Genomic DNA, 83,347 nt, shown 5'->3' with positions numbered 1-83,347 from the left:
CACCGAACCGCACCGCAGTCGCACCCGTGAAACCCGAACCGGTCAACGTCACCGTCGTACCACCGGCCGCCGGACCCGAAGCCGGATTCACCGACGACAGAACCGGCGCGGCCGTGGTGACGTAGGTGTAGGTGACGAACTGGTTGCTGGTGCCACTGGGGGTGGTGACGGTGACCTGCACCGTCCCGGTGCCGAGCGGGGCGGTGGTGGTGATCTGTGTGTCGGAGACGAGGGTGAACGAGGGCGACGGGGTGGCGCCGAAGCGCACGGCGGTGGCCCCGGTGAAGCCGGTGCCGGTCACCGTCACCGGGGTGCCACCGGCGGTGGAGCCCGAGGTGGGTGAGACGGAAGTGACTGCGGGCGCGGCGGCGGCCAGCGGCTGCGCGGCGGAAGCGGTGGGTGTAGGTGCGGAGCGATTCACGGCCATGATCCTTCTCGGGCGTGAGCCCCGGCCGGCCGCAGAGGAGAAGCGCCGGTCCGGAGCTCGTCAGGATAGTGAGGTATCCGGGCAGGGCGAGGGCGTGCCCTGCCCGGACGGGCTGTCCGTGCCTGGTAAGAGGGACCAGGCCGTCAGCGATGCGGATTGCCGGTCAGATGCCCGGCCCGGCCAGGTAGGTGAAGCCACCGGCGGCGAGGACGCTGCCACCGCTGGTGGTCACGGTGACGTCGGCGGGGCCGGGAGCACCGTCCGGCGTGGGCGGGGTGACGACGGACAGCGTGGTGTCGTCGATGACGGAGAACGGTGCGGGCGTGGCCCCGAAGACGACCGACTGGGTGGTGGCGAGGTTGGTGCCGGTGATGGTCACCACGGTTCCTCCAGATGCCGGACCGGAGTTGGGGTTCAGTGTGCCGATGGTGGGCGCGTCGACGTACGTGTAGGATAGACCGTTGTTGGTACCGCCCGCGGTGGTGACACTGACGCCCACCGGTCCGGCCGCCGCACCCGCCGGTACGGTGACGGTCAGCTGGCCGTCGTTGACCACGGTCGGGGTCGCGGTGACCGCGCCGAAGTGCACGGCGGTGGCGGTGGACAGGCCGGTGCCGTTGATGGTGACGGTGTTGCCGCCTGCGGTGACTCCGGTCACGGGGGAGATGCTGGACTTGAACGGCGCACCGACGTAGAAGAACGACAGCGGGTTGCTGGTGCCGCCGGGGGTGGTCACGGTCACGGGGACCGTACCGCTGCCGGACGGGCTGGTGACGGTCACCGAGGTGGGGGTGTTGGCCGTGATGGTGGCTGTCTTGGTGCCGAAGTGCACGGCGGTGGCGCCGCCGAGGTTGGTACCGGTGATGGTGACGGTGGTTCCGCCTCCGGTCGAACCTTGGTTGGGGGAGATGGGCATGATGGTGCTCCTTCGTTGCGGTGTGTGAATGGGAGTGACGAACCAGGACCGGGCGGCCGCGATCGCCGCCGACGGTGCGGGTGGGTTGCCTGGTGGAGCATTCGGCCGAGGCGTCGGCCGGGCCGTCAGGTGCAGCCGATGACGCTGCCTGGCGGAGCACAGTTGTCGGGGGTGTTGCCGCTCACCGTGGTGGCGAGCAGGTTCACTCCCCCGGAGTTGACGTAGATACCGCCGCCGCTGGTCACGGCGGTGTTGCCGGTGACCGTGCTGGCGGTCAGTGATACGGCACCGTTGTCGTTGTAGATGCCGCCCCCGGCGACGGCGGTGTTGCCGGTGACGGAACTGGTGAGCAGGGAGACCGTGCCGCCCAGGTTCGAGATGCCGCCCCCGGGAAAGGGGGGCACGGCGCTGCCACCACGGACGGAGACTCCGACCATGCTCAACTGGCCCTTGGTTCCCGGCACGTTCGCGGGACCTTGGACCTGCAGAACCCGGAAGGCCGGGGCGCTCGGGTCGCGGGCGATGGTGACTCCCATCCCCAGCAGGGTGATCGAGGTGGTGATGGGCGGTAGTCCCACCGGCCCGGTGGGACTGCTGCCGTGCGCGCTGGTGAGTTGGTAGGTGCAGAACGGAACCAGCGTCAAGGTGTCCCCGCCTGCCGCATTGGCCGCATTGATCGCGTTCACCAGCGAGGTCTCGCTGCACAGCACGGGCGTCTGAGCGTGCGCCGAGTTCGGGACTGCGACCAGCCCCGCGGTCAGCGTCAGGGTCAGGGCGCAGACACCAAGGATGGCGCGCAATGTACGGACAGTTCGCATGTCGTCCCCTGGAAGAGGTGACGTGAGCCGCCACACCAGCCGATGCCGACGCACGGCACTGGTTGATGCCTTCACTTCCTCTGCGTGGGAGGGCACCCGCCACGGCGCCTGTACTGCACCGCCGGCGTTCTCAAGTGGGTTCGGCCGAGGTAGGCCGACTGCCTCCCCCGAGAGGATGGGCGGCCCACCGGATTGGATGGCCATCAGTAATCCACTCGAGTGAGCATGCCTGCAATGCCCTTGACGGCTCGTCACCCGAATGGCAGAGCGCGCGTCGGCCGCGGCGCACAACACCAGCGGCTTGGCGCCGGGATTCCCAACTGGCCGACCACAGACCGCTGATGGCCCTTCGCCACTCCGGGGCGCCCGCGCGGTCGCCCCCGGCCCGCGCGGTCGCCCCCGGCTCACCGGCCGGACCAAGGCCGCCGTCCACGGCCCGGCCGTTCATGAAGGCGGGCCGCTCCCACACCGGATTCCACTCGTCCTTTCGGGTGACCTCGCGCCCGGTGCGTTGCCGTCGTCTCACCGGAATGGGTTACTGAGTCCGTCCGATTCCGGTGGGCCGCCCCTCCTTTCGCCGTCGGGCACCGTCACTTCGACTTCGGCGACGGCGCGCCGCCCACCTCGCTTCCCGTCTCCGGTGGCGTCGCGAGGACCACGCATACGTACACGAGCGCGGGCGGCCCCTACACGGTGTCCGCGACCTACGACGGGGACGCCGGCTTCCTGCCCTCGGGCGGCAGCGATACCCAGACCGTCAACCAGGCAGCCACCACCACGGCGGTCGTCTCCTCCCCCGACCCCACCGTCGCCGGCCAGTCCCTGACCGTCACCGCCACGGTCGCGTCCGTCGCGCCGGGAGCCGGGAACCCGACGGACCGTCACATTCGACTTCGGCGACGGCAGCCCGTCCGTCACCACACCCGTCAGCGGGCTGGCCCTCGCCACCCACACCTACACCGGCACCGCCGGCAGTCCGTACGCGATCACGGGCACCTACAACGGAGACACCAACTACACCGCATCCAGCGGCACCGACACCCAAACCGTCAACAAAGCAACCACCACCACGGTGACTTCGTCTCCCGACCCCTCGGTGGTCGGCCAGACGGTGACCCTCAGGGCGACCGTCTCCTCCGGGTCCGGTACTCCGACCGGGAAGGTCACCTTCCTCTTCGGCGATGGCACCAGCTCCGCACCGGCAGTCCTGTCCGGCGGCACCGCCACCGTCACCCACGCCTACACCAGCACCACGGGAAGCCCGTTCACCATCACGGCCACCTACGGCGGGGAGACCGGCTTCACGGCTTCCAGCGGGACCGACACCCAAACCGTCAACCGGTCCGCGACCACCACCGCCGTGAGCTCCGCGCCGAATCCCTCGTCTACGGGTGAGCCAGTGACCGTCACCGCGACCGTGGCCCCCGTTGCTCCCGGAGCGGGTACGCCCACCGGGACCATCACGCTCGCCTTCACCGGGCGTACCCCGCAAACCGTGACTCTCGCCGGCGGCACGGCCACCGCGACGTTCAGTCCACTGCCCAAGGGGACCTACTCCGTCACGGCCAACTACAACGGCGACGTCAGCTTCGCGGGGTCCACCGGGACCACTGTCCAGACGTGTCATGAGGATCGCGTCGTTGCGGATGTGTGACGGCCCGGGATCCGCCGGAATCCGGTGCACTGCTCGCCTGCGATGTGCGACGCGACGTCCGGGCGGCCCCTCCGCGGCTCGCTGCTCCCCACTCACCCCATGGAACGGCTGGTTGACCTCCGCAGACGGCATGGCATGAGCCGCGGGGAGCAAAAGGCGCGACGGCTTCCGCGCTCGGATGGAAGGATGCGCCCCATGACGTCGCAACTGCCGTTCGGAGACAGGTTACGGACCGGGCTGGGGATGCCCGCACGACCCCGCAGACTGAGCAGCAGCCCGCGTTCACGCGTCTGGCGCGTCGCACTGAACGGGAAACCGGCGGTCGTCAAGCAGATCGTCGAGGGCCCCGATGCCGTACAGCGTTACGAGCGGGAAGTGACCGCCCTGCGGATCGCCTCCCGGGCCGAGCCGGCCATCGTGCCGGCCCTGCTCGGCACCGACCCCGCGGCGCGCGTACTGGTCCTGGAGGACCTCGGGCCCGGCCGGCCGTCCCGTGACTGGATCGTCGGCTACGCCACCGCCCTGGCCCGGCTGCACGCCACCGGCACCCCTGACGACGCCGGTCTGCTGCCCGCATGGTCCGGTCCGACACGGGACGACATCAGTTCCTTCCTCCGCCTCGCCGAGGCACTGGGCGCCTGGGTGCCGTCCCAGGCACCCGCCCAACTGGACGAGCTCGTGGAGCGGATCGGCCGGGCACCGGGGCACGCCCTGCTCCATGGGGACCCGTGCCCCGGCAACGATCTGCACACCGCCCGGGGAGTCGGATTCATCGACTTCGAGCAGGCCGCACTGGGCAACGGACTGATGGAACTCGCGTACCTGCGCATCGGCTTTCCCACCTGCTGGTGCGCCACCACGGCAACCGAACCGCTCATGGACCGCGCCGAGACCGCCTACCGCACCGCGTGGAGGGCCGCGACCGGCACCGCGCCGCACGGCGATCTGACCGATGCCTGTGCCGGCTGGCTGCTGCGCGGCGACGCGCTGGTGCAGCGGGCCCACCGCGGCACCGTCGACCACCTGTCGCGGATCCCGGAGCAGGACTGGAAGTGGGGCACCGCGACGGCCCGGCAACGGTTGGTCCACCGGCTCGGTGTCGTCGCACGGATGACGACGGACCGTGCCGACCTCAGTGGTCTGCACCGGCTCTCTTCAGACGTGCGTCAGCGCATGCTGACCCGCTGGCCCACGCTCGGACCGCTGCCCGCACAGCGCCCGTAGCGGCCGGGCCATGTGGCCTCGGGCGCGGGCCGTTCGCCTGCCGTACCGGGCCGGTGGATCAGCCGAGGTGCGATCCGGTCTTCTCCAGGGCCTCGCGCACGGGCTGGTAGAAGGATTCGCCGCCCAGGAGGCAGTCGCCCCGGCCGCCCGACGTCAGGCCGAGCGCGGTGTGGCCGTCGAAGAGCGGGCCGCCGCTGTCGCCGGATGCCGCGCAGATGCCGGCCTGGATCAGACCATCGACGGATCCTTCTTGGTAGTTGGCCGTCGCATCGACGGCGGTGACGTCACCGCTCTGGATATGGGTGCTGCTGCCGCTGCGTCGCACCCTCTCCCCCACGATCGCATCGCCGACCGTGGCGATGGACTGCTTCTTGCCGTTGTAGAGGTCCACCCGGCCGGGGTGCGCGAGGTCGTCGTCGGTGTACCTGGCGATCCCGTAGTCGTCACCGGGGAAGGTGCCGGTCTCGGTCTCGGCGATCTCCGGGCCCCCTTGTGTGGTGGACCAGCTCCGTACCGCGTTGGTGCAGTGGCCGGCGGTCAGGAAGTACGGCTCGCCGTCCTTGATGACGTTGAAGCCGAGCGAGCAGCGCGCACCACTCCCCCAGATGGCGTTGCCACCGGCGATCAGCGGCTGGAGCGTGCCCGCCGATCGTCTGAGGGCGACGCGGTCACCGAGTGAGGAGGCGACGCTCTTGAGGCGCGCCAGGCGGTCGCCGTTGACCGTGCGGTCGGCGACGACGACCACCTGGTTGGTCCTGGGGTCCATCGCCCAGGACGTCCCGGGGATCGTGGCTCTCTGCGCGAGCGTCGCGCGGGCGGCGTTCAGCGACGTGAGGGAATGCCTGACGATCCTGGCCTCGGCACCGGCTTCACGGGCCTTGTGCGCGGCTGCTTCGGTCGTCACATTGACGATGAGCTTGTGGTTCCGGGCGTCGTAATAGAAGCCCGCCACGTTGGCGCCGAGAGCGGAGCCGATGTCCCTGGCGCGCTGAGCGGCGCCGGTGCCCGACGGGGGCTCGGGGGTCCGGGCGGGAGCGGCTTGCGCACTCTGCAGGGTGAGTGCGGCGGCGATCAGGGCCACCACACCGGCACCGCCGAGGACGATGCGGGACGTCGGTGCGCTTGTGTGCTTCAACTCAAGACCTCTGGTGGGATTCGGGCCAGCAGTGGATATCTTGTCGGCGCCACAAGCGGCCTGTGGGCGTGGCACGGCGGCACGCCATCATTCTTTCCTGTGCCTGCTTCGTGCTACACCCGCCCGGCCAGGGGTGGGCAGGAATCACCTGTACGGCCGGTGGCGTCATCGGCCGCCTCCTGGATATTCGGCCGCCCTCTGGATATACCGCCGGGCCCGTTCTTCATATACCGCCGTGCCCGTTCTTCGAGTTGCCCCCGTAAAGCGGATTTCGGACAGGCGCCGACGGCTGTCATTCCGTGCGGCATTCCATGGGTGGCCCTATGGCACAACCCCGCCATTTCTCCGGGCAATTGATGCCGACGGGGCTCACGAGGCACTGGTCCGTACGAGTGAAATCGGCCCCCCTCCCTAGGCACGGGACAGGCAGCGGTGGGTCAATCAGGCTATCCGCGCGACGGGCCGCCCATTCCTCCGCACGGGCTGGATCAGTCATGCCATCCGGTCCCCCGGGCGACCCCACCCGCGCTCCTCTTTGTATATGTGTGGTGGTCACGGACCTGGGCGTTCCCTCGCAGGAGGCCTCTCGTGCACCCTCTCCCCAGACCGTCGTCCCGGTCCACCACCACGGCAGGCCGAGTCGTTGTCGGCCGCATCGGCACGGAGGAGCCGTCGGCGACGGACGGCGCACGATCCGGCCGGCCCCAGCGGTTGCCTTCTCTGACCGGTCTGCGCTTCGCCGCTGCGGGCGGAGTCGTCTACACCCACAGCGCACTGCTGATCCATCCGCACCTCGCGCAAACCCTCGGGCCCGAGGTGTGGGTGGGTGCGAGTTCCGTTTCGCTCTTCTTCATTCTGAGCGGCTATGTGCTGACCCATTCCGCCCGCTCGGGCGACACCGCGCGGGCCTTCTGGCGGCGGCGTGCCGCGAAGATTCTCCCGAATCACTTTCTGACCTGGTGCGTGGTCATGGCCGCGCTCGCCTGTACCGGTGTGACGACGGCCCTGCGCGGCTCCGGACTGGTGGCCAACGTCTCCAGCCTCTTTCTGGTGAACACCTGGGTGCCCAGCCGGCGCTTCGTGTCTGCCGGAAACCCGGTTTCCTGGTCCCTGGCCGCCGAAATGTTCTTCTACCTTCTCTTCCCCATACTTCTGCCGTGGGTCGAGCGGCTGTCGCGCCGTGGACTTCTGATCGGTGCGGGCACGGCCATCACCCTCGTCTGGACCTGTCCGGTGCTCTATGAGTTCGTCCTCAACCCCGGCGGGCCGTCGTTCCCCGGCTACTGGTCGTTGTACATGCTGCCGATCACACGGTTGCCCGAGTTCCTCCTCGGCATGCTGGCGGCCCGTATTTCCGCGGTGGGAATCCGGCTTCCGCGGGTCGGTGTGCTGCCGGCCGCGCTGGGCGTCATCAGCGCGATCGTGGTGAACAGTACGTACCTGCCGCACAGTTTCCTGTACGCGGCCTCGACCGTGGCACCGCTCGTCATGCTGGTTCATGCCACCGCGGAGCTGGACCTGCGCGGCAGAAGATCGCTGTTGCGCGCACCCGCGCTGGTGTTTTTCGGTGAGATCTCCTACGCCATGTACCTGGTCCACTTCCTGGTGCTGGGGTTGATGTACCTGTCTTTGACGGGTCTTGGCTGGAGCAACCTCTCCGTGGTGCTGGCCGGCCTCCCCGTCGTACTGCTGGCCTCGTGGCTGCTGTACGCGGGGGTGGAGCGGCCGTGTGTGCGCCGCTTCTCCACGCCTCGTCCGCGTGGTCGCGCGCGTGCGGCCGCCGGCTCGTGACCGTTCCGGGGCGGTCCGCCGCCAGGTCTGCCGCGCCCGGCGGCAGCACCGGTGTCACCACTCCCCCGATCAGCACTACCTCCGAAAGAGGTCCCCCATGTCCCGTACGCGAAGCGAGCAAATCGCCGCCCACCGGCCCCGTTACCAGGACGAGCTGGCACATGGGCTGGAGCGGTTCTTCGAACCACGGCGCACCACCTGCCCGTGGTGCACCTCGTCCCGTCTGCGCGGGCGCCTGCGCACCACCGACCATCCGCAGCACAAACCCGGGAGCTTCCGGCTCGACCAGTGCCGCAGCTGCGGTCATGTGTTCCAGAATCCCCGGCTGAGCGCGGACGGGCTGGATTTCTACTACCGCGACTGTTACGACGGCCTGGGTGAGGCAACGATGGCCCGGCTGGCCTGCTCGCCCCTCGCCGTCAGGCTCTACCGGGCACGCGCCCGCGCCATGCTGCCGTTCAGCCGCCCCTTACGGTGGCTGGACGTGGGCACCGGTCACGGCCACTTCTGCGCCGAGGCCCGCAGAATCCACCCGGACACCCGATTCCACGGGCTCGACTGGGGCGAGGGCGTCGAGATCGCCGCACGCAACGGCCGTATCGCACGGGCCTACCGCGGCTCCTTCGTCGGGCTGGCGGGCCAGTTGGCCTGCCATTTCGACGTGGTGAGCATGTACCACTACCTGGAACACACCCTGGCGCCTCGGCAGGAACTGGCCGCCGCGCACACCGCGCTACGGCCCGGCGGTCACCTCCTGGTGGAGGTCCCCGACCCCGAGTCCGTCGCCGCGCGGCTGCTCGGCCAGTGGTGGGGACCGTGGCTGCAGCCGCAGCATCTGCACTTCATCCCGTTGGACAACCTCTGCAGTGCACTGGCGGAGCAGGGTTTCACCGTCGTGGCGACCGACCGGCGGGAGCCCCATGTCCCCACCGATCTGACGTCCGCGGCGGTGAACCTGCTCAAAACCGTCCTGCCGAAGGAAGATCTGCCCTGGCTGCCGGAGAGACCGGGTCCGCTCAGCCGCTGGGTCCGCAGGCTGTCCCTGCTGGCCGTCGCGCCCGTGTTGCTCGTCCTCGTCGGGCTCGACCTCCTGTCGGCTCCGGTCACGCGGCGCACCCGGCTGTCCAACGCCTACCGGGTGGTCGCCCGTCGCGACTGACCGCACAGCTCCGGGCCGCTCCGGGAAGGTCCCGGAGCAGCGGTCACCGGACCCTCGTCCCTCACGCAACTGCAACTGCACAGGAAGGCAAGCGAGTTCAGCCGGCCGGGAATGCGACGAAGAGCCCGCCCGGGTGAAGCCACGCGCGGCCGGAATCACCGCAGTCAAGGAAACGGAACACTGCCGACTATGCACATCCTCATCGCTACCGCAGGTTCGCACGGGGACGTGGCGCCGTACACCGGTCTGGGGGCCCGGCTGCACCGTGCCGGGCACCGGGTCGTGATCGCCACGCACGCGCGCTCGGCCGGGCTGGTCCGTCGCAGCGGGCTGGGCTTCCACGCCCTGCCGCTCGACCGGTACGCCACCTCCGGAACGGACGACAAGAAGGGTCACGGGACGGGGAAGGGTGACGGAACGGGGAAGGGTGACCGGAAGACCGGCCTCACCAAGGCCGAACAAGTAAGGCTGGCACGGGAGTTGGCCCCGGAGATGGCCGACGCGGTGACCGAGGCCTGTGCGTCGGGTGCGGAGGTCCTTCTGTTCTCCAGCAGCCTGGCCCCCTTGGGGCTCGTGGCGGCGGAGGGCCTGCAACTGCCCGGCATCGGGGTGTTCCTGCAGCCCCTCGCTCCCACCCGGGAGTTCCCCCCGGTCATCTTCGGCATGCCGTCGTGGGGACCGTTCGGCAACCGGATGCTGGGCCGCTGCGCCCAGTCGTTGCTGGCTCGGGCCTTTGCTCCCGGGGTGCGCCATCTGCAACGGCAACTGGGCGTGACGGCGGATGCCCTGGAGCGGCGGCGGGCAACGTGGCCCGTCCACCACGGTTTCAGCCCGGCGGTGGTTCCCCGGCCTGCCGACTGGCGGCCGGGAATGGAGGTGTCGGGCTACTGGTGGCCGTCGGAGGCTCCTGACTGGACCCCGGAATCCAGGCTGGCGGACTTCCTCCGATCCGGCCCGCCGCCGGTCTTTGTGGGCTTCGGCAGCATGACGCCCACCGACCCGGAGCGACTCGCGCGCCTTCTGGCACGAGCCTTCCGGCTCGCCGGGGTGCGCGGTGTCGTACAGACGAGCTGGGCCGGTCTGTCCGTCGAAGGAGACGAGGTACTGACGGTGGGTGAGGTTCCGCACGCCCAGCTGTTTCCCCGGATGGCGGCCGTTGTCCACCATGCGGGAGCCGGAACCACGGCGGCCGGGCTGCGCGCGGGGGTGCCCGCGGTCCCGGTACCGATGATGCTGGACCAGCCCTTCTGGGCGTCGCGTCTGATCTCACTCGGAGTCAGTCCGGGAAGGATTCCCTTCGGGCGGCTGTCCGCGGAGGATCTCGCGGCCGCCGTGCGGAAGGCCGTGCACGACCCCCGGTACCGTCGTCGCGCCCGGCAGGTGTCGGCGCTGATCGGCACGGAGGACGGGGCCGGCCGGGTCCTGGCGGCGGTGGAGCAGCTGGCGGGAGGGGACCCCAGGGGCGGTCGAGGCTCCGGCGGCTGAGGCTGCTTGGCGCAGGAGCGACACCACGTGCCGCTGCCGGCCGGGCCCGCAGCTGTTCGGACCGGCCCCGGCCGGTCCCGACCGCTTCGGCCGGAGCTGCGGCTGGTGCAGTACTACTTCGAGACCAAGGAGAAGCTGCTGCTCCATGACTTGCAGCGGCCGGCCGCCGGGCTCGGCGCCCGGATCGCCGACCGGGTCCGGGCCGCCGGGGACACCCCGGGACCGCGGGAGATGATCGAGGCCGTGCTCCTCGAAGCGCTCCCGGCCGACGAGGAGAGCCGGACCTTTCACCGCGTCTGCACCGCCTACGCCGTGCCGGCCGTGACGGATGAGGCGCCGGCCGCCCAGCCGTTCATCGACGGCCCCCATGCGGCCGAGGACAGGGTGGCCGGCCAGCTGGAGCGGGCGCGCGGCCGGGCTCACCGCCCCCGGCATCGACATCCGCACGGAGGCGCTCGGTCTGCTCGCCCTGTCGGCCGGCCTCGGCACCGGCGTCCTGGTGGGTCAGCGCACCCCCGAGGCCGCCGCGGCGGTCCTCCGCCACCACCTCGACCGGCTCTTCCCGGCCCAGGGGTGAACCGGCCCTGCAATCGGCCCCTCCGGGGTCGTCCACCGGCCCGCGCCACCGGATGATCGCCCTGAGAGCACAGCAGGCAGGACACGCGGGAGCGATTCCATGGGCGACGACGCACAGCACGGCGCGCACGGCCGGGGCGACGGGGAGCGCGGGCACACGGGCACACCGGGCGGCCTGGACCGCCGGCACTTTCTCGGGGCCGCCGCGGTGGGGGCCGCCGGGATCGCCGCGGGACTCACCGCCGGCTGCGACTCCCCCTCGGGCGGACGGCACGGAGCCTCCCGCAGCACCACCGGTGGCGACCCCTCCGGCATCGACGCGGAGCGGGACCGGCAGGGAAATCCCGACTGGCGGATCGGCTCGCCGGGCCCGCCCGAGGCGGTCCAGGGTTACACCGACAAGGTGAGTGTTCTCCCGGGAGAGGAGTTCGGACTGCATCTCTCCACGACCGCACCCGGACTCGTGGTCTCCGCCTACCGGGTCGGCTGGTACCGCGGGGCCCAGGCCCGGCTGGTCTGGCGTTCGGGCAGGGTGGCGGGGCGGGTCCAGCGCCGCCCGCGGGTGCTGCCCGGCACCCGCGGCGTACGGGCGGACTGGCAGCGCACCCTCGGTGTGCGCACCGGCGGCTGGCCACCGGGCGCGTATCTGCTGCGGCTCGACGCGGAGAACGGGCACCAGCGGTACGTCCCGCTGATCATCCGTTCCGCGAGCGCCGCGGGCAGGACGGTGCTGATGCACGCGGTGACCACGTGGCAGGCGTACAACAAGTGGGGCGGCTACAACCTCTACGAGGGCGAGGACGGCGCGTACGGGACGCGGTCGCTGGCGGTGACGTTCGACCGGCCCTACGACAAGAACGGCGCCGAGAAGTTCCTGGTCTATGAGCGCGCGGTGGTGGTCCTCGCGGAGCGGCTCGGCATCCCCCTGGCCTATACCACGAGCGTGGATGTCCACCTCGACCCCGCGGTGCTGCGGGGCGCCGCAGCGGCGGTCTCGCTCGGCCACGACGAGTACTGGACCCCACAGCAGCGGGAGCACATCACCCGGGCACGCGATGCGGGCACCAATCTGGCCTTCCTCGGCGCCAACGCCTGCTTCCGCCGGGTCAGGCTGGAGCAGGGATCGCCCGGCACCGCCCGCACGGTGGTCTGCTACAAGTCCGCCTACCAGGACGACCCGTATTTCGCGGACCACCACGGCCCGCCGACCCATGACTTCCGCCAACCCCCCGCCGCGGCCCCCGAGTCGTCCCTGACGGGCGTCTTCTACGAGGGCTATCCCACCGATGCGCCCTATGTCGTCCACAGTGCGGACCACTGGCTCTTTGCGGGTACGGGAGTGAAGCGGGGCGATTCCTTCCACCACCTTGTCGGGGTGGAGTACGACCGGGTCACCCCGGAGGCGCCCACCCCCGAGCCGCTGGAGATCCTCGCCCACTCCCCGCTCGTCTGCGCGGGACGCAGCAGTCACTCGGACTCCGCGTACTACACCGTGCCGGGCGGCGCCGGTGTCTTCTCCTCCGGGACGATGCGGTGGGTCGAGGCCCTCATGGCGGGCACCCGCGAGAACGGCCGGGATCACGGTATGGACGGGCGCACCAGTGCCTTCGTCACCCGCACCACCGAGAACCTGTTCCGCGCCTTTGCCTCGGGGCCGGCCGCGACCCCGCGGCCGGCCCCGAGGAACAACGTACCGAGCATCTACGGGAGTTGACCGTCATCCGCGGCCCGGGGGCTGTGGGCGGCCGGGAACCGGCGCCCCTGCACACCGTTCTCGCACGTCGGAGCCTGGCGCGTACGGAGGCCGACGGCGCCCGCGCGGGCCGGCGCGCCCTCCCCGGAATCGTTGCTCCCCGGCTGGAAGGACCGTGCAGGGCCGAGGCGTTGACCCGACGGCTCGTCACCGCCGTCTTCGCGGAGCCCGCGCGCCTGCCGGCCCAACTGCTGCCCGCCCCACAGGGGTTCCCCTCTCCCCCTCCACCACATAAGTCCGATAAATACTTTCTTTCGGCTTCCGTCTGCATTGTGTAAAGCCTTTGGTGTTGGCGGGATATGGCGGCGGCGCGGGTGCATTGTCATTCCTGCCCGGCCATCGGCGGGGCAGCTCGCACCATGGCAATGCAGAAAGGCACGATCCTCAATGACTGACGGATTCAAGCGCGCCCTCGCTCTCGGCGCCGCCACCGTTGCCCTCGCCGGAGGCGCCGTCCTCTCCTCGGTGGGCATCGCCTCGGCAGCCCCGTCGCACCACGGGGACCACACCGCCACCCGACACGTCGACGGGGGGCGGTGCCACATGATCCACGGGCACTGGACCCGCACCTGGCACCCGGCCTGGCGTGACCGGCACGGCATGCGCCACCACGGCTACTGGACCAGGACCTGGCACCGCGAGCACCTGGACTGCCACCGTCGCTGACCACACCTCCGCAGCAGTTGTGGGCCCCCGGGCCGGCACCGGCCCGGGGGCCCACCCGCGTGCGCGCACGGGACACGCCCCGGATCCCGAGGCCCCGCCACGTCACACCGGACGACGCGCCCGCAGTCAGCGCACTCCGCGGGGCCGGAACTGGACGCTGACCCGCGGTCCGGCCGCCCGAGCAGTCTTGGGGATCGCATGCTCCCAGGTCCGCTGGCAGGATCCGCCCATCACGATCAGGTCGCCGTGTCCGAGCGGCCGCCGTACGGCGGCGCCGCCGCGCCGGGGCCGCAGCAGCAGATCGCGCGGCGCGCCCACGGACAGGATGGCGACCATCGTGTTCTCGCGATTGCCGCGGCCGATCCGGTCACCGTGCCAGGCCACGCTGTCGCGGCCGTCCCGGTAGTAGCAGAGCCCGGCCGTGGTGAACGGTTCGCCGAGCTCCGCGGCGTAGTGGGCGGAGAGCGTGTCCCTGGCCTCGTCCAGCACGGGGTGCGGCAGTGCGTCGTCGGCTCGGTAGAAGGCGAGCAGCCGCGGTACGTCCACCACGTGCTCGTACATCCGCCGGCGCTCGGCCTGCCAGGGAACCTCGGCGGCAAGCTGCGCGAACAGGGCATCGGCCCCGCTCAGCCACCCGGGCAGCAGATCGATCCAGGCCCCGTCGCCGAGCTGGGTCCTGCGCACCCCGCACAGCGGACCGAGACGGACCTCGTCGGCCTGGTCGAAGAGCGAGCCCTGTAGGTGCATGGCCATGCTTTCAGGGTACGTCATAATCGAATGTGTGTTCTGGTGCGAGATCCGGCGGTGCGCCTCCCCGGCACCCGGCACTTCCAGAGGCCGGCCGCTCCCCCGCTCACCGATCGCGTCGCAGCGCCTGCCGTCCGCAAGGAAACCGCCGCCGCCCCGGGACGGCCTTGCCTGCACGGGGTGCCGGGCGCACGCTGAAGACATGGGCAACGGAGAGGGCCCTACGCTCATCACTTCCGTCCAGCGAGCCTTCCGCTTGATGGAAGCCGTGGGCGCGCACGAGGGCGGCGCACCGGCGAAGCTGCTGGCGCGCGAGACCGGATTGCCGCTGGCCACCACGTATCACCTCTTGCGCACGCTGGCTCACGACGGGTACATCCGGAAGCTGGAGGACGGCGGCTTCGTCCTGGGGGACAAGCTGGACACCCTGCAGGCGGGCGGACGGGGGCAGGCGCTGCTCAATCGAGTCCGCCCCGCGCTCGCCTCGCTGCGGGACGATCTGTCGGCCGCCGCCTATCTGACCTTCTACGAGGACGGCGAGATCCGGGTCGCCGAGATCGTCGACGGCCCCCGGGCGCCACGGGTCGACCTCTGGGTGGGCTTCGAGGACGCCGGGCACGCCACGGCGCTGGGCAAGTGCGTACTGCGCGAGCTGGATGACGAGGCCCGCGACGACTACCTCTCCCGGCATCCCCTCGCCGACCTCACGCCCCGCACCATCACCGGCCGGGCCGAACTGCTGCGCAAGCTCGACACCCTGCCCATGGCACCGGTGGTGACGGACATGGAGGAGTACGCCCTCGGCACGTTCTGCGTCGCGGTACCGGTGTACAGCGGGGAGATGCTCGGATCCCTCGGGGTATCGCTCCGGGCGGACCGGGCCTCGCGTATCGACGAGGTCCGCAACCGGCTGCTTCCGGCAGCGACCCGTGTGACCAGGGGACTGTCGCTCACTATCTGAAATTCCGGCCCTTGCGCCTTCCCCACAGACACCCGTTTCCTAGACGAAACGGACATTTAGGAATGTAAGTGCCCTGAGCAGGGAAGCGAGCTGCGGACCAGTACATGCGCGAAGCCCCGATCCATCACCACGACCACCTGCCGCGGTGGCAGCTCGCCAAGCCGTTCTCCGCTCTGCGGGCGCCGGTCCGGCAGCCCGCGCCCCGGGGCGACGCATCGTCCGGTGCGACGGACACCCGCCGGCACTTCGCCTCCGGCGTGCCGCTTCTGATCATCGCGGCCGTGGCGTTCCTGTCTCTCTGCGGCGGGACCGGCATGAGCTGGCTGCCGCTGCTCGCCGTGGGCCCCTCACTGGCTGCCGCCACCAGCGGGCCGTGGGGCGTTGTCCGCGTCGGTGTCCTGGCGGTGGCGCTGGGCGCGGCGCTCGGTCTTCATGGTGGTGCGCCGGGCAGCGAACAGGCGATCGTGCTGTCCACGCTGTCCGCCGTGACGCTGGCCAGCAGCCTGGCCAGTGCTCTGCGCAGGCGTCGCGAACAGGTACTGGCCGCCGTGCGGTCCGTTGCCGAGGCCGCCCAGCACGCCTTCCTCAAGCCCGTCCCGGCAACGGTCGGGAATTTCCAGACGGCGGTCCGCTACAGCGCCGCCGCTGCCGAGGCACGCATCGGCGGTGACCTCTACGCACTGGTGCCCACCCCGTTCGGGGTCCGGCTGATCGTGGGCGATGTGCGCGGCAAGGGGCTGCCGGCGGTGGGGATCGCCGCTCTGGTCCTGGGCGTGTTCCGGGAGGCGGCCTACGACGAGCCGGATCTCCTGGATGTGGTCCACCGGATCGAACGGAGCCTGGCGCGCAATCTCGGCCCGGACGACTTCGTCACCGCGGTGCTGGCCGGATACCCCGAGGCCGGCCGCATGGAGCTGGTCAACTGTGGTCATGCCGCCCCGCTCCTGGTCCATGACGCGGGCGTGCTGCCGGTCGAACCGGTCCGGCCGGCCCCGCCGCTGGGCTTGCGGGCCCTGGCCGACGAGGCTCCCGGCCTGCAGGAAGTACCCCTGTCCGACGGTAACCAGCTGCTCTTCTACACCGATGGTGTGACCGAGGCCCGGGACCACAAGCGTGAGTTCTACCCACTCGCGGAGCGGCTGTCCCGGCACCTTTCGGAGGATCCTTCCCGCACCCTGGCCGCGCTCCATGAGGATCTGCTCGCGCATGTGGGCGGCGAGCTGCACGACGACGCCGCGATGCTCCTCCTCCGGAAGTCGGCCGACGCCGCGCCGGTGGCGGCGGGCGAACCGGACCGGCCGGCCGACCCGTGGCCCTCCCCTCGGGTGGCCTGCGAGTAGGAGGGCTTGCGCGCAGGAGCACCTCACCTCGGGGTATGTGGTGTGGCGGCCCCCGGCCCGCGCGTCGTCCCCCTGCCCGGCCGTCCGCCCCCGGAGGCGGCCACCGCTCCACCCCGCAGCCGTCAGCACGGCCGCCACGTCACGCCTCGGCCATGAGTCCCTTGCGCAGGGTGGTGCAGGCGCGGGTCAGGAGGCGGGAGACATGCATCTGGGAGAGGCCGAGTTCCCTGCCGATCTCGGCCTGGGTCATTTCCTGCCCGAAGCGCAGCTGGAGGAGGGTGCGTTCACGGTCGTCGAGCTTGGCCAGATGCGGCTTGAGGGCCTGGATGTCCTCGGCCAGGGCGAGGGCGGGATCTTCGGTCCCGATGAGGTCGGCGACGAGACCGGTCTGCTGCTTGCCGCCGGTTTGGATGGGCCGGTCTATCGAGTCGCTGTCGTAGCCGTTGCCGGCCACGAGCCCTTCGGCGACCTCCGCCTCCCCGAGATCGAGGCGGGCGGCGAGGTCGGCGACGGACGGCTCGTGGCGGCCCTCGCTCTCCAGCTCCTCCCGGGCGCGGGCGAGGTCGATACGGAGTTCCTGCAGGCGCCGCGGCACCCGCACCGACCAGGTGGTGTCGCGGAAGAACCGCTTGATCTCGCCCTGGATGTAGGGGACGGCCAGCGTGGTGAACTCCACGTCGCGGGAGGGGTCGTAGCGGTCGATCGCCTTGATCAGACCGATCGTCCCGACCTGCAGGACGTCCTCCATCGACTCCCTGCGGCTGGAGAAGCGGCGGGCGACATAGCGCACCAGGGAGAGATTCATCTCGATGAGGGTGTTCCGCGCGTACTGGTACTCGGGGGTCCCCTCCTCCAACTCCTGCAGTCGCAGCAGGAATTGCCTGGACAACTCCCTTGCGTCGGAAGGGGCGACGCGCTGCGGAACCCGGATCTGCGGCAGCACCGTCGGAGCCGGAACGGCACACTCCGTCGACGTGGTCTCCGGCTCCGTTCCCGTGGTCAAGGTGCTGTTGCTGCTCATGCGCTGGCTCCCGCCTGTTGCTGAGCCCCCGTCGCCCGCTCCCCTACCCGCCGCCGCCACAGGCATGTCCCGCCGTTTCCCTTGACCGCCACGGGCCGCCGGCGTCCCCACGCCGTCGAGGGCATGGACGGTCGGGTGGGGCCACGGCCGGCCGACGGGTGTGCCGGGTTCGTCCTCGCCGGTGAAGACGTCCCCCGCCGCCCACAGGACATGGAGCGGCCCGCGGCCCGCGCGGGACACCTCGCACGCGTACAGGTCCGGGTGGCCTTCGGCCGTCAGGAGCCGGCATGGACGAGCAGTTCCAGCTCAGCCCGGCGTTCCTCCTCGACGGCATCGCGGCACGCCGGCCACGGGAGGAGAGGTGTTTCGCGCGTTGAGAGCCTCGCGAAGGGGCGCCATGAGGGGGCGCGCGGGAGCCCGTGCGGGGTGGCGCTTCCGGGATTGTGGCGCTTCCGGGCTGGCGCTTCCGCCGGGCACCGCGGCTCGCCGCCGTCACACCGCCGCGCGCGAAGTCCCGCCCGGAATTCCCTTGCCCGTGCGGCGGCCTTATTCCCTTGCCCGTGCGGCGGCCTTCGTGACACCATCATTTAACGCAACACTTGTAGTAGTAACGAAACCCAGGGAAGTGTCCGCCCGATGGCCCGCCGTGCCCCCTCGTTCCAGCAGATCCCGGTCTCCGACGCCGGGTCAGGCCCCTACGCCCTCACCACGGGCCCCGACGACGCGCTGTGGTGCACCCTGGTCCACGCGGGACAGATCGCCCGCTTGACGCTCGACGGCCGGCTCGACCGCTATCCGCTCGATTCCGCATCCTGTGGGCCCTCCCTCATCACCCCGGGATCCGATGGCGCGCTGTGGTTCACCCGGAGTCAGGACCACCGGATCGGACGGATCACCGTGGCCGGGGAGGCAACCTCGTTCCCCCTTCCATCCGAGGGCGGCGGCCCGTTCGGCATGGTGTCCGCCCCCGACGGCGCACTGTGGTTCACCCAGCTGCACACCGACCGCATCGGGCGTATCACCACGGACGGCCGGGTGACGGAGTTCCCGCTGCCCCTCAGCGGTGCCTTTCCCTCGGCCATCACCACCGGTCCCGATGACGCCCTGTGGTTCACCCTCAATCAAGCACACGCGATCGGCCGTCTCGGCCTGGAGGGCGACATCACCCTCCATCCGCTCCCGACCGCGAATGCCGCACCGGTCGGCATCACCTGCGGTGCGGACGGCGCGCTCTGGTTCGTCGAGATAGGCGCCGGCCGGATCGGCCGGATCACCACGGACGGTCAGATCGACGAGTTCCCCCTGCCCGACCAGGCGTCCCGGCCGCACGCGATCGTCGCCGGCCCGGCCGGTGACTGCTGGTTCACCGAGTGGGGAGCCAGTCGCATCGGGTCCATCACCCCCGACGGCCGCATCGAGGAGTACGACCTGCCGACCCCGTCCTCGGAGCCGCACGGCCTGGCCTTCGGGACGGACGGCGCCCTCTATGTGGCACTGGAAATCGGAGCGATCGCCCGCATGGAGTTCTAGCCGGCGGCGGGCCGGTACAGCCGCTCCCGCCGGACGCCGCGCCCCCGCCGGCGACTGGCGGCCGTGCGGTGCGCTCCGGTCATGTGGCGGAGCGGCCGGCGGGCCGGCGAAGCGGCAGGCGGCGCGGCCGGCGGCGCGGCGCGGCGCGTTCACATCGGCAGCCCCAGGCCACCGTCGCGACGCCGGCCGACGCATGCGGGCCGTTCGCCCCCGTATCTCACCGCGGTGTCGCTCTCGGCAAGCTCCGTCTCGGTGTCACCATCGAGAGCACACGCATCGCCGCTGGGAGCAATGCCGGCCGACGGTGCCACGACATGGACAGCCCACGGGGCGAGCGCTCGGCGAGCTGCAACCCGAGGAGAGGTGTCGAAATGAGCAGTCCAGCCGCCCGGGGGCGGATGCTGGCGGACCTGATCGCCGCCAGCCATGTGATCACGCTGGAGCAGTTGCCGGATGTGGTCCGCAAGCACGCGGCCCGGGTCGGCTGGCTGGACGTGCAGATCTACCTGGCCGATCTGCAACAGGACGTCCTCTGCCTGCTCGCCGGCCATGGGGACGGTTCCGAAGGGGAAGCGCCGCCGCCGGAGGTGGTGCGCGTGGAAGGCACGCTCGCGGGGAGGGCGTTCCAGACAGGGGGCATCGCCGCCGGCGCCTCCTCCGCGGCCGGCCAGTGGTGGGTTCCGTTGCTCGACGGCACCGAACGCCTGGGGGCGCTCCGCGCCTCTGCGGCGCCGGGCGCGGAGATGGATCCCCAGGCGGGCCAGGACCTGCGCAACCTCGCCGGGCTGGTCGCGCTGATGATCGTCAGCAAGCGTGGGGCGAGCGACACCTACGCCGGGCTGGTACGGCGCCGGAGGATGAATGTGGCCGCGGAGATGGAGTGGCGCATCATGCCGCCGCGGACCTTCGCCACCGACCGGGTGCTGATCAGTGCGGTGATGGAGCCCGCCTATGAGGTCAGTGGCGACGTCTTCGACTACGCCATCGCCGACGAGACCGTGCACCTGGCGCTCTTCGACGCCATGGGCCACGACACGGCCGCCGGACTGACCGCCAGTCTCGCGGTTGCCGCCAGCCGCAACCGGCGCCGGCAGAGCCCCGGAATCCTGGAGATCGCCGAAGCCGTGGAACAGGCCCTGGTGGAACAGTTCGAGTCGAGCCGCTACGCCACGGGCCTGCTGGCCGAGCTGAACGCCGCCACCGGAGTGCTCACCTGGACCAGCCTCGGGCACCCGCCGCCGGTCATCATCCGCAAAGGCCGCACCGCCCTGAGCCTGTCCTGTCCGCCCGCCCCTCCCATGGGTACCGACCTGGGTCTGCGGCCCACCCTGCGCCGGGATCAGCTGGAGCCCGGCGACCGCCTGCTCCTCTACACCGACGGCATCACCGAGGCCCGTAATCGTGAGGGCCGGGAGTTCGGCCTGGCGGGCTTCACCGACTTCCTCATCCAGCACCATGCCGACGGGCTGCCCGTGCCGGAGACCCTGCGGCGTCTGATCCGGCGCCATCTCGCCTACCACGACGGACTGCTCGGCGACGACGCCACGGTCCTGCTGCTGGAATGGAGCGGCCCGACCCCCTACCGTCCCGCCCGGGTCGAAGCCCTCGCAGGTCTCCCGGAACACTCCACCGTCGGCGACGCCCCGCCCGCCCCCTGGACCACGCCCGCCAGAGACGTCCTGTGAGGCGCCGGAGCGTGGGGCGCCGTACGGGAGGCGGGTGAAGGACCCGGGGCGGTGTCCCCGGCCAGGAGGCACCTGGAGTGCACCCCCGACGACGGGGCAGAAGCGCTCTGGAGGTCACCCATGCCATTGACTACTGCGGTACCCCTCTTCGGACGACGCACCGCGCACCGTGCCGCACACAGCTCGGCGGTCCGGGCCGCGGCACGCGGCGGTTTCGTGGCCCGGGGCGTGATCTACCTCCTCGTGGGCGTGCTGGCGCTGCGGATCGCATTCGGCGACTCCGGTGAGCAGGCCGACCGGGGCGGAGCACTGGCGGAAATCGCCGCCCGGCCGTTCGGCAGCGTGCTGATATGGGCACTCGGCCTGGGGCTGGCGGGAATGGCGCTGTGGCGCCTGTCCGAAGCGGGGTTCGGCGCGGCCGGCCCCGACGGGCACAAGGCCGGGACACGACTGCTGTCCCTGGCCCGCTTCCTCTTCTACGCGGTGGTGTCGTTCTCGGTGCTGTCGTTCGCGGCGGGGAAGAAGGGCAGCGGCAGCGGGGCGAGCGACCAGCAGTCCCGGGATGCCACGGCCAAGGCCCTCGAACTGCCCGACGGTCCCTGGCTGGTGGCCGCCGCGGGTGCGGGCATCACCGTGGCCGGAATCTGGATCGCGGTGCGGGCGGCCCTGCGCAGGTTCCACAAGAACCTCGACCGGAGCGGAATGTCGCGCCGCGTGCGGCGCGGTGTCGATGTCCTCGGTGTATCCGGTGGCATCGCCCGCGGTGGTGTGTTCACGGTCGCCGGTACGTTCGTCGTCAAGGCCGCGGTCACCTACGACCCCGGCAGCGCCAAAGGGATGGACGACACACTCCGCTCCCTGGCCGGCACCTCGGCCGGTCCCTGGCTGCTGGCCGCCATCGCCGCAGGTCTGGCGCTGTTCGGCCTCTTCTCCTTCGCCATGGCCCGGTGGCGGAAGGTCTGACTGAGGGACGAGACCGGCTCCCGCCGTCTCCCCGTATCGTCACCGCATGTCCGGCACTCCCCGCCCCACGACAGGAGCTCCCGTCGCATGACCGAAACCGAGCAGAATGCCCCGGCAGCGCGGGCCGTCTTCCGCGCGGAGGCCTTTGTACGCAACGGCCGCTGGCACCTCGAAGTCGCCAGCCTCGACAGCGAACCCGACACCGGCGACACCGAAGCCCTGCTCGTCACGCTGTGGCCCGTTGAGGACACGCCCGACGGCAGCGGCTTCCCCGCCGCCGCCCTCGGCGAGAAACTGCTCGACAACGGTTTCGCCCTCGCCGACCCCGGCCGGGGCACCGGCGGCTGGACGCCCGCCGGCGACCGGGGCCGTTATGCCGCCTCGTGCCATGCGACGGACCAGGCGCCCGCGTGACCTGTCGCAGGCTTCTTGGCCGGCGAAGGCCCGGAGGCGGTACCGGACGGCCCCGGCCATGACGAACCCCCGCCCTGCGCGAGGCAGGGCGGGGGCGGGTGACGGGGCTCAGGCGGGTTCGGGACCCGTCGACGGCTACAGGAAGCTGACGTTCTGGGCGAGGGAGAGCCGGCCGGAGTAGTTGATCGTGTTGGTGGCGGAGCGCATATAGGCGCGCCAGGCGTCGGAGCCGGACTCGCGGCCGCCGCCGGTCTCCTTCTCCCCGCCGAAGGCACCGCCGATCTCGGCGCCGGAGGTGCCGATGTTGACATTGGCGATGCCGCAGTCGGAGCCCTCCGCGGACAGGAAGAGTTCGGCTTCCTGCTGGTCGCGGGTGAAGATGCTGGACGAGAGGCCCTGCGGGACGTCGTTGTGCAGGGCGATGGCCTCGTCCAGGGTGTCGTAGGTCTGCACGTACAGGATCGGCGCGAAGGTCTCTTCGCGGACGACGTCGGTCTGTGCGTCGACGCGGACGAGGACCGGCTCGACGTAACCGGCCCGGGGCGCGGCGTCGGCGAGGCGGCGGTTGCCGCCTGCGAGGATCTTGCCGCCCTCGGCCTGTGCCCGGGTGAGGGCGTCCTGCATGGCGTCCAGGGCGGCGGTGGAGATGAGGGGTCCGACGAGGGTGGTCTCGTCGAAGGGGTTGCCGATGGGGAGCTTCTGATAGGCGGCGGTCAGCCGTGCGAGGAGGGTGTCGGCGATGTCCCGGTGGACGATGAGACGGCGCAGGGTGGTGCAGCGCTGCCCGGCGGTGCCGGCCGCGGCGAAGACGATGCCCTGAACGGCGAGGTCGAGATCCGCGGAGGGCGCGACGACGGCGGCGTTGTTGCCGCCGAGTTCGAGCAGGCTGCGGCCGAAGCGGGCGGCGACGCGGGGGCCGACCTCGCGTCCCATACGGGTCGAGCCGGTGGCGCTGACCAGCGCGATACGGGGGTCGTCGACGAGCTTCTCGCCGACGGTGCGGTCGCCCAGCAGCAAGCGGTGCACCTCGCGTGGCGCACCGACCTCCTCGGCGGCCCGGTCCAGCAGCCGGTCGCAGGCCAGCGAGATCAGCGAGGTGAATTCGGAGGGCTTCCAGATCACGGTGTCGCCGCAGGCCAGGGCGACGGCGGTGTTCCAGGACCACACCGCGGCGGGGAAGTTGAACGCGGAGATGACGCCGACCACGCCCAGCGGGTGCCAGGTCTCGGCGAGCCGGTGGCCGGGGCGCTCGGAGGCGATGGTGCGGCCGTAGAGCTGGCGGGAGAGGCCGACGGCGAAGTCGCAGATGTCGATCATTTCCTGGACCTCGCCGAGCGCCTCGGAGCGGATCTTGCCCGCTTCGATGGTGATGAGGTCGGCCAGGTCGCTCTTGTGGTCCCGCAGCAACTCGCCCAGGCGGCGCACCAGTTCGCCGCGTCGGGGCGCCGGGGTGGTGCGCCAGGTGAGGAATGCCTCGCGGGTGGCGGCGATGGCCTCCTCGGTGTCCTCGGCGGTGGCCGCGCGCAGACCGAAGAGGTCTTCGCCGGTGAGGGGGCTGCGGGCGGAGAAGTCGTTGCCTTCCGGCACGGTGACGCCGAGGGCGGCGAGGCTGCTGCGGGCACGGGTGCGCAGGTCCTCGGTGGTGGGGAGGATGGTGCTGGTCATGATGCTCCCTTGGGGTGTGGAGGGGTGCGGGTGGCGGGTCGGGTGGGTCAGCGGGGTGTGCCGTCGAGTCCGAGGTCCCGGGCGGCCTGCGCGAGGGAGCGGTTCTGCTGCCCCTCGTAGAGGTCGAAGGGGTCGAGGACGTCGCGGCCGAGGGCGTCGGAGAGCCATGCGCTGTCGTAGGCGGCGCCCTGTTGGTCGTTGTTCCTGGAGCCCTCGTCGCCGAGGTTGGACTGGAAGATGCCGGCCGCGGAGCGGGGCAGGAAGTCCTCGTAGACCACGGGTTCGGCACGAACCCAGCCCTGCTCCACCAGGTCACGGAGCCCGGCGGGCGGCCGGCTTCCGTCCCGGGGCCGGTCGGGCACGGCGTGGTAGGTGAAGTGCGCCAGGCCCTGTACGGCGAGTTCCTGCTCGGTGTCGGGGAGTTCTTCCGCCCACAGGGCGCGGGCGAGGCCGGCCCGGTCGGCTCCGGGGTTGTGGGCCGCCCGGTCGTCGACCCGGGCGAGCAACCGGTCGTAGCGGGCCCGGCCCTCGCGGCTGAGGGCGATGCCCCGGGCTTCGACCTCACCGAAGCGCACCCGCAGCGCTCCGCTGGTCACGCTGCCGTCCGGGGTGCGCATTGCGCGGGGCTCGGCGAGCGCACGGAAGGAGGTCTGCCGCAGCAGGACGTCGGGGCCCTTCCAGCGGGGAGGCCCCTGGATGGTGTCGATCATTTCGATGCCGCGCTCGGTCATCCGGCGGTAGAGCTCGTCGATGTCCAGGACGCGGGGGGTGAGGTGGTTGATGTGGGTACTGCGCACGCCCCCGATGTCCGCGGCGACCGCGGAGACCCGTTCCAGGGTGGCGTACCACGCCTGGTCGACGGGTTCCCGGGACAGTTCGAAGGCCGCCACGGCGAGGTGGAGGAACCGTTCGGCGTCCGCTTCGGGCAGTTCCCCGGCGGCTTCCGCGCGGTCGGCGAGTGCCAGCAGTTCCGGGGGGAAGAGCTGACGGCCGGCGAGGAAGTTCTCCAGGCGGGCGCGCAGATCGGGATCGAAGAACCGGGGGTCGGCGGGGGTGAGCATGGAGGTGAAGACGCGGAACGGGTTGCGGGCCAGTTCCCCGCCGTCGACGGGGCGGAACGCGGTCGAGACGACGGGGACCGCGCTGGCGGCGGCTTCCCGCAGATCGTAGAAGCCGACCGGGTGCATGCCCAGGGCGCCGAAGATGCGGGCGACCTGCCGCAGTTCCCCGGGGGTGCCGACGCGGATGGCGCCGTGCCGTTCCGCGGTCACCCGGCTGATGGACCCCAGGCGTTCGGCGTCGGCGCCCTGTGCCCGCAGCACGTCCTCGTTGACCTCGCGGGAGACCTCCACGAGCGTGGTGTAGGCGGGCACCTCCCGGCCGTACATGTCCGAGAGCCGCTGGGCGAACGCGGCGCGCAGTTGCCACTGGCTGATCATCGGCAGGTCATCCTTCCGTCGGGGGGATTCACACCACATGGATTTCGGGGCGGATCTCGGCACCGGTCGTGAAGCGGTCGGCACTGAAGGAGGTCACATCGACGAACGGTGTGCGCTCCAGGTGGATATCGCGCATGATCTCGCCGACGGCCGGGGCCTGGAGGAAGCCGTGGCCGGAGAACCCGGTGGCGTACAGGAAGTTGTGCGGCGCGCCGGCGCGTCCGATCAGTGCGTTGTGGTCCGGGGTGACCTCGTAGAGCCCGGCCCAGCCGCCGGCGGTCTCCATCTCGGCGAGAGCGGGGGCCCGGCGCCGGGCGGCGGCGCGGAACAGGTCGAGCCACTCCGGTGTCCAGGTGGTGTCGAAGCCCTCGGCCTGGCCGGGATCGGCGAGGCCGAACAGCAGGCCGTCGTCGCTGTTGTGGAAGTAGGCCGTCGAGGCGAAGTCGATGGTGAAGGGGATGCGCGGGGAGGGCGGGGCAAGCGGTGCGGTGAAGGCGAGCTGGCGGCGTACCGGGCGCACCGGGAGGTGGACGCCCGCCATCGCGCCGAGCCGGGCGGACCAGGCGCCCGCGGCGCAGATGACCGTGGAGCAGGAGATCCGGCCGTGATCGGTGTGGACGGCCGTGACCCGGTCCCCGGTGGTGTCGAGGCCCGTGACGGTGGTGTGCGTGGCGAACGTGACGCCGGCTCGGGCGGCGGCGCGCGCATAGCCCTGGACGGCGAGTCCGGGCCGGGCGTGGCCGTCGGTCGGGGAGTAGGCGGCGGCCACCAGCCCGTCGGTGGTGAGGTAGGGGCACAGCTGCTGTGCCTCGCGGGGGCCGATCATGCGGCTGGGGACGCCGAGGCTGTTCTGGATCCGGACACCGGCCTCGAAATCTGCGGCCTGCTGATCGCTGGTGAGCAGGAAGAGATAGCCGACGCCGTCCAGCCGGACGTCGGCGCCGGGGCGCTGTCCGAAGTCCTGCCAGGCGCGCAGACTCCTGCTGCCCAGAGCGATGTTGAGCGGGTCGGAGAACTGCGCCCGGACTCCGCCGATCGGCTTGCCCGAGCTGCCGCTGCCCAGCTCGCCGCGCTCGATGACGACGATGTTGTGCACCCCGGCCTCGGCCAGGTGGAACGCGATGCTGGTGCCTATCACACCGCCGCCGACGATCACGACGTCGGCGGTCGGCGGAACGGTGCGGGAGGTGGATGACATGGACAAGAGGCCGATCCCTTCCAGAGGCCGAAGCCGGCGCCGGGGCGTCCGTCCGGCGCGTGGCTGGGGCTGTCGGTGCATGGCGAGAAGCGCTGATCAGCTAGCTGCCCGTCATCGTGCAGCAATGGAACCGTTGACGTCTACGAACAGTTGGTGCGTCCGATCTATTAGGATCTCTATATGGACTGGACGAGTGCCCAGCTGCGGTCCCTGGTGGAGCTGACCAGGCGCGGGACGATCACCGCGGCGGCACAGGCCCTTGGATACACGCCGGGTGGCGTCTCCCAGCAGATCGCCGCGCTGGAGAAGGCCGCGGGCATGGAGCTGCTGCGGCGGGTCGGGCGGCGGGTGGAGCTCACCGATGCCGGCCGGACGCTGGCGCGTCACGCCGAGCGGATCCTGTCCACGGAGGCAGAGGCCGTCGAGGCCCTGGAGCGCACCCGTCAGGAGGTCTTCGGGGTGCTGCAGGTGGGGCTGTTCGCCACGGCAGCCGCCGAGCTGCTGCCGCCGGCGCTGCAGGAGGTACGGCGGCTCCATCCCGGGCTGACGGTGCACAGCCGCGACATGGATGTGGACGAGGTGCACGACGCGGTCGCGTCCGGCGCGGTCGATCTGGCGCTCGGCCTGGACTACCCGGATGTGCCCATTCCGCGCGAGCCCGCCCTGCAGGTGCGCCGGCTCTACCGCGAGCGGTTCTCGCTGGCGGTACCCACCGGGTCGATGGACGGACGCGAGGTGGTCGGCCTGGCGGAGACCCAGGATCTGGGGTGGATCCTGCCGTCGGCCGACAGCTACTACGGCCGCGCGGTGCGCACCGCCTGCCGACGAGCCGGCATCGAACCCCGGGTCCAGCACGAGGTGACCGACACCGCGGCCACCCTCGCGCTCGTCGAGGCCGGTATCGGGGTGAGCACCGTGACGGATCTGATGCTCGGCCTGCGCGCGTCACGGCTCGATGTCGTACGGCTGCGGGAGAAGGTCGAGCGGCACATCGTGGTGATGTGCCGCTCCTCCGCCGAACACCGGCCGACGGTGGCGGCGCTGGTCGGCGTCCTGCGGGTGGTGTCCGGGGCCCGGACACCACCCCCGGCCCGCCACGATCCGTAGCACGGGCTCCGGCGGCCACGCCGCCAACACCCCTTTCCCCACGGTGAGTTGACCTGCCCGCCGGAACAAGATGCCTGTTGCACGAGAATCCGCTCTCCTCGCGCTGCGGCGCCCCGTCACCAGTTCCGCTTGCCCTCAGCCCCGCAAGTTGTCGCGCTGCAGTCCCTTTTGCCAGGGAGGATCGTGAGTGAGGGTTTCAGGCCAGTGGTGACCCACGCCACGACGGTGGCCCGTCGTGCCGCCGTTGCCTGACAGGGAGCGAGCAATGTCCCCCCATCACACCCCGAAATCTCCTCTTCCCGCGTTGCTGGGAAGAGGCCCCCAGGGAATCTTCAGGCGCACACTTCCCCATGAACAGCCCACCGGTGAGCGCATGGTGCGCACCCTCGGCCTCACCCAGCTGACGATGATCGGTATCGGCGCCATCATCGGGGCCGGCATCTTCAGCCTGGCCGCGGCAGTCGCCCGGGACGTCGCCGGCCCCGCCGTGCTCGTCTCGTTCCTCGTGGCCGGCGCCGCCTCGCTCTGCGCGGCCTTCGCCTATGCCGAGTTCGCCGGAATGGTGCCGAAGGCCGGATCCTCCTACACCTACTGCGCCGCGGTGCTCGGGGAGATCGTGGGCTGGATCGTGGGCTGGGATCTGCTCCTGGAGTACACCGCCATCGTCGCCGTCGTGGCGATCGGGATGTCGGGCTACCTGGGATTCCTGCTCCAGGCCGTCGGCATCCACCTGCCGGCCTGGGCCCTGGGCGCCCCCGGCACCGGAGCCGGCCACCGGGTCGACCTCCTCGCGATGGCGATCTGTCTCGGCGTCGCCTGGCTGCTGAACCGCGGCACCCGTACCTCGGCCCGGGTGGAGACGGTGCTGACCCTCATCAAGATCGCCATCGTGCTGCTGGTGATCGTGGTCGGCTTCACCAAGGTCAAGACCGGCAATCTGCACCCCTTCGCGCCGTTCGGTCTCGGCGGGGCGTTCACCGGCGCGTCGACGGTCTTCTTCGCCGTGTTCGGCTACGACGCGCTGAGCACGGCCGCGGAGGAGTCGGTGGAGGCGCGGCGCAAGCTGCCCAAGGCGATGATGCTGTCGCTGGCGGTCTCCATGGTGCTGTACGTGCTGGTCTGCATCGTGCTCACCGGGATGCAGCACTACAGCGAGCTCAACCCGAAAAGCGGCATCGCCAGCGCGTTCCAGAGCGTGGGGCTGAGCGGGCTGGCCAATGTGATCGCCGTCGGCGCGGTCATCGGCATCGTCACCGTGACCTTCTCCTTCATGATGGGCGCCTCCCGCCTGTGGTACGCGCTCAGCCGCGACGGGCTGATGCCGGCGTGGTTCGGCGCCATCCACCCCCGGCGCAAGGTTCCGCACCGCGCCACCTGGCTGATCGGCATCGTCTCCGCCGTGCTGGCGGGTCTGCTGCCCATCAACGCGGTCGCCGAACTCACCAATATCGGAGTGCTGCTGGCGTTCGTGGTGGTCTCGGCCTCCGTACTGGTCCTGCGCTACCGCAAACCTCATCTCAAGCGCGGCTTCCGCTGCCCGGGGATGCCGGTGGTGCCCGTCCTCGGCATGGCGTTCTCCGTCTGGCTGATGTCGTTCCTGCAGTGGCAGACCTGGGTGCGGCTCGGCGGCTGGCTGATCGTCGGGCTGGTCATCTACGCCGGCTACGGCTACCGCCGCACCCGAAAGGTCATGCCGGGTGGCTCGGTGGACCTCGATGCCCTGGACGACCTGTCCGATTCCGACGAGCCCGAGCCCGCACCGGTCCGGTGACGGGCGGTCCGCCGCCGACGCCGGGGCTCCGCCGCTCCCCCGCCCGGGGAAGGGACGGAGCCCCGGCGTCGCCGGGACGTTCAGCCGGCGGCCGCCGGGTGCAGATACGGCTCACCGGTGGGGACCGCGCGCCGCAGACAGCTGAGGACGGTGGGCAGCAGCGGATTGCTGTTCTCGCTGCGGTGCAGCGCCATCACCGTGCGGTGTGCGGAGCGCTGGGTGACGCGGGTGGCCTCGATCCCCTCGCCGGGGAGATGGCCGAGCGCCGGGACCACGGCCACGCCGAGCCCCGCCGACACCAGCCGGCGCACCACATCGTAGTTGTTGCTCCGGAAGGCGACGGCGGCGTCGAACCCCGCGGCCGCGCAGAGGCGGAGGAACGACCGGGCCCCGGCGGTGTCCTCCCGGCTGGTGATCCAGCGGGCCCGGGACAGCTGGGGCAGCTGCGCACCGAGGTCACTGCCGCGAGGCCTGAGCAGGAGGAGGTCCTCGCGCAGCAGAGGGTGGCAGGTCAGGCCCTCGGGCCACTGGCGGGGGCTGAGCCCGTACTCGTAGACGAGCGCGACATCGAGATCGCCGTGGCTGAGCGAGGTGATGAGCTCTTCGGGTTCGCCCTCCTCCAGCTGGATCTGTGCCCGCGGATGGCTGTCGACGAGCGCGGACAGGGCGGCGGGCACCAGCCGGACATCGGCCGTCGGAAAGCTGCCCAGCCGCAGCCGGCCGGTGGCGCCGGTGGCGAGCTCCCGCACCTGGTGCTCCAGGTCGTCCATGGCCGCCAGCACATGGGTACTCAGATCGACCAGCCGGTGGGCCGCGGCGGTGGGGCGGATCCCGTGCGCCTCCCGCTCGAACAGCGCCAGCCCGGTCTCCTTCTCCAGGGCGGAGATCTGCTGCGAGATGGCGGACGCGGTGTAGCCGAGGTCGCGGGCCGCGAGGGCGAACGAGGCGCTGCGGACGACGGCCTTCAGGGTGAGCAGATGCAGTGGCTTCAGCAACGCGGGCTCCCAAGGACGCGGGAAGCGAGCATAAGCACCCGCGGCCCTCGAAGGCGAGGGTAAGCATTTGTTGCCCTCAAGCATGAATTCTTTCGTCCTGCTGGGTCTTGTCCCCCGCCCCGGGCGGCCCACATCGTGGACGGGACCAGGCCGAGCATGACCGGTGGGCAAAAGGAGCGAGCACGGTGACCATGACAGCGCAGGGCCTCGGCGGCCTCGACGCGGCAGCTGTGGCCGAAGCCCTCGGCCAGGGGGATTGCGGCAAGGTGGCCGGCGACGCCGGCCACCGGGCGCGGTACGCCGCCGATGCCTCCAACTACCGCCAGGTCCCGCTGGCCGTGGTCTTCCCCCGCGAGCGGCAGCATGTCCTCAACGCGCTGCGGGTGTGCCGTCGCCTGGGGGTGCCGGTCACCGCACGTGGAGCGGGCACCAGCACCTCCGGGCAGGCCGTCGGGCCGGGCGTGGTGCTCGACTTCTCCCGCTACTTCAACCGGCTGGTCGCGCTGGATCCGCACGCCCGGACCGCCACCGTGCAGCCCGGCATCGTGCTGGACGAGCTGCAGAAGGCAGCCGGCGAGCACGGTCTGCTGTTCGGCGCCGACCCCTCCACCCACAGCCGCTGCACCCTGGGCGGCATGATCGGCAACAATGCCTGCGGCTCGCACTCGCTCGCCTGGGGGCGCACCGCCGACAACATCGTGGAACTCGAAGTGGTCACCTACCGCGGCACGGTGGTCCGGCTCGGCGAGATGACCCGTACGGAGATCGATGAGGCCATTGCCGCGGGAGATGACCGCGGAGAGCTGATCGGCGCCCTGTTCCGCCTCGCTCAGCGCAACCTGGGGACGCTGCGCACCGAGCTGGGGCGGTTCCCACGGCAGGTGTCGGGCTATGCGCTGGAACAGTTGCTGCCCGAGCGGCGTTTCCACCTCGCCAAGGCCCTCGTCGGCAGCGAGGGCACACTCGCCGTCGTCCTCTCGGCCACCGTCCGCCTGGTCACGCCCCCGCCCGCGCGGGCCCTGGTCGTCCTCGGCTTCTCGGACGCCTGTGCCGCGGCCGACGCGGTTCCCGCACTGCTCCGGCACGAGCTGCTGGCGCTGGAGGGACTCGACCACGCGCTGACCGATATCGTCACCCGGCCCGGCACCCGGGCCACCATCGACACCCTGCCGACCGCACAGGCCTGGCTGTTCGCGGAACTCGGCGGTCCCGCGGACGCTCTGCCCCAGCAGGCCGAGGCGCTGGTCCGGACCGCCGACCGGGCCGCGGGCTGCACCGGCAGCGAGGTCATCACCGATCCCGTGCGGGCCCGTGCGCTGTGGCGCATCCGCGAGGACGGAGCGGGCCTGGCCACCCGGCTGCCCGACGGATCCGAAGCCTGGCCCGGATGGGAGGACGCGGCCGTCCCGCCCGGTCAACTGGGCGCCTATCTGCGCCAGTTCACCGATCTGCTGCACCGCTATGAGCTCCAGGGCGCCGTCTACGGCCACTTCGGCGAAGGCTGTCTGCACGTGCGGATCAATTTCGACTTCACCACCGAGCAGGGCACCGCCGTCTTCCGCGCCTTCCTCACCGAGGCCGCCCGGCTGGTCACCGCCCACGGCGGTTCGCTGTCCGGCGAGCACGGCGACGGCCAGGCCCGTTCCGCGCTGCTGCCGCTGATGTACGGACCCGGCGTCATCGCCCTGTTCGAGGAATTCAAGAACATCTGGGACCCCGACAACGGTCTCAATCCCGGCATGATCGTGCGGCCGCTGCCCGTCGACGAAAACCTGCGGGTCAGTCCGCACCGCGCCCCCCTGCCCCTGGCCACCGTCTTCCCCTTCCACGCCGACGACGGCGACTTCGCCAAGGCCGGCCGCCGTTGCGTCGGCGTCGGCAAGTGCCGCTCCACCGAACCCCGCGGCGGGGTGATGTGCCCCAGCTATCGCGTCACCCTGGACGAGAAGGACTCCACCCGCGGCCGGGCCCGTCTCCTCTACGAGATGACCCGCGGAGAGGTCATCACCGACGGCTGGCGTTCCACCGAGGTCCGCGACGCCCTCGATCTGTGCCTGTCGTGCAAGGGATGCAGTGCGGACTGCCCCGTCGGGGTGGACATGGCCACCTACAAGTCGGAGTTCCTGCACCACCACTACAAGGGACGCCTGCGGCCGGCCTCGCACTACACCATGGGCTGGCTGCCGCTGCTGTCACGGCTGGCCGCCCGGATTCCCGGCCCGGTCAACGCACTGACCTCCTCCCGCCTGGCCCCGGCCGTCAAACGCCTGGGCGGCATCGCCCCGCAGCGGGACATCCCGCGCTTCGCCGGGCAGACCTTCCTGAGCTGGTTCCGCCGCCGTACGCCCCGGGGCGACGGCGGGCGCGGCCCGGTCCTGCTGTGGGTCGACTCGTTCAACAACCACTTCAGCCCCGATGTCCTCAAGGCCGGCGTGGCCGTGCTGGAACACGCCGGATTCCGGGTGCAGGTCCCCGAGGGCACCCAGTGCTGCGGGCTCACCTGGATCACCACCGGGCAGCTCGGCGTCGCCCGCCGTATCGCCCGGCGGACCACCGCCGCGCTGGCTCCCGCGGTCCGCGCCGGCACACCCGTCGTCGGACTGGAGCCGAGCTGCACCGCGGCCCTCAAGAGCGACCTTCCCGAGCTTCTCGACGGCAACGAGGACGCCCGCGCCCTCTCCCGGGCCACCCTCACCCTCGCCGAACTCCTCGTCCACCACACCCCCGGCTGGCAGCCCCCACAGGTCGAGGCCCACTCGCTCAGCCAGACCCACTGCCACCAGCACGCCACCTCCGGCTTCGGCGCCGACAGCACGCTGCTGGCCCGCATGGGAATCGACAACACCACGCTCGACTCCGGCTGTTGCGGCCTCGCCGGCAACTTCGGCTTCGAACGCGGTCACTACGACGTCTCGGTGGCCGCGGGCGAGCAGGTCCTGCTCCCCGCGGTGCGCGCGGCCGCCGCCGGCACCCACATCCTGGCCGACGGCTTCAGCTGCCGCACCCAGATCGCCCAGCAGACGCCTCGCAGCGGCACCCATCTCGCCGAGCTGATCGCACAGGCGCTGCCCCCGGCCGACACCTCCGCCTGACCCGCGCACCCTTCCTCCCTACGGACAAGGAACACTCCTGTGACTGATGCACTCTCCCTCGTCGACGAGTGGGGCCCCGAGAAGATCGTCGTCGTCTCGCACCGGCGCACCGGTATGAAGGGCGTCCTGGTGATCGACAACACCGCCCGTGGCATCGGCAAGGGCGGCACCCGGATGAGCCCCGGCGTGACCGTCGACGAGGTGTCCCGGCTGGCCCGCGTGATGACGTGGAAGTGGGCCGCTGTCGATCTCTTCTACGGCGGCGCCAAGGCCGGCATCGTCGCCGATCCCGCCTCCCGCGACAAGGAGGCGGTGCTGCGCGCCTTCGCCCGCGCACTGTCCAACGAGGTGCCCCGCGAGTATGTGATGGGACTCGACATGGGCCTGACCGAAAGCGACGCCGCGATCATCCAGGACGAGCTGGGCGACCGCGGCGCCGCCGTCGGCACCCCCGAGCACCTCGGCGGCGTGGCCTACGACAAGCTCGGCGTCACCGGCTACGGCGTTGCCGAGGCGGCCGACGCCGCGGCACAGCACCAGGGACTGACGCTGTCCGGCTCCCGGGTCGCCCTCCAGGGCTTCGGCGCGGTCGGCAGCGCGGCCGCCCGGCGCTTCGCCGAACTCGGTGCCACGGTCGTGGCGGTGTCGACCGCCCACGGGGCGCTGCACGACCCCAGCGGACTCGACGTCGACGCCCTGCTGGCGGCGCGTGACGAGCACGGCGACCACTTCGTCACCCGTCACCCGTCCGGTACCGCGCTCGCCCCGGGTGCCGAACTCACCGTGGACTGCGACCTCTTGGTGCCCGCCGCGCTCCAGGACGTCATCACCCGTACCACCGCGCACGCCATCAAGGCGAAGCTCGTCGTGGAGGGTGCCAATCTGCCCACCTCCGCGGAAGCCCAGAGCGTCCTCGCCGAGCGCGGCATCACCGTGATCCCCGACTTCGTGGCCAATGCCGGCGGTGTCGTCGCAGCCGCCTTCGCCATGGACGCCCGCTACTCCGGGTTCCGGCCCGACACGTCCACCATCGTCGAGACGGTCTCGACGAGGCTGCGGGCCAACACGGGGACCGTCCTGGACGCAGCCCGGCACCAGGACGTCACCCCGCACACCGCCGGCCGCCGCCTGGCCGAGGACCGCGTCCGCGCCGCCATGCACAGCAAGGGGCGTATCCCACGCCACTGATACGCGGCCGGCAAGGCGGGCGCGCGCACCGCTACCGGCATGCCTCCCGGCGCTTGACCACGGTGAGCGTGACCCGCCGGTCCTGTAGCGGTGTGCCCGCCCGCGGGTTCTGTGCACAGACCTTCCAGCCCGCGGGCCACAGCACATGACGCCCCGTGCCGCGCCCGTCCTTGAGCCGGACGGAGGTGTCGTAATGGAGCGCCGCGTAGGCGGAGACCAGCCCCTGGCCTGCCACCTGCGGCATCCTCTCGGGGCCGTCGGCACGGGCGGGAACGGCCGGAATCAGGCAGCACAGGGCGATGACCGAGGCAGTAACGATTCTGTTCACCACCGGAGAACGACCACCACGGGCAACGGTCACCGCAGGACTTACGCACCCGCGTTCGGGGCCGTCGGCCCCGGCCCCGGTCCCGCCGGCATCAGGAGAGCGGCCGGCAGAGCAGGGCATCGGGGCTGCCCTGGTGTCCGGGGCGGCTGGTGTAGGCGATGCCTGCCGCGTACGCGTCGGACGGGCACTGGCCTTTGTAGCGGCCGTAGGCGAAGTCGCCGCCGGGGTCGCCGGGCGGGCGGTGGTCGCCGCGGTCGAACCAGCGGGTCTCCCCCGCCGTGCCGAGGGAGGTGCGGGCGGGCATGCACAACGCGGCGGAGACCTTTTCCCCGCGCAGGCTGTAGCCGGTGAGGAAGTGGCCGTCGGGGCACTGGAGTTTGCTGTAGCCGGGAGCCCAGTCCCCGCCCGCAGGGACGTAGCGCTCGTCGCGTACGACCTCGGGGGTGCTTGCGGGGGTGCGCAGGTCGGCGGCGGCGGGGGCATCGGTGCACAGGCCGCGGCCTTGGGTGTGGCTGATGCCGATCAGCCGTTCGCCGTCGGGGCAGGCCGCCTTGCGGGCTCCGCTGTCCCAGTCGCCCAGGGCGCGGGTGCTCAGGGACTGGACGAAGTCGCGGTGGTCGAGGGTGAGCATGTGCCATGCGGGGGTCGGTGGCACCGGTCCGGTCCGCCCCGGTGCCGTCCGCAGCCGGTTCCAGGCGGTCGCACGCCAGTCGTCGCCGTCCAGTATTCCGGTGCGGCGCCCGGCGTTGTCGTAGCGCAGCATGGCCCAGCTGTCCCCGGCCGGGCGGCCCTGGGCGTCGGTGCTCCAGCCGACGACCGGCCAGTAAGCGAAATCCGTGTCGGTGGCGGCAAGGTAGTCCGTCAGATGGGCGAACCAGGTGCGGGCCGCCGGGCCCCGCTCGTCGGAGCCGATACCGAATTCGCTGACCCACAGGGGTGCGGTGAAATGCTGCCCGGACCCGTCGGAGACGAAGAAGGCCTGATCGTGCAGGACGGCGCGCAGCTGGTCGCCGGTCAGGTCCTGATAGCGGGGGTCACTGGTCTCCCCCAGGCCGGTGGCGCCGCTGTGGTGCGGGCCGGTGTAGCCGTAGAAGTGGGCCGAGTAGACGAGCTTCCCGGAGATGACGAGGGTGTGCGAGAGCGTACGGACCGGGGTGAGCGTGGGGCGGCCGTGCGGCAGCCCGTCCACCGGCAGCCCGGTCCAGTTGATGCCCTCGATGATGAGGAGAAGACGGGGGTTGGCCTCCGTCTGGATCCGGTCGGCCGCCTCCTGGGCGGCGGCCTGCCAGTCGTGGTCGTCGCCCAGGCCCCAGTTGGGGTCGTCCCAGATGTCGCGGCGCACCTCGTTGTAGAGGTCTGCTCCCACCACACGGCTGTTGTCCTGATAGCGGCGAGCCATGAAGACCCAGTCGTCGGCCCATTGCCGAGTGGTCCGGTGGCTGTTCCACCGCTCGTTGCCGTCGAGGGCGCAGCACCAACGGGTGGTGTTCGTGTGGTTGTTGAGGATGACGGCAAAGCCGTCCGCGGTCAGGGCCGCAACCACGGCGTCGAAGATCTGCAGCGGTGTCCTGCCGCGCAGCTCCGGGTTGGCGGCGACCGCGGCATCGGGCACCGGGGCCGTGGAGTGGAGCATCTCGTTGGAGAACGGCAGCCGGATGCTGTTGAGGCCCAGGGCATGGAAGTCGTGCAGCAGGGTGGTGAGCGCCGCTCGGTCAAGGCCGAGCGGGATGCCGTGGGAGTTCTGGCCGCTGTGGTGGTTGGCGGCATCGTTGATGTCGCCCGAGCCGTTCCAGGAGCCCTGCGCACCGTCCCAGTTGCCGGACTTCAGCCGGAACCGCTTGCCGTCGGCATCGACGATATAGCGGCCCCTGGTGGACAGCGGAGCCGTCCACGCCGCGGCGGTCTTCCGTACGGCCGGCGGTCCGGCGGCGGAAGCGTCCGGAAGGACAGGGGCTGCGGCCGCACCGGGGAGACCGATGCCGGTCATGACGACGGCGAGGCACAGCGCCCAGGCACCGCACGCCGAACGTAAGAAGGGCTTCACGTCATCTGCCTGCTTCGTCGGGGGTACCCGTCGGGTCCGTCCGGCGGGCAGCCCCGCGGCAGGGACACCGCCGACGGGGCATCCACAAGTTACCGGCGAGTGACCGGCGGGGCCATACCCGTGCGGCCGGTTTTCCGGGCCCCGGCTGCGTCCGGGCCCGGTGCCGGGCACGTCCGGACCCGGTGCCCTTGCGCGCCGCCCCGGGAGGCCGGAGCGGTGGGTGACGCGACCGGCTGGGGCTTCGCCGCCCGGTGGGGAGGCCACCCTAGGAGCCGGGGTCGATACCCTGAGGTCATGACCACGGCTTCCAGCCCAGCCCCCCGGCCGCGCCCTGGGGGGCGCACGGCACGTACGCGTGCGTCCGTGCACGACGCCGTGCGGAAACTCCTCGCCACCGGCAGAACGGATCTCACCGTTCGGGAAGTCTCCGAACTCTCGGGCGTGCACGAGGTCACGATCTACCGCCGCTGGGGATCCCTCGAGACGCTCGTGCTCGATGTCGCCACGACCCGGCTGAACGAGGAGGCGCCCTTCCCGGACACCGGCGAGTTGCGCACCGACCTGCTCACCTGGGCGAAGGCCGTCTCCTCGCAGCTGCAACGCAGCGACGGATTCGCCTTCTTCAAAGCGCTGGGCTCCGCCGCGTCTCCCGCGTTCGGTGCCCGCCCCGAGGACGCCCACCTGCACGCGGGGGACTACCTCCGAAGCCGCACGGTGGAGATGCAGCACGCCCTGGACCGCGATGCCGAGAAGGGCGGCAATCCGCCGACGGTGGACATGGTGCTCGACTTGGTCCTCGCGCCGCTTTACCTCCGGGCCCTGTGGGGCTACGCGCCCCACAGCGAGGTCGAGGTGCTCATCGACCGTGCCCTCGCTGCCGCGCCACCGAACCACGCCGGCCACAAAGGCCCGCGGCGTTCCACCGGTCACTCCCGCGAGTGAGCCGCGGGCTTCGCTGCACCATGCCGCGGTCGCGCCGCGGCGCCGTACGCCGCGCCGAGCGCCCCGTCGCGGCGAACCCCGGCTCCGCCCGCTCGGGGAGGTCTCCCCTCAGCGGGCCGGCGCCGGGGTTCCGTTTCAGCGGTTGACCGGGGTGCGGTCGTCGAGCCAGTCGAGCATCCTGCCGAACGCATAGCGCTGCCCGCCGAGATGGCAGTGGGCGTCTGCACCCTCCTCTTCGGTGAACCGCAGCCAGGTCCTGTCCGGGGCGGTCAGCGCGTGGTAGACCTGTTCGGGCTGGCCCTGGAAGAACAGGTCGTCGGCCGCCTCGCACACCAGCACGGCGCATGACACGCGTTCCGCGATCCCGTCGCGCAGGTGGTAGTCCAGCATCCTGGCCGCGCACTCCCGCGGCGTGGCGCCGCCCATCACGAACTGCCCGTGCTCGAAGGCCCAGCGGGCGCTGGGGCTGCTCTGCATCGCGGCGGAGAGGGCGGCGTCGATTTTCGGGGCCGACTCGGCGGTCAGTGCCCGTTCGATCTCCGCACGGTCACCGTCGAGGAACTTCATGACGAAGGCGCCGAGGTCGTACACCCCGTCGTTGGCGATGACGGCCTTCAGCCTCGGTTCGAAGGCGGCGGCCCGGATGCACAGCTCCCCGCCGAGGCTCATTCCGTGCAGACTGATCTTGTCGGGGTCGACCTCTCGCCTGCCGAGCGCGTGGTCGATCACGGGGCCGACGACGTTCTCCCAGTCCGGCCTGAACAGCAGCCCCTGGCGGTGCCGGGTGCCGGGTTGGCCCGGTCCGTCGAAGCACAGCACGTGGTAGCCGCGCTCCTGCGCCGCAAGCCCGCCGCAGAACGTCAACTCCTCGGCCGTGCCGTCGAACCCGTTGTGCATCACGATCAGCGGCTGACGGCCGGGCAACGGGCTCGGATAGAAGTATCCCGGCAGGGTCGTGTTCTCGTACGGGATCTCCACCCGCTCGATTCCGCGGCCGGACAGGTCGACGAAGCGGTGGTACGCCTCGATGGACTTGTCGTACGCCGCCCGGATCCGGGGATCACCGGGGTCGCCGTGCAGGAAGAACTCCGCGGTGCGGTAGTAGTTCGACACACGCAGATAGGTATCCCGTGCGGTGACGGCATGGCCGCCCCGCTGCGCCTCAGCGGCCACCTGCCACAGTCGCTCCGCGGTCGCGGACCACTCCTCGTACCAGCTGTCGTAGTCACCGGACTTGATCCGGTCGGCGGTGAACAGAACCTCCCCGAGGTCCGCACCGCCGTACGCGATGTGCCCCAGCGATCGCAGGGTTTCGTACCAGAAATTCTCGTGCTCGTGGAAGAACAGCTGCTTCACGACCGCCACTCCTAATGCAAGGGATGCCTACATTAAGCAGCATGGCAGCGATCCGCCGCTAAGGCAAGATATCCTGCGTTAGCGTGGGTCATGCGACCACCGTCGGCCGTGCCGGCGGTCGGCGCCGGACGTCATACACATCGGCCTCCTGTCGCACCCCGCGAACAGGGCCAGGGTTCGCGCAGACGACCCGAGGGCCCCTGGCGGGGGCACCGCACGGCACCACACCCGGCGCCGCACAGGGCCGGGCGGCGTACAGCCGGGCCCGTCACACCACGGCCACCATCGAACCGCAGCAACAGGTACGTAGAGTGACCGAGCCATCACGGAATCGGGTGCTCCGCGGGCACTCGGTCCCACCGGAGAAAGGGACATGCATGCGCGCTCGCCATCTCGCCACGGCTGCCGTTCTGGCGCTCACCACCGCTCTTCCCGCAGCCGCCCCCGCCCCGGCACGCCCTTCCACCGCCACCGTCCCCACCACCCCGTCCGGCAGCCGGACCACCGCCACCCGCCTCGCCGGAAACACCGAGGTCCCCGTACAGGGCGGCTCGGCCCGCTTCGACGCTCCCCGCACCCTCCTCGCCGCGCTCAAGGCCCGCGGCGTGGTGATCGCGGAGATCGACACCCAGGGCCGGATCAGCCCCCGCTACCCCACCGGCGGCATGAGCCTCCGCATCAAGGGTGGTGCCGTCACCAACAGCGGCGGCAAGGTCGGCGGCGAACTCCGGTTCACCCGCGCCGGTGTCGCGCTGATCAACATCAAGACCAAGAAGGTCGTCAGGCTCACCGGCTTCGTCGGCGACCTCGGCCAAGGCACGCTCGCCGCCGTCCTGGACCGGGGCGCGAGAATTACCCTCGGTACCTTCGCCCGGCCCCGCATCACCTCATCCGTCGACACCGATGCCGCCGTACTGCGCATGAAGACCGGCATCACGGTCACCGCGGTCGCCGCCGCCAAACTCAACACGGCTCTCGGCACCAGATGCTTCACCGGCGGCGGACCCCTGCTGCACGTCCGCATCCATGCGGCTCTGGACCCGTCCGTCGACCTCCACACCGCCCTCAACCTGGGCCACCGCACACCCCGGCCCGACGAAGACGAAATGGGCCGGACGACCCACGACGCACCGGGATGAGCGACACCGCCCGGAACGAGAAGCCGGGCGTCCCGGCGTAGCGCACAATCCCCTTCCCCCCGTACGACAACTCCGCCCGTGGCACGGCCCGTTGCCTCGGGGTGGCCGCCGGCCTGGTGACGTCCGTCTGCGCATCCGATGACGAGGCATCGGGGGCCGGCCGGGAGGCGGGCACGCCGCCTCTCCCGGCCGCCGACAAAACGGCCTGGAGGCAATCCCGGGATCACCACCCTGCCCGCGCTGATCCCGCGGCATGCCGCCCCTCACTTCTTGCACAGAGCGGTGTCGAGGAGCGCATCGGCGTTCGTGAATCCCTTTGAGGTGGGCGCCCAGTCGGCGGTGACGACGATCGTGGCGGCGCGGCCGTCGTCGGTGACCCCGGGGGCCGAGTGGTAGCCGGGGGTGTCACCGCCATGCCCCCACATCACGCCGCCGCAGCTCAAGGGCCTGCTTGTCAGCCCCAGCCCGTACCGGAGGCCGACCCCCGCATCGAAATCATCGGGGACCTTGACGGTGGTGCGCATCTGGGCCAGCTGGGCGGGCTTGAGGAGTTGGCCGCCGATCAGGGCGGAGAAGAAGCGGTTCAGGTCGCTCGGGGTGGAGATCAGCTGCCCTGCGGCCCATCCCCAGGAAGGGTCCAGCGCTGTGAGGTCTTCCAGCCGCGCGCCGGGCTTCGTTGCGTGGTAGCCCCGGGGGTGGGCTTCGCGGATGTTCTCGTCGCCGACGTCGGGGAAGTAGGTGTGTCGCAGTCCGATGCGGTCGATGATCCGCTTGGTGATCTCCTCGGCGAGGGGACGGCCGGTGACTTTCTCGATGAGCAAGCCGGCCAGTATGTAGTTGGTGTTGCTGTACGACCAGCTGGTTCCGGGAGCGAATTCCGCTTTGTGGGCCAGCGCCGTGTCGAGCAGGGCGCGGGCCTGGTAATAGGTGTGGCGGCCCTTGCCGAAGACGGCTTCCAGCATGAAGTTGGTGTAGTTGGGCAGTCCGCTGGTGTGCTGGAGCAGCTGGCGTACGGTGATGTTGCGGCCGTCGATGCCCTCGCCGCGTACCAGGTTGGGCAGGTACTCCTCGATGGGGGCATCGAGGCCGACCTTGCCTTCACCGACCAGTTGCAGGACGACGGTGGCGGTGAAGGTCTTGGTGTTGCTGCCCGCCCGCACCTGTCCGTCGACCGGAACCTCCGCCTTGGTCTTCAGGTCCGCGACGCCGGCGGTGTAGTTGCGGGCGCGTCCGTCACGGTCGACGGTAGCGGCCAGAGCGGCGGGAAACTGGTCGTCGGTCACCAGCCGCTCCAGGCCCTTGTGTACGACATCACCAGAGCCGTGGGACTCCGCCGCCGCGGGCAAGGCGGTACCGGCCACGGTCAGGGCGACAGCCATGACCAGTGCCGCCCCGGCTGCCTGCCGCGGCCTGCACGGTGATGTGGTGTGAATGCGCCGGAACTTCTGAGAACGATCCGCCATGTGTGCACTCCCCTGTGAATCCTGCTGGTTGAGTCGGAGGGCCGAATGCATCCAGCCTGCGCGCACAAGATCCACCAATCCAACCGGGCAGCACGCCCATCCAACGTAGGGACATCCCCCGGGTTCTCGGGGGGCCTGTCCCCAGTTGCCTCCAGTCCCGCGCCGCTGGCGCTTCCCCCCGCTCCCGTCAACCCGGCCCCGAAGACCTGGGCGTTCGGCACTACGACGCGGAGGCTGTCCTCACGCGCGGTTTCGTGAACGGCACGGTCTGCCTCGGACTCGACTCGGCGGATCTCACAGACCGGGTCCAGGCTGCTGGACGCCGGGGAGCAGTGGGGATTGCCGGCAGCTCTCTTGCCGACGGCCTTCTCCCCCACACCAACTGCTTGACAGCAGGCACCGGGAATCAGTCACCCCTCACTCCCGTGAGTCATAGCGTTCGAAGCGCAGGATCGGGAAACTCAGCAGAAAGCCTTGAAGGCCGTTGGAGAGCCCGGTTCGCACAGCGCGGCGCGGACGCCGCTGTGCCACCGCCGGGCGCGTGGAGCCGCAGTCCGGCCGGGCAGGAACGCATCAGCGCATCACCATGGCACGACTCCCCTGTCGTCGAACAGCCGGCCGGTGGGGCCGTCGTCGGGCAGTGCCGCCAACCGGATGGCGATCACCGCGCCCTGTTCAGGGGTCTGCGTGCCGCTGAACCCATTGAGGTCGGTGGCCACGTAGCCGGGGCAGGCGTTGTTGATCAAGATGTTGGTGCCGCTCAGCTCCTTGGCGTACTGGATGGTGACGGCGTTGAGGTAGGTCTTCGTCGGCGCGTACGCCCCGCTGATCCCTCCGAGGTCGACACCGGGCGTGGTCTGCAGGGCGAGAGAGCCGACATGGCTGGACTGGTTGACGATCCGCGGGTGCGCCGAGTGGCGCAGCAGCGGCAGCATCGCGTTGGTGACCCGGATGACGCCGATGACATTGGTCTCCACCAGCCGCCGCACGGCCTCGAGGCCAAGGGTTGACGGCTCCTCCGGCCAACCGCCTGCCACGCCGGCGTTATTGACCAGCACGTCAAGGCGCCCCGCTCGCTCCTCGATCAGCTGTGCCGCGGCGGTCACGCTCTCGTCGTCGGTCACGTCCAGGGGCACGCCGAACGCATCGGCACCCGCCGCGCGCAGATTCGCCACGGCGTCCTTCCTGCGCTGCTCGTCTCGAGCGCCGACACCGATGCTCCAGCCCAATGCGCCCAGCCCGGCCGCGATCTCGTAGCCGATTCCCTTGTTCGCGCCGGTGACCAGCGCGATGGTCTTCTCACTCATGACAGCGAGCATGGATGCGCTTCGACCGGGCACCAACACCCTCTCGGTCATGCAGCAATACCTGAGCGACATCAGTCGACTATCCGCCGCAGTTACTGTGCATGCATGGAGATACGCGAGCTGCGGTACTTCGTCGCCATCGCCGAGGAACGGCACTTCGGCAAGGCCGCCCAGCGTCTGGAGATGGCCCAGCCGCCGCTGTCCCGCGCGATCGCCCGGCTCGAACGACAGCTCGGGGTCACGCTGCTGGAGCGCACCAGCCGTAAGGTCATGCTCACCGAGGCCGGGGCCGTGCTGCTCTCCGAGGGGCGCGCGATCCTCAGCGCGGTAGCCGCAGCTGAGCGACGTACCCAGCAGGCTGCGCAAACACGCCCCCGCCTCGTCCTCGCCGTCAAATCCGGCACCGCCGACGAGCTGTTGGCCAAACTGCTCGACGCCTACCGCGCGGAGTCCGGCGCAGCCACCGTCGATCTGTTGCTCTGTGAGGCACATCAGCAACACAAATTGCTGCAGGACGGGCAGGCCGACGTCGCTCTGCTGCACTTGCCCTTCGATTCGACGGCCGGACTCGACACCGAAATCCTGTGCACCGAGGGACAGGTGGCGATCCTGCCCGCCTCTCACTCACTTGCCGGCCGCTCTCAGATCCGGGTAGCCGAGGTCGCCGCACTGCCGGAACTCCCGATGGCTCGCTGGCCCGGTCCTGGCGGCAGCTACCCGGAGGGACCGGGGGCAGAGGTACGGAACCTCACACAGCTCTTCCAGCTGATCGCGCTCGGCCGTACCACCGTGATCATGCCGGAGTCCGCCGGCACCGACCTGCGCCGGGATCTCGCCGCGGTGCCCGTCCTGGATGCTCCGCCCGTGACAACGGTGATCGCTTGGCCGTCGCAGAGCCGACTTCGCGCAGCCGCCGACCTGATCCGCGTAGCAACACGTCTTTGACCGGCTGTGCGCTGTCCGCTCGCGGGGAATGCGGCCGGCTGTCCGGATCGTCGGCCGGCAAACCCGTCAGACGGCCCGGGACGCTCATGGAGCGGTCCCGGGCCGGAGGGCGACACCGGACCGCGGGCATCCACCCGTGCGACACCGGCACAGCGGCATTCATGGCACCCAGCGTGCGGTGCCGTCGCGTCGGCTAGCGGACGACGTGGATGGTCACCGGTGCAGATACGCGGTCCGTCTTCGCGTGCTGGTGGTGCTTGTCGGTCGAGTACAGCACCGAACGGAACTGCAGCTCACCCGTGTGTCGGACCTTGACGTTCGCGCGCGCATCGCCGCTGGAGTTCCGCGCCACGGTCTGCCAATGGCCCCAGTGGCCGGGCTTGCCGGACCTCTCCTGTATGACGAGCGTGGTGAACCGCTCGGCGTCGTCCCCACCCTGGCCGTGCACCTTCACGACGTGGCCGACATGCACCGTGTGGGGAGTGGCCTGGATCGAGATGTCGCTCTTCGCGAACGCCGGGGATGCTGCGAGTCCCGCCGAGGCCACACCCAGCGCGCCGATCACCGCGAACCGCTTCAGACCAAGCTTCATACTCGTGTCTCCTTGGATACCTATGTTCCCAATGCTCCAACCAAGACTCAAAAGTGCCCAGTTGGCGCGCTTTCAGCGAGATAGAGCGGTTAGCGCGCCACGAGGTTGACTCCCGATTGTCACTACCTCGTAACTGCGGTCGGCCCATTCCCTCTGACGGTCACCCCGGCCACGTACATGCCGTGCTCGTCGCGGAGAGGCCGGCCAAGCCGGAGCACCTGGACAGGTGGTCACCCGGCTGAACGACGATGAGGTGCACCCAGCCAACGACCAGGTCCGTGATGTCCATGCCCATGCCCATGCCCATGCGACGAGGCCGGGCCGGCCGTGATCGCCCAGGCGCGTGCCGCCCTTCGGCCTCCGTCCAGGCTGGTTCCGGTGGCAGACCACCGTCAGGCTGGAGCGCCAGAGGTGATACGCGTCCTCGCGTGCGACTGCTCGCTTGCGACTGCTCGCTTCCGATCGCACCTGTCAGGCATCTTGGACGCAGGTTCCCTGGTGATAGAGGACAGTCCACCCCTCCGCACCCTGCTTCCAGATGGTCACCCGTCGTGTTCGGCGTCCTCCGAGGACCAAGGTATACGTCAGCAGATAGACGCCAGCGGCAAGTTCCCGGCAATGGAAGTCGGATGTCTCCCACTCCTCAGCCGGCGCAGCCTTGTAGCGCTCCACCAGGACATCGAGGACGATCCACCGCCGAACGTAGCCGCCCCGTCACCGACCGTACTGACGGGCAATGGGTGTGCCCAGTTCCGGGCCCGTTCAGCTTCTGGCCACGCTCCGCGCCCAAGCTCTGGAACAAGACATTCCGCTTGGTGACACACCGCTGTGGTCAGGCATGCCGGCCACGGCACGGAGGGCCTTATGGCCGGCATGGAAACCCACACCCCCACCAACCGTCGTCGCTTCCTCCTCACCTCCGGTGCCGCCGTCGCCGGAGCCGGTGCCACCTGGGCACTGCCGAGCCGGCGCAGCAGCAGCGCGGCTCCGGACACTGCACACGCGCAGCCCCTCACCCGTACGTCACCGGCCCACCCCGGTGCACGACGCGGGGCACCGTTCGGAGTCACCACCCTGGACACCACGGCCCGCCTCGTCGGCAGCGGCAGCTACCGCCGGATCACCTCCGGCCCCGGGTGGCCGCTGGCCGTCCGGGGTGAACTCGCCCCCGCCGCGGCGGGACGCCAGGACCGGCGGACCGCACTGGCATGCTTCGTCCAGTTCACCGACCTCCATGTGGCCGATGTACAGAGCCCCTTGCGCACCGAGTACCTGCGCGCCGGATCGCCGGGATCATGGCGGGCGCAGGAGGCACTGTCGGTGGCCGGTGCGGTGTCGTTGGTGGAGCAGGCCAACGCGATCGGCGGCGGGCCCCACACCGGCCGGCCGCCCGCCTTCGTCATGTCCACGGGTGACAACATCGACAACCACTCCATGGTGGAGCTGGAGTGGTTCCTCACCCTCATGAGCGGCGGCCGCATCACCCCCAACACCGGTGACCCGACGTCGTACGAAGGTGTACAGAACTCTGGCCTGGCGCTGTACTGGCACCCGGACGACAGCCTGCGCGACCAGGACAAGCGACGCGGCCTGCCGGCGATACCCGGCTACCTCGAAGCCGCGATGCGCCCGGTCACCAGCCCGGGTCTGCGGCTTCCCTGGTACTCGACGCCCGGCAATCACGACGACCTGCCGGGTGGCTGTCTGGCCCCGCAGGACCCCGTACTGGCGGATTACATCACCGGGGCGCGCAAACTGTTCGCCGTCCCGGACGCCGATGTGGCCGCCTTCGCCAAGGTGCTGGACAGCGGCGGCGACCCCAAGAGCACCGTGCTCAAGGAGATCCTCAGCCGCAACGCCGCCGGAGCACGCACCGTGTCCGCCGACGAGCGCCGCCGGATGTTCTCGCCGCACGAGTACCTGCGGGCACATCTGGACCCGGCCTTCGCCGGAGCGGGACCGGTCGGGCACGGCTACACCGACAACCACCTCGACGGTGACCGGATGTACTACTCCTTCACCATCGCCGAGGGCGTCATCGGCATCAGCATCGACACCACCTACCGCAGCGGCCACTACGAAGGGTCGCTGGGGACCGAGCAACTCGACTGGCTGGAGCGGACGTTGGCCGCCCACAGTTCTCGCCATTACGACGCGGACGGCCGGCTGGTGCGCAACACCGGTGCCGACGACGCGCACATCCTGGTGTTCAGCCACCACCACAGCCCCAGCATGACCCGGCGGCCCGACGCGGCCCGCGCGGAGGAGAAGCGGCACGACGGCGAAGAGGTCATCGCCCTGCTGAACCGCTTCCCGAACGTGGTGGCATGGATCAACGGCCACAGCCACGTCAACCACATCACACCGCACGCCCACCCGACGCCCGCCCGCTCCTTCTGGGAGGTCAACACCGCCTCACACGTGGACTATCCCCAGCACGCGCGGATCATCGAACTCGTGGACAACCATGACGGGACGCTGTCCCTGTTCACCACTCTCATCGAGTCCGCCGCCCCGCACCACACCGACTTCGGCGACCTCTCGTCCGTCGGCCTCGCCTCGCTCTACCGCGAGCTGTCCTACAACGCCCCCGGCCTCGCCGCCGGTCTGACCGACGGCGTCCATGAAGAGATGGCGGGCACCGCGGCGGACCGCAATACCGAACTCCTCGTCCGTCGGGCGTGATACGGCCCCACCCCCACCGAGCCCTTACGGTCCCCACCGATCCCTGCCGATCCCGCCAACCCCTACCTGTTGCCGGCCGTCGTCCTCATCCGCTTCCCGCATCCGCCTCCCGACGGCTCGGGCAGCGGGGCGGCGGCGCAGGAGGTGTCGTGCTCCGGAGCCTTTGCGTCGAGGAGATAGGCATTCACCATGCCGTCCACGCACGCATTGCCGTTCTGGTACTGGCCGTGGTCGCCGCCGCCCGACACCGTGACCAGCCGTGACCCGCGCAGTGCACGGTGCGCCGCGCGGGCGCCCTCGTGGTACGTGGCGGGGTCGGCCGCGCGGTGCCGGGACACCTCGACGGTGAGGCCGGACCCGGTGCCCGGGTGGTGCCAGTCGCGCGGCACGGTCGTGCTCGCGCATTCCAGTGAAGGTTTCGCCGTACAGGGCTGCCAGTGCAGCCGCTGGTGGGTACAGCGCGCCGGTACGGGCGGTCCCGAACGGTCGGCGGCCCTTGCCGGCAGGACGCTGGGCAGCACCGCGGACATCAGTGCGGCGGCCACCGTTCCCGACAGGGCGGCCGCCGGCCACCGTGTTTTTCTGAATGCGGACATCGATGCGTCAGGGGCACCCCGACCGACGTGGCGCGCATCCCTTCGGCGGTGACGCACAGTACCTTCAGGGGTCAGAGCGATAGCGGCATCAGCGGTCGATATACGACAGATCAACACCATTGGTGGAGTCTGCATGTCACCCTCCGTCACACATCGGACAGCCCGAAGGCGTATCGCCGGCACCCTGGGCGTTCTGCTGGCCGTCGGCGTCGTCGTCACCGGTCTCGTCCAGGCCGCACCGTCCTCCACACGCCACACACTCGACCCGCGGATCGCCGCGATCGTGCGGAAGCCGGACTACCGGCATGCCCAGTGGGGGCTGTTCCAGCAGAATCCGGAGACCGGAAGGGTGACGCAGTCCCGCCGTGCCGACCAGTTCTTCATCCCCGGGGCAACGGCCAAACTCTTCAGCGTCAGCGGCACCTGGCACACCCTCGGCAGCGCCCATCGCTTCGTCACGCCGGTGTACGCCGTCGGCCGGCGCCGGAACGCGACGCTCAAGGGCAACCTGGATCTGGTCGCGCAGGGCGACCTGACCCTCGGCGGCAGAACGCGCAAGGACGGTACCGTCGCTTTCACCACCGTCGACCACACCTACGCCAACGACGTGCCGGGTGCCACCCTCACCCCGCAGGACCCGCTGGCCGGTATCCATCACCTGGCCCAGCAGGTACGCGCCTCGGGCATCCGCCGGATCGACGGCGACGTGGTCGTCGACCCGCGACTGTTCCAGCCCGATCCCGGGCTCGACCCGACCCCCACCCCACTGATCATCAACGACAACGTCATCGATCTGCTGACCTTCCCCGGCGCCGGAGCGGGCACCCCCGCCGGCCTGGACTGGCGCCCGAAGGTCGCGCCCTACCACATCACGTCCTCCGTCCGGACCGTCGCGGCGGGCAAACCGGCCGACATCGCCGTGAGCAGTTCCGCCGACGGCACCCGTATCCGTCTGTCCGGCACCATCGCCGCCGGCTCCGCTCCCGTCCTGCGGGTGTCCGCCGTCAAGGACCCGAACGCCTTTGGCCGGACCGCCATGATCGAGGCATTGAAAGGGGCCGGGGTCGAGGTCCGCGCGAAGGCGATCGGCCCCAACCCGGCCCGGCAGTTGCCGAAGTCCTACCAGGGCGCGCCCGTGGTGGCCCGCTACACCTCGCCCTCGTATGCCCAGTACGCCAAGCTCATCCTCAAGGTGAGCCACAACCTCGGGGCGAACCTGGGGATCTGCTTGATGGCCACCAGCAGAAGAAGCACCAACTGCGAGGACGGCTTCCCCGTGCTGGCCGCGTTCCTGGAGCAGGCACAGGTGGACCGCAAGGCCGTACAGCTCGCCGACGACCGGGGCGGCAACCCGGCCGACCGGGCCACCCCCCGCGCCCTGGCGCAGATCCTGACGTACTGGCAGCACACCCCCGAGGCACGGCTCTTCCGCATGTCGCTGCCGATCCTGGGCGTCGACGGGAGCCTGGCGGATTCCTGCCGCAGTTGCCCCTCACACGGCAAGGTCTTCGCCAAGACCGGCACCGCGGCGGGTGGTGACACCCTCAATGACCGGCTGGCGGTGGGCGCGGAGACCACGGCGGGATATCTGGAAACGCGCCGGGGCCACTTCGATGTGTTCTTCGCCGGAGTGAACGGCGCCTCGACGCCCCACGCCGATATCAACGGCGTCCTGGCCATCGCCAACGATGTGGCCGGTGTTGCCGCCTACCTCCAGCAGCAGGCCTCAGCCCGCCGCTGAACGGCGAGGCGGCGACGCCGACACGGTTGCGGCGGTCACCGGGGGTCTCGCCGACGGGCACTACGTCCTGGACGCGATCCCCGCGCGCTGGACGACACCCTGCAGGTCCGCTGCCGGGCATCGCGGGGCTCGTGTGCTGAATCTGTCGGACCTCGTCGATCCGGCTCACCGCCTCACGGCGTGAGCCCGTGGTACGGGCTCGGGACGAGGTGTACTGGCTGATGACCCCTGCCCTGATCGCCATCGGGCTGGCCATCGGGAGGTCTTCCAGGTCTTCAGCCGTGGAAACGAGACCCTTCTGACGAAGCAGAATCCGCAGGCCCTCGCGGCTGATGAAGGGCATTGCCCGCAGCCGGTACGGACAGCATGATGCGGAGGATGACCAGGAAACTGCCTTCAGCGTCGCCCACCGTCGTCCGGCTCGCGCGGTACACGAAGACGGAATTGAGCGAGATCGTCGGGGACGACGACGATCCCTTCGGAGTCTCCGGGACCGGTCTGACCTGGCTGCCCAAACAGGAGCACTTCGGCATCAGACTCGACGGCCGTCTCGTGGCGCACACGGGTCTCCTGCCGGTTCCTCTTTCGGCCGGCCCGGTCGCCACACCGGCGGTCGGCTTCGGCGGGGTGGTCGTCGCCCCCGACCTGCGGGGACACGGGCTGGCACGGCTCGTTGTCACCTCCGCACTGGAACACGCCCGCACGATGGGGCCGGAGTACGGGCTCCTCTTCTGCCGGCCGCACCTTGTCCCCCTGTACCAGCGGCTCGGCTGGCGGACGCTGGACGAGGACGTACACGTCGAGCAACCCGAAGGGCCCGTGGTCATGCCCTTGCGGACCATGTGGACACCGCTGCGCGACGGGGCGCACTGGCCCGAGGGGCCCGTACGTCTGCTGTCCTTCCCCATGTGACCGGCAGTCCGGCACCGCGCGTTGAGGGTCGTGACGCGTGACGGTGTGCGGCCGCCGGTACCTGGACGGGCGGCGGCCGCCGCACCTCACTCCCCACTCCCCACTCCCCACTCCTCAGTCCTCACTCCTCACTCAGAAGTTCACCGTCCACGAAGCGGGGGGAGGGTCCGGCTCGTGACCCTGCCTTCGCGGTGGTGGCGTGCTGACGTGACGCAGCGTCGGCCCTGCATTCCCATGGGAGTTCGGATTTGTCCTTCGTCCGCGTGGAGGCCCGGCGCGTCGTTTGGACAGCCCGCAAGCCTCCGACACCGTGAAGACGTGCGCCCACTACTCCTTCGCCTCGCCGCAGCGGCGGCCGTCCTCCTGGCCACCAGCAGCTGTGTGTCCCTTCCGGCCGGCGGATCCCTGCATGCGCCCGGTCGCGCACCGGGCGGACGCACGGTCGCTCCGGCCCGGCCCTCACCGCTGCTGCTGCCCACGCACGGAGCGTCGCACGAGCAGCTGGTGGAGATCGCATCCGCAAGGCGGAAGCCGAAACGGCCTTCGAAGCTGCTCAAGGGAAAGGAAGGCGCCTCCCCCCGGCACGCGGCGCCGGTGGCCCGACGGCAACGGCCCGGCGGACCGACGCTGCCGCGCCCCATTCACGCCACACCATCGAGGCCACATCCGGTACCCGTTGGCGTCATCGATCTCACGGCCGTCCGGATTGAAGCCCACCGAGGTCACGTGGACGCCCGGGGTCAGCCAGGAACGGCGGATCACCGGGTCGACGGCATGGGTGGTCGCGGCGGCGATCTCCGCGCCGTCGAGTGCCTCGGCGTAGGTCGCTGTCGCCTCGGTGGGGACCTGGAGTTCTGATGACAGCGCGTCGGCCAGCGCCCTGGCCTTCGCCCGGTCGCGGCCCGCCACGCGGATCTGCCGGATCGGGCGGACCCGGCACATCGCCTCGGCGTGCGACCGGGCTTGTGCTCCGGTACCCAGGACCGCCAGCACCGAGGCGTCCTCGCGGGCCAGCAGGCGCGCCGAGAGCGCCGAACAGGCGGCGGTCCGCGCGGCGGTGATGGCCGTGCCGTCCAGCAGCGCGGCGGGTTCCCCGGTGTGCGGGTCGAAGACGGCGATGAGTGCTTGGTGGGTCGGTAGGGGGGTGCCGCCGTTGCGCGGGAAGACGGAGACCAGCTTGCTCATGAGCACACCGGCCGAGGGGACGAATCCGGGCATGGCTGCCAGGAATCCGTCCCGTTCGGGTATCAGGGCGGCAACGCGGTCCGGTGAGGAAGCGCGGCCCGCGCTCAGGTCCGCCATCGCCGACGCCAGGGCGTCGATCAGCGTATCCAGGTCCAGCAGCGCCTCGACCTGCGCACGCCCGAGAACCAGCATCCGTCTCAACCTCCTTGATCACAGTGGTACGGGCGACGTTACGCCGGGCTCTCAACGAGACCCTTGAGTTCGCCGGTCTGACCGACACAGGCCTGCATCCGCTGTCCGGTACTCCGGCCCGGTCCAGGCGAGCGAAGGCGCCTCGTCGAGATCACGGATTTACCGAGGAATGCCCTCATTCGGTGAGATCGCCGCACGAGCCACCTGATCCCGGCTCCGCCGGCCTGCCGAGGCCACCAAACGCTCAGTTACTGACGCCGCCGGCCAAGGACACAGAACTCGTTACCTTCGGGGTCTGCCAAGACAACCCACGATGGATCACCCTGGCCGATATCGACACGCTGTGCGCCATGAGCCACCAGACGAGCCACCTCGGCGTCCTGGTCATCAGGCCTGAAGTCGAGATGCAGGCGGCTCTTGACCTTCTTGCTCTCATCAAGCCGGACGAAGTCCAACCCCGGCAGGCGATCCGGCTCCGGGCGGATCTCGAACTCCTCATCAGAGGAGTGGACCACAACCCAGCCAAGGGCTTCGGCCCACCACTGCCCCAAGGCCGCCGGATCCACCGAGTGAACAATTACCTGTTCCCATTCCAAGGTCATCCGCGGAGCTTAGACCAGCCAGGTCTTCAACAACAGATGCGCATGAAGGGGCAACTGGACTGCAAGTCCGCTGAGTTCGGAGAACGCGAAGAAGACTCCGAAATTCCCTTTCCCGTCGGCAACACCGGCCCGGCGCTCCTGCAGACCGAGGAGCCCAAGGCCGTCTGCCGCCTTCTTCGGGGTAGCCGTGTGGCGCGAGGCGAGTGGGGACCCTTGGTGCAGCTCAGCGCCGGTGTGAGCGGCACGTGTGGCGCGGCGCGTGTGGCGCGGCGCGTGTGGCGCGGCGCGTGTGGCGCGGCACGTGTGGCGCGGCACGTGTGGCGCGGCACGTGTGGCGCTACGGCCGCTTCGAGGGTTCGCCAATCGGCGACCTGGCCGGGGCATGCAACAGCCGCCCGCCGAGTAGCACCGCGCAGGCCCCGACGGTCAGCAGTCCACCGGCGAGGAAGGTGCCTCGCACGTCGGCGAGCGGGAGGATCAGTCCCCCGAGCGCGGCGCCGGCCGCGATACCGGCGTTGTAGGCACCAGAGTTCGCCGCGAGTGCGATATCCGTGCGGCCCGGTGCGCAATGCAGCATGGCGTTCTGGGTGGTCATGAAGACCGGCCCGAGCGCACCACCCATCAGCGTCAGGAACACCACCGCCGCGACCGGATCGGTGCCGGCCGCGTACAGGCCGAGCATGCCCACCGCCTGCACGGATACGGCCGTGGTCAGCGCGGCCTGCGCAAAGCGGTCCAGCAGCGCCCCGGTGATGCTCACCCCGGCCAGACACGCGAGGCCGAAAGCCACGAACAGGGCGCTGACCGTGCTCGGGGAGAACCCGCTTACGTCGCCCAGGAACTTCACGATGTAGGTATATCCGGCGAAGGCCCCGGTAGCGGACAAGGCCCCGGCCGCCAGCACGATCCCGAAACGGCGGGTATCGGGACTGGCTCCGTACGCGGCCTGCTCTCCTTCCGGACGTGAGACCGGCAGCAACATGGCGATCGTCACCAGAGAGATGAGCCCCAGACCCGCCGGCATGGCGACGGGCACCTGCCAGCCGCTCTGCCGGCCCAGCCAGGTCCCGGCGGGAACACCGAGCACGACGGCGAGTGAACCGGCGACGGACAGCGCCCCGACCACACGCCCACGGACCTCGGGTGCGAACAGCCCCACCGCGACAGGTCCCATCACGGCCCAGAACAGCGCCTGGGCGAGCGCGGTCAGCAGCCGCGCCAGGAGGAGCAGCCAGTAGGAGGTCGCCAGCGCCGCAACCAGACTGGACACGACGAGCGCGGCCAGTAGTCCCGTGAGCACATGACGTCGAGGCACTGCCCGCATGACGTGGGCGAGCGGCACAGACGCGGCGGCCACCGTCACGCCATAACCGGTGACCAGGAGACCGATCGCTGACACTGACACCCGCAGGCCGTTGGAGATGAGTTCCAGAAGGCCGATGGGCAGGTTCTCCGCGGTGTTGAAGGTGAAGGCGGCCAGCATCAGAGCCACGAGCACCGCCGGCCCGTGCCATCGAGCCGGTTGCGGCGTGACCCTGCGGACTCTTCCCGACCTCGCCCATTGCGCCTGCTCCGTGGCACCGTCCATGGAGCTACCTCACCGGGCTCACGGTCTTGCCGCAACCGATTTCCCATGCCGTGTGAGGGGACGCTCACATGCTCAAGCATGACCTTCGGGGTCGCCCCTGCACCCCCGGTCCGAAAGGCACTCACTCAGGCGCGCTGGTTCAGCGCTCCGGTCAGGTCCCGGTTGGCCGCCCGCTGCATCGAGGTCGGACCGGGCTTCTTCCAAGACGGCGGTCAGCTCGACGTTCTGCTGCTCCAGCCTGCTGATCTTTCGCTGGAGTTCGTCGATGTCCGTCGGGGCTCCCCGCCCGGACTCCTGCCATGCCTGAGCGCCCGGGTGGCCTGCCGGCCGTCTCGCACGGTGGGTACAGGGGTGCCGCTTCGGCCTCGTCGGCAGCCGTTCCGGCAGGTCCGGGGCCGGTCGGAACCCAGCATGGAGAGCAGCGCCGGCCGGGACATGGAGTGGTGGGTACCGGGTGTGCCGCCTGTGCGCCTGTACGCTTTCGTCACCCCAGGCGGTGGCCGCGTGAGCGCGGCGACGGGCACGCGCTGTCATGTGCCGGAAGGACGTCACCATGCCCACGGATGCACACCCCGGACCGCTGCGCGTCCTCGTTCTCGGCGCCGCCCTGCGGGCCGGATCGACCAACGCCCGTCTGGCTTCCCTGGTCGGCCGCATGATGAGCGATGCCGGCGCCGTCGTTGACCTCGCCGCGATGCGGGAGTTCGACATGCCGTTGTACGACGGTGATCTGGAGGCCGCACAGGGGGTGCCGCAGGGTGCTCTGGCGCTGCGTGACCGGCTGGAGCGATCCGATGCCTTCGTGCTGGCCTCTCCCGAGTACAACGCGTCCGTGCCGGGAGTGGTGAAGAACGCGATCGACTGGGTCTCGCGGATCCGGCCGCAGCCGTTCAAGACCAAGCATGCACTGCTGGTGTCCGCCTCCCCGTCCCTGGTGGGCGGCAACCGGGGGCTGTGGGCGCTGAGGGTTCCGCTGGAGCACCTCGGTACCCGTGTCTACCCCGACATGTTCAGCCTTGCCGCGGCCCACCAGGGCTTCACCGAGGACGGGCGGCTGACCGATTCCGCGCTGCAACAACGGCTGAAGGAGACCGTCACGGCCTTCCTCCGTCTCGTCGAGGCCGATGCGCGCTATGTCTGTCTGCAACGCCGGTGGTACGAGTTCCCCGGAGACCGCACCGAGGCTCCCGTCACCCAGCGGGCGGAGGACTGAACCGGGTCTCCTGGGCGTGCCGGTCGTGGCGGCGGGCTCACCCGCAGGGGTGGTCGGGGCGCATCGTGCGCCGGGCCCTTTGCACGTAGTGCGCTACGCCCCTTGCTCTCCGTACGTACGCCCCGCCGTGATGAGGGCGGGGCGTACACGCATCGGCTCCGCCGAGCGGCCCTGAGGCCTGTCTTCAACGTCGCGTCGATCGCCCGTAGGCCAGGCCTAGCGGTCCGCGGCCGAGTCGGAGTCCGCGGCAGCCGCCGCGCTCTCGGCACCGTCCACCAGTTTGCGCATGTCCGCGAGGTCGGTGGGCGCCGGCGAGGCGGTTGACGGTGTCGCGTGAGGGGCGTCGCCCTCGGCGCGCACGCCGTTGCCGCATCCGGCGACGAGCAGTCCACACAGGAGGGTGGTGGCCGCGAGCACCGTGGCCTGGCCGGCGCGGGTCACGAGGAGGCCGCGTTCTGGTGCGTACGGCACCAGGTGGCGACCTTGGCGAGGTCCTTCTGCCGCTTCTGGAGGGTGGGGATGAGGGACTTGCGGTGAGTGAGCTTGTCGTTGAGGAAGGTCGCGATCTCGGTGTGGCCGGCCGCCTTTGCCTTCTCCACCCGCTTGTCCAGGCGGGCGACCGAGCCGCGGACCCCGGCCTTGCCCTGCAGACGCTGAAGTGCCCGGTGGATGCGCTTCTCGATCCTCGGGACGCGCTTGCACAGGGCCTGCGCGCCGTCGCCCGTGTGGGGCTTGGCGGAGGCGGACGGTGCCGGGCTGCTGTCCGCGGCGACGGCGGTGCCCGCGACACCGAGCAGGGCGGTCGCGGCAGCCGCCGAAGTCAGGGCGATGTTCCGGGTACGCATGAAGATCCTCCTCACAAGCGGGACGGGCACGGTGCCCGTCCGCGAGGAGAAGTTAGAGACGTTCTTTGTGGAAACCTTGTGGCCGGTCCGCGGGGGCCGCCAGCCAGTCCCGGTGCGCGGGCAGTGTCGTGTGCGCAGGACGGTGGGCGGGCGCGGCGGGGAACGCGACCTCGAACCGGGCTCCCCGGCCCCCGGGGCCGTCCAGGACCCGTAGCCCGGCCCGGTGCAGGGCGGCCTGCTGGGCGACCAGGGTGAGGCCGAGCCCGGAACCCGGACTGTCCGGACGCCGCTGGAAACGCTGGAAGACCGCCTCCCGGCACTGCGGCGGCACCCCCGGCCCCCGGTCGTCGACAGCGAGGACGACGCGGGGCGACCCGCCCTCCTCGCCGGCGCGCAGCGAGAGCGCAACGTGGGCGCCCGCCCCGGCGGACCGACCGTGGACCAGGGCGTTCGTCAGGAGGTTGTCCAGCATCGAGCGCAACCCGGGCTGCCATCCGTGGATCGTCAGCCCCGGGCTGCTGTGGACCACCACTTCGGCCCCGGGATGCCGGCGCCGGAGGTCCGCGGCGGCCTCATCGGCGAGATCCGCCGCATCGATGACGGCAAACGAGTCCGCCTCGACCAGATCGCCCTGTGCCAGGGCCCTCAGCATCACCAAGAGGCCCAGCAGACGGGCATGTTCGTGCCGCAGGTCGTCCACCGTCTCCGCCCGGTCGGCGGCGTCGAGATCCTGGAACGCGTCGAGGATGTCGAGATTGGTCTGCATGCTCATCAGCGGGGTACGCAGTTCGTGGGACGCCGCGGCGGAGAACGAGCGTGCCGAGGCAAGCGCCTCGGCGGTGCGGGCGGCCTGCTCGTCGTAGCGGGTCAGGAAGGTCTGCAGCGTCCGGGCGAGGTCGTCGACCTCGGTGATCCGGGTCGGGGCGTGATCCAGCCGGGCGGCGCTGGTGTGCGGGTCGAGACCGCCGGCCGCCTGTTGCAGCCGCCGCAACGGCCGGGCGGCGCGGGCGGCGAGCAGCCAGGCCGCGGCACCGGCCAGGGGTGCGGCGAGCAGCGCCACCGTGACCACTCTCCGGCGCACCATACCGAGCTGTGCCTCGCGCGCCGTGTCCGCAGAGAACAGCCACAGCATCCCCTGCACCCCGGGGTCGCGGCCGGTGACCGGCACGGCGAGCACCCGCCAGCTCTTGCCGTGTGAGCGCACGGTGGACGGACTGTTCGTCTGCGCGGGCAGGGGTACCGGTGCGGCGGGCTGCGGGCCGTCCCTGACGGTGCCGGCGGGGCCGGAGAGCCGGACGCCGACGTCCAGGGCCGAGGTGAACAGCTTCCGCTGGTGGGCCTGCTCGGCGCGCGGCCGGTCGTGGGAGGTGGCGCGCAACAGACCGCGCGCGGCGACGGCCACGCTCTGCGCGCGTTCGGTGAGGCGCCGGTCCGCCTCGGTGCGCAGATCCTTGCCCACCAGCTGCACCAGGAGCCAGCCGGACACCACCACCAGCAGCGGCACCACCATCCCGACCACGAGCGCGATCCGGGTGGACAGCCTCATCGCGCCGACCCGCTCTCGTCGTCCCGCAGTACGAAGCCGACACCGCGCACCGTGTGCACGATCCGGCTCCGCCCGCCCGCTTCGAGTTTGCGCCGCAGATAGCTGACGAAGGTGTCCACGGCGTCGGTGCGTACCTCGAAGTCGTAGCCCCATACGCGTTCCAGAAGCTGGTCACGGGTGAGGACCTGTCCGGCGTTGTGGGCCAGCACCTCCAGCAGGGCGAACTCGCGTCGGGTCAGTGCCACCTCCCGGTCGTCGAGCCGCGCGCGGTGCGCCGCGGTGTCGAGCGCCAGTCCGCCGACGCGTACGGCATCGGTGGGGGCGGGCGGCCGGCGGCGCAGCAGGGCGTGCAGGCGCAGCACCAGCTCGTCCAGGGCGAACGGTTTGACGAGGTAGTCGTCCCCGCCTGCTTGCAGTCCGGCCACCCGGTCGGTGACCTCGTCGAGTGCGGAGAGCATCAGCACGGGTATGTCGTTGCCGTCCTCGCGGAGCTTGCGGCACACCCCGATGCCGTCGAGGCCGGGCATCGAGATGTCGAGCACCATCACGTCCGGCGGTGCCTCGGCCATCCGCTCCAGCGCGGCCCGGCCGCCCTCCGCCAGGCCCACGGTGAAGCCGTTCAGCCGCAGCCCGCGTCCGAGCGACCGCCGGATCGCCGCGTCATCATCCACCAGCAGGACCCGGCCGGTACTGCTTTGTCCGTACATGCGTGCCTCCGTGATGCCGCCGACTGACGACATCATCGGTCATGGGCCCGGCGGGCCCTCGGCCGCGGTCCGGGCCGGTGAGGGGCGGGATTTTTCGGGGACGGGCGGGCGACCAGACGCCGGGCGCCGGGCACCCGGCGCCGGAACGCCCAGGGCACGTCACGGAGGCGTAATCGACCGGGCGGCTCCTGGGCGGTGGGCGCAGCTGCACCCGGAGATCTTGCACCGCGCCCCCTACGGGATAATGCGGGGCATGCGGATTTCAGCCAGAGCGGACTATGCCGTGCGGGCGGCGCTGCAACTCGCCGCTGCCCGGGATGCCGGGCCGCTCAAGGCGGAGGCCATCGCCCACGCACAGGACATTCCGCATAAATTTCTCGAAGGCATCCTCAACGATATGCGTCGGGGCGGACTCGTCCGCAGCCAGCGCGGCGGCAACGGCGGCTACCGGCTGGCCAAGCCCGCGGAGGACATCAGCATCGCGGATGTCATCCGCGTCGTGGACGGGCCGCTGGTGTCGGTACGGGGCGTCCGACCGCCGGAGCTGTCCTACACGGGCCCCGCCGAGTCACTGCTGCCCCTGTGGATCGCGCTGCGGGCCAACGTCCGCCAGATCCTCGACGGCGCATCCCTGGCCGACGTCGCCTCGGCCGAACTCCCCGCCGGGGTGTCGGCGTTGGCGGAGGATCCCGCTTCCTGGACCAACCCCTAGAGGCTCTCCCCCGCGGGACGCGCCACACGCCGGCATGTCCGGATGCCAAGACTGGACTGTCCGCGCCTTGAACGCCCCTTGATCCGCCCGCAGTCCGGAAGCCATTCTTATTTCCCATCAATCCAGTGGGAAAACTGGGGAAGCCGGAGGGTGGGCATGGGCGACGTGGGCGAGCGGTCATCCATGCGTTCCGGGGCGCCGGCCGGCGGCCCGGCCTCGCTGCCCGTGCCGGAGACACCCGACAGGACGGTGAACGGCACCATGCCGAAGAAATCCGCAGCACGGCCCGCTTTCATGGAGCTCCACCACCTTGCCGATGAAGGGATCCGGCTCCGTGTCACCCGGGAAGTCGCAGAGGATCTCGCCGTCGATGCCCTCAGCCGCGACCGGGCGGGCAAGCCTCCGTTCGACGAGGTCTCCCGACTGCGCGAAGCGGGGCTGCCCGCCCTGCTGACGCCACCCGGTCCGGCCCGGCGCGGCACCGACTGGCGTACCGCCTGCGCGGTCATCCGGGAGATCGCGGCGGCCGACAGCTCGATCGGCGAACTGCTGGGCCGGCACTATGTGTTGTCGTGGAGCGCACGGTTCTTCGGCACCCCGGAAAGGGCCGAACGGCTTGAGCTGCGGATGGCCTCGCAGCAGTGGCTCTGGGGCGGGAGCGCCGACCTGCCGGACCCGGAGGCGGCCGCCGCTCCCGACCTCACTCTCACACCGGCCGACGGCGGGTACCTCCTCAACGGCTGCAAGACCCTGGCCGCCGGCGTCCAGGTCACCGACCGGCTGGTGCTCGGGGCGGTGTGCACCGGTACCGGCGAGTTGCTGGTCGTATGCGTCGACCCGGACCGCCCCGGTGTGGTGGCCGACACCGAGGACGACCGTCTCGGCCAGCGGCTCACGGGCGCCGGCCGCATCAGCTTCGACGACGTCCCGGTCCCTGCCGACCAGGTGCTCGGGGCCGTCCCCCACGACGAACACGCCGTCTCCCCCTTCGCCACGCTCGCCCCGCCGGCGCTCCGGCTTGCCCTCGTCCACGTCGGCCTGGGAACGGCCGAAGGCGCACTGGCCGAGGCACGGGACCTCAGCCGGGCCGCACCACGCGGCTGGCCGGCCACGGGCCCGGACGACAGCGGGTATGCGGACCGCCCCGGTGCGGATCCCTACCGCCCCGGCGCGGATCCCTACCTCCTCCTCGCGTACGGGGAACTGGTGACGGCCGCTCATACCGCCGCCGCGGTGGTCGAGTCGGCGACGGAGGCGCTGGCGCGGGGCCTCCTCGCGGGGCAGGGGCTCGGTGTGGACGAGCGCGCCGACATCGCGGTCCAGGTCGCCGCGGCCGAGGCCGTCGCCCACCGGGCCACGATGGACATCACCACCCGCATCCTGGAACTCACCCAGGGCGCCGGCTCCCCGGCCGGAGCCCCGGGGTTCGACAGGTTCTGGCGCAACGCACGCACCCTGACGGCGCCGGTCTCCCCCGCCCGCCGGCTCCGCGACATCGGCGACCACTATCTGAACGGCACACACCCGCCCTTGACCTTGCGCGCCTGACGGGCCGGTGCCCGCAGGGGCGTCCGTATCTCCATGCGGTGCCGCGTGCCGCCGCGCCGCCGTGCCTCGGTCCTCGGTGCTCGGTCCTCGGTCCTCGGTCCTCGGTGCGAAGGTAAATCGCGGGCGCCGTCGGCGTAGCTTCGGACGGATCCGTACCGGGGGCTGCTACATCTCGTGTGTGCACCCCGAAGCGGGGGAACCCCCGTCGGTCCTGTGAGGTGGCGTCTTGTCCGTACGTCGCAGCGATTCCCTGCCGCCCGCCAGACGGGCGGAGCCCCTGCAGCGGTTGCTGTTCGGTGGGGTGTACGGTTCGGTGCTCGCCAGCGCACTGGCGGCCGCGCTGGGCCATGACGGTGCGCCTTCGGACCCCGGGTACGACGCACTGTGGGTGGCGCTGGCGGCCGTGGCGTCGGCCGCGGCGCACGGCTATGCCCACTCCATCGCGCACCGGACGGGCGAGGACAACCAGGTCACCGCCAGCGCGGTGCGTTCGATGCTGACCGAATGGCCGCTGGTGGCCGCGATGGTGCCGACGATGGCCGTGCTGCTCGGCGCGTACCTGAAGTGGTGGGGCGAGGAGAGCGCGATCGAAGTCGCCCTGTCCCTCAATATGGTGGCGTTGTTCGGCTGGGGGGTGTGGGCGGCCCGGGTGGCGGGCCGGGGCTGGGCGGGGGCTTTCCGGGTCGGTGGCGTGGATGTGCTGATCGGGCTGTTCATCGTGATCGCGAACGTTCTGAGCAAGTAGCCGGAAGGCGGCGGCAGGTGGCCGGAGTGCGCCGGGTCCGGGGGCTCGGGCGTAGCGGCGCGGGCGTGGGCGTACCCGGCCGCGGGGACAGGGGAGGACGGCACGCCCCTCGCCCTCGCCGTGCCGCGGTCCGCCGCGCCGGCCACCGCGGCGGGTCATGCGTTGGGTTCCACGGCCAGCCAGGTGGCGATGGCCTGGGCGATGGGCTGGTCGGTCTCCAGTTGGACGAAGCCGAACTGGCCACCCTGGTTACATTCCAGGAACCACCAGGTCCCGTCCGGGTCTTCGGCGAAGTCGAAGGCGCCGTAGGCGAGTTGGGCGGTGTCCATATAGCGGCCCACCGCCCGGTGGACGGAGTCGGGCACCTCGGCAGGTTCCCAGGTGCCGTGCTGGGTGAAGCGGCTGTCCACTTCGTCGGGATCGGCCTTCTTGCGGGCGGCGAAGAGATGCTCGCCCACGCAGGTCAGCCGGATGTCGGCCTCCTTGTGGATGTGCTGCTGGAGCAGGGTCGGCCCGGCCGCGACCCCGCCGAAGTCCGTGTCCGGGCTGATGCGCGTGGTCGGCAGTACCAGCGGTGGGTCACCCGGGTGCTTTCCGCTGACCGATTTCACCACGAGGTCCTGATGGGCGGCGGCGAACTGCCGGGCGACCGCCGGGAATGTGGTGATCAGCGTGGGGGGCACGAGGAAGCCGCTGCCACGGGCGATGTGCAGCTGCCAGGGCTTGTTGCGCGCCTGCACGGACGCCACCGGATGGTTCATCCAGCGTGCCGGGGTGCAGGCGAGCATGCCGTAGAGCGCCTGCTCGGACTCGGCCGTGATCCAGGCGGACTGTTCCGGGGCGCGTGTCCCGGGGGTGCCGGGGCGGCGGACCCACACCGAGCGCAGGCTGCTCAGGCTCACCATGCGTTCGCCCGATTTGAGAAATCCGTGGAAGTCGTTCTCGGCGTACTCCGCCGACAGGGCGACCCTCCCGGGCAGGTCGGCGGGGTCGAGGCGGACGAGCGGGACACCGAGGTCCTGCAGCGTCGACACCACGATGTCCGCCGTCAAGTCTTCCTCGCAGGTAAGGACCAGGACGGTCATCGGCGCTCAGTCGTCGAAGTGGGTCTTGGAACCGGCAGTGGAGGCGGTGGTGCCGGTTGCCAGCAGCACCGCCCGGCTACAGGTGGCCGGGCGCCCGTCCGGAAGGACGTTGAGTTGCCGTGTGGCGTCGTAGCTGTAGGGGGTGGTGGTCGGTGAATTCACCGCCGGACGGGCGTAGCTCAACGCAAACGGTCGCATACCTTCTCCTTCGAAGCCCGGTTTCTGAGCCCTTGGCGCGGGGCACACTTGTGGACCCCGTTTGATGACTCTGCACGGAAGACGCGACAATCTGATCAGTAAGTTGCTTCTTTTGTTCGTTTACGGCGATTTTCTTGACTGGGAAGCGACGATCACGTAGTCGCCGGTGGTGCCAAGTACCGCCGCCGAGGCATGCCTTGACGGCCCGTTCGGGCAAGGGCGTGCTCGGCTGCCCCCACCCTGGAGAAGGCTTCCCCGCCAGGGACTTGGGCACGCGGAAGGGCCCCGGCGCGGTGATCCAGGGGCGTCATCCCGCGCCGGATCGTGGGCACTTCCGCCGGTGTCACCGCCCGGTGGGCGACCTGCGGGGCGGCGGCAAAGCACCCGGGGGCGGCGCGGGGAACGGCGGGCCGGCCGTGGGACGGCCGGCCCGCCGGTCTCACCCGTCGTCTGCGGAGGTCACACCCGCAGGAGGCCCAGCGGCGGGCTGGTGGGACTGCCGGAGCCGCCCGGGGGCTCGGCCGTGACACCGACGCCGTCCGCGCCCTGCGGTCCGCCGGTCAGCAGCATCGTGCCCGTGGAGCGGCCGGGCTCGACGAGACCGGCGGGCACCATGGTGCCGTTGCGGCTGTACCAGAGTTCGTAGACCCGCTGACCGGGCAGGGGCGGCAGGCCGTGGTAGAGGAAGGCGGTGCGTCCCATGCGCTTGGAGGCCACCACGGTCCCGCTGCCGCCGCCCCTGAAGGCCGTGGTGTGGAAGGTGGCGTCCGGCGCGGCCATCAGGGCGCTGACCGCGGCCGCTTGCTCCTCGGCGCGGGCGGTGCGGTCCCGCTGCCGGTCGGCGTCGTTCCGGGCGGTGACGGCCAGTCCGCCGGCGACCGCGGCGAGGGCCAGACAGGCGGCGGCAGCGAGGTAGGGCAGGCGAGGGCGCATGCGCCGGCGCAGCGGGACCACGGTGGCTTCGCGCTCCATCGGCGGCAGCTGCCGGACCTCGGGCAGGGCAGCCATCACCCGGGTCCGCAGGTCCGCCGGCGGCACCTCGGCGACCGCCAGGGCGAGCCGGGCCGCGGTTTCCTGCAGCTCCCGCACTTCCTGGGTGCATGCCTCGCACCGGGCGAGATGGCGGGTGAATTCCGCCGCCTCCTGCCGGGACAGGGCGCCCAGCGCATAGGCGCCGGTGAGTGTGTGCAGATCGACGGTGTTCATGCCGACACCCCCAGGCAGTCGCGGAGCCGGATCAGACCGTCGCGCAACCGTGTTTTGACCGTGCCCAGCGCCGTGCCCAGCAGGTCGGCGGTCTCCCGGTAGGTGTAGCCACGGTAGTAGGCGAGCGTCACCGACTCCCGTTGCAGTTCGGTCAGCCGGCCCAGGCAGCGGCGCACCTGTTCGCGCTCCAGGCGCCGCTCGACCTGCTCGCTGACCTCGTCGAAGGCCGCGGTGTAGGCCTGCAGCCCGGCCCGGTGGTCGCGGTCGGCCGCCGCCTGGACCGAGCGCACCCGGTCCACCGCGCGGCGGTGGGCCAGGGTCATGATCCAGGCCATGGCGCTGCCCTGCCGCGCGTCGAAGCGGGCCGCGGACCGCCACACCTCGATGAGCACCTCCTGTGCCACCTCCTCGGACTGGGCCGGATCCCGCACCACCCTGCGCACCAGGCCCAGTACGGAGCCGGCCACCGCTGTGTAGAGACTCTCGAACGCATGCTGGTCACCGCGTGAGACGCGGTCGAGCAGTGACTCCAGGGCACCGGTATGCGGCGCTGAGGATCGGTCGCCGCGGGCTGCGACGGGCATGGACACCTCCGGGCTGTGACATGGTCACCAGTGATTCGGCGCCGGGCGACACCTGGATTGGTCGGAAGGGATTCTGGCGCATCGCGCGGCGGGCGCCGCACACGGGCCGGGTGGGCGCGGTGCCGTCCTCGTGGAAAGTCCCGGCCGGCCGGGCCGCCTCCCGGCGTCCGGCCGGACCTGCGGGCGCGCACGGCGGCTACGGTCACCCCCACGACGGCCGGTCCACCGGTTTCCCGCGCGTCGTACCCCTCTTCCCGCCCCGGTACTGCGGAAGGATCACCGTCGGGGTCACCGGGGCACAGGGAGGACGGGGCGTGCGGGACGCGGATGCCGTGATCGTGGGCGCGGGAGCGGCCGGGCTGTCGCTCGCCTACCGGCTGTGCGAACCGGTGTCCGGTGCCCGGCCGCTGCGGGTGCTGCTCGTGGATGCACCGCCCGGACCGCTCACCCCCCAGGAACGGACCTGGTGCTACTGGGAAGCGCCGGGCGGTGTGTTCGACGCCGCGCTGACCGCCTCGTGGGAACGGCTGCGGGTGCACGGCCCCGACGGGGCGGCGACGCAGGGGCGGCCCGCGCCCCTGCGGTACAAGATGCTGCGGTCGCGGGACTTCGAGTCCCTCGTCGGCGCCCGGCTCTCCGGCCGGGACACCGTCGTCCGGGTCCGGGCGACGGTGGAATCCGTACGGGACGTCGCCGGCGGTGCCGAGGTACGGGGGCGGGACGCGGCGGGGCGGCCGCTGGCCCTGCGGGCACGCTGGGTCTTCGACTCCCGGCCGGCCGTACGGCTCCCGCCGGCCCGTACCACGCTCCAGCAGCACTTCCGGGGGTGGTTCGTCCACACCCGGCATCCGGCGTTCGATCCCACGACCGCGGATCTGATGGACTTCCGCACTCCGCAGCCCGCGCACGGCCTGTCCTTCGGGTACGTCCTGCCGCTGAGCGAGCACACCGCGCTGGTGGAGTACACGGAGTTCTCCCGCCGGACCCTCGACACCGCCGCCTACGAGCAGGCGCTGCGCCACTACACCGCGCGCGTGCTGCGGCTGGACGCGTTCCGTGTCACCGCTGCCGAGCAGGGCGCGATCCCGATGACCGACGGCCGCTTTCCTCGGCGGACGGGCCGGTCGGTGTTCCGCATCGGGACCGCGGGGGGCGCCACACGGCCGTCGACCGGATACACCTTCGCCGCCGTGCAACGGCAGTCCGTGCTCATCGCGGCCGCCCTCTCGGCGGGCCGGCCCCCGCTCCCCCCGCCCGCGCACCCGGCCTGGCACCGGGCGCTGGACGCCGTGTTGCTGCGCGCGCTGGACAGCGGCCGGGTGGACGGAGCCGAGTTCTTCACCGGGCTGTTCCGCACGGTGCCGATGGAGCGGCTGCTGCGGTTTCTCGACGGCCGCTCCCGCCTGTGGGAGGACGTCACCATCGGCCTGCGCACCCCGGTGCTGCCCATGCTCCGAACGGTCGCCGAGCTTCCCCTGCTGCCACGCCGGGCCGCCACACGGTGACCGGGCCGATTACGCGTCCCCGGACCGGAGGAGAGACATCCATGACACTGCTGCACAACGGCGGACCGCCTGCGGTGCGCGTCCTCGGGGAGGGACCGTGACCCGCGGACGTGATCGCGACGGGGCGGCGCGGCGCGGGCGTGACCGCCGGGCCCAGCGGGTGCCGGGGCCGCCGGGGCGGGAGCGGGCCGCGGCCGGCGGCCCGGTCGTGGCGGTGATCGGCGGCGGGATCGCGGGCCTCTGCGCCGCGACCGCGCTGGCCGAGCGGGGGGTGCGGGTGACGCTGTACGAACGGGAGGAGAGCCTCGGGGGACGGCTGGCGGGCCGGCCGGTGCGGCTCGCCGACGGCTCGGCGGCGACCATGAGCCGCGGGTTCCATGCGTTCTTTCCGCAGTACTACAACCTGCGGGGGCTGCTGCGCCGGATCGACCCGGGACTGCACCTGCTCCGGCGGCTGCCGGACTATCCACTGCTCCACCGTTCGGGCCTGCGGGACAGCTTTGCGCGGGTACCGCGGACACCGCCCTGGAGCGCGCTGGGTTTTGTGGCGCTCAGCCCCACCTTCACCTGGCGGGACCTGGCACGGATGCGTCCCGGCGCGGCCCTGCCGCTGCTCGACGTACGGGTGCCGCAGGTCTACGAGCGGCTGGACCACATCAGCGCCGGCGACTTCCTCTCCGGTATCCGCTTTCCCGACGCCGCGCGGCACCTCGCGTTCGAGGTGTTCTCCCGGAGCTTCTTCGCCGACCCGTCGGAACTGTCTGCGGCGGAACTGGTGTTGATGTTCCACATCTACTTCCTCGGCTCCAGCGAAGGGCTGCTCTTCGACGTGCCCGCCGAGCCGTTCCCGCAGGCGCTGTGGCAGCCCCTCGGCCGGTATCTGACGGGGCACGGGGCCGGGCTGTGCACGGGCACGGAGGTGACGCGGGTCGAGCCGGTGGCGGGCGGCGGGGTGCGCGTCGTCGCCCGGGGCGAGGACCGGCGGTTCGACGCGGTGGTTCTTGCGCTGGATCCCGGAAGCCTGCGTCAACTCGTCGCGGATTCAGCGGGGTTGGGGGACGCCGGTTGGCGGGAGCGGATCGGGCGGCTGCGGACCGCGCCGCCCTTCCTGGTGTCGCGGCTGTGGCTGGAGCGGCGGGTGTGCGCCGACCGGCCCGGTTTCCTGGGCACCAGCGGGTTCGGCTCGCTGGACAACGTCAGTGTGCTGGAGCGCTGGGAGGGAGAGGCGGCCCGCTGGTCCGCCCGCACCGGCGGCTCGGTGCTGGAACTGCACGCCTATGCCGTGGCCCCGGGGACCGACCGTGCGCGCGAACAGCGGCGCCTGGTGGAGCAGTTGCACACCGTCTACCCGGAGACCCGAGGCGTCCGGATCCTCGACCAGCGGCACGAGTGGCGCGCGGACTGTCCGCTGTTCTCCGTGGGCGGCTTCGGCGACCGTCCCGCCGTGCACACGTCCGACCCGCGGGTGGTGGTCGCGGGCGATGTGGTGCGGACACCGTTCCCGGTGGCGCTGATGGAGCGCGCCGCGACGACCGGTTTCCTCGCGGCCAATGCGCTGCTGGCGCAGTGGGGCGTGCGCGGCCAGACGCTGTGGACCGTCCCGGGCAGGGGCCGTTCCGCGGCGCTGCGGTGGGCGGCCGAAGTGGCGGAACGGTGACGGGGGCGGGATGACGGACGGGTGACCGGGAGCCGGATGGCGGTCCGGTGACCGGGAGCCGGATGGCGGTCCGGTGACCGGGAGCCGGATGGCGACCGGGAACGGGGACCCGGCCGACCGATGGCACCCGGGGGCCGGCCGCCGCTCGGTGTCAGCCCGGGTGCCGTCCGCCGCTGCGCAGCTCCCAGCGGCGCTCGGCGTAAGCCAGGTCGTCCCGCCACAGCCGTCGCGAAGCGGCACGCATCAGCGGACGCAGGGCGGGCGCGGCGGCGCGGGCCAGGGCGAACCCGGGGCGCCGGGAGGTGGCGACGATCGCCTCGGTGACCGCGGTGCGCGGGTGCCCCCGGTCGTCCGGGCCCAGCGGTGTGGCATGGGTCTCCACCACGGAGCCCTGCCCTTCGCCTTCCAGGATGTGCATCACCACCGTGCGGGGCTCAGGGGCGGTGAACAGCGCCGTGACCGGCACCACGGCGCGCCCGGCGACTTTGAAGGAGACCTCGACGGCAATGCCGTCGGACCGCTCCCCGCCGCTCGCCGGGGAAGCGCCGACGACGGTGAGGTCGACGAAGGAGTAGGGGTGGAACCATGCGCCGTGCCACGGGTCGAGGCGGTTGGCGATCACGTCCTCGGGTTCGCACCGGCCGGTGGTGGTGTGGACCGCGGTGACGGCACCCGACGGCCGGGGCCGGGAGGGGATGACCGGCCGCCGCAGCGGCCGCTCGCCGCCGGCCTCGTCGAGGCGTACCCAGGCCAGCAGACCGTCGTCGTGGGCGGGGAACGGCTGCCAGCCGGTGAACGGGGCACCGTCCAGGGCGAGTCCGTGCCAGCGGCAGCGGAGGATGCCGCAGTGCACGGGGCTCCGGTCCAGCGGCGCGCCGAGGTGGGGGCAGGCGCCGGGCCCCGCGATCAGCCGGCCGGCCGCGTCGCGCCAGGCGACGACCTCGACACCGGCGACGGTGCGGCCGAAGGCGCGGTGGGTGCCGACGGCGTGTGCCGCGCCGAGGACGAACCAGTTGCCGGACGGGCGGGCGAGGGCGGCCTTGACGGCGTCGGCGATGCGTGCGGGTTTCGCCTCGCGCCAGGTCGGCCGCTGTGCTTCCCAGCGCACGGGCCCGCGGCGCAGCCGGAGCGGGAGGTGCGCAGGGCGGCGCGGCTCCCGGGTCATGAGGTGTTCTCCTGTACGTGGTGCGGCACCCCGGCGCGCCGCGCGGCAGGGCGGCGGGCGGCGGTACGCGCGGCGGCGACCCGGGCCAGGCCGCCGAGGGCGGTGGCCGCGCGGCGTCTGCGGGAGACCGCCGAACGGCGGTGCAGCACGGCGTATCCGTCGTCGCGCACGGCGTCGAGGATGGCGCGGTAGAGGACGAAGGCGGTGCGGATGCAAGGGCGCGACACCGGGTCGAGCAGGGCGAGGCCGGGTTCCGCCTCCCGGTAGACGCCGCGGGTGAGGTCGGCGGCCGCCGCCATGGCCGCGGTGATGCGCGGGTCCTGGTGGCCGGTGTCCCGGCTCCACCGGAGTAGTGCGCGGTCCACGCCATGTGCCGCGAGCAGGTCCGCCGGCAGATAGATACGGCCCCGGTCCAGGTCCTCTCCGACATCGCGCAGGAAGTTGGTGAGCTGGAAGGCGACGCCGAGGGCCGCCGCGTGCGGGGCGGCTTCCTCCTGCGGCACGACGGTGCCGAGCACCGGGAGCATCTGAAGCCCCATCACCGCGGCCGAGCCGTGCATATAGCGCCGCAGCTCGTCGTACGTCGGGTAGTCCGTCACCGTCAGATCACTGCGCATCGACGCCATGAAGTCCGTGAAGTGCCGGTGGCCGATGCCGTACACGGCAGCGGTGTGCACCACCGCGCGCACCACCGGTTCGGTGCTCCCGCCACTGCGCAGCCCCTCTTCCAGACGGTGCTGGAGCGCATCGAGCGCATGGGTGCGACGGGCCGTGGACCGGTCCGGGCCGGGTTCGTCGACGAGGTCGTCGGCCCAGCGGGCGAAGCCGTACAGGGCGTGTACGGCAGGTCGCCGTTCCGCGGGCAGCAGCCGGGTGGCGAGGAAGTACGTCCTGCCGTGCCGGGCGTGCAGCCGGCGGCAGTGGGCGTAGGCGTCGCGCAGGAGCGGATCGGTGATGCCTGCGGCGTCCAGTTCGCGGGCGGTCATGCCGGGATGCCTCTCGGGGTCGGGCGGGCGGAGCCTGTGGCGGAGCGGGCGGGCCGCAGGCCGGTGATCCGGGCCGCGGCGAGCTTGCCGGAGATCACAACGGTGGGGATGCCGACGCCGGGCGTGGTGCCACAGCCCGCCAGCACGGCGTTCGCCGTGCCCCGCACGAGGTTGCGGGGGCGGAACGGACCCGTCTGCGCCAGGGTGTGGGCGGCGGAGAAGGGTGTGCCGGCGGCGAGCCCCTGCGCGGTCCAGTCGGCGGGCGTGACGAGGTGGTGCCTCTCGATGGCGTCGCCGATGCCGGTGAGTCCCCGGCGCTCCAGTACGGAGAGCAGGCTGTCGCGGTAGCGGGGGGCCAGCTCGTGCCAGGCCCCGGCGCCGGGGCCGGTCTCGGTGTTGGGGCAGGGCGCCAGGATGTAGTGCAAGTGGCGTCCCGGAGGGGCGAGTTGCGGGTCGGTGGCCGTGGGGCGGGTGAGGAGCAGTGAGGGGTCGCTCATCAGCTGCCCGGTGCGGGTGAGTTCGTCGAAGGTCCGCTCCCACGCGGCGCCGAAGAGGATCGTGTGGTGGGCCAGCCGCGGCCAGGTCCGGTCGGTGCCGGCATGCAGGATCACCGCGGAGGGCGAGTGACGCAGCCGCAGCGGGCGGCGGGGCCGCCGGCCGAGCAGCCGGTGGACGACCGGCAGGTCGGGGGTGAGGACCACCGCGTCGCACGGGATGCGCTCGTGCTCGGTGACCACCGCCGTGATCCGGTCGCCGCTGCGTTCCAGGTGGGTGACCGGGTGGCCGTAGCGGAATACGGCGCCGGCGCCGGCGGCCGCGTCCGCCATGGCCCGGGGCAGGGCGTGCATACCGCCGCGGGGGAAGTACACCCCGGCGACGGTGTCCATGTAGGCGATGACGGCATAGGCCGCGAGGGCGCGCGCGGGCGGTACACCGGCGTACAGCGCCTGGAAGGAGAAGACTCTGCGCAGCCGCGGGTCGGGCAGGAAGCGGCCGATACGGTCGTCGAGCCGGCCGAATCCGCCGAGGGCGGCGAGGCGGACCAGGTCCGGGTGCATCAGCTGGAGCGGGGAGTCGAAGTTGGCGTCGATGAAACGGTGCCGCTGCACCGCGTACAGCTGCTGGAGCCAGTGCCGCAGCCGCCGGTAGCCGTGGGCCGCCGGGGCGCCGGCGAACCGTTCGACCTCGGCCTCCATGGCCTCGGCGTCCGTGTGCACCTCCAGCTCGCTGCCGTCGGCGAACCGGGCGCGGTACGCGGGGTGCAGCGCCAGTAGTTCCATCCGGTCGGTGAGCCGTTCGCCGACCGCGGCGAACGCCTCCTCGATGAGGTCCGGCATGGTCAGCACGGTCGGGCCGGTGTCGATGCGGTAGCCGTGGCTCTCGATCCGGCCGGCCCGGCCGCCGGGCAGCTCCTCGCGTTCGACGACCGTCACCCGCCGGCCGGCGCCGAGCAGATGCAGTGCGGCGGACAGTCCGGAGAGACCGGCACCGACGACCACCACGTGGTCGGTGGACCCGGTGACGGTTCTCATGAGCCGCCCCCCACGGCCCTGCGGGCGGGCACGTTCCCCGGCGGCCGGGCGGCGGGCGGCTGCCGCGTACCGCGCCGCTCGTCGCCCGGCCCGAAGACCGCGAACGGACGCGGGCCGGCCCAGTTGTCGAGCACCGCGGCGAGCCGGGCGCTGAGGCAGGCGGGGTCGGTCAGCGACGGTTCGCCGGAGCGGGCTCCCCGGCCGGGCAGCGGCACGGAGCACGGCTCGACCCACGACGGCAGCAACGATGCCCACCGCAGAGCGCAGTCCGGACCGGACCCGGCGGGCGGCACACGGTACAAGCGCAGCGCCGCCTGTGGACGGGCGGCCGGCACCACGCGTTGCGCCACCGCCGACGCCGCGACCGTCACCGACGTCGACTCTTCCGTGAAACCGACACCCACGGCACACGCCCTTCGCCTCGCGCTCCACCGGTCCGGGCTCCGCCCTCGTACCGTCGGCGCCCCGAACGGGGCCGCGTTCGGCCATGGCGTCGGGGCCGTCGCGGCACCACGGCCGGTCGGGCACGGGAGCCGGCCGGCCGGGCTCGGGACCGGTGCCCACGCCGACCCTGCACTCCCCCGCCGTCCCACTCCACACACCACGCACGGCACCGCCCCCCTCTGACACCAACGGCGGCAGCTTCCGCGCCCGCCGCGTCGCACCCGCCACGGGCTGCTCAGCACGCGGAGGCAGCCGGGACCGGCCACGCGGGGACGTCGGCCCCGGCTGCGTGCCGGGCGTCCTCACTCCTGCTCATCCAGCATGAAGGACCCATATCGGGGCTTCCCCGCCCGTTCGTAGGCGCAGTACTGCACGCCGGCGCCGGTGGTGCGGGACTCCGTGAGCGTCCAGGCGGTAGGGACGGCCCCCTCGGCGAAGAGCCGCTTGCCGGAGCCGACGATCACGGGATTGACGAGCAGCCGGTACGCGTCGACGATTATGTGGAATCCGCGATGTCAAGCGGGCCCACCCGCTGGAGCTCTTCTGCAGGGCAAGGTGACGGCTAAGGACTGGCCCGTTATCTGGACGCAGGCGGGCGGTCTGTTCGTAGCTGATCTGGCCGGGCGTGACCGTCCGCGTTCTTCCGGCTCACAGTCGCCGGCGTTGGGAAGGGCTGGTGTCGGCCGTATGCGCGCAGCATGACCGCGAGGTGGTTGCGGCGCCCCAGGCTTCCGGGCCGGGGCGGCCTCACCCGGCACACCTTCAGTCGTTGAACCGTGCTTGGGAGGACGTTAGTTGGAGACATCAGTCTCCAGGTGTGGTTCGCCCAGATCGTCTCGCATGGCGTGGCGCAGTTCGCGCAGGACGATCCCGTAGGACTGAATGGCGTCCGCCAGCTCCGAGGAGTCGGGCATAGCCCCGGAACCGACGACGTCGCGGAACGCCTTCAGCCGGTTGAACGCCGTGTCTGCAACGGCCACAACCTGCTCGCGACCTGACAGGGCAAGTCGTTCCCGCACCGCATCGACCTGTGAGCTGCACGTGCCGCTGATGACGATTGTTGCCTTCGTCTGCGGTGCCGAGCTGCGGGATAAAGGATTGCGGTGCCGGGTGGGAGCCAGCTCTGTGCCGTTCGATCTTGCGTTTTCAGTGGTGGGTGGGTGCTGGGGGCCGAGGAAGATCGGAACTCGGCTGGGATTCCCACAACAGCTGGGACCAGCCAGGGTGCAAAAGACACCTGCTCCGGCGTTTGTAGGACACTGGAGGTATAGGGACGCGGTTATTTCGCGACCTCGATCCGAGGCGCCGAAGCGGAAGGCCGCAACCGATCCGTCGGCGGGCCCTCGGTTCGCGATCATGGATGCCGCGGTCGAGGAGTGCTGCGATGCCCACCGCGACCTGACCGGCCAGGTCAAATCTCCACCGGATGGTGCGATCACAAGGGGCCGAGCAGGAGAGGCAGGAGTAAAGGAAGGTGCTGCGATGTCTGGAGCACCGGCACAGCACAAGTCCGTCCGGTATCTGCCGATCGCTGAGCACGGCTTGATCGGGAATCTGCGCACGGTGGCGCTGGTGGCCACCGACGGCACCATCGACTGGTACTGCTGCCCCTCCTTCGACTCCCCGAGTGTCTTCGCGGCCATCCTGGACGCGGACCGGGGCGGGGCATTCGAGCTGGCTGCCACCGTGCCGGCCGGCACCAAACAGTTCTACTTCCCGGACACCAATGTGCTGATCACCCGCTTCTTCACCGAGGACGGGCTGGGGGAGATCCAGGACTTCATGCCCGTGGCGGACTCCGGCGCATCCGACTGCGACCGGCTGATCCGGCGGGTGGTGTGCGTCCGCGGAACGATCCCGTTCCGGGCTCGGGTGGCCCCCGGTTCGGCTACGGCGCCCATCCGCACACCGTACGGATGCTGGACCGGACCCCCTGTTCGCCTCCGAGGAGCTGTCGCTGATGCTGACCGCCACGGTGCCGCTGGAGTACGACGAAAAGGACGTGTGGACGGAGTTCGAACTCTCTCAGGGCGACACCACGGTCTTCGCCCTGGAGCAGGTCAGCAGCGAGGCTCCGCCGCGCCGCTGCCCGCACGCCGAGGCCGAGCGGGAGTTCACCGCCACGGTCGCTTTCTGGCGGCGCTGGCTGCAGCAGTCCCGCTACCGCGGCCGATGGCGGGAGATGGTGCACCGCTCCGCCCTCACCCTCAAGCTGCTCACCTACGCCCCCACCGGCGCGATCGTGGCAGCCCCTACCACCAGCCTGCCCGAGCAGATCGGCGGCGGCCGCAACTGGGACTACCGCTACGTGTGGGTGCGCGACGCCGCGTTCGCCGTCTACGCCCTGCTCAGGCTCGGCTTCACCGAGGAGGCAGAGGCGTTCATGGGCTTCCTCACCCGGCACACCGACCGGCGCGGCAACGGATCGTCCGGCCCGTTGCAGGTCATGTACGGCATCGACGGACGCACCGAGTTGCCCGAACGCGAGCTGCCCCACCTGGAGGGTTACCGGGGCTCGGCGCCCGTGCGGATCGGCAACGGCGCGGCCACCCAGCTGCAGCTCGACATCTACGGCGCCCTGCTCGACTCCGTCTATCTGTACGACATGTGGTGCCGGCCCATCTCCAGCGGCCACTGGCGCGCGGTGTGCGCACTGGTGGACTGGGTCTGTGAGCACTGGGACCAGCCGGACGAGGGTGTGTGGGAGACCCGTGGCGGGCGCAAGAAGTTCCTCTACTCCCACCTGATGTGCTGGGTGGCCATCGATCGCGCCATCCGCATCGCCCAGCGCCGCAGCCTCCCCGCCGAGCTCGGCCGCTGGGGGCCGGTCCGGGACGCGATCTACTGGCGGATCATGGACAAGGGCTGGTCGCCCGCCCGGCAGGCGTTCGTCCAGCACGAGGACGGCGATGTGCTGGATGCCGCGGTGCTGATGATGCCGCTGACCAAGTTCGTCTCCCCCAGCGACCCTGTATGGCTGTCCACCCTCGACACCCTTGGCGACGAACTGGTCTCCGACTCCCTGGTCTGGCGCTACGACCCCAAGGCCAGCCCGGACGGCCTGGAAGGCGAGGAGGGCACCTTCTCCATCTGTTCCTTCTGGTACGTCGAGGCCCTCACGCGTGCCGGGCGCCTGAATGAAGCCCGCCTGGCCTTCGAGAAGATGCTCACCTACGCCAACCACCTCGGCCTGTATGCCGAAGAGATCAGCCACACCGGAGAGCAACAGGGCAACTTCCCCCAGGCTTTCACCCACCTTGCCCTGATCAGCGCCGCCTTCAATCTCGACCGCGCCTTGGGGTGATCTGCCACGCTCCGCATCTTTTCCATTACGTTCAGCTCAACGAACCCCCGCCTTCCTCGACTCGTTCGGCAACCCGAACGCGGTCCGCAGCTACGGGATCGGGGTCGGCAAGGCCGCGGAGCGGATCGGCGAAGGTCGCCCGCTGGCGTCGGTCGCGGAAGACGAGATCGGCGAGGCTCTGGGGCACCGCGGCGGGCAACACCTGGACAGCCGGGTGGCGGTACTGTCCTGGTCGGCGGGTGCGCCGAGTCTCAGCGGCTTCAGCCGGCTCGGTCTGCCGGGGCCGTATTGCCTCCACAAACGCTCGTGATCACGGTTGCCGCTTCCGTGCGGGCAGGCACTCCGGAAGCCCCCGGACCTGCACGAAACGGTCAGTGATCAAGCATCACAGCTGCCCTGAGAGATGGTTTCCGTAACAGCGCATTTGCGGTCGTCGGAAGACGGGGTGACCATTTTTTTAGGGGTAATGGCCGGCAAAGCTTGATGCCATCGGCATGTGTACCGCGGCCTTCGGGCCGTGAAGCTCATCGGGAGTAAGCGTCACCGCGAATCCACCGCCGTGGCGAAGAAGATCGAACATCCGGGTGCTCAGCCGGTGGCGTCGGCGGGGCGACGGTGGGCTGTCCAGCTGGGCGGCGATCGGAAGGAGTCTGCCCATGCGCATCGCCGTGGACCTGAATCGATGTCAGGGATATGCACAATGCATGTATTTGGCGCACAAGGACTTCAGATTGACTGGCCAGGAGGCGCTCACCTACGAGCCGAACCCCGATAACGAGCGGCGCCTGCAGGTTGAGCGAGCCGCTGCGGCGTGTCCAGTGCAGGCGATCGTGATCGACCGCTTGGACGGCGCGAAGGGGAGCGCGACGTCATGACCGTGCCGGCAACGGTCGCAGAGCTGGTGCGCAAGTTCAGAGCCAACGGCCGGATCGTCATCGTCGGTGCGTCCCTGGCCGGACTGCGGGCCGCCGAAGCCCTGCGTGAGGAGGGCTTCACCGGGTCTTTGACCATCATCGGAGACGAGCCGTACGAGCCCTACGACCGTCCCCCGCTGTCCAAACAGGTGCTCAAAGGCTGGGTACCGGCCGACCACACCAAGCTGCCCCGCCTGCGAGAAGTGAATGCGCAGTGGCGGCTCGGGGTGACGGCCACCGGGTTGGACCGGGCCGCCAAGCAGGTGCGCCTGGCCGATGGCGAGCAGATCCCGTACGACCGGTTGCTCATCGCCACGGGCACCCGGGCGCGACAGTGGCCGAACCCGGAAGAGGCCGCCCTGGACGGGGTCTACTCGCTGCGCTCGCGTGATGATGCCGCACAGCTGCAAAAGGCGCTGGCCGCGCCGCCGTCGCGGGTCATGGTCATCGGCGCCGGGTTCATCGGCTCCGAGGTGACCTCCGTCTGCCGGGAACTCGATCTCCCGGTGACCGTCGTCGAGCGGGGCTCGGCGCCGCTGGTCGGCGCGCTCGGCGGGGTGATCGGTGAGATCGCCGCGGAGATCCAGCGCGACCACGGCGTGGACCTGCGCTGCGGGCTGGGCGTGTCGTCACTGGAGGGCGACTCCGGCGGACACGTGCGGCGTGCTCATCTCTCGGACGGAACCACCATCGACGCCGACGTGGTGGTGGCCTCGCTGGGGTCGATCCGCAACGTGGAATGGCTGGAGGGCGCCGGGCTGGCGTCCGGTTTCTGGGGCGTGGGCTGCGACGCCGGCGGTCGCGCCTTCGACATCAACGGCGTGGTCACCGACAGCATCTACGTGGCAGGGGACGTGGCGCGCTCGCCCCACGTGCTGTACGAGTACCAGTTCCTCGCGATGGAGCACTGGGACAATGCCGTTCTCGGCGCCGAGGCCGCCGCCCACAACATGGTGAACCTCGAGCCCCACTATCGCCCGCATCTGTTGCTGCCCGGCTTCTGGTCCGGGCAGTTCGGCCTCAACATCAAGTCCGTCGGCGTGCCTCCTTTCGGCGACGAGATCGTCTTCACCCAGGGGTCCGTCAAAGAGCGCCGCTTCGCCGCCGCGTACGGTCGCCGGGGCCGCATCGTCGCCGCCGTCACGTTCGATCACGGCAAGTGGCTGGAGTACTACGGGAAGCTGATCGAGCAATCTGGTCCGTTCCCGCCTCCGCCGCCGGGCTGGGACCAGCCCACCGACATGAAGCCGGTCCCGGCCGAGTTCCCGCAACCCGGCGTCCCGACAGCGATCCCCGACGTCGTCCTGACCGGCCACGACCCGAGCGAGCGGGGGGCCGAGTTCCGGCCTCGCCCTCGTTGACGCGCCCGCCGGACCGGCGTGCAAGCGGATAGCACCGACAGGAAGAAGGAGGGAAGCCTCGTGGTCGAGGAAACCCCCTGGCAGCAGGCCCTCCGCTACGCCAACCGCGCCAATCCGTACCCGTTCTACGAGGAACTCCGCAGGACACCGGTGGCGCGGCAGCCGGACGGCACCTACGTCGTCAGCACCTACCGCGAGGTCGTCCAGCTGCTGCACGACCCCCGGGTCACCTCGGATCAGAGGAAGCGCCCCGACACGCCCTCGAACCCCTTCGAGGCGACGATCATCACCGAGGACCCGTCCGAGCACGACGTGGATCGCCGCCGGATGATGCGGCACTTCGCGCCGCCCGAGTGTCCCCACACGATCGCTGACTTCGAGCCCGAGATCCGCCGCATCTTCGGCGAGCTCCTGAACGACATGAAGGGCAGGACCCGGATCGACTTCGTCGACGAGTTCGCCTTCCCGGGACCGGTGACCGTCATCTGCAAGGTCCTGGGCGTGCCGCTGGAGTCCATCCCGCGCTTCCACGGCTGGATCGAGGCAGCCCTGGACGGGTTGGACTTCAGCCCGGAGGCGAACGACCCGGAGCAGCAGCGCCGCACAGCGGCGGTCCCCGATCAGGTGGCCGAGTTCAGGCAGTTCCTCGCCGACCTGATCGACCAGTACCGCAAGCAGCCCGGCCCGGGCATGTTCTCGGGGATGGTCAACGACAGCGGCCCGGAGGGACTGTCCCAGGAGTCGATCGTCAGAAATGCCATGCTCATGCTCTTCGCCGGGCATGAGACCACGGTCAACCTGATCGCCCACAGCGTGCTCAACCTGCTGCGGCACCCCGACCAGCTCGAGAAGCTGCACCGCCGACCCGAGCTCATCGTGCCCGGAGTCGAGGAGCTGCTGCGCTTCGAGTCCTCGGTCCAGTTCTGGCCCACTCGCTCCGCCCTCGAGGACATCGAGATCGCCGGCACCACCATCCCGAAGGGCGCGCCGATCTTCCTAGCCTACGGCTCGGCGAACCGCGACCCGGAACGGTTCGAGAACCCCGACCGACTGGACCTCGAACGCCCCGACAACCAGCACGTCGGCTACAGCCAGGGCATCCATTACTGCTTCGGCGCCCCGCTCGCCCGGCTGGAGGCCCAGACCGCGGTCGGCGAGTTCGTCCGCCGCGTGCAAAACCCCCGTCTCGTCGAGGACCCACCGCCGTACCGCCGCAACCAGATATTCCGCGGCCCGCGCCATGTCCTGGTCGACATCGACGGGATCCGCGACTGAATCGGTGTGCGTGAAGGATCGCTATGCGGGCTTTTCAACTCGTCGGATGGCAGCAACCGCCCGAGCTGCGCGAGGTGCCGGTGCCCGAGCCCGGGCCGGGCGAGGTCCTGGTGAAGGTCGGGGGTGCCGGCGCGTGCCACTCAGATCTGCACATCATGGAGGCACCCGAACCACCACCCGGGTTCACCACGGAACCACCCTTCACACTCGGCCATGAGAATGCGGGATGGGTAGAGAAACTGGGGCCGGGTGTCACCGGGTTCGCGCCCGGAGACCCTGTGATGGTCTACGGCCCCTGGGGCTGTGGGATGTGCGCCAACTGCCGCGAGGGCAGGGAGAACTACTGCCAGAAGGTCAGTGGTCAGGGCGGGGGCCTGGGAGGCGGTCACGACGGCGGAATGGCCGAGTACCTGCTGGTCCCAGCGGCGCGATTCCTGATCCCGCTGGGCACCCTCGACCCCCGCCAGGCCGCCCCGCTCAGCGACGCGGGACTGACCAGCTATCACGCCGTCAAGCGATCGGTGCACCTGCTGGGGCCGGGCTCGACCGCGGTGGTGATCGGGGTGGGCGGTCTGGGCCAGATGGCCATCCAGATTCTGCGCGCGCTCAGCGCGGCGACCACCGTCGTCGCCGTGGACACCGACGCCGGCAAGCTGGAAACCGCCAAGCGCATGGGCGCGGACGAGGTGCTGCTCTCGGGCGAGGAAGCGGTCACGCGCATCAAAAACATGACGGGGCAGCAGGGCGCTCAGCTCGTGCTGGACATGGTAGGCATCGACCCGACTCTGCGGATGGCTGGTCAGGTGGCCAGGGTGCTTGGCCACCTGACCATCGTCGGTCTCGGCGGCGGAGCCCTGCCCGTCAACTTCTCGAACCCGCCGCACGAGTGCTCGGTCGCCTCACCCTACTGGGGCTCCCTTCCCGAACTAATGGAAGTGATCACCCTCGCCCAGCAGCAAAAGATCAAGATGCTGCTCGAGCGCTTCCCCTTGGAACGCGCCAACGAGGCATACCAGCTCCTGCACGACGGCAAGATCCAAGGACGCGCCGTCATCACCCCCCACCCATGAGTACTGTCATCAAGGCGACCGGGCCGGCGCCGGACGCCGTAACTGCCGGAGGAAACGTCATGGAAGCTGTGACCGGTGCGATCGCTGGACCGAGCCGGTGGCGGACGGCACAGCCAGCAGCGGGCGTGGTAACGGCAGCTGTGCCGGCGCCGGTGACTGTGACGGGCGCCGGGCTGATGAACACGGCCTAGCGGCGCTTGCCATGACCGAGAACACGTTCCGACCGGTGGCCGCTGCACGACGGCCGTATCTGATCGTGAATCCCCGCTCGGGAGGAGGGAAGGCGAGCCGGTTCCGCATCGCCGAAAAGGCCCGTGCGTTGGGGGCTCAGGTTCTCCTGCTCGATCCTTCCCAGCCCCAGGACCTCACGACTGTCGCCCGACGCGCGGTGGATGACGGTGCGGATCTGCTGGGCGTGGCCGCCGGAGACGGCACGCAGGCACTTGTCGCCGGCGTGGCTGCGAAGAGCGGTCTTCCTTTCGTGGTCATTCCGGCCGGTACCCGCAACCACTTCGCGATGGACCTCGGCCTGGACCGTGATGACCCTTCGGCCGCGCTGGAGGCCCTCACGGACGGCGTCGAACTGCGCGTGGATCTCGGGTTCGCAGGCGAGCGGGTGTTCGTCAACAACGTGTCGTTCGGCGCCTATGCCGCCCTGGTACAGGACCCGGCCTATCGGGACGACAAGATCGGCACGACGGCGCGGATCCTCCCGGAATTCCTGGCCCGCCACCAAGGCCCGGAGCTGGTGGTACGCGCCGGGCTGCTCACTGTCGACCGGCCTGATGCGGTGCTGGTGAGCAACAACCCCTACCGGGCCGATGACCCGGCCGGACTTGGCAGGCGTGCACAGCTGGACTCCGGGCTCCTGGGGGTACTGGCCGCCAGGGCGGAGACGCCCGCCGAGACGACCGCCCGGCTGCGAGACGGGCAGAGGCACGGCCTGACCAATCTGGCCACATCTGAAGAGGTTGTCGTCGAGGCCGACGTCCCGTTCGTCCCCGTCGGGCTGGACGGTGAAGCCGTCACCCTGCCGACTCCCGTGCGGTGCCGGATCAGTCCCGGGACGCTACGGGTACGGGTTCCCCGCCATCGGCCGGGCGCCGCGCCCTCCGGGCGGCCGCCGGGCCGGGGCACCATCCGACGGGTGGCCTCGGCTGTCGGGCGAGCCGTTCACGGCCGTCATACCGGCTGACCGAACCGAACCGGGCAGAGCGCGGACTTCCCCCGGTCACCACGTGTGCACACAGCGCGTGGCCCTGGCTGGCAACGCGCCGCGCAGCAGGTTCCAGACAGAACGGGGCAGATGCGGGATCAGCCGCGATCGTGGTGGACGGCGGTGATCTGGGAGTGATGCCGAGCGGACGCCGGAGCGATCGTTGCTCCGCCGTCGCAGCGAGTTCGCTTCGCGGTAATCCGTGGCCGTGCGGCGTATTGAATCTATCGAGGCTTATCACGTTTGCCTTGGCGCACCTCCACGATGGGCAGCATGGTGACGGTGGCGGGGAGGCCGGGCTCCCGTGGTGTGGGGCCTGCGGGTGTAGGGATGTCGGTGAGCCGGGCGAGGAGCGCGTCGATGGCGGTTTGGCCGTCGTCGACCGCGGCGCGTTCGTCCTCGGTCAGCGGAATGGAGACGAGCATGCGCTGCAAGTTCTCCTTGGCTTCAAGGAGTTGGGCCTTGCTGGAGCCCTTGGGGGTGTAAAAGTCGCAGCGGGCGCAAGCCATCCGGTGGTGACACTGTTCGAAGAAGGTGTAGGTGCACCAGCCATGGCCCAGGTCGTAGTACTGCCAGGGCTCGCCGGTGGCCGCCGCGCCGGAGGCCACGGCGTCGCGGTCGACGAGGACCTCGATGGTGCGCACGTTCCGGGCGAAGTAGCCGGCTTCGCTGTATGCCTTGGCCAGCGTCTTGGGGGAGATCTTCGCGTAGAACTGGGTGGAGCTGGGCGACCGGTGTCCGAGCCATGCCTGCAGCTCGAACAGGGTCATCGGCTCCTTGGCGTTGTAGAGCTGGCTGGCGATGGTGCTGCAGGCCCGGTGGCTGGTGATTTTGCCGCGGACGTCGCTGGCGGGGACCCCGGCCTTCGTGCAGAGCGCAGGGATGATGGTGCGGTTGATGTAGTCCTTGGAGACGCGTTTGGCGCGGTGGGCAAAGAGGAACTCCACGCGTTCGCCGGTCTTGGCGTCAAGCATCGTCGGCTGCTCTGGGCGGACGGCCTGCCAGACCTCGATGGCCTGTCCGAGCAGCGGGTCGACCGGCTTGGTGAAACTCGTGCCGGTTTTGTGGGTGGGGACGTCCAGCATGCAGACGGCGTCGCGGGCGAGGACGTCGGCGGCATCCGGGCTGACGGCGGTGCCGTCATGCTGCCGGCGGACGCAGCCGGTGCGCAGGCGGCGGATCTCGTCGCTGCGTTGGCCGCTGAACAGCCAGGTCAGCGCCACGGCTCGGGATAGCTCAAGGGGATAGCGCGGGCCGCTGCTGGACGTGGGCAGGTCCTCGGAGGTGAGGTTGATGCCGGCCCACAGCAGCTTGGCCCATACCCCGTCGGCGATGACGCGGGGGTTGGGACCCAGCAGTGCGCGGATGTTGCGGGGCGTTTCCAGAGCGCGCCCGGGATCGAACCGGCGTGGGGATCCACTCCCATTCCTGAAGGTCGCGGAAGAACGCGCGGCTGGCGGTGAGCGCACTGTCCTTGGTGGATGGGGACATCGGGTCTCCGAACACGCCGCGGGTAGCGGTGCGTTCGACGTAATCGCCGATCCGCATCCGGTCCACCGTTGCCACCCAGGCCGCGCAGGTCGCCCTCGTCCACTGGGCCGGCTCGGTGATCTGCGGGTGCTCGGCAGCCAGCCACCGGCCCATGCGGGCCACGTCCTGGCGGTAGACCATGCGGACGCTGCGGCTCAGCGTGGAGGTGTCGAACCACAGGCACGCCATTTCGGCCCACGGCGCCGGCACATCCGTCCATCGCTGGGCTCGCAGCTCTCCCAGCAGCGCCTCATTGCGTGCGACGGGCGGCTCGCACCGCCCCAGCGCCGCCAGCGCCCGCTGCAGCGAATGCAGGTCACCGGAGGCCCTCCCGGTGGAACGCACTGCCCGACGCAGGCGTTCCAGCAACGCCGCGTCCATGTCCGCCAGCAACGGGCTGCGGTTGAGGAGCATCGCGTGTGCGATCAACGTGCGCACCGAGCGGTTGCCCGCCGTGTCCAAGCGGTAACCCCAGCCGCGCAGCAGGCCGTAGACGGTATCGACCTCCCGGTCCACGATCTCAGGGCCGAAGACCGTGCGGGCCAGGCGCAACCGTTCGAAGCCGAGTGAGCTGCCCCGAGTTTCGTAGCGGCCGGTTTCTGTGGTTTCAGGCGGCGTTCGGGGCTGCCTGGGATCGGTAGTGCTGGGCTTCGAATTCCTCG

69 protein-coding genes and 4 pseudogenes are annotated in these 83,347 nt (G+C 70.9%); 37 read left to right on the top strand and 36 right to left on the bottom strand.

All coding sequences use genetic code 11. The features are described from left to right. The 3 genes from ACWGJY_RS17210 to ACWGJY_RS17200 form a co-directional block, all read right to left on the bottom strand. A partial coding sequence (locus tag ACWGJY_RS17210; RefSeq protein ID WP_453261623.1) for an IPT/TIG domain-containing protein occupies positions 1-421 on the bottom strand: 421 nt, incomplete at its 3' end. Between the two features lie 169 nt (positions 422-590). Next, entirely contained in the window at positions 591-1,343 is a 753-nt protein-coding gene (locus ACWGJY_RS17205) for an IPT/TIG domain-containing protein (RefSeq protein ID WP_453261622.1), read from the bottom strand. A gap of 125 nt (positions 1,344-1,468) precedes the next feature. Continuing rightward, complete coding sequence (locus ACWGJY_RS17200) at positions 1,469-2,161, bottom strand: hypothetical protein (RefSeq protein WP_453261621.1); 693 nt, start codon at positions 2,159-2,161, stop codon at positions 1,469-1,471. A 1,072-nt stretch (positions 2,162-3,233) separates the two neighbouring features. Here ACWGJY_RS17200 and ACWGJY_RS17195 point away from each other — a divergent pair. Together ACWGJY_RS17195 and ACWGJY_RS17190 are read left to right on the top strand one after the other, a co-directional pair. Then, complete coding sequence (locus ACWGJY_RS17195) at positions 3,234-3,815, top strand: Ig-like domain-containing protein (RefSeq protein ID WP_453261620.1); 582 nt, start codon at positions 3,234-3,236, stop codon at positions 3,813-3,815. Between the two features lie 195 nt (positions 3,816-4,010). Continuing rightward, complete coding sequence (locus ACWGJY_RS17190) at positions 4,011-5,039, top strand: phosphotransferase family protein (RefSeq protein ID WP_453261619.1); 1,029 nt, start codon at positions 4,011-4,013, stop codon at positions 5,037-5,039. Between the two features lie 58 nt (positions 5,040-5,097). Here ACWGJY_RS17190 and ACWGJY_RS17185 read toward each other — a convergent pair whose 3' ends face one another. Further along, positions 5,098-6,174: a S1 family peptidase gene (locus tag ACWGJY_RS17185; RefSeq protein WP_453261618.1), complete on the bottom strand. Its 1,077-nt coding sequence runs from the start codon at positions 6,172-6,174 to the stop codon at positions 5,098-5,100. A 588-nt stretch (positions 6,175-6,762) separates the two neighbouring features. Here ACWGJY_RS17185 and ACWGJY_RS17180 point away from each other — a divergent pair. The 6 genes and pseudogenes from ACWGJY_RS17180 (at position 6,763) to ACWGJY_RS17155 (ending at position 13,604) form a co-directional block, all read left to right on the top strand. Further along, positions 6,763-7,965: an acyltransferase family protein gene (locus tag ACWGJY_RS17180; RefSeq protein ID WP_453261617.1), complete on the top strand. Its 1,203-nt coding sequence runs from the start codon at positions 6,763-6,765 to the stop codon at positions 7,963-7,965. Between the two features lie 97 nt (positions 7,966-8,062). After that, positions 8,063-9,124 carry a class I SAM-dependent methyltransferase gene (locus ACWGJY_RS17175; protein WP_453261616.1) on the top strand — a complete coding sequence of 354 codons (1,062 nt, stop codon included), beginning with the start codon at positions 8,063-8,065 and terminating at the stop codon, positions 9,122-9,124. A gap of 189 nt (positions 9,125-9,313) precedes the next feature. Next, positions 9,314-10,609: a glycosyltransferase gene (locus ACWGJY_RS17170; RefSeq protein ID WP_453261615.1), complete on the top strand. Its 1,296-nt coding sequence runs from the start codon at positions 9,314-9,316 to the stop codon at positions 10,607-10,609. Positions 10,610-10,705: 96 nt separating this feature from the next. Beyond that, positions 10,706-11,186 (top strand): annotated as a pseudogene (locus ACWGJY_RS17165) (TetR family transcriptional regulator C-terminal domain-containing protein); the annotation flags it as partial. A 99-nt stretch (positions 11,187-11,285) separates the two neighbouring features. Next, a complete protein-coding gene (locus tag ACWGJY_RS17160) occupies positions 11,286-12,899 on the top strand; it encodes a N,N-dimethylformamidase beta subunit family domain-containing protein (RefSeq protein ID WP_453261614.1) in 1,614 nt (537 codons plus the stop codon). Between the two features lie 426 nt (positions 12,900-13,325). Beyond that, complete coding sequence (locus tag ACWGJY_RS17155) at positions 13,326-13,604, top strand: hypothetical protein (RefSeq protein WP_453261613.1); 279 nt, start codon at positions 13,326-13,328, stop codon at positions 13,602-13,604. Positions 13,605-13,730: 126 nt separating this feature from the next. On the opposite strand, the gene ACWGJY_RS17150 is transcribed toward ACWGJY_RS17155, so the two are convergent. Continuing rightward, positions 13,731-14,357 carry an alpha-ketoglutarate-dependent dioxygenase AlkB gene (locus ACWGJY_RS17150; RefSeq protein ID WP_453261612.1) on the bottom strand — a complete coding sequence of 209 codons (627 nt, stop codon included), beginning with the start codon at positions 14,355-14,357 and terminating at the stop codon, positions 13,731-13,733. Positions 14,358-14,553: 196 nt separating this feature from the next. On the opposite strand from ACWGJY_RS17150, the gene ACWGJY_RS17145 reads away from it, so the two are divergent. Then, positions 14,554-15,312, top strand: coding sequence for an IclR family transcriptional regulator (locus ACWGJY_RS17145; RefSeq protein ID WP_453261611.1), 759 nt, complete (start codon positions 14,554-14,556; stop codon positions 15,310-15,312). Between the two features lie 104 nt (positions 15,313-15,416). Further along, positions 15,417-16,652 carry a PP2C family protein-serine/threonine phosphatase gene (locus ACWGJY_RS17140; RefSeq protein WP_453261610.1) on the top strand — a complete coding sequence of 412 codons (1,236 nt, stop codon included), beginning with the start codon at positions 15,417-15,419 and terminating at the stop codon, positions 16,650-16,652. Positions 16,653-16,791: 139 nt separating this feature from the next. Here ACWGJY_RS17140 and ACWGJY_RS17135 read toward each other — a convergent pair whose 3' ends face one another. Further along, a complete protein-coding gene (locus ACWGJY_RS17135) occupies positions 16,792-17,673 on the bottom strand; it encodes a SigB/SigF/SigG family RNA polymerase sigma factor (protein WP_453261609.1) in 882 nt (293 codons plus the stop codon). Between the two features lie 636 nt (positions 17,674-18,309). Here ACWGJY_RS17135 and ACWGJY_RS17130 point away from each other — a divergent pair. The 4 genes from ACWGJY_RS17130 (at position 18,310) to ACWGJY_RS17115 (ending at position 22,265) form a co-directional block, all read left to right on the top strand. Next, complete coding sequence (locus ACWGJY_RS17130) at positions 18,310-19,203, top strand: Vgb family protein (RefSeq protein WP_453261608.1); 894 nt, start codon at positions 18,310-18,312, stop codon at positions 19,201-19,203. A gap of 398 nt (positions 19,204-19,601) precedes the next feature. Beyond that, a complete protein-coding gene (locus tag ACWGJY_RS17125) occupies positions 19,602-20,888 on the top strand; it encodes a PP2C family protein-serine/threonine phosphatase (RefSeq protein ID WP_453261654.1) in 1,287 nt (428 codons plus the stop codon). A 120-nt stretch (positions 20,889-21,008) separates the two neighbouring features. Then, the gene (locus tag ACWGJY_RS17120; RefSeq protein WP_453261607.1) at positions 21,009-21,851 is read left to right on the top strand and encodes a DUF1206 domain-containing protein; all 843 of its coding nucleotides are present in this window, start codon (positions 21,009-21,011) and stop codon (positions 21,849-21,851) included. A gap of 87 nt (positions 21,852-21,938) precedes the next feature. Continuing rightward, on the top strand, positions 21,939-22,265 hold the full coding sequence (locus tag ACWGJY_RS17115) for a hypothetical protein (protein WP_453261606.1): 327 nt from the start codon (positions 21,939-21,941) through the stop codon (positions 22,263-22,265). A gap of 135 nt (positions 22,266-22,400) precedes the next feature. Here the strand turns inward: ACWGJY_RS17115 and amaB are convergent, their stop codons facing one another. The 3 genes from amaB to ACWGJY_RS17100 are packed head-to-tail and all read right to left on the bottom strand — an operon-like array spanning position 22,401 to position 26,567. Then, a complete protein-coding gene (gene amaB, locus ACWGJY_RS17110) occupies positions 22,401-23,930 on the bottom strand; it encodes an L-piperidine-6-carboxylate dehydrogenase (protein WP_453261605.1) in 1,530 nt (509 codons plus the stop codon). Between the two features lie 47 nt (positions 23,931-23,977). Next, entirely contained in the window at positions 23,978-25,369 is a 1,392-nt protein-coding gene (gene hglS / locus ACWGJY_RS17105) for a 2-oxoadipate dioxygenase/decarboxylase (protein ID WP_453261604.1), read from the bottom strand. A gap of 28 nt (positions 25,370-25,397) precedes the next feature. Continuing rightward, positions 25,398-26,567, bottom strand: a complete 1,170-nt coding sequence (locus ACWGJY_RS17100; protein ID WP_453261653.1) for an NAD(P)/FAD-dependent oxidoreductase — start codon at positions 26,565-26,567, stop codon at positions 25,398-25,400. 180 nt (positions 26,568-26,747) lie between these two features. On the opposite strand from ACWGJY_RS17100, the gene ACWGJY_RS17095 reads away from it, so the two are divergent. Next, positions 26,748-27,674: a LysR substrate-binding domain-containing protein gene (locus ACWGJY_RS17095; protein ID WP_453261603.1), complete on the top strand. Its 927-nt coding sequence runs from the start codon at positions 26,748-26,750 to the stop codon at positions 27,672-27,674. A gap of 373 nt (positions 27,675-28,047) precedes the next feature. Further along, positions 28,048-29,445, top strand: a complete 1,398-nt coding sequence (locus ACWGJY_RS17090) for an amino acid permease (RefSeq protein ID WP_453261602.1) — start codon at positions 28,048-28,050, stop codon at positions 29,443-29,445. 80 nt (positions 29,446-29,525) lie between these two features. Here the strand turns inward: ACWGJY_RS17090 and ACWGJY_RS17085 are convergent, their stop codons facing one another. Continuing rightward, entirely contained in the window at positions 29,526-30,440 is a 915-nt protein-coding gene (locus ACWGJY_RS17085) for a LysR family transcriptional regulator (RefSeq protein ID WP_453261601.1), read from the bottom strand. A 191-nt stretch (positions 30,441-30,631) separates the two neighbouring features. On the opposite strand from ACWGJY_RS17085, the gene ACWGJY_RS17080 reads away from it, so the two are divergent. Next, positions 30,632-33,532, top strand: a complete 2,901-nt coding sequence (locus ACWGJY_RS17080) for an FAD-binding and (Fe-S)-binding domain-containing protein (protein WP_453261652.1) — start codon at positions 30,632-30,634, stop codon at positions 33,530-33,532. A gap of 39 nt (positions 33,533-33,571) precedes the next feature. Then, the gene (locus ACWGJY_RS17075; protein WP_453261600.1) at positions 33,572-34,720 is read left to right on the top strand and encodes a Glu/Leu/Phe/Val family dehydrogenase; all 1,149 of its coding nucleotides are present in this window, start codon (positions 33,572-33,574) and stop codon (positions 34,718-34,720) included. A gap of 31 nt (positions 34,721-34,751) precedes the next feature. Here ACWGJY_RS17075 and ACWGJY_RS17070 read toward each other — a convergent pair whose 3' ends face one another. Both ACWGJY_RS17070 and ACWGJY_RS17065 read right to left on the bottom strand, forming a co-directional pair. Further along, positions 34,752-35,048: a PASTA domain-containing protein gene (locus ACWGJY_RS17070; RefSeq protein ID WP_453261599.1), complete on the bottom strand. Its 297-nt coding sequence runs from the start codon at positions 35,046-35,048 to the stop codon at positions 34,752-34,754. Positions 35,049-35,139: 91 nt separating this feature from the next. Further along, positions 35,140-37,035, bottom strand: a complete 1,896-nt coding sequence (locus ACWGJY_RS17065; protein WP_453261651.1) for a cellulase family glycosylhydrolase — start codon at positions 37,033-37,035, stop codon at positions 35,140-35,142. A 420-nt stretch (positions 37,036-37,455) separates the two neighbouring features. Here ACWGJY_RS17065 and ACWGJY_RS17060 point away from each other — a divergent pair, with 420 nt between their 5' ends. Continuing rightward, a complete protein-coding gene (locus ACWGJY_RS17060; RefSeq protein WP_453261598.1) occupies positions 37,456-38,034 on the top strand; it encodes a TetR-like C-terminal domain-containing protein in 579 nt (192 codons plus the stop codon). A 135-nt stretch (positions 38,035-38,169) separates the two neighbouring features. On the opposite strand, the gene ACWGJY_RS17055 is transcribed toward ACWGJY_RS17060, so the two are convergent. After that, entirely contained in the window at positions 38,170-39,390 is a 1,221-nt protein-coding gene (locus tag ACWGJY_RS17055) for an alpha/beta hydrolase family protein (RefSeq protein ID WP_453261597.1), read from the bottom strand. Positions 39,391-39,767: 377 nt separating this feature from the next. Between ACWGJY_RS17055 and ACWGJY_RS17050 the strand changes: the two genes are divergently transcribed. Further along, positions 39,768-40,529 (top strand): hypothetical protein, encoded by a 762-nt coding sequence (locus ACWGJY_RS17050; RefSeq protein WP_453261596.1) that lies wholly within the window; start codon positions 39,768-39,770, stop codon positions 40,527-40,529. 263 nt (positions 40,530-40,792) lie between these two features. Here ACWGJY_RS17050 and ACWGJY_RS17045 read toward each other — a convergent pair whose 3' ends face one another. Next, positions 40,793-41,992, bottom strand: a complete 1,200-nt coding sequence (locus tag ACWGJY_RS17045) for a serine hydrolase domain-containing protein (protein WP_453261595.1) — start codon at positions 41,990-41,992, stop codon at positions 40,793-40,795. 581 nt (positions 41,993-42,573) lie between these two features. Continuing rightward, on the bottom strand, positions 42,574-43,311 hold the full coding sequence (locus ACWGJY_RS17040; protein WP_453261650.1) for an SDR family oxidoreductase: 738 nt from the start codon (positions 43,309-43,311) through the stop codon (positions 42,574-42,576). A 93-nt stretch (positions 43,312-43,404) separates the two neighbouring features. On the opposite strand from ACWGJY_RS17040, the gene ACWGJY_RS17035 reads away from it, so the two are divergent. Next, positions 43,405-44,244, top strand: a complete 840-nt coding sequence (locus ACWGJY_RS17035; RefSeq protein WP_453261594.1) for a LysR family transcriptional regulator — start codon at positions 43,405-43,407, stop codon at positions 44,242-44,244. A gap of 193 nt (positions 44,245-44,437) precedes the next feature. Here ACWGJY_RS17035 and ACWGJY_RS17030 read toward each other — a convergent pair whose 3' ends face one another. Then, positions 44,438-44,836, bottom strand: coding sequence for a hypothetical protein (locus ACWGJY_RS17030; protein ID WP_453261593.1), 399 nt, complete (start codon positions 44,834-44,836; stop codon positions 44,438-44,440). Positions 44,837-45,700: 864 nt separating this feature from the next. Here ACWGJY_RS17030 and ACWGJY_RS17025 point away from each other — a divergent pair. Further along, on the top strand, positions 45,701-47,521 hold the full coding sequence (locus ACWGJY_RS17025; protein ID WP_453261592.1) for a TIGR03767 family metallophosphoesterase: 1,821 nt from the start codon (positions 45,701-45,703) through the stop codon (positions 47,519-47,521). 62 nt (positions 47,522-47,583) lie between these two features. Here ACWGJY_RS17025 and ACWGJY_RS17020 read toward each other — a convergent pair whose 3' ends face one another. Further along, on the bottom strand, positions 47,584-48,117 hold the full coding sequence (locus tag ACWGJY_RS17020) for an alpha/beta hydrolase (RefSeq protein ID WP_453261591.1): 534 nt from the start codon (positions 48,115-48,117) through the stop codon (positions 47,584-47,586). A gap of 133 nt (positions 48,118-48,250) precedes the next feature. Between ACWGJY_RS17020 and dacB the strand changes: the two genes are divergently transcribed. Further along, positions 48,251-49,858: a D-alanyl-D-alanine carboxypeptidase/D-alanyl-D-alanine endopeptidase gene (dacB, locus tag ACWGJY_RS17015; protein ID WP_453261590.1), complete on the top strand. Its 1,608-nt coding sequence runs from the start codon at positions 48,251-48,253 to the stop codon at positions 49,856-49,858. A gap of 378 nt (positions 49,859-50,236) precedes the next feature. Then, positions 50,237-50,770: a GNAT family N-acetyltransferase gene (locus ACWGJY_RS17010; protein WP_453261589.1), complete on the top strand. Its 534-nt coding sequence runs from the start codon at positions 50,237-50,239 to the stop codon at positions 50,768-50,770. A 459-nt stretch (positions 50,771-51,229) separates the two neighbouring features. Here ACWGJY_RS17010 and ACWGJY_RS17005 read toward each other — a convergent pair whose 3' ends face one another. The 3 genes from ACWGJY_RS17005 to ACWGJY_RS16995 all read right to left on the bottom strand — a co-directional run bounded on the left by ACWGJY_RS17005 (position 51,230) and on the right by ACWGJY_RS16995 (position 54,232). Beyond that, positions 51,230-52,147 carry an ornithine cyclodeaminase family protein gene (locus ACWGJY_RS17005; protein ID WP_453261588.1) on the bottom strand — a complete coding sequence of 306 codons (918 nt, stop codon included), beginning with the start codon at positions 52,145-52,147 and terminating at the stop codon, positions 51,230-51,232. 248 nt (positions 52,148-52,395) lie between these two features. Then, positions 52,396-52,749, bottom strand: coding sequence for a VOC family protein (locus tag ACWGJY_RS17000; protein WP_453261587.1), 354 nt, complete (start codon positions 52,747-52,749; stop codon positions 52,396-52,398). Positions 52,750-53,086: 337 nt separating this feature from the next. Beyond that, on the bottom strand, positions 53,087-54,232 hold the full coding sequence (locus ACWGJY_RS16995) for an MFS transporter (protein WP_453261649.1): 1,146 nt from the start codon (positions 54,230-54,232) through the stop codon (positions 53,087-53,089). A gap of 658 nt (positions 54,233-54,890) precedes the next feature. Here ACWGJY_RS16995 and ACWGJY_RS16990 point away from each other — a divergent pair. Next, on the top strand, positions 54,891-55,550 hold the full coding sequence (locus tag ACWGJY_RS16990; RefSeq protein WP_453261586.1) for an NADPH-dependent FMN reductase: 660 nt from the start codon (positions 54,891-54,893) through the stop codon (positions 55,548-55,550). Positions 55,551-55,766: 216 nt separating this feature from the next. On the opposite strand, the gene ACWGJY_RS16985 is transcribed toward ACWGJY_RS16990, so the two are convergent. The 4 genes from ACWGJY_RS16985 to ACWGJY_RS16970 are packed head-to-tail and all read right to left on the bottom strand — an operon-like array spanning position 55,767 to position 58,648. Continuing rightward, entirely contained in the window at positions 55,767-56,021 is a 255-nt protein-coding gene (locus tag ACWGJY_RS16985) for a hypothetical protein (protein WP_453261585.1), read from the bottom strand. Next, entirely contained in the window at positions 55,988-56,395 is a 408-nt protein-coding gene (locus ACWGJY_RS16980; RefSeq protein WP_453261584.1) for a hypothetical protein, read from the bottom strand. Before ACWGJY_RS16980 ends, ACWGJY_RS16985 begins: the two co-directional genes overlap by 34 nt. A 52-nt stretch (positions 56,396-56,447) precedes the next feature. Beyond that, entirely contained in the window at positions 56,448-57,941 is a 1,494-nt protein-coding gene (locus tag ACWGJY_RS16975) for a sensor histidine kinase (RefSeq protein WP_453261583.1), read from the bottom strand. After that, a complete protein-coding gene (locus ACWGJY_RS16970; protein ID WP_453261582.1) occupies positions 57,938-58,648 on the bottom strand; it encodes a response regulator transcription factor in 711 nt (236 codons plus the stop codon). Before ACWGJY_RS16970 ends, ACWGJY_RS16975 begins: the two co-directional genes overlap by 4 nt. A 253-nt stretch (positions 58,649-58,901) precedes the next feature. Between ACWGJY_RS16970 and ACWGJY_RS16965 the strand changes: the two genes are divergently transcribed. The 3 genes from ACWGJY_RS16965 to ACWGJY_RS16955 all read left to right on the top strand — a co-directional run bounded on the left by ACWGJY_RS16965 (position 58,902) and on the right by ACWGJY_RS16955 (position 61,653). Continuing rightward, complete coding sequence (locus ACWGJY_RS16965) at positions 58,902-59,360, top strand: RrF2 family transcriptional regulator (protein WP_453261581.1); 459 nt, start codon at positions 58,902-58,904, stop codon at positions 59,358-59,360. A gap of 261 nt (positions 59,361-59,621) precedes the next feature. Further along, on the top strand, positions 59,622-60,908 hold the full coding sequence (locus ACWGJY_RS16960) for an acyl-CoA dehydrogenase family protein (protein ID WP_453261580.1): 1,287 nt from the start codon (positions 59,622-59,624) through the stop codon (positions 60,906-60,908). Positions 60,909-61,134: 226 nt separating this feature from the next. Next, complete coding sequence (locus tag ACWGJY_RS16955; RefSeq protein ID WP_453261579.1) at positions 61,135-61,653, top strand: hypothetical protein; 519 nt, start codon at positions 61,135-61,137, stop codon at positions 61,651-61,653. Positions 61,654-61,808: 155 nt separating this feature from the next. Here ACWGJY_RS16955 and tgmB read toward each other — a convergent pair whose 3' ends face one another. The 4 genes from tgmB to sigK all read right to left on the bottom strand — a co-directional run bounded on the left by tgmB (position 61,809) and on the right by sigK (position 64,726). Beyond that, positions 61,809-62,738, bottom strand: a complete 930-nt coding sequence (gene tgmB / locus ACWGJY_RS16950) for an ATP-grasp ribosomal peptide maturase (RefSeq protein ID WP_453261578.1) — start codon at positions 62,736-62,738, stop codon at positions 61,809-61,811. A 6-nt stretch (positions 62,739-62,744) separates the two neighbouring features. Next, on the bottom strand, positions 62,745-62,936 hold the full coding sequence (tgmA, locus tag ACWGJY_RS16945; RefSeq protein ID WP_453261577.1) for a putative ATP-grasp-modified RiPP: 192 nt from the start codon (positions 62,934-62,936) through the stop codon (positions 62,745-62,747). Between the two features lie 459 nt (positions 62,937-63,395). Next, positions 63,396-64,142, bottom strand: coding sequence for an anti-sigma factor (locus ACWGJY_RS16940; RefSeq protein ID WP_453261576.1), 747 nt, complete (start codon positions 64,140-64,142; stop codon positions 63,396-63,398). Continuing rightward, on the bottom strand, positions 64,139-64,726 hold the full coding sequence (gene sigK / locus ACWGJY_RS16935) for an ECF RNA polymerase sigma factor SigK (protein WP_453261575.1): 588 nt from the start codon (positions 64,724-64,726) through the stop codon (positions 64,139-64,141). The genes ACWGJY_RS16940 and sigK overlap by 4 nt, the downstream gene beginning before the upstream one ends. Before the next feature lie 314 nt (positions 64,727-65,040). Between sigK and ACWGJY_RS16930 the strand changes: the two genes are divergently transcribed. Next, positions 65,041-66,231 (top strand): lycopene cyclase family protein, encoded by a 1,191-nt coding sequence (locus ACWGJY_RS16930; RefSeq protein ID WP_453261574.1) that lies wholly within the window; start codon positions 65,041-65,043, stop codon positions 66,229-66,231. Positions 66,232-66,328: 97 nt separating this feature from the next. Then, a complete protein-coding gene (locus ACWGJY_RS16925) occupies positions 66,329-67,888 on the top strand; it encodes an FAD-dependent oxidoreductase (RefSeq protein ID WP_453261573.1) in 1,560 nt (519 codons plus the stop codon). 151 nt (positions 67,889-68,039) lie between these two features. Here the strand turns inward: ACWGJY_RS16925 and ACWGJY_RS16920 are convergent, their stop codons facing one another. The 6 genes from ACWGJY_RS16920 to ACWGJY_RS16895 form a co-directional block, all read right to left on the bottom strand. After that, complete coding sequence (locus tag ACWGJY_RS16920) at positions 68,040-69,053, bottom strand: DUF5914 domain-containing protein (RefSeq protein WP_453261572.1); 1,014 nt, start codon at positions 69,051-69,053, stop codon at positions 68,040-68,042. Continuing rightward, the gene (locus ACWGJY_RS16915) at positions 69,050-70,039 is read right to left on the bottom strand and encodes a phytoene/squalene synthase family protein (RefSeq protein WP_453261571.1); all 990 of its coding nucleotides are present in this window, start codon (positions 70,037-70,039) and stop codon (positions 69,050-69,052) included. Before ACWGJY_RS16915 ends, ACWGJY_RS16920 begins: the two co-directional genes overlap by 4 nt. Continuing rightward, positions 70,036-71,571, bottom strand: a complete 1,536-nt coding sequence (gene crtI, locus ACWGJY_RS16910) for a phytoene desaturase family protein (protein ID WP_453261570.1) — start codon at positions 71,569-71,571, stop codon at positions 70,036-70,038. Before crtI ends, ACWGJY_RS16915 begins: the two co-directional genes overlap by 4 nt. Next, a complete protein-coding gene (locus tag ACWGJY_RS16905; RefSeq protein WP_453261569.1) occupies positions 71,568-71,975 on the bottom strand; it encodes a thioesterase domain-containing protein in 408 nt (135 codons plus the stop codon). Before ACWGJY_RS16905 ends, crtI begins: the two co-directional genes overlap by 4 nt. Before the next feature lie 342 nt (positions 71,976-72,317). Next, complete coding sequence (locus ACWGJY_RS16900; protein WP_453261648.1) at positions 72,318-72,512, bottom strand: dihydrofolate reductase family protein; 195 nt, start codon at positions 72,510-72,512, stop codon at positions 72,318-72,320. Between the two features lie 294 nt (positions 72,513-72,806). Then, positions 72,807-72,995 carry a hypothetical protein gene (locus ACWGJY_RS16895; RefSeq protein WP_453261568.1) on the bottom strand — a complete coding sequence of 63 codons (189 nt, stop codon included), beginning with the start codon at positions 72,993-72,995 and terminating at the stop codon, positions 72,807-72,809. Positions 72,996-73,497: 502 nt separating this feature from the next. Here ACWGJY_RS16895 and ACWGJY_RS16890 point away from each other — a divergent pair. The 7 genes and pseudogenes from ACWGJY_RS16890 to ACWGJY_RS16860 all read left to right on the top strand — a co-directional run bounded on the left by ACWGJY_RS16890 (position 73,498) and on the right by ACWGJY_RS16860 (position 81,134). Next, a pseudogene (locus tag ACWGJY_RS16890) lies at positions 73,498-75,319 on the top strand (glycoside hydrolase family 15 protein). A gap of 1 nt (position 75,320) precedes the next feature. Next, positions 75,321-75,531: pseudogene (locus tag ACWGJY_RS16885) on the top strand (site-specific integrase); the annotation flags it as partial. Positions 75,532-75,975: 444 nt separating this feature from the next. Then, entirely contained in the window at positions 75,976-76,194 is a 219-nt protein-coding gene (locus ACWGJY_RS16880) for a ferredoxin (protein WP_453261567.1), read from the top strand. Then, positions 76,191-77,594 carry an NAD(P)/FAD-dependent oxidoreductase gene (locus ACWGJY_RS16875; protein WP_453261566.1) on the top strand — a complete coding sequence of 468 codons (1,404 nt, stop codon included), beginning with the start codon at positions 76,191-76,193 and terminating at the stop codon, positions 77,592-77,594. Before ACWGJY_RS16880 ends, ACWGJY_RS16875 begins: the two co-directional genes overlap by 4 nt. A gap of 60 nt (positions 77,595-77,654) precedes the next feature. Next, entirely contained in the window at positions 77,655-78,869 is a 1,215-nt protein-coding gene (locus tag ACWGJY_RS16870; protein ID WP_453261565.1) for a cytochrome P450, read from the top strand. Positions 78,870-78,892: 23 nt separating this feature from the next. Further along, positions 78,893-79,939 (top strand): NAD(P)-dependent alcohol dehydrogenase, encoded by a 1,047-nt coding sequence (locus tag ACWGJY_RS16865; RefSeq protein WP_453261564.1) that lies wholly within the window; start codon positions 78,893-78,895, stop codon positions 79,937-79,939. A 226-nt stretch (positions 79,940-80,165) separates the two neighbouring features. After that, a complete protein-coding gene (locus ACWGJY_RS16860; protein WP_453261563.1) occupies positions 80,166-81,134 on the top strand; it encodes a diacylglycerol/lipid kinase family protein in 969 nt (322 codons plus the stop codon). A 245-nt stretch (positions 81,135-81,379) separates the two neighbouring features. Here the strand turns inward: ACWGJY_RS16860 and ACWGJY_RS16855 are convergent, their stop codons facing one another. Then, positions 81,380-82,378: a tyrosine-type recombinase/integrase gene (locus ACWGJY_RS16855; RefSeq protein WP_453261562.1), complete on the bottom strand. Its 999-nt coding sequence runs from the start codon at positions 82,376-82,378 to the stop codon at positions 81,380-81,382. Between the two features lie 13 nt (positions 82,379-82,391). Beyond that, positions 82,392-83,347 (bottom strand): annotated as a pseudogene (locus ACWGJY_RS16850) (hypothetical protein); the annotation flags it as partial.

The sequence above is a fragment of the Streptomyces sp. NPDC054765 genome (assembly GCF_053612065.1).
Note: the sequence above shows the minus strand (reverse complement) of the source record. Positions and strands in the feature narration are given on the sequence as shown.

Bases quoted from the DNA above. Each gene is read 5' to 3' on its own strand.
- ACWGJY_RS16940 (WP_453261576.1), bottom strand. From the start codon at position 64,142: ATGAACACCGTCGATCTGCACACACTCACCGGCGCCTATGCGCTGGGC.
- ACWGJY_RS16875 (WP_453261566.1), top strand. From the start codon at position 76,191: ATGACCGTGCCGGCAACGGTCGCAGAGCTGGTGCGCAAGTTCAGAGCC.
- ACWGJY_RS16995 (WP_453261649.1), bottom strand. From the start codon at position 54,232: ATGCTGGCCGCCTTCACCTTCAACACCGCGGAGAACCTGCCCATCGGC.
- ACWGJY_RS17120 (WP_453261607.1), top strand. From the start codon at position 21,009: ATGCCATTGACTACTGCGGTACCCCTCTTCGGACGACGCACCGCGCAC.
- ACWGJY_RS17090 (WP_453261602.1), top strand. From the start codon at position 28,048: ATGGTGCGCACCCTCGGCCTCACCCAGCTGACGATGATCGGTATCGGC.
- ACWGJY_RS17150 (WP_453261612.1), bottom strand. From the start codon at position 14,357: ATGGCCATGCACCTACAGGGCTCGCTCTTCGACCAGGCCGACGAGGTC.
- ACWGJY_RS17025 (WP_453261592.1), top strand. From the start codon at position 45,701: ATGGCCGGCATGGAAACCCACACCCCCACCAACCGTCGTCGCTTCCTC.
- ACWGJY_RS16960 (WP_453261580.1), top strand. From the start codon at position 59,622: ATGCCGAAGAAATCCGCAGCACGGCCCGCTTTCATGGAGCTCCACCAC.
- ACWGJY_RS17200 (WP_453261621.1), bottom strand. From the start codon at position 2,161: ATGCGAACTGTCCGTACATTGCGCGCCATCCTTGGTGTCTGCGCCCTG.
- ACWGJY_RS17170 (WP_453261615.1), top strand. From the start codon at position 9,314: ATGCACATCCTCATCGCTACCGCAGGTTCGCACGGGGACGTGGCGCCG.
- ACWGJY_RS17175 (WP_453261616.1), top strand. From the start codon at position 8,063: ATGTCCCGTACGCGAAGCGAGCAAATCGCCGCCCACCGGCCCCGTTAC.
- ACWGJY_RS16920 (WP_453261572.1), bottom strand. From the start codon at position 69,053: ATGACCCGGGAGCCGCGCCGCCCTGCGCACCTCCCGCTCCGGCTGCGC.
- ACWGJY_RS17140 (WP_453261610.1), top strand. From the start codon at position 15,417: ATGCGCGAAGCCCCGATCCATCACCACGACCACCTGCCGCGGTGGCAG.
- ACWGJY_RS16990 (WP_453261586.1), top strand. From the start codon at position 54,891: ATGCCCACGGATGCACACCCCGGACCGCTGCGCGTCCTCGTTCTCGGC.
- ACWGJY_RS17160 (WP_453261614.1), top strand. From the start codon at position 11,286: ATGGGCGACGACGCACAGCACGGCGCGCACGGCCGGGGCGACGGGGAG.
- ACWGJY_RS16915 (WP_453261571.1), bottom strand. From the start codon at position 70,039: ATGACCGCCCGCGAACTGGACGCCGCAGGCATCACCGATCCGCTCCTG.
- ACWGJY_RS17125 (WP_453261654.1), top strand. From the start codon at position 19,602: ATGCTGGCGGACCTGATCGCCGCCAGCCATGTGATCACGCTGGAGCAG.
- ACWGJY_RS17080 (WP_453261652.1), top strand. From the start codon at position 30,632: ATGACAGCGCAGGGCCTCGGCGGCCTCGACGCGGCAGCTGTGGCCGAA.
- ACWGJY_RS17100 (WP_453261653.1), bottom strand. From the start codon at position 26,567: ATGTCATCCACCTCCCGCACCGTTCCGCCGACCGCCGACGTCGTGATC.
- tgmB (WP_453261578.1), bottom strand. From the start codon at position 62,738: ATGACCGTCCTGGTCCTTACCTGCGAGGAAGACTTGACGGCGGACATC.
- ACWGJY_RS17035 (WP_453261594.1), top strand. From the start codon at position 43,405: ATGGAGATACGCGAGCTGCGGTACTTCGTCGCCATCGCCGAGGAACGG.
- amaB (WP_453261605.1), bottom strand. From the start codon at position 23,930: ATGACCAGCACCATCCTCCCCACCACCGAGGACCTGCGCACCCGTGCC.
- crtI (WP_453261570.1), bottom strand. From the start codon at position 71,571: ATGAGAACCGTCACCGGGTCCACCGACCACGTGGTGGTCGTCGGTGCC.
- ACWGJY_RS17050 (WP_453261596.1), top strand. From the start codon at position 39,768: ATGCGCGCTCGCCATCTCGCCACGGCTGCCGTTCTGGCGCTCACCACC.
- ACWGJY_RS17065 (WP_453261651.1), bottom strand. From the start codon at position 37,035: ATGACCGGCATCGGTCTCCCCGGTGCGGCCGCAGCCCCTGTCCTTCCG.
- ACWGJY_RS17205 (WP_453261622.1), bottom strand. From the start codon at position 1,343: ATGCCCATCTCCCCCAACCAAGGTTCGACCGGAGGCGGAACCACCGTC.
- ACWGJY_RS16865 (WP_453261564.1), top strand. From the start codon at position 78,893: ATGCGGGCTTTTCAACTCGTCGGATGGCAGCAACCGCCCGAGCTGCGC.
- ACWGJY_RS16970 (WP_453261582.1), bottom strand. From the start codon at position 58,648: ATGTACGGACAAAGCAGTACCGGCCGGGTCCTGCTGGTGGATGATGAC.
- ACWGJY_RS16980 (WP_453261584.1), bottom strand. From the start codon at position 56,395: ATGCGTACCCGGAACATCGCCCTGACTTCGGCGGCTGCCGCGACCGCC.
- ACWGJY_RS17000 (WP_453261587.1), bottom strand. From the start codon at position 52,749: ATGACCTTGGAATGGGAACAGGTAATTGTTCACTCGGTGGATCCGGCG.
- hglS (WP_453261604.1), bottom strand. From the start codon at position 25,369: ATGATCAGCCAGTGGCAACTGCGCGCCGCGTTCGCCCAGCGGCTCTCG.
- dacB (WP_453261590.1), top strand. From the start codon at position 48,251: ATGTCACCCTCCGTCACACATCGGACAGCCCGAAGGCGTATCGCCGGC.
- sigK (WP_453261575.1), bottom strand. From the start codon at position 64,726: ATGCCCGTCGCAGCCCGCGGCGACCGATCCTCAGCGCCGCATACCGGT.
- ACWGJY_RS16880 (WP_453261567.1), top strand. From the start codon at position 75,976: ATGCGCATCGCCGTGGACCTGAATCGATGTCAGGGATATGCACAATGC.
- ACWGJY_RS17030 (WP_453261593.1), bottom strand. From the start codon at position 44,836: ATGAAGCTTGGTCTGAAGCGGTTCGCGGTGATCGGCGCGCTGGGTGTG.
- ACWGJY_RS17155 (WP_453261613.1), top strand. From the start codon at position 13,326: ATGACTGACGGATTCAAGCGCGCCCTCGCTCTCGGCGCCGCCACCGTT.
- ACWGJY_RS17040 (WP_453261650.1), bottom strand. From the start codon at position 43,311: ATGCTCGCTGTCATGAGTGAGAAGACCATCGCGCTGGTCACCGGCGCG.
- ACWGJY_RS17010 (WP_453261589.1), top strand. From the start codon at position 50,237: ATGACCAGGAAACTGCCTTCAGCGTCGCCCACCGTCGTCCGGCTCGCG.
- ACWGJY_RS17115 (WP_453261606.1), top strand. From the start codon at position 21,939: ATGACCGAAACCGAGCAGAATGCCCCGGCAGCGCGGGCCGTCTTCCGC.
- ACWGJY_RS17135 (WP_453261609.1), bottom strand. From the start codon at position 17,673: ATGAGCAGCAACAGCACCTTGACCACGGGAACGGAGCCGGAGACCACG.
- ACWGJY_RS17190 (WP_453261619.1), top strand. From the start codon at position 4,011: ATGACGTCGCAACTGCCGTTCGGAGACAGGTTACGGACCGGGCTGGGG.
- ACWGJY_RS17130 (WP_453261608.1), top strand. From the start codon at position 18,310: ATGGCCCGCCGTGCCCCCTCGTTCCAGCAGATCCCGGTCTCCGACGCC.
- ACWGJY_RS16965 (WP_453261581.1), top strand. From the start codon at position 58,902: ATGCGGATTTCAGCCAGAGCGGACTATGCCGTGCGGGCGGCGCTGCAA.
- ACWGJY_RS16975 (WP_453261583.1), bottom strand. From the start codon at position 57,941: ATGAGGCTGTCCACCCGGATCGCGCTCGTGGTCGGGATGGTGGTGCCG.
- ACWGJY_RS17095 (WP_453261603.1), top strand. From the start codon at position 26,748: ATGGACTGGACGAGTGCCCAGCTGCGGTCCCTGGTGGAGCTGACCAGG.
- ACWGJY_RS17145 (WP_453261611.1), top strand. From the start codon at position 14,554: ATGGGCAACGGAGAGGGCCCTACGCTCATCACTTCCGTCCAGCGAGCC.
- ACWGJY_RS17045 (WP_453261595.1), bottom strand. From the start codon at position 41,992: ATGGCGGATCGTTCTCAGAAGTTCCGGCGCATTCACACCACATCACCG.
- ACWGJY_RS17005 (WP_453261588.1), bottom strand. From the start codon at position 52,147: ATGCTGGTTCTCGGGCGTGCGCAGGTCGAGGCGCTGCTGGACCTGGAT.
- tgmA (WP_453261577.1), bottom strand. From the start codon at position 62,936: ATGCGACCGTTTGCGTTGAGCTACGCCCGTCCGGCGGTGAATTCACCG.
- ACWGJY_RS17020 (WP_453261591.1), bottom strand. From the start codon at position 48,117: ATGTCCGCATTCAGAAAAACACGGTGGCCGGCGGCCGCCCTGTCGGGA.